The organism is Shewanella sp. T24-MNA-CIBAN-0130, assembly GCF_040310185.1.
GTDB classification, from domain to species: domain Bacteria; phylum Pseudomonadota; class Gammaproteobacteria; order Enterobacterales; family Shewanellaceae; genus Shewanella; species Shewanella psychromarinicola.
Genome location: NZ_JBEOPP010000009.1, coordinates 1 through 115,343, shown reverse-complemented (window position 1 = coordinate 115,343; position 115,343 = coordinate 1). Strand labels below are relative to the sequence as shown.

Sequence of the window (115,343 nt, the reverse complement as noted above, 5' to 3'; positions counted from 1 at the left end):
ATTTCTTCCAGTACGTTACAACTAATTACCGTATTGTTAGCAATAATCGTGCCTATGAAAATTTTTCTATAGTTATTAGTTGGTTGTTGTTTTATTGTAGGGCTAACAAAATGTTCAACCCCCTTTCGACAGTTTTTTGACGAGGAGCCAAAGCCAGAATGGAACACAGCATTTTTATCCATATTTTGTCGATGCTTGTGATTGCGATTGTGGCGATTGCATTGTTACGTCGACTGGGTTTACCCGCCATTTTAGCTTATTTGCTAACGGGAGTGGTCAGTGGTCCCAGTGGTTTTCATTGGTTTACTCAGTTACAAATGCAGTCCGTAGCAGAGTTAGGCGTGGTGCTACTCATGTTCACTCTTGGACTGGAGTTTTCTGTCCCTAGGTTGTGGGCGATGCGCCGAACGGTTTTTGGTTTGGGTAGTACCCAAATGCTGGTAACGGCTTTTGTTGCGGGCGGTATTGCCATGTTAGTTGGGCAAAACTTAGTGGCAGCGGTAGTCATTGGCTCTGCCATTGCCTTGTCGTCAACGGCCATTGTGTTGAAGTTGCTTAATGAACAAAACTGGTTAAGGCGCAGGCACGGCGAGCTGTCGGTCAGCGTGTTGTTATTTCAAGACTTAGCTGTGGTGCCTCTATTGATTTTAATGCCGTTATTAGCCAATGGCGGTACCGAAATGAGCTTCAATAGTATCGCATGGGGATTGCTCACCGGTATTTTGGCCTTTTTAGGCTTGATGTCATTCGGTAAATGGATATTGCCACGAATTTTTGACGAAGTGGCACGCTCACGTTCAAATGAGTTATTTGTGTTATCAACCTTAGTTGTGGCCTTGGTGACAGGTGCTTTTACGCAATGGCTTGGATTATCGATGGCATTAGGGGCGTTTATTGCAGGTATGTTACTTGGCGAAAGCCAATATCGACGCCAGTTAGAAGCCGACATTAGGCCATTTCGTGATTTATTAATGGGTTTATTTTTTATCTCTATCGGCATGCTGCTGGATTTCAATCTGGTGATGCAATATTGGTGGCAAGTAATATTGATTTTGGTCGGTGTGGTGTTGAGCAAAATATTGATTATCTATGGACTACTAAGGCTAGTGGGTGAAAATGTTAAAATTGCCCTTAGTACCGCCATTAGTTTAGGTCAAGTGGGTGAGTTTAGTTTTGTGTTACTGGCATTGGCGGTAAATTATCAATTGCTCGACACTGAAGTGAGCACTGTGTTAGTGGCCGTGGCGGTGATTTCTATGTCGATGGCACCTTGGCTGATCCGCCATAGCGTTGATATTGCCAAAAAGGTCAGCGGTAATAAGCAGCCATCTAAACAAGATCCGATAGAGATTGTATTGCCTCATTCTGATGAAAGTGATGTGGTACTGATTTTAGGTTATGGCCGCGTAGGACAAACGATTGCCCGCTTTTTGAAAACTGAAGCTGTGCCTTACATGGTGCTTGATTTAGATCCCACCCGGGTCTCTGAAGCCAGAGCGGCAGGTGAAAATATTCATTTTGGTGATGCCTGCAAAATGGCACTATTGAAAAAAATAGGCATACGCCAAGCCAGTTTAGTGGTGGTGACATTTTGTGAGCCAAGGCAGTCTGAAGAGTGTTTAGCGGTGGCGCGTAAGCTTGCTCCCGATGTAAAAATATTGGTGCGCACTCGTGATGATGCAAACTTACATGAGCTTAAAGAAGCTGGTGCAACCCAAGTTATCCCAGAGTCACTTGAAGGAAGTTTGATGCTGGTTTCACAGGTGCTGTACAAATGTGGCGTACCATTACCGCGAATAATTAAACGCTTAGAATCTGAGCGTCGTAACCATTATCAATATTTACACTGTTTCTTTTCTGGCACAGAAACCGATTTCACCTTGGATTTACTCCATGCAGTGTCGCTGGCATCTGGAGCCAGTGCGGTCGGTAAAACCGTTGCCGATATTCCATGGCAAGCCTTGGATGTTGAACTTCGTGCCGTGCGGCGTAAAGGGGAGGAGATCGATCCTCCACCACCGGATTGGATAATAAGGCGTAACGATATTTTAATGCTGGTGGGTAAACCACGCAGTATCGAAAAAGCCGAAGAGTATTTGCTACAGGGATAACTAACCTCATCTTGGGATAATAAGTGGTTATCAAACAATCCTTTGTCCTGCTAGCGGTCCTGCTAACTGTGTTGCATTGACTTGCTTGACTGACAGTAGACCCGCTATTGACGCAGCGACTCACTACCTGAATACGCCTTGTTAGCAAAACAAATAGCAAGTTTGATATTGCAGATTTGGATCAATTTATTGTTGTCGATTTACCCCATCACTTATAGCGAGTTAGCTATTTATTGGTTTTACCTGCAGTACGATAGAGATAAACACCATACTTCAATGTAATGGTGTTTTTTTATCATATTCATCGAGAACACCCGCTGTTCGACACTCAGTGGCGTATGAGTCGTTCACTTTGTTTAAGTGGCTCCAATGTGCTAGTTGCTGCGCCTAGTGATAGCACAAAACACCTGGCATTTGAGCAGACAACATAGTATCTAAAGGTTGATGTACAGCCCAAAAAATTACTTTACTTGGCCAAAATAAACTGGCAGGTAGCACGTCAAGTCAATAAGAGAATACGTTTAGAGCAGGCTAAGGCATTGTTGAGTCGCACTAAAAATGCTAAAAAGTGGGTTCCAGTCAGTCGCAATCTCTCTGTCAACAATGTAGCAAGTTAAGGATAAAGTAGTGAAGGTATTCACCCGATTTTTTTCTATGTTTAAAGGCTGTTTATTATTGTTATTGTTGCTGCTCAGTCATGGCTGTTTAGCCCATCAAATGAGCACCAGTTATTTGTCTGTCGACTTGGATAAGCAAGGGCAAATTAAGGGTGCTTGGCAAGTACGTTTGTTTGACATTAACCAAGTTGTCCCTATTGATGATAATCAAGATGGTGAACTTACTTTGGCAGAGTTACAAGCTCATCAGGTGGCGATAATTGATTATTTACAATCATCTTTAGCGATCAGTCGACAACAAGATTGCCCGCTTAGCTTTCACCCAATGGAACAAATTGTTCAGCACGCTAGCGAAGACTATCTGCTGGGATCATTTCAGGCTGAGTGCGATAGCCTTGGTGTGTTAACCATTAATTATCAAGCTTTTTTTAACATAGATACCGATCATAACGTTATCACCACCATTGGGGCGCCCGATCATCAATACGCTCGAGTGATCAGCAAGGATAACCCGATAATATTGATTAACTTAGGCGAAAGTCAGGCCAGTGATACCTTTGCTGAATATGTTTATCAAGGCGTTATTCATATCTGGAAAGGCACGGATCATGTTTTATTTTTACTGGCGTTATTGTTAACTTGCGTATTGGTCCGTGAACAGCGAGAATGGCATTCTATTGATAATCCAAAGCAAATATTTAAAGACACCGCATGGATTATCACTGCCTTTACCTTAGCCCATTCGGTCACATTGACGGCAACTGCACTGGGTATATTGAATTTTAGTAGCCATTGGGTTGAACTTGGCATTGCATTATCAGTGCTATTTGCGGCACTAAATAATGTTTGGCCAATAGTATTGCGCTTAGGGTGGATAACGTTTGTTTTTGGCTTATTGCACGGCATGGGGTTTGCTGGAGTATTAGGTGAACTTGGGCTGCCTGAAAATCAAAAACTATTGGCTATTTTAGCCTTTAATGTCGGCGTAGAAATAGGTCAGTTGGCCATTTTGGCTTTGGTGCTGCCCTTGTTAATATTTGTTCGCCATTCACTCTGGTATAGAAACTGGGGCATGCAGCTTGGATCGGTTGCGATCGGCATTATGGCCATACAATGGTCCGTTGAACGCTTTTAGGAGGCATGAATTTTTTATAGCCACCTTCAAACGGGAGCTACTATTTTAGCGTGATTGATCCAATGAGATTGTTGAACGTATTACGATGTACAAACAGAGGCGTCATAATGATTGTGATTACTTGGGTTATTTTATCATTGATAATAATGAGTTTTTTTGTATATAAATTGAATGTTATTACCCAAAATATTTGCCAATATATTCAACATCACTATCCTGAAGAGTATGCACATTGTGATCAAATGAGCAGCAAAATGGACCCAGTGCACAAGGACACTCAAATTCAGCTGATGGAGTCTTTTCATTCCGGTAACGTGTTGTTGCTGCAAGATCCCGCTTTGGAGCAGTTAAGACAACAATTATCTCGCTCAAAAATTTTGTTTGTACTCTCGCCTTTTCTATTAATGATAGTGATGACCATAGTCACCTATGGATGACACTCATCTGATAAGGGTAAACTTTTTTCTGTTTAATCTCGTATCAAAAGCACTTTTCAACCTTTGTTGTGCTTTGGCGAAGCCTTAGCTGCGCAATTGCAATAATATAATCAATTTGAGCAAGATTTATGTTCAATAGTTCAGCAAACCCTAGATATTGCGCGCTTTCTCCCATAGAATGACAAGTTAACTTTTTTATCAGCAGCCACGGTTTATTTTGCTGCGGTTTTATTAGGTATATTGATGTCGGCGAAACTGTTTAATCTCCCCATTAAGCTTTCATTAGAGATGATTGCGAAACTGTTTTCGGCCACGCAAATTCAAAAAGCTCAAAACTATTTGATCCAAGGCCGAGTGCTCGAAGTGACTGCTAGCAGTGATAACCATGACATTGAAGCTTATGTTGAAGGATCTGCTGCAGAACCGTATCGGCAAGAAATTACCCTTGTGAATGTTAATCACAAGATTGTGATGCGATCTCATTGTACTTGTCCTGTCAGAACCAACTGTAAACATGTTGCCGCGGCGATGCTGGCACTGGTTGATAAAAAACCGGTTGAAGAGCAACGTATTAACCAATGGCTGCGCCAACTTGACGAGCAAAAAACAGTTGCTGAGTTTGATGATGACGATCAAGAAGACAAAGACCGCATTATCTATGTGCTGTCCAGTGATCCTCACGGTATTTTTGTTGAATTTAAACGCAGTAAATTAAATAAAAAAGGTCAATATAATAAAGGCGGTAAGCTGGCTCTGACCGATATCCGTTATAGTATTCCGTGGTGGATTGATCCTGAAGATAAACAAATTATTAGCTTGTTGTTGTCGTCAAATAACCATGGTTCTAAAATTTACATCGAAGGCGAAATTTCATTTTTAGCGGTCACGAAAATGCTCGCTGCCGAAGTGTGTTTTTGGGAAGAAAATCGTACTCCATTGACGTGGGCTAAATCCATTACGCCAGAGTTTATTTGGTGCGAACTTGATAAAAAACACACCCAAATGCAAATGCGCATGCCTGGGTTGGATAACTGGGAATTTATTGCTACCGAGCCACCATTGTATGTTGAATTAGACTATCTGCGCTTAGGCAAAATAGACACTGATTTACCGATTAAAAAGTTGAGTTTGCTGCAACATATGCCGCCAGTTCCTCTTGCTCAAGTGGATGCCATTAGCCATAAAATGCTACAGCACTTTTCACCTAAAACGGTACCAGTGCCAAGTGAAATTGATTTTTGTGAGATTACTGAACCTCTGAATACTCGCTTAACCTTTACTCGTGAGTTTTTTAGCAGTAGTCAGATTATGCAACCGGTTATTCGGGTTGATCATTGTTACGGTGACATAATCTTTAATGCCTCAACTAAACCTGAACGTATTAGTCTAGTTAAAAAAAATCAGGTGCAATATCAAGTGCATCGGCATGTAGATCAAGAGTTAACCGCGCTGCAGTCATTAACTGATATCGGCTTGATTACCCTTGAACCTGATCCTGTGCTGGCCAGTTCACAGCAACCCTATTATGTCAGTGTTGGCTTACTACCTGAGTCAATCTTCGAATGGTCTGAGTTAACCAGTGATGGTTTTGATGCATTAAGTGCATTAGGCATGGAGATTCAGTTTGATGATGACTTTGACTTACAAATCACCGATGCGCAGTTAGATGTCGACTTAGTCGACGATGATGAGTCAGGGTGGTTTTCATTATCACTCAGCGCCGATATCGATGGTCAAAGTGTGCCGTTATTGGCCTTAGTGGCTCGTTGGTTGCAACAAAATGGTGAGCCAGCCGATGATGATGAATTAATTTTACCCGGCCCGAATGGCGGATTTATTAAAATTAAAGCCAAAACCATTAAGCCACTGATCAGCATTATCCAAGAACTATTTCATCGTAATTCTGGCGATGTTATCGCGATACCACGTAACCGTGCCCATATTTTGAATGATTTATCGGCCAGCGATGTACGGTTACTTAATGGCGAGCGAGTGCGCAATTTAGCCACTAAACTGGCAGAGTTTAAAGGGGTGATCCCGATTGCGTTACCCGATGGCTTAAATGCGACGTTACGTGATTATCAAAAGCAGGGTTATGATTGGTTGTGTTTTCTTAAAGAATATCAATTAGGTGGTATTTTGGCCGATGACATGGGCTTAGGCAAAACGGTTCAAGCTTTGGCTTTTTTACTTAAAGCTAAGCAAGAGGCCACCGAGCATCGCACCAGTTTAATTGTTTGTCCCACTAGCTTAGTCGGCAACTGGTTAAAAGAAGCCAATAAATTTGCTCCGTCGTTGAATGTGGTGGTGATCCACGGTAACAAACGCCAGCCATTATTAGATCACATTAGCGAGTTTGATGTGGTGGTAACTACGTATCCATTAATGCTGCGTGATGAATCCATTTACAGTGAATATGTGTTCGACCATATTATTTTGGACGAAGCACAACAGATTAAAAATGCTCAAGCCAAAGTCAGCCAAGTCATTAAAACCCTTAGAGGCCGCTTCCGTTTATGTTTGTCAGGCACGCCGCTTGAAAACCATTTAGGCGAATTGAAGTCATTGATGGATTTTTGTCTGCCAGGCTTATTAGGGCAGCACACCTACTTTAATAAACAGTTCCGTGGCCCGATTGAAAAGCAAGCCGATGTTGAGAAATCAGTGCTTCTGAGTAAACGTATTGCGCCGTTTATGCTGCGCCGTACAAAAAAAGAAGTGGTATCAGAATTACCCGAAAAAACCGTGATAATTCAAACCTTGGAACTGGAAAAAGACCAACGTAATTTGTACGAGTCTATCCGCTTAGTGATGGAGAAAAAGCTGCGTGAGTTGTTTGCCAAAAAAGGCGTATCAAGCAGTCATATTGAGTTTTTAGATGCTTTGCTGAAGTTACGTCAGGCCTGCTGCGATCCCCGTTTAGTTAAACTTGAACAAGCGCAACAAGTCAAAGATAACGCTAAAATGACGTGGTTAATACAAACCCTACCAGAAATGATTGAAGAGGGTCGTAAAATTCTTATCTTCAGTCAATTTACCGGCATGTTAGCGCTCATTGAAGATGAGTTAAAACGATTGTCCATTAGTTATAGCAAATTGACCGGCCAAACTCGTGATCGCCAAACCCAAATTGATGCGTTTCAAGAGGGTGATAACACGGTGTTTTTAATCAGTTTAAAAGCCGGCGGAACCGGGTTGAATTTAACCGCTGCCGATACCGTGATCCACTTCGATCCTTGGTGGAACCCCGCTGCTGAAAGACAAGCCACCGATCGCGCTCATCGTATTGGTCAGGTAAATCCGGTGTTTGTTTATAAACTGATTGCCCAAGGCACAGTGGAAGAAAAAATCCAGGAAATGCAGCAGCACAAACAAGGTTTAGCTGACAGTATTTTATCCGATGGCACTCAAGGTCCATGGCAAGGTAATGCCGACGATTTAATGGCTCTATTAAGCTAGTTTGCTGCTATTGAGTCTATGCTAATTGTATAAGTTTAAGGCTTGATGAGGTAACGCTATTGCCGCCAGTATACTTTAAGCGAGGCTCATCAGCGCCAAGACAACGGCGCTCAAATCACACAACACCTGCTCAGCATATGACGTATTTTGAGCAAGTGTTTGCCGAGCTTCGGCGTCACCCTGAAAAGATAGCCATTGTTAGGTACAATATTGCTCAGTTTCAAGCACAGCCATATCTGAAAAAAGGTCTGCACACGGCAATTGATCGTTTATTGTTGGTGTTTGAAGACGATAACGACATCGAACTCTTGTATCGCCAAGTGATGAGTGATGATAATATTGCGCTGCGAGTAAGACGCTACCCGCTGATTTTTAAGGGGATTATTAAAATTAATGCCGACAGTGTCGCCGGCAGTAATGTCGATGCTGATCTCATTAAAGATTAATCGTCTTTCGCGTTAACTCAAGGCTAATTCGGTCACCATCACCCGCGCGGCAAATTCACCGGGTCCGGCCAAAATAGCGCGACCAACGGCAACAAGATCAACTTGTTTTGTGGCGAGTATGGTCTCAATATAATCAACCGTTTCAATACCGCCTACGCCAATGACGGCAGCTGAGGTTTTGCCTTTAAGCGGCGCGGCATCGTCAACTAAAAAACCTTCGCCACGTTTATCTTTAGGCCGATTCCAACCACCAATTCCCGATGATACATTCAAAATTTCAACCCCAGCACCCACTAACCACTGAGCGACTTGACCCATATCCGTATGGGATAATCCACCTGGATAGCCATCTTGACCAGGGATCCGCGTCATCACAGCCAATCTTGGCGTGGCTTGTTTTATTGCGCGGACAATTTCTAGCAAAATTCGAGTTCGGTTTTCAAGGCTACCACCATATTGATCATCACGTTGATTGGTCAATGGCGATAACCACTGATTAATGCCGTAGCCATGGGCACAATGAATTTCGACTAAATCAAAACCCGCTTTATCGGCACGAATAGCGGCACTCACAAAGTCTTGCTGCCATTGTGCTATGTCATCGAGTGTCATTGCTCTTGGTGTCGGCAATACGCGGTCATAGGCTGGCACTGTAATGCCTGAAGGGCCCATCACATCTGAGCTAATTCCTGCACTGTCTTTACCGCCACAATGGGTAATTTGTAGACCTGTTGTCGCGCCTGCATGGTGTAACGCGCTAGCGATGATGCTAAGTCCCGCAATGCAGGCATCATCATGAGCGCCTAATTGATTCGATTCACTGCGACCAGCAAGATTGACGTGGCTGTATTCAACCATCACCAGCCCAGCACCCGATTGGGCTAGGTTTTGATAATGAGTTAGGGTTTGCTCGGTGGCCAAGCCATTATTGTCTGCGGTTTGCGATGCCATTGGTGGCACCACAACACGGTTTTTTAAGGTTAATCCATTGATTAACGTCAATGGGGCAAAGCGTAGCGCGGTCATTGCAACATCCTATATATTTATGGCTATCAATATGCCAGCAATCAACATAATACTGCCTGCAGTACGATTCATTATCGTTGCCGCCTTAGGGGAGGTAAATACCTGTTTTGCACTTGATGCCAAATAAGCATAAGTGAGATTAACTGAACCAAAAGAGAGGGCTGCAATGGTTAGTATGATAATGACATCGGTAAAGTCTACTTGGTTCATCGGCACAAAAGCAGGGAAAAAACTGACATAAAATATCAATGCTTTAGGGTTGCCTAAGGCGATTATAATACCGGTTAATAAATTTTTGGCCAGATTGACTTTCGGCGCGGCGGCTAATTGCACGCCGTTTGCTGTAGTGCGCAACATGCTGACCCCAAGCCAGCATAAATACAGCGCACTGGCGTATTTTATCAGCTCGAACGCTGGCCCCATAGCGTGAGCAATCGCCGATAAACCAAACAGTGCTAACAGGATATACAGAAAATCTCCGAGCAGCACCCCAAAGGTCATCGCAGCCCCATGTGTAAACCCATTTGAGAATGAGCGCGACACCACCGCAAAAACCGCCGGACCGGGGACCATCGCTAAAATGAGCATGGTGAAAAATAGCCCGATAACTTGCTGGAATATCATTAACTCACTTCAACTTGGGTTAAGGGATGGGATTATATCCTAAATTGTTGCTTTTAAGGTACTAAAGCTAAGGTCACAATGGAACCTTGTGCTGACGGTATACATCTAACGTTAAGATATAGGCTAAAAGCGAAGCAAAAGGCCTAGATGCTAGGACGCTGCGCGGCTAGAGGCTATAAAATCTTAGCAGCGAAGCTGTCACTAGAACCTAGCAAACCGAAGGTCGCTCTAGCCGCTATAGGCGCTCTATTCCTAGGGATCTATCCTGTCGACATGCTCAATACTGCCTTTCGAGGTCGTTTGGGTATCGTTATCGTTATCGTTTTTGCATGAGTGTGTTACATTTCTGGCTTAGATCATTGTGTGGACTAAGTATTGTTGTGAATATCATTTTGTTGACCCATCCTCGAGAAGTGTTGCGAGCCAATAATACTGGGCAGTTGGTAACAAAAGTGCTGGGCGAACGTGTTCGTGTGGTTGAGTGGCATCGTAAACAGCCAGATGCTGCATTATTGAGTGCGATAGAAGCCGGTAAAGTGGGCTTAGTGTTTCCAAGTGCTGACACATTGGCTAATGTTGAGGTACCTTCGCGGGTAGATCAGCCGTTACATCAACCGTCATATGAGTATTTAGTCATCATTGATGCAACATGGCAAGAAGCGCGCAAGATGTTTAATCAAAGCCCTTATTTAAAAGCACTCGCTAAAGTGTCCTTGGTGGGCACGTCCAAGTCGATATATCCGTTAAGACGCAATCAAATTGAAGGCGGATTATGTACTGCTGAATGTGTCATACATATACTGACTGAGTCGAAAAACCTAACTGAAGCACATCAGCTTAGTCAGTTATTGATGACATTTATTGGCGCTAATCCCTAATGGCACGAGCAACCCCTAAATCAATGGCAAATAAAATTCAGTGGTAAATCTTCGCAATATTGAGTGCCGTTTAACTTCGACATAATAAAAACGCTCACTAACAATAAAAATGGCGCTGGGTATATTTAGTCCTGTTGGCGCTAACGGTTAACTCGCATTAATCGCCTTTGCCCAGAGTTAGCCATTATCGCCTTCGCAAATGCAACTCAGAGTCAAAAATCAACTTGAGTCGATCCCGCCGCTCAGCCAACAATGTAACCGCGCCGTTTGCCACTTTATGTTCCAGCGTCCAAAATCCGGCTTTCAATATTTAGCTTTCAACATCCAGCTTTCAACGTCCAAAATGGTGATGGCGATTTATATCACGCTCATTTAAATGAAATTATTTTGCGAGATGATGCGTTAACCGCTCCACAAAACACCATAAAATGAGTCACAGCAAGTCAATACTACGCCGCCAGCGGGATAAATAACTGTTTGATAACAGGACATTATTCCAAATATTATTCTGCGCTGAGGTTATGCAAACTGAATAAAAATATTGGCGGTGAGTCGCCCTGAACTGGGGTTAGCATCTATGTCGGTGAGTGGATTAACCAAGGTTGAATGAAGCAAATTGCCGGGGTAAATAACTAAGCGATTAGGGCGATATTCTATTTGATGATACAAGCGGTAATGCTCATCGCTGGCAACAAAGTAACTGGGTGTTGTTTGTGTTTTAGCATCTAGAAAAGGTTGCGCTTTGGTAAAATAATGGTCGATGTTTTCCGCGGTGATCCGCTCATAATCGGTCAAATTATGCTTAAAAAACCCCGTGTCGCCATGTGGGCCATCATTAAGATAATGTAAAATGGCGAAGTAATGCGGGCTTGGGGTGTCAAAATGGGGCAAGCATTGCAGCGGTGCTAGGGTTTGTGGCTGTGTATCGATGAGTGAATAGACGCACTGTTGCGGCTTTAAACGTAACTGAGTTGGAATGTGATAAACATCATAAATCAACTGAAACACCGCATTGATAACGTCGATGACATATTGCCTTGGCAACGATGTGCGTTGCCCTGGATAATACGAGCCTTGATCTTGATTAAATTGGCTATCGTTGATAGCAATATCAACCAGCTTGGAGATGTCTCCTGCAAAGTTATCAATCACTATCACCGGCGTTTGTTGTTGGCCAATAAAATGCACTTGTGGTGCAATATTATTGACCTCAACGATCGGCTTTGAGGCTTCAGATGCTGACATCCGCTCTAGCCTTGCATCGCCGTCGATTTACAGTAATGCTGCACAAAGTCATGATGGGCAGGTAAGGTATCGACTTTACGTTTCACCGTGGCTTTGATGCTGTTTAAAAAGCTAGCCAATTCCGCGTCTTCCATCATGTCGACAATCGGATGATATTCTTTAGGCTGTAAACCTTGGCCCATCATCACTTGGATCCACGAGCTCTCACCAAAGAGTTCGTTACCGTATTTGTAGACTTTACCAGACTGGCTAAACATGTCGATACGATGTTGTAATGAGGCTGGGATCGGCATGTTTTTGCAATAACGCCAAAAACGGCTGTCTTCACGGTCGGTCACTTTATAGTGCAGAATAATAAAGTCGCGAATGTTGTCGATTTCAATCTTGGTTTGTTGGTTAAATTCATCTACGTCAGCTTGAATAACCCCATGAGACGGAAACAGCTGCAATAAGCGCACTATGCTGCGTTGGATCATATGAATGCTGGTGGATTCTAACGGCTCTAAAAATCCGGCTGATAAGCCAACTGCAATACAGTTTTTATTCCAATGCTGACGACGAGTGCCGGTTTTGAATTTAATCACCCGAGGTTGATTGATAGGCTTACCTTCAATATTGTTGAGTAACAATTCGGTGGCATCGGCGTCAGAGATATATTTGCTGCAAAATACTAAGCCATTACCGGTACGAGTTTGCAACGGAATGCGCCACTGCCAGCCAGACTCTCGGGCAATGGAACGTGTGTAAGGGATCGGTTTTTGCACCGCCTCTGTTTGGACTGCAATCGCACTGTCGCACGGGAGCCAATGGCTCCAATCTTCAAAGCCAGTATTTAAGGTTTGCTCGATTAATAAGGCTTTAAAACCGGTGCAATCGATAAATAAATCACCTTCGATGAGCTCGCCATTTTCAAGTTGTAATGCGCGAATATTACCGCTGTCTTCATGCTGCAACACATCGGCAATTTTGCCTTCAATACGGGTCATGCCATGATGCTCTGCAAATTTTCGCAGAAACTTAGCGTAAAGGCTCGCATCCATATGGTAGGCATGGTTGTAATCTTGGTTTGGTAGCACCGCAAAACGGCCCTCACGAGCGGCTAAATGTTCAGTGCAATAGTCACCAATCTCGCTGACGATGTTTTTTTGTTGACCTTTAAGCCAAAAGTGTTGAAAACCACAGGCCCAGCAGTCTTTGCCTAAAAAACCAAATGAGTGCAAATAGTCTTTATTGACGTCATGCCAGTTTTCAAATTGAATCCCGAGTTTAAAGGTGGCGTTGGTGGCGGCCATCACATCTTGCTCTTTTAATCCCAGTAAGCGATGAAACACGTGCAGAGTGGGAATGGTGGCTTCGCCCACACCGACAGTGCCAATTTCATCGGATTCGACTAAGACAATATCAAGGTTTTTGCCCAATAGTTTGCTAAAGGCGGCCGCGGCCATCCAACCTGCTGTACCACCACCGGCTATGACCACTTTTTTAACTGATTTATTCATCTTGGGCATCCTGTTTAATGTCTTAGTCTCTTGCATTTAGCATTATCGTTTTAATTTGTTAATTAAGTCTGCGCGTAATTTACGGGCGTTTAGTTCATCTAATGGCTTGGTTAACATGCCTTTAGCATTGTCTGGAATGTGGCTGTCATCAACATCGTCATGATCGAAAATGTAATGCTCAAACAGTGCTTTCCATGCTTGGCGTTGTGCTTTCGGTAATGAGCGCAGGCTTAACATGCTGTGGAGCAGGGCATTGTTCGGTCGCCCTAAATGGCCCGGTGTGTCGCGCCACCAATGGGTAATGAGTACGTTAAAGTCTTCAACGCCACGGACATGGTGCCACCACATACTGGGGATAAACAGCACATCACCAGGACTCAGTTCAGCGGTAAAGGATGCCGCAAGTGCCTGCTTAAATTTTGGGAAACGCGCAAAGTCAGGGGCGGCAAAATCGACCATGCTGATGTCTTGTCCGCCAGGGGCGAACTCCATTGGCCCAACATATAAATTACTGATTTGCTCGGGCGGAAATAAGGTAAAGGTGCGTTTTCCGACAGCGTTACAAGCCAGGTTGAGGGGGAAGTCAAAATGCGCGGCAACTTTGGTTTGGTTGCCAAGCCAAATACTGGTTAATGCTTGTGTGGGCGATAAATCTAAACTGTTTTGTTCACCAAGCCCAGGCAAACATTGGTGAATGTCAGTTGAGCCCATGTAAATTCCAGCAGGTGCTTTACTCGCATTCTCTTGTTGTATGCGACTTAATAATTGGTTGAAATCAAGGCGGCCCGCTTGGTAATTAAAGCCATTAACTTGCTGATTATAAAACACTCGCCCATGTTGATCTTGGGGTAAATAATACGCGGTAACGGCTGATCCCTGATAAAATTGACGCAGATAATCCATCGCTTTATCAGCAGACTCAAGACCTGCTTGCACTAAAGGCCAGTGACGGCATAAGCCTTTAAACACCATAGGTGTATCTGCATGTTCAATATGAGCCAGTACGTTATCTAAGGTCCAATCGCTAACGCTGTCGACAGTTTGTATCGAGTCAGTTTGTTTAAGATCCGGTAGCGCTGGCTCAGATCGAGTTGGATCAGCGTTGGGCATCACCATAATCAATTAACCTTGGGCGTTTTTAAGGTTAAGAAGCTCGCGAACTTTACTGTGTGAAGCTAATGTCATGTAAATGGCTTGCAAGTAACCTTGCTGGTGTAATGTGCCCAGTGTTTCAGCTGATAATCCGGCTAGGGTATTTTCATTAATGGTATAAAAGCCAATCATTTGATGTTTTTGGCCATTATCTAATTCGATGTCTAAGGTGAAAGATTCGAGCAACTCATGTTGAATTAAGATATCGATAAAGCGATTACTGTCGATGATCCCGTGGTGAATAGCTTCAAGCATTTCACCCATTTCATCTAATAGTGGTGTGTTACCGCCATAGGGTAAAAACAACGCTTCACCTTCGGTTCGGCCAACTCTTGGGTGCTCTACATCGAGGTGAATAACGCGTTGCTGACGTTCAATGCCATCTTCTTGTACGGTTTGTTGGCCAATCAAAAACGGCTGGCGGCGAACGCTAAGGGGGATATACGATGCATTCCAACCAGCGTCAGATAAAAACAGATTCTCATCCTGCTGAAAACCAAACAATGCCACAGAGTAAAACTGGCCAGTTGCCGCGTCCTTATGGAAAAAAATAGGATAATGAGCTTGAACGCTGCGAAATTCTTGTGGAAAGGTCACGCTGTACCAAAGGTTGTCGCCTAATGCGGCAGAGCGGTTGGTGATAACCTTTAGATCTTTATGATCGATACTGTTAAGTAATACATGTTGGCTCATATTGATGTCCTATCTTATTCGTTCAAATACATTGTGTTGTTATGATTATTGTAGGTGATCTATAGTTCTAGTGGTTTTCAATGCTAACCGCTTTAATACTAGCAGCCCAGCTTGCTCAGCTAAAGTGTATTACAGTTTAGGAAACCCGTATTGGGCCACTTTTTCCAGTAAAGCGCGATTGCTGGGTAAGCTTTTACTTAATGCTTGAGTGCGTTGCTGGTTGTCGTTAAAAAGTTGCTGTGCCAGTTGTTGCATTGACGGTTTAACATGAGTGGGTAACTGAGTTTGAAAACCCATGCCATACAAGACATATTGAAAACTGGCGGCCGGAAATAAAGCTTCTTTATAACTAATATCATACTGGCTTGGTACTTGGTAGCGCCATAATTCAAGTTTGGCTTGTAAACTGTCGGGTATCGATTGGTTATCGCGATGGTCGCGCCAATAGCCATCAACTTCACGTTGGCTTATTACATAATGCAGTTTCAAAAAGTCGATGATTTGTTGCCAGTGTAATTGGTAGCGATCGTTCACCCTTGCTGCGATGGTATCCATCACTTGACGGTTGGGGGGTAATTGCTGCGCTAAGGTTGAGGCTGTCCATTCAATTAACGCCAATGCTGAGGCTTCTAATGGTTCAATAAACCCTGCTGCCATGCCAATGGCAATACAATTGTTTTGCCAACACTTGGCTCGATAACCGGGATTGAAGGATAATTTACGCGGTTGAAGTTTATCGATAGTGGCTGCGTCCCCCAAATAGGTAAACAGTGTTCTCTCGGCGTCAGCGTCATTGGTATGGCTTGATGAATACACATACCCCACGCCTTTGCGTGTAGGTAGGCCTATGTCCCAAATCCAACCGTTTTGTTGCGCGGTTGAATGAGTACAAGACGCTATAGGACTGCCATCTCCTGAATAAGGTACTTGTACCGCAAGGGCGGTGTCATTAAATAATACCGCTTTTTGGCATAAAAACGGCACGTGTAAATGCTCACCCAACAACAGTGACTTAGTGCCACTGCAGTCGATAAATAATTGACCACTAATCTCGCCATTTTCTAGGGTGACCAGTTTGGCGATATCACCATTATCATGGTTAACAATATGACTGACATGATCGCGAATATGGCTTATCCCAAGTTTTTGGGTGCAATGTTCGGTCAACAGTTGGCTGAATTTTCCGGCATTAAGATGGTAGCCATAATTATTTTGAAAATGATACTGCGCCGATGAAATGGATTTTGGCGCTAACCCCAGTTGAGTTAGAACCTCTTGACTACTGACGGCTTCGGCAAAGCTGACTTGGTCTGCATGGGACAACCAAAATGGACATAAGTCGAGCTCTTGATGGCCGTGGGGTAAGCTAAAGGGATGCAAGTAACTGTCTGATTGAGCTGGATTACCTACTTGGGCGTTATGGCTAGCAGGATCACGGCGCCAATGAATAAATCGTGAACCTTGTTTAAAGCTGGCGTCGCAACGACGAATAAACTCGTTTTCATCGATGCCAATTTTACTCAAGGTTGAACGCATCGAAGGCCAAGTGCCTTCACCAACACCGATTGTGGCGACGTCGGGAGATTCTATTAAGGTAATGTTGAGCTTGGGCGAGTGGGCTAGGACACCATTATCAACATTATGCTCAGCAGCCAGTAATCCAGCGGTTATCCAACCGGCTGTACCGCCTCCAACAATGACTATTTCGGTGATTGCGTTTTGCATAATCTCTACCTACGCCTTTGGCACTATCGTTATTAATATTGTTGTTATTATTATCGTTATTTGTGTTGCAGATTTTATGATGTTCAAGTCATATCATAAGTAGAATTCAATAAAATGTAACCACTTTCAAGTATTGGTTTTTCAATCTCTGCTCAAAAGCTTGTTGAGAGCTTAGGCTGAAATAAAAATAGTAACGTCCTTGTTACTTAAGGTGTTGCAATAAAAAGAGGTGACAAAGTCTGTGCACCTCAATGACCTAAAAATAAAACGTTTTAACATTTTCCGCCTAACGCCAAGGGTATTAGGCGGAATGTCTTTTAGCGCGATGCTCTTTAGCTAAATGTCCCTTAGCTAAATACGACTTAGCGCAATATCACTAAGCTCAATGTTACTAACGTTATGGGCTTAGAAAGTATAACGAGCGCCTAAGCTATAACGTGCGCCGGTTTCGGTTAGGTTTAACACTTGCTCGCCAGCACGTCCGTGAACACGGGTGTACTCTTCAGTAATGTTAAGTCCCTCGAAGAACACGGTTAAGCCTTCTACAGATTCGATGTCGTAGCTAACAGACAAATCGATTTGTGAGTAGGCTTCAGTGTACTTAGGGTTAGCCCCCGTATCTTGACTACGCGAGTTTAAGAACTCGTCACGCCAGTTGTACGCCACACGTGCTTGGAAACCATAGTTTTCGTACACTAGTACGGCGTTAGCGGTATCACTGATGCCGATGATTGCAGATTGATCTGCTAATGAGTAATTGTTGTATGCCTCGTCACTATCAACCAAGGTATAGTTAGCAATTACACCAAAACCAGTTTCACCAAAGAAGTGCTGTACTGCTAATTCCCAACCATCAATCACTGACTTACGTGAGCTGTTGGATGGGGTGTCGACGTTAAAGCTTAATAATTCATCATTATTAGCCGCACTGCCACTGATGGTTTGATTGGCAACATCTACGGCGGCATTATCAGCAAAGTTATTGAAAATATAGTCACGAACTTCGCCTGCTTCGGTTGTACCCGTTGCTGCTACTGCTGCTTTATATAAATCACCTGATGCAGGGTTATAAATGCCGTTAGTGCTTTTAACGATGCCATTGCTGATGAAGTTTTCAGTATCTTTGCGGAAATAACCCACAGACACATAGCTTGATGGGGCGTAATACCACTCTGCTGAGAAGTCGATATTTTGCGACTCTAACGGCAGTAATGTTGGATTACCCGCTGAAGCACCACCATTAGTACGGTTAGCGAGCGTGGCTAATACAGTACCACCTTGAATGTCAGTGTAATTAGGGCGACCAATCGTTTCGCTGTAAGCCGCACGTAGCATCACATCTTCTACCACTTCAATATTGAAGTTGAAACTTGGCAGAATGTAGTCGTAATCACCTGATTTAGTTTCAAATACTTGCTCACCAGTAGGTGTTAATGCAATTTCAGTTTCGGCAATCCAATCTGCGCCATCATAGCCCGCTACTGCAGCTGTTGAGGTAACGTCAGTTTGCTCATAACGTAAGCCAAAATGCACGTCATACGGCATGCCGGCAATTTCGTTATCGTAGTTGTACTGTAGGTAAACGGCTTGTGATTCTTCTTCCGTAAAACGGTCAGTTTCAGCCGCATAATTAGTTGATGGACAGAAGCCATTTCCACAGTCACCACTTACCGAAGAGGCATAATTTGCTGCCGCGAAGTCACGAACAGAATGAAAGTCCCACATGAAAATGGTATTTAAAATATCGAAGTTACCATCAGTAAGCGAGAAATCACCGCCTGTGGCATCAAATTTGTCTTGAATCGTATCTGCTGGGAACCAAGCGTCTTCAAAGTCACCCGCCGATCCCACGCCCCCCCAATCGTTACGTTGCACGTTAACGGATTTAGAGTGATTATTGACATTGGTCAACTCAATACCAAAGTCAATGCTACCCACGTCGTCAAAGATATATTCACCGTCAAACTGATATTGATCAATTTCAGACTTATTACGCTCGTTAGTGAACACAGAACCGGTAAGAAGCATATCTGCAGGGGTGACGGCATTACCACCACCAACTGCCAGGATAGGTAAATCACCACTAAAGTCAGTAGCTGCACTCGTACGCACAAAAGCTGCGGTACTTAAGCTGTTACTTGAACCGTAAAGATTATTAGGTTTATTTTCAGCCGTTGAGTTGTGCGCATCGAATGTCAGTTTTAAGCTATCTGTCGCTTGCCACTCAATGTTAAAACCTAATGATCCACTTTCGTTACGTACGCCATAATCGCCTGCTGCCATTGATAAGTCAGCAGGTGCGTCATAAGTTTCAGAATAAATGAGTGGTGATGCAATCGGGCCATCACTCCACACGTTTTCAGATGGTACAAAGTTAAACCAAGCTGATACGTCGTTAGATTGGGTGTCGATATCGTTACGCATGTAGGTGTAATCTAAACTCGCGACGATGGTATCAATGGGGCTGTACTGTAAGACTAACTGGCCATTAGTTCGAGTACGTTGCTGTTCTTCAAAACGATAAATGGTGGTTTGTGGTACTGAGTAAATGTCGTCATCACCAGGGCGATTAACTTGGGTGTCGTCTTTTGCAACGCCGCCCCATTCACTGTTGTCTGTCGTACCGGGAAAGCTGCGCCAGCCTGTACCGACTTGCGCTTGCTGGTTACCACTTTCACGTTCTTGATAACTGGCCGATAGCGAAATACCAAATTTATCATCAGCAAACGTGTTTGAGTATAAACCTGATAACTCAGGAGTAACTGAGCCATTATCTGTTGATTGATCATCAACCGCTTTTACACCAAATGAGGCTTTTAACCCCGGCGAACTAAATGGCTTGTGGGTTAAAATATTGATAGTTGAACCAATACCACCGGTTGAGTTTGACGCTAAGCTGGTTTTATAAACTTCAACACCGCTGATACTTTCTGATGCAATGTTAGCAAAGTCAAATGAACGCGAGCCAGTGGTAACAGGCATTTGACGACCATTGAGGGTGATCAAATTATAGTCAGGGCCAAAACCACGCACCGTGACTTTACTGCCTTCACCGTTTTCACGATCAATCGACACCCCAGTGATACGCTGTAACGATTCAGCTAAGTTGGTGTCAGGAAACTTACCAATATCTTCTGCAGAAATAGAGTCTACGACTCCATTTGAAGAACGTTTGACATCCATTGATTTAATTAAACTGCCACGAATACCTGTGACCTGTAACACTTCTATGTTTTCTTCACTGGCTTCATCAGCAGCATAGGCCGGTAGCATACTGCTAACACCAAGCACTAGCGATAAACTGGTAGCAAGCTTGGTTTTGGTAAATGTTGTTGTTTTCATCTAGGAAATCCCCATTGACTAGATTCTACTTCTCTCAATATTGCGGGTTAGGCGCAAGTCGTTTTTTTAATTCTCTATCCACGCGGTAATCATTATTTATAAATAGTTGTGTTATAAAACTGCTAATGTAAGCGCTTACATAAAACTAGTGCAAAACGTGACCGCCGTCAACAAAAACAAGTTTTAATTATTACATTTCGTTAACTTCTGTGTAAGGTTTTTTATTAATATTATTTTTAATTGTTGTTTGTAAACAGCTTAATTTTTATTAAAATACGCACGCAAAAATGTAAGCGCTTTCTTTTGTTAAGCGATTTGTGAATGAAATTAGTAATAAGTTATCTGATAAATCACAAGATCAGCAGCACATTTTGTAAACTACATTCTATCGAAGGGATGCTGGCACAGGGGTGGTGGTTAATCATGCTTGAAACAGATTGAGCTTATGATATCAATCTGTTTCATTATCAGAATAGCTTAGAGTGGCTCAAGTTTTTCAATTTATGGCGCATTAATGCAACGCAAAAGAAGAACGCTTGAGTCGCTACATGAGCAGATAGTAAATACGATTGGTAAGATGGCGGATCAACTTGAAAAGGTATCAGCAACATTGACATTAAGGGCATTACAACCCTTGATAGCAGCGCATATTGTCGACAGCTCTTGAAAATGAAAGTTAATTATCGTGGTTTGTTGAAATCGCTTTAGCCGAATCACGGATAAATAACTCAGGTTGAAACGAGCTCTCAACCGTGACGTCTTTATCGTTATACACTTGCTGTAATACCCAACGAGCAGCCATTTTACCCATTTCATGGATTGGGTTATTAACGGTCGATAGCTTAGGTGAGATGTATTGTGGAAATGGAATATTATCGTAGCCGATAAATGAAATATCGTCCGGTACGCGCAAACCTCGCTCTAAACACACCGATATTGCCCCAGAGGCCATTTGATCGCTAGCACATACCACCGCAGTGATGGGTTTATTGCGTGACAGTAAATATTCCATTGCATCACTACCGCCAAATTCGCGGAAGTTACCTTCAAAGCACAATTCTGGGTCGAATGGTACTTGGTATTCTTGCAGGGCTCGTTTATGCCCTTTAAGACGATCTCTGGCATCGAGTTTGTATAATGGCCCAGAAATATAGGCGACATCTTTATGCCCAAGCGACAGGATATATTGAGTCGCCATATAACCACCAAGTTCATTTTCTAAATAAACACAACGCTCTTTAATTGATTCAATATAGCGGTTAATAAAGACCACTGGCGTTGATGCTTTGCTTAGCTTAATCAGGTACTCATCAGATACGGCTTCAATGTCTAAAATCAACGCATCACAGCCGCGACTTAATAAAAACTCAACCGCTTCTTTTTCTTGTTTTTCATCACTGTGACCGGCGGCAATAATGACATGTTTATTGGCAGTGCGAAGGGCTGTTTCGATTTCTGTCATCATTGGGCCATAATAAGGGCCATCAAGTTGTGACACTAACACTCCGACACTATTGGAACAGTTTGAGGCTAATGATTGGGCAATAGTGTTTGGGCGATAGCCCAGCGCCGCCATTGCATCGAGTACTTTTTGCTTCGTTTTATCACTGACTTTGGTGTTGTCGTTCATCACTCTGGACACTGTCGCCAGAGACACACCTGCCATCACGGATACATCGTAAATTGTTGCCATATTATTGTATTTATACCAATCAAATTAAATATTTAGTCAGATCAGAGCCGCTCAAGCATTTAAATTCAAGGCACATTGATATAAAAATGGTTATGCCGTTTTACATCAATGCAACACAGAAATGGAATACTTAAGTGCCTCCCGTAGGGCGGGTTTTAGCGTGCTTTATGCTGCGCTGAACGCTTTCGCCAGAGCGCGAGTATGACGTCAATCGTTCTCCTTGCTGACAGCGCTTTGAGTTTCCGCTAATGAGCAAATATTTAATACGATTGGTATCCAGCCAGCTTGGATCACATGGTTCCAAGACTAACATGCTTTTATTTCGCTTCTCTATTTAATTCTAAGTGAATTTGGTCCACTTTTTGATTATCTAAGGTGTACCAACGCATGACAAAAGCCACCAGTAATGAACCAATAGCAGGGTAAATGGTGAATGATAATAATATCCCTTGTTGGGTATGCTCTGTTTGGATAACATCAGCCTGATAACCATAACCAGCCAGTAACCAACCCGCGGCAGCGCCACCAATAGCGACCCCAAGTTTGATAAAGAAAATCACCGATGAATAAATCATCCCAGTAATACGCACGCCGTTTTTATATTGACCGTAATCGACTACATCAGCCATTTTGGCCCAGAGTAACGGGGTAGCCATGTTGAAGGTAAACCCCCACACAATAAACATCGCAAAAGCTAACACCACTTGGTCACTTGCAACAAAGTAGCTGATGACACACATTGCTGCCGCGATCAGCTGCAAGGTGATGTAGGCTTTTACTTTACAAAAACGCTTCGCTAACGGCTCAGCCAAAATGCAGCCAAAAATGTTACCGACCATTCCAAGGGTAATAAACAGTGTGATGGAATCTGGCATATTTAAGAAATATTTAACGTAGTAAATCGCTAAACTGGTGCGCAATACCATTCCTGATAATAAGCATACTGCCGCTATGGCTAACACACGCCATTGGTCATTCTGGAGCATGTCAGTAAAGTCTTTTTTAAAGCTTGATTGCTGATCAACGGGCGGATGTAGGCGTTCTTTGGTGCCCCAAAAGCAGACCAAAAACATCGCTACCCCCAAAATACTCATGGCAGCTATGGTCAGTTGGTAGCCTTTTGCTTGATCGCCTTTACCTAAAAACTCCACCAATGGCAAGGTTAGGCCAGACACCAATAATCCGCCCAGCATCGCAAACACAAAACGATATGATTGCACTGATACCCGTTCTTTAGGGTCGGCAGTCAATACCCCGCCTAAGGCACAGTAAGGAATGTTAATGGCGGTATAAACCATCATTAATGCCGTGTAGGTCACGAAGGCATAAATCATTTTGCCATCTTCAGACAAATCTGGGGTGGTAAAGGCAAGTACGCTGATTATTCCAAAGGGCAGGGCAAACCATAATAGGTAGGGTCTAAATTTTCCCCAACGAGTATGGGTTCGGTCAGTTAATGCACCCATTAATGGATCGGTAATGGCATCAATTAAGCGAACGGCTAAAAACATGGTGCCAACAAATGCAGGTGAAATACCGAAAATATCGGTGTAGAAAAAGGTTAAAAATAGCATTACCGTTTGGAATACAATGTTACTGGCGGTGTCCCCAAGTCCGTAGGCTACTTTTTCTCTTATACTGATCATACATGCCTCAATTATTATTTTATATTTTAAAATGATGCAACTGTTTGAATAAGATTAAGTCATTTAGATAACGACTTAATCTCCATTTTATGTTTAGTTATTTTCTTGCGCTAATAAAGTCTCGATATGCGTGTGCACTGGTTTTTAAGGTGCGCTGTTGGTTAGCATAATCGACATAGACAATACCGAAGCGTTTTAAATAACCTTCTGCCCACTCAAAATTATCCATCAAACTCCAAGCAAAGTAGCCCACAACATTAACACCTTGTTCAATGGCCTTGTTTACTGCATTTAAGTGGGCGTCATAATATTTGACTCTGTCAACATCATCTACCTTGCCATCTAGCAGTTTATCGTTCATTGCCGCACCATTTTCAGTAATGTATATCGGTGGTAATGGATAAAGCGCATGTAATGAGGTTAGCAAATCAGTAAAGGCTTGCGGATAAATTTCCCAGCCCATATCGGTTTTAGGTTTGCCAACCATGTCTACTTGGCTAAAGCCATTTTCCGCATCGGCTTTATAAACCGCGCGGGTATAGAAGTTAATCCCTAAAAAATCGATGGGTTGGGCGATAATATCAAAATCACCGTCTTCAATAATGGGTACATCTTCTGCGGCAAAATCATTGATGATGTCTGGGTAGCACCGGTCAAATAACGGTTTTATGTACCATTGATTAAAGTATTGGTCGGCTTTGTCGGCGGCTTGTACGTCTGCAACGCTGTCGGTTGCGCTATAACAAGGGGTAAAGTTAAGCACAATACCATTTTGGCTAGTTGGGCTGTTTTTTTGCAGTACCTTCATGGCTAGGCCATGTGCCAGTAATAAATGATGCGCCGATTGGCGACCATAAGCCTTTTTCGCTAATCCAGGTGCATGAACGCCAATTTCATAGCCTAAGTAAGAGCTGCAAAAAGGTTCGTTAAAGGTGGCATAGGAATACACTCTGTCACCGAACGCTTGAGTGATTTTGTCGGCGTAGTCCGCAAACTGATAGGCCGTTTGACGATTTAACCAACCACCATTATCTTCAATATGTTGCGGTAAATCCCAGTGATATAAGGTGACAAAAGGTTTAATACCGCGACGGATTAATTCATCAAGTAAGTCGGTATAAAACTGAACACCTTGTGGGTTAAGGCTGCCATCTTGGTGCATAACCCGAGGCCAGGAAATTGATAAACGGTAGGCATCAACCCCTAATGATTCAATTAAATCAATGTCTTCACGCCATAATTTAACGTGCTCGCAAGCTTGCTCACCGTTAGAGTTATCACGAATTTTACCTTTAGTGGCACAAAATGTATCCCATATACAAGGGAGGCGTGATGCCACTGCGCCTTCAATTTGAAAAGAAGCAGTCGCCACACCAAAGGTGAACGCTTTTGAATGCATTTTGGAATCGGCTGGTAACATAATTTTCATATATTTATTCACTTAGTATTGATTAATTTTGTCTATTTTTATTAATAACGTATTAGATTGAAACACCCCGAGAAAAGCCATTGTGACGTGTTAACTACACAGTAAAAATTATGCTCTAGCGTTTAAAAATCGTTGACATCAGTTATCGATATGTTAAAAATGAAAGCGCTTACATTGAGATTAGTGATTAATTATCCAAAGGTCAATAATTGATTCGGCTAATTATTATCAATGAACCAAATGCAACATTGTCGGTGTTGACCTGACGATATGGAGATTATTTTTGGTGATATTGTCACTGACGTAAGGTACTGCAACCCAACATAACGATTAACAACAATAAGGGAATGTCATGGCGACTTCGCAGCTTCAATCAGAATTAACTCAGATTAATTCAACCCATCAGCAGGGGAACTTTCGCTTTGCGTTAGTGGCGTTAACATCGTTATTTTTTATGTGGGGCTTTCTAACCTGCCTCAATGACATTTTAATCCCTTACTTAAAAAATATGTTTGACCTTAATTACACCCAAGCGATGCTGGTGCAGTTTTGCTTTTTTGGGGCCTACTTTATTGTGTCGATCCCGGCGGGTGCGCTAGTGGGTAAGATTGGTTATCAGAAAGGTATTATTACCGGATTAATTATTGCCTGTATTGGCTGTTTACTGTTTTACCCATCGGCTAGTTATGGCTCTTACAATATGTTCTTGTTTGCTTTTTTTGTATTAGCATCAGGTATTACTATTTTGCAAGTGTCAGCCAATCCTTATGTCAGTGCGTTAGGCCCTGCTGAAACGGCATCATCTCGGTTAACGTTAACCCAAGCATTTAATTCATTAGGCACTACCGTTGCGCCATTTTTCGGTAGTTGGTTAATTTTGTCGACGGTGGAGCACGACGATAAAATCACAGAAGTTGGCGAAGTGATTGGCCAGCTATCTGTTCAGCAACAAGCCAGTGCAGTACAAACGCCTTATCTTATTTTAGCGGGTGCGTTGTTTGTATTGGCATTCATTTTTATTTTGCTAAAACTGCCTTTACTGGGTAAACGAGACACTCAGTCTAGTGCAGCAGTCAAAGGCAGCGCATGGCAATATCCACATCTGGTATTGGGTGCGGTAGGTATTTTTGTTTATGTTGGTGCTGAGGTCGGTATTGGCAGTTTTTTGATCAGTTTTTTAACTCAAGATCATATTGGCGGGGTGTCTGAATCGCAGGCAGCACATTATATTGCTTACTACTTTGGTGGTGCGATGGTAGGGCGCTTTATTGGCGCTGCTGTGATGCAAAAAATTAAAGCGGGTAAGGTGCTAGCGTTTAACGCGGTATGTGCTTGTATTTTGGTTGCTGCAGCCATGTTAAGTGCTGGCACCGTTGCCATGTGGGCGTTATTGCTAGTCGGATTATGCAACTCAATTATGTTCCCCACTATTTTCAGCTTAGCGTTACATGATTTAAAACAACACACTAGCCAAGGTTCGGGCATTTTATGCTTAGCCATTGTGGGTGGCGCGGTATTGCCGTTATTTCAAGGTATGTTAGCGGACAGTATTGGCATTCAATTAGCGTTTATTGTGCCTCTTTTATGTTACGGCTTTATTGGTTATTACGGGTTGATAGGGTGTGATGCAAAACGCCCCGTGTCAACAGAAATGGCGTAAGGGAAATACAATGAAACAGACTCAATTACAGCGTGTCTCGATAGCCATAACGTCGACAAAAACCAGCTTGATTGCCTTAGGTATTTTGTTTAGCCTCAGCGGGTGCAACGACAGTCAACCCACAAATAAGCTTGCTACAGAAGCCGCTGTTATTAATGTTACCGCTGAGAACACCGCATCAAAGTCATTAGCTATTTGGCCTCAATTAACCCCAGCCATAGCAAAAGATCCAGCATTAGAAGCCAATATTGATGCATTAGTGGCCAAGATGACGCTTGAACAAAAAGTGGCCCAGATGATCCAGCCAGAGATCCGTGATATTACCGTTGAAGATATGCGTAAATATGGTTTTGGATCATATCTTAATGGTGGCGGTGCTTATCCTAATAATGACAAGCACGCGACTCCAGCAGATTGGATTGCGTTAGCTGAATCATTTTATCAAGCATCAATTGATGACAGCGTCGACGGCATTAATATTCCAACCATGTGGGGCACCGATGCCGTACACGGTCATAACAATGTTATTGGCGCGACCTTATTTCCGCATAATATTGGTTTGGGCGCCGCCAATAACCCTAAATTAATTGAAAAAATTGCTGCGATTACAGCCAAAGAAGTCATGGTAACGGGGATTGATTGGGTATTTGCTCCCACCGTTGCGGTGGTGCGTGACGATCGCTGGGGCCGGACTTACGAAGGTTATTCTGAGGACCCACAGATTGTAAAAACCTATGCTTATGCCATTGTCGAAGGCCTACAAGGCTCAGTGAAAGGCGATTTTTTATCTGATCAACATGTTATTTCAACGGTAAAACACTTTTTAGGTGATGGCGGAACTGAAAAAGGCATAGACCAGGGCGAAAACCTGGCCAGTGAACAAGACTTATATGACATACATGCACAAGGCTATGTGGGTGGACTCAATGCTGGATCACAAAGTGTTATGGCATCATTTAATAGCTGGCATGGGGTTAAAAATCATGGCAATAAATATCTATTAACAGATGTACTTAAAGATAAATTAAATTTCGATGGTTTTGTGGTAGGTGATTGGAACGGTCACGGACAAGTTGCAGGCTGTACTAATGAGTCTTGTGCGCAAGCCGTCAATGCTGGGTTAGACATCTTTATGGTGCCAACTGCAGCTTGGAAACCATTATATGAAAATACTATCGCCCAAGTTAACCGCGGCGAGATTAGTCAAGCGCGGATAGACGATGCGGTAAGCCGTATTTTGCGAGTCAAGTTTCGTGCGGGTTTGTTTGAAAAACCTAGCCCTGTCAATCGTCCGTTATCGGGTAAAACAGAATTAATTGGTCAAGCAAGTCACCGTGAAGTAGCTCGCCAAGCGGTACGAGAATCATTAGTGCTGCTTAAAAATAATCAATCATTATTGCCGCTAAAGCCGAACGTTAAGGTGTTGGTTGCAGGTGATGCTGCGGATAATATCGGTAAACAATCCGGTGGCTGGACCATTACGTGGCAGGGCACTGATAACCAAAATAGTGACTTTCCTGGTGCTACGTCAATTTACGCTGGTATTGATAAATTGGTGACTCAAGCTGGTGGTAAAGCCACATTGAGTGTTGCCGGTGAATTTGACCCGCAGCAAAAACCTGATGTTGCAATAGTGGTGTTTGGAGAAGAGCCCTATGCAGAAGGTAACGGCGATATTGATAACGTAGAATATCAGCGTGGCGATAAGCGCGATTTGGCTTTATTGAAAAAGCTCAAAGCACAGGGGATCCCGGTGGTATCAGTATTTATCAGCGGTCGCCCAATGTGGGTTAACCCTGAATTTAACCAGTCAGATGCGTTTGTTGCCGCGTGGCTTCCAGGATCTGAAGGCCAAGGCATAGCAGACGTGTTGTTCACTAAGCCAGATGGAAGTGTTGCTTATGATTTTGTCGGTAAATTGTCATTCTCATGGCCATCTTCGCCACAGCAAACTCAAGTTAACGTGCCATTAGCGCAAGATAACAGCGCCCAAGCCCAAGCTGACTATCAACCGCTTATTCCTTACGGCTATGGGTTAACCTATCAGTCAGCGTCAACCGATGCGGTAACCTTAGATCAGTTATCAGAAGATAATTTTTCAGCCACTCAAACACTTGAAGACTTAGCTTTATTTGAACGCGCAGTGAAATCTCCTTGGTCAATGTACATAGCAACCAATAATGAGCGACAGGGCTTATCAAGCAGCGTGGCAAACAATAGTGCACTGAATATCCGTACTATGGATCGCGTAGTGCAAGAAGATGCACGCTTAGTCTCTTTTAATGGTAGTGAACAAGGGACTGTTGGTTTAATCAGTAATTTCCCGCGCGACTTTAGAGCCTACAGCAAAGGTCATTCAGCGTTATCACTGAGCATTAAAGTGCTGCAACCAGTACAAAAGCCGTTGTGGTTAGGGTTGGCGTGTGAAGGTGATTGCCGTCAACAAGTGGATATTGCCAAGCTGGTCAATACTAAATTAGGCGAATGGCAAGCCATCAGTGTATCGCTCAATTGTTTCGCTGGTGAGCCAATGGATTTTGCTAAACTTGTGTCGCCTTTTTATCTGGCCACGGAAGCGAAAGTTGAATTAAGCTTTAGCGATGTTGTCATCCAAGCCAAGCAAGGCGGCAATACCATTCAATGCCAGTAAAATATTTAATATTAAGGGGTTAGGGGTATTTTATTACTGATAAGCCTAGCTAATCATAATTAGAATGAAGGTGATAATAGCGCTTTAATATTGACTGGCGAATGCGAGACGATGACATAACGATATCTAGCGGTTGAATACAAATACAAAAATGGACTGTATTGCTTGAGTGTGACGTTGCTTGGCTTAGTATCTAACGGAGTTAATATACAGTTACTCAACAATCATACTTAGTTGTTGAAAACCGGTGCTTAGTTATTTTTGATTGAAGTGCAATCAAATGGTTATCAATCTATGATGTTAATAATGGCATAATGTCGTATCGATAGTGTGTTGATCTCTAACGTGATATGAATTTGATAAGGAATTGATTTGTCTAACATTGTATTTTCAAAAACAGACTTACAGCAAATAGTAACTCTCGCCAAACAAGCCGGCGAAGCCATTATGCAGGTTTATGCTCAAACTGATTTACAGATTGAAGTTAAACAAGATGATAGCCCGGTTACCGCGGCTGACATCGCTAGCCACAATGTGATTGTTGCCGGCCTTAAACAGCATTTTGCAGATATTGCTGTGATGAGTGAAGAAGATGCTGATATTAGTTGGGCAGAACGACAAACCTGGCAAACCTATTGGTTGATTGATCCACTGGATGGCACTAAAGAGTTTATTAAACGCAATGGTGAATTTACTGTCAATATTGCGCTGATCCACCAGGGACAAGCGATAGTCGGCGTAGTTTATGCGCCAGTATTAGGTAAATGTTATAGCGGCATTGTTGGCCAAGGTGCTTGGCTTGAGCATAACGGGCAGTTATCGATATTAGATATTCATGACCGAGCAGTGCAATCGCCACCTATTGTAGTTGGAAGTCGCTCTCACGTTAGCCCAGATGTTGCCGCTTATTTACAGACTATTGGCGAACACCAAATGTTAAGCGTCGGCAGTTCATTGAAATTTTGTATGGTGGCCGAAGGCCAAGCCGATGTTTATCCGAGACTAGGCCTAACCAGTGAATGGGATACTGCAGCAGCGCAAGCGGTATTGGAAAGTGCGGGTGGACGGGTTGTTGAATATCCGGCACTAACACCACTGCAATATAACCAGAAAGAAAATATTTTAAATCCGTATTTTATTGCCGCATCATCGGCATGGTTTGCCCGCAAGTAGTTGGAATCGTTTTCAGCCTTTGTTGGTCAAATATGGAATCCCAATTAATAATCAGCAAATGGAGTGACAAGTTATGATGCGCATGGGCGTCGATCTCGGTGGTACCAAAATTGAAATAGTGGCGTTAGCCGAAGATGGTGCTGAAATTTTCAGGAAGCGCATTTCTACTCCCAAAAACTACCCTGGAACCATTGAAGCCATTGTGAGTTTAGTTGCCGATGCTGAATCGGCCACAGGACAAATCGGTTCTGTAGGTGTTGGGATCCCAGGGGTCGTGTCACCGTTTACCGGCTTGGTAAAAAACTCAAATTCAACCTGGATTAACGGTCATCCTTTAGACAAAGACTTAAGTGAATTGCTGAACCGCGAAGTGCGTGTTGCCAATGATGCAAACTGTTTTGCGGTATCAGAAGCGGTTGACGGCGCTGCCGCCGGTAAAGGTGTTGTTTTTGGTGGCATTATCGGTACAGGTTGTGGTGCAGGTATTGCCATTAACGGCCGTGTACATGGCGGTGGTAATGGCATTGGCGGCGAATGGGGGCATAATCCACTACCTTGGATGACGGCCGATGAGTTTAATACCACCACTTGTTTTTGTGGTAATCGTGACTGTATTGAAACCTTTATTTCGGGTACTGGCTTTGTGCGTGATTTTCGCGCCGTAGGCGGTGAAGCAACCAGTGGCATTCAAATTGCTGAAATGATGCAACAGGGTGATCCATTGGCAACAGCTGCATTTGAGCGTTATATCGATCGTCTAGCGCGTTCACTTGCGCACGTGATTAATATGATGGACCCAGACATGATTGTACTCGGTGGCGGCGTCTCTAATATCGATGCCATTTATACCGAACTACCTAAAGTGTTACCCAAATATGTTGTTGGCCGTGAATGCGGAACCCAAGTCGTTAAGAATAAGTTTGGTGCTTCTTCAGGCGTTCGCGGCGCAGCATGGCTGTGGGGCAAAGACCAGACGTAGCTTCAGTTTCATTTCTGTGAGAACGAGTCTTAATTCATATCATTGAGCGTTAATCTGCTCCTTATACCAAACGGCACTTAACAAGTGCCGTTTTTGTTTACTCTATATGGTTTGTATTCGAAGCTGATAACGATAAACTAGCCACAGTGTTAATTGATCAAGTGATATACCGATGTTTTGGCTTAAAAAAATCTTATCGCAATTAGTGATGCCGATCCCCTTTAGCATAATGTTACTTGTTATTGCTGCCATCTTGTGGCGAACCCAACGGGCCATGCTACTGCGATTTGGCCGAGTCGCCTTGATCACCGCTATATTGGTGCTAGCATTAACAAGCCAATCGCAAGTGAGTTATTTTTTAGCGGATTCATTAGAATCACAGTATCAAGTTAATCATCAACCGATTACTGGCACTTGTGTTGTGATGGTATTGGGATCGGGTAATCGTGAGCAATATGGCCATACCGCAGTACAGCAACTATCGTCGACGGCACTGGCTCGATTAACCGAAGGCATTCGTCAGTTTGGTCTCGGTCAACATTGTACCTTAGTTGTCAGTGGTTGGAGTGGTGGAAACCAGTCGACAGCTCATGCGACGATTATGGCACAAGCCGCAGAAGAATTAGGGATCCCAACAGCCAATATAGTCGTATTTAATCAACCTAAAGATACCATTGAAGAAGCTTATGCACTTAAGAATATTGTTGGCTATAGACCGTTTAGGTTAGTGACGTCGGCTACGCACATGCCTAGATCTATGCAAATATTTACCTCACTGGATATGCAACCACAGCCGGCGGCCAGTGACTTTATTGCTAGGCAAAGTTATTGGTGGGGCTTAGGTGCAGATCAGTTATTAGCATCTCAGAAAGCTATCCATGAATATGTCGGCATGTTGTGGTTGCAGATCAAAGAGATAAGCTAATTCAAATAATTAAAAACTATTAGCCATAAAACCTATTAGTCATAAAACCTATTAGTCATAAAATAGACTTCTATCACAATTAGTTTAAAGGAGAAATCGTGGTCACTGACGAGTTATTAATCAGCCCTTTTATTAAACGTAATGGCATTACACTCACCGTTGTTGGGGCGGTGAGTTTAGTAACTAGCTTAATTATTTTTATCGGGTTTAAAGGCTTTTTTGTGCCCGGTATGCTGTGTTTTGCCTTAGGTTCAGTTGCGCTGGTTTTAGGTGTCTCCAAAGTGTACCAGCCAGCCGTCAGTTTTAAGCTAACCACAGCAGGCGTAGCATTTTTTAATCGCCGCGGACAAGTGTTTATTGAATGGCACAATATTCAACGGCTTGATAATGTGCGAGTAAATCAAAACATGGAGTTAATTGAACTGCCTTATATTGGCGTCAAGCTTAAACACATTAATCCCGTTTTAGATTGTATTTCACTGCGCTTGGCCACCGGATTACTGACCGAGCAGCGGCCACTATTAATGACAGCGGCCACCCAGGATGAAGACTTACAAAGTTTAGAAGGCTATTTAGGCGCTGAGTTCACTCCGTTAGTGGTTAACGGTGAACGTTATCGTGGGGTACTGGCTATGTTTGGCCATCGTTGTCAAACGTTGAATGAACAGTTGGGTTACCATGTGTATTTATCGATTGATAGTTTAGACCGAGACCCTAAAGAATTTGTGGCGTTGTTGCGTCAATGGCAACAACAAGCTCAAACCAGTGATGATGAATAGGCATTAGTTTGGGCGTTAAATGATGAACTGACGGATTTTTATCGAAAATATGTTATTGGTTTACAAGGGCAACTGACTAAGCTCACTTCATCAAACGAAGTCTATCGTGATGGTTAATATTGTGCCAGCTCATTAACGGGCAGGCAGCTTAACTATCGGTAATTCACCACATTATCGATGGCCTCTTTGGATAAACCATCGCAAGTTAGCTGACATAATATTGATAACCGTTGGCCCTATTATTGTGCAAGTTAAAGCGGCAGGTAAAATGCCTGCCGAAGCCACTCATTAGGCGGTTGTGAGAGGATCGCGGTGACGATAACCTAAAAACTGACCAACATCTAAAATTTCAATGTTTTCACAATATGCATCACCTTCAAAAATACCTTGATCATGAAGCGTTATTTTTTTACAGCGTGCCTTGCCAGTTAATTGCCCAGCAATCATCAACTCGCGACATAAGACATCACCATCGACGGTGCCGCTCGGTTCAATGGTCACATTGCCTTGTGCTTTGATATCGCCACTGACATGGCCCGCAATGAGCACATCACCGCTGAAAATGAGTTTACCGGTTAAATGGCATTCTTGGGCGATAAAGCTTAGTGAGTTAGCAGGTTTTTTTTGACCAAACATCTTAGTGCTCTTATGTCTACGTTGAGAGGGTAATATAGCGCTAAAGGCTAATGAACAAAACCAAAATCGCTGACCGAATACTTAATATCTTTCTACGCTTTGGGAGAAAAATTAGCTTGGGTGGCCGATAATTATCGCATCCGCAGGGCAAGGGGACACGCAAGCACCGCAACCGTTACAGGCGTCAGTATCTATAACGGGTTTAGGCACTTGTCCTACCGCCATGATAAAGCTAATTGCGCGCGGATCGCAGGCATCTTTACAGCTCTGGCACCAGACGCCTTCACAGGTTAAGCAATTCTCTTTTATGCTGGCGGTAATTGACCAAGGTAAGGATTGAGCGCGTTCAAACACTGGTTCTGGACATGCATCAACACATTTCTGGCAAAACGTGCATTCACCAAGGCTAAAATCTATTTCAGGAAAGCCACCATCGCCTTGTTTGATAATACTTGTTTCGCATGCGGTAATGCATTTATCGCAGCGGGTACAATTGTCGGTAAACAGTTGGTCTGTTTTTATCCAAGGCGGACGGATAACATTAGTTTTTCTGCGACTAAATAGATTCCGACGACTTTGATCGATGCTTTGACTCATTATTATCCCAATTAGACCGAAACGGACTTGCTGCAGCCAATATTAGCATTAGCTGCAGCAAAAAATTGTTAAGTGCTTGGCAATTTATAACCATCAGGATTAGTTGATTGCCACTTCCAACTGCTATTGGCCATGTCCTCTACTGAGTGGCTTGCACGCCAGTTAAGCTCTGTCGCGGCAAAACTAGGGTCTGCATAGCAGGCTGCAATATCACCTGGACGGCGAGGACTGATTTGATAAGCAATGGTTTTACCACAGGCTTTCTCAAACGCCTTGACCATGTCTAATACACTGTAGCCTATGCCTGTACCGAGATTATAAGTCACTAATCCAGGTTTGGTTTGCAGCTTTTTCAATGCTTGTAAGTGACCCATGGCTAAATCAACAACATGAATATAATCACGCACGCCTGTGCCATCTGGAGTATTGTAGTCATCGCCAAAGACGCTTAATTTTTCACGTTTACCAACAGCAACCTGGGCAATAAAGGGCATTAAGTTGTTAGGAATATCGTTAGGATCTTCACCAATCAGGCCACTTTCGTGAGCGCCAACAGGATTGAAGTAACGTAAACGGGCGATATTCCAACTGTTATCCGAGTTGTGTAAGTCAGCTAAAATATACTCAACCATTAATTTAGATTGGCCGTAAGGGTTGGTTGCGCCTGTTGGGAAGTCTTCTTTTATGGGCAGGCTAGCAGGGTCGCCGTAAACCGTGGCCGATGAGCTAAAGACTAAGTTCTTAACGTTATTTTCTGCCATCACTTGGCATAAGATGATGGTGCCAGTAACGTTATTTTCGTAATACTTCAACGGTTTTTCTACTGACTCACCGACGGCTTTTAATCCCGCAAAATGAATGACAGACTCAATACTGTGGTCAGTAAAAACTTTTTGCAGTAAGGCTTTGTTTAAAATATCACCTTGATAAAAAGTGACATCTTTACCCGTAATAGTATGAACACGGGCTAAGGCTTCAACACTTGAATTTGATAAATTATCAACAATAATTACTTCCTGTCCGGCATTTAATAGCTCTACTACTGTGTGAGTACCAATATAGCCAGCGCCACCGGTTACTAAAATTGCCATAGATAAATCGTCCTGTGAATAAATGAGTCAAGTTCAATGGTTATTGTAAATTATCACAGTTCAATAGCCATTTAAATTATAGCCGTCATGTTGAAATCATTACGGGTCGGCTTATAAACCGCATGACAGCTTGTTCCTATCAGTGTTGGATAATTAAGCAATCGTCATATAAAACACCCTTTAATCGTGCCTGTACCCATTTGTTTACATTTCAAGCAACATATCCCAGCGACAAAAAATGGTGAGGGAGTTAACAAAACGTTAACCATGGCACACTATGTAATAACTGAAGTTGACGTAAAGTGGAGCTTATGAGTACAGCAACAAAGTATATTGCACATCAACCTGATGCCCAGGGTTACATAGATTATTCAGAACATGAGAATCAATTATGGCAACAATTGTATCAACGCCAAGTGGCCAATATGCCGGGCAAAGCCTGTCATGCTTACCTACAAGGGTTAGATGCATTAGGCATGTCTATTGATCGTATTCCACAGTTACCTGAAATTGATAAAGTGTTAATAGACGCCACAGGCTGGAAAACGGCAGCCGTGCCCGCATTAATTCCATTTGGACGTTTCTTTGAATTATTGGCCAATAAAGAATTTCCGGTAGCAACGTTTATTCGTAGCAAAGAAGAGTTTGATTATTTACAAGAACCCGATATTTTTCATGAGATATTTGGTCATTGCCCATTATTAACCAACCCATCATTTGCTCATTTCTCGCATATGTATGGTCAATTAGGGCTTGCTGCGTCAAAAGAAGAAAGGGTCTTTTTAGCACGATTATATTGGTTCACTATTGAGTTTGGTTTGGTTCAAGCGAAAAATGAGCCTTTAGCCATCTATGGTGGCGGTATTTTAAGTTCACCAGGAGAAACCCTGTATGCGCTAAGTGATGCACCAGAACGTAAACCTTTTGATCTACTGGATGTATTACGCACACCCTATCGTATCGATATTATGCAGCCTATTTATTACGTGATTGAAAATATTGACTACCTTGATGAAGTTGCGCGTATGGATATTATGGCAATGGTAACCAAAGCGCGACAATTAGGCATGTTTGAGCCTAAGTTTGCCCCTAAAGTGAAAGCAAGCTAATGATTAACTGCAGCTGAGGTAAGCATCATTTGACTCGTCAGCCTGCAAGCAAGATAACCATTTAATTAAGTCAAGGAGTGTAAATGAACGCATTAACTGAGATGAAATGTGAAGCATGCCAAGCGGATGCACCTAAAGTGACCGATGCTGAATTAGCTGAGCTTATCGGTATGATCCCCGATTGGGGCGTGGAAGTTCGTGACGGTATTATGCAGCTGGAGCGGGTATATAAATTCAAAAACTTTAAATTGGCCATGGCTTTTACCAATAAATTGGCCGATTTAGCTGAGGCTGAATTTCACCACCCTGGGATCTTAACTGAATGGGGTAAAGTGACGGTGACCTGGTGGTCACATTCCATTAAAGGGCTCCATAAGAATGATTTTATTATGGCAGCCAAGAGCGACCAGTTGCTGTAGATTAATGACGATCACCATCGATTTCAGTATATTACGTTAACGTAATATGCTGAAATAATTGCTCTGTTACAATTCTGCTGTAAACTTCACTTGCCACCGAAGCCATATCCCTCTAACGTTATGCCAAATTTCCGAAACAAACCTTAAATAAATAGGGAATCGTTACATTATGCGTTTGGAAGTCAGCTGTATTGATCGCGTGGGTTTAGCGAAAGACATCCTCGTCGTGCTTGAAAATCACGGCATTAACTTAATGGCTATTGATGCCAGTAATCGGGGTTTCTTATTTCTGCAATTTGCTGAGATTAGTTTTGAAACACTGCGCGAGTTAATGCCGCAAATCCGCAAGGTTGAAAGTGTAAATGATGTTCGTACTGTGTCATTTATGCCATCAGAGCAAGAGCATTACGCTCTAAAAACCTTACTTAAAACCTTACCTGATTCAGTCTTTTCAACCGATGCTAAAGGTCGGATCCGCATTGCTAATGAGTCAGCGTTATTGACGCTCGGTATGGGTGAACATGAGGTAGTGGGTGAGTCACTTAATCATTGGGTACAAGGGTTTAACGTTGCCCGTTGGATGAGCGAAACGCCGGTATTGGCTCAGGCGACTCGGGTGCAAATTAATGGCAGTGAATATCTAGCCGAAATGCTGCCAATTTTCTTGCCTGATGATAATGACAAAACGATTTTAGCCGGTGCGGTTATCTCGCTGAAATCGCCAGCCCGAGTGGGTAAACAGTTTAATGCACTGCAAAATCAGACTACTGGGTTTGATAACGTATTAGCCGTTAGTGACAAAATGAAAGAGATACTCAAGCAAGCAAAACGGATGGCGCAACTAGATGCCCCCTTGCTGATCACCGGTGAAACCGGCACAGGTAAAGAGCTAATGGCTCGTGCTAGTCATGATGCTAGCATGCGCCGTGAACATCCTTTCATTGCCATTAATTGTGCCGCGCTGCCTGATAGCGTTGCAGAAGAAGAATTATTTGGCTTTGTCAGTAATGGCACTGTCGTTAAACGCGGTCTATTTGAAGAAGCCAAAGGCGGGACTGTGTTTCTTGATGAAATTGCTGAGATGTCCAAAGCGGCGCAAGTCAAATTACTGCGTTTATTGCAAGACGGAACCTTTAGGCGGATTGGCGGTGATGAAGAAGTGCGCGCTGATGTGCGGATTATCTGTTCAACCCAAAAACATTTAGCTGAACTTTGCCAAACCGGCGAATTTCGAGAAGATTTATATTATCGTATTCATGTACTCAGTTATCACATGCCATCACTGCGTGAGCGCCGTGTGGATGTGATCCCGTTAACTGAAATGTTTCTAGAACATTATAGTCAGCAGTTATCGAGTCCCTTAAGGCGTATTTCGGCAAGCTGTCGTGATTACCTGTTTACCTATGCGTGGCCGGGTAATGTACGTCAATTGAAAAATGCGATTTTTAGAGCGGTGTCGATGTGGGACGGTTCAACTGAATTGACGGTCGAGCAGCTTAAATTACCATCCTATGCTGAAGGCTTTGGTTACTTCGATGAGGAATTTGAAGGCACCCTAGACCAAGCCATGAAAGAATACGAAGCAGGTTTATTGCGTCGGTTATACCCTGCGTACCCAAGTACACGCCAATTAGCAAAAAAACTTGGGGTATCGCATACCGCCATTGCCAATAAATTACGCGATTACAGTATTAGTAAAAAAAAGTAATGTAACGATTTAATGCCAACTATTTTGATGGCATTTTAGTCACCTTAACGCTGTAAATCAGTGTTTTCGATTATTTTATATTAAAGTAACCAATAATTTACAAATATCCATTAATGCCAGCAAAATGTGATTTAGCATACGCTATAGGCTTTTTTGCTGTGATGGGTTATTTGTATGATCAAATTGAGCGTGTAGTGTGGATTATCCGCCACGTTCATCCAGTATTTAGGAGCCATAATGAAACTTGCAAGTTATCACAACGGACGTCGCGACGGCCAATTGATGTTAGTCAGTAGAGATTTAACCAAAGCGGTCGCTGTACCTGCTATTGCCCATACAATGCAGCAATTACTTGATGCTTGGGATTTATTGTATCCACAATTAAATGAACTTTATGAAGCGCTTAACGATGGCCAAATGGACAATGCAGCCGATTTTGATGAAGCACGTTGTTTATCTCCGTTACCTCGTGCATACCAGTGGGCCGATGGTAGTGCCTATGTGAATCACGTTGAACTGGTGCGTAAAGCACGTGGCGCTGAAATGCCAGCATCATTTTGGACGGATCCTTTAGTCTATCAGGGCGGTTCAGACTGTTTCATTGCCCCTAAAGCCAATATCGAAGTGACAAGTGAAGAGTATGGAATTGATTTTGAATCAGAAATCGCCATCATTACCGATGATGTTGCCATGGGTGTTAGCAGCGAAAATGCCACTAAACACATCAAATTATTGATGTTAGTCAACGACGTATCACTGCGCAACTTGATCCCCGGCGAGTTAGGTAAAGGGTTTGGTTTTTTCCAATCTAAGCCATCAAGTGCATTTTCGCCTATTGCTATTACCCCAGATGAATTAGCTGATAAATGGCAAGACAGTAAAGTACATTTACCATTGGTCACCCACTTAAATGGTGAATTGTTTGGCCGCCCCAATGCGGGTGTTGATATGACCTTTAACTTTAGTCAGTTAGTGGAACACGTGGCTAAAACGCGTCCATTAGGTAGCGGGGCTATTATTGGTTCTGGCACCATTTCAAATTATGATCGCAGTGCGGGTTCAAGCTGTTTGGCGGAAAAGCGTATGCTTGAAATTATTGCCGATGGTAAAGCATCAACATCCTTTATGCACTTTGGCGACAGCGTTCGTATTGAAATGTTTGATGACAACGGTGTGAGTATTTTTGGCTCTATTGATCAAAAAGTGGTTGAGTACAAAGCCTAAGATTATTGCAGTGATATAAATCGACATAAAAAGGCAATAGCGATAAATCGTTATTGCCTTTTTTAATCATAAAACAACAGGGATATTGACATGAAACTCTACGGCTATTGGCGTTCAAGTGCGGCTTATCGGGTGCGGATTGCGTTAAATTTAAAACAGTTAACGGCAGAGCATATTTCGGTGCATTTAGTGAATAATGGCGGTGAACAAAACTCTGCAATATATCATCAACTCAATCCGCAGCATTTAGTGCCGGTATTGGTTGATAACGGTGAGCAAGGTGAACTGACATTGTCACAATCACTGGCCATTATCGAGTTTCTTGAAGACAAGTATCCGCAACATCACTTGCTTCCAACCAATATTGAAGATCGTGCCATTGTGCGCAGTATGGCCCAAGCGATTGCATGTGAAATTCACCCTTTAGATAACTTGCGAGTATTACAATATTTAGTCAATGAAATGGGTGTGTCAGAAGCCGATAAAATGCGCTGGTATCATCATTGGATCCACCTTGGTTTTACTGCGTTAGAAGTACAACTAAGTCACCACTGCGGACGTTTCTGTTTTGGTGATAAGCCTTCACTGGCCGATATTTGTCTGATCCCACAAGTATATAATGCCAAGCGCTTTAATCTTGACCTTGCAGCATATCCAAATATTGTCAGCATTTGGGATGAGTGCCAACAATTAGCGGCCTTTGCTGATGCAGCACCAGAGCAACAGCATGATGCCAGCTAGTCAGCGAACGTTACATCCATTGAAGCCTGATGACTTAGCTGGGCAGTTATCGACATGGTTGCAAGATGATGCTCAGCGTCTGCATGCCTTGCACATTTGCCGTGCGGTGTTACAACCACTTTATATTACAGATTGGTATATCGCTGCAGGCTTTGTGCGTAATTTGGTATGGGATAAATTACACAAGTTTAAGCCGCAGCCGTTAAATGATATTGATGTTATATATTGGTGTGATATCAATGTGTCAGTGGAGCGAGACCGCGCCATTGAAGCCGAACTTAGGCAGCGAGCAGATTTACCCTGGTCAGTTAAAAATCAAGCCAGAATGCATGTTAAACATGGCGATCCTGCTTATTCCTCGTGCCTTGACGCCATGTCTTATTGGCCTGAAAAACAAACTGCTGTGGGTGTTAAGTTAGTCAATGTTAATGTCGATAACTCCACAGCGTTAACCCTAAGCTCGCCTTCTATTTCAATCAATGAGCATGAGATAAGCGTGGATGCTGTTTTTGGATTAGAAGGTCTTTTTGCTCTCACGTTATGTGCCAACCCCAAGCGTGATATTAGTGTTTTTGAATCCAGACTAGTTCAAAAAAACTGGCTAACCCAATACCCTAAGTTAACGAAGCTCAACGAGGGGAAATAGCTGTTAGAGACCATTTAATATCACGATCTGAGCTTAACGATTAAGTTATCTTCAGTCACGGCTATTTATCACTCAACACCCCCGTTCTTGCCTCGCACTTTTCCTTAATATGAGATTCAGATGCAGATCCACTTTGTGAAACTTGTGATCCAAATCAAGTATATTTGAACAAAGCACTACCACTTTAGAGGTATTCTGTTTTAACTGATCTAGATCAATGTTATTCATCAATGACTTAGGTAGGTTGACTGCGAATGTTGAGGATGCAATTGATTTGCATCCGGTTGTCATTACCAAGGAGTGTTAAAAAATGAATAAGAAAATTACCCTAAGTTTAGTTGCCGTTTCTTTATTAACTGCTGGTTTATCATTTGGCGCCGCAGCCCATCAAGCCGGTGACATTATTGTTCGGGCTGGTGTGGCGATGGTAGCCCCTAATGAGTCGAGCCCTGTAGTGGCCAATATTGCTGAATTTGGCGTTGATAGTGATGTGCAGTTAGGGCTAAATTTTGGTTATATGTTAACTGATAATGTTGGTATTGAATTATTGGCCGCATCGCCTTTTAGCCACGATGTGTCACTGGGCGAATTAGGTAAAATAGCTGACTCTAAGCAATTGCCTCCGACACTGGTAGCACAATATTACTTTGGTGATCCACAATCGGCTTTGCGTCCTTATATTGGTTTAGGGGTTAACTTTACTAATTTCTATGACAATGAATTTACTCAAGAAGCGAAAGATCTTGGTTTAAATAATTTAAGTTTATCTAACTCTTGGGGCTTGGCAGGTCAAGTTGGACTTGATTATCAAATTGACAAAAGATGGTTAGTTAATGCGTCCGTGTGGTATGCACAAATCTCAACCGACGTGAGCTTTGATTTAGGCGCGGATCATGTGGTAGTGGAGACCGATATTGATCCATGGGTTTATATGATAAGTGTGGGTTATACTTATTAAGCGACAGTAATAAATAAGCAAGAATAAGCAAAAATAAAGCAAAATAAGTGTAGCTAAAGTAAGTTAAGTGAAGCTAAAGTAAGAGTATAAAAAAACAGGAACTAATATGTTCCTGTTTTTATTGGTATGAATTACTTGGTTTTTTTACGCGGTTTCCAATGACGGGTATTATAAATATATTCAGGTAATAATCGATTCATCCACGCAACAACACGCCAACGTTTAGTGACATATACTCGCCGTTTACCTTTTTTAAGGGCGGTTAATATTTGTTTGGCAACCTTGTCTATCGGCGACAATAAAAATGCAGTGTTGAGTAACATAGCCTTGTCAAATAACCCTAATTGAATATCGCTGATGGTAATGGGCAATTTCAATCGTTGCGCATGCATGCACAAACCTTGTAGATAATTAACCGCAAACGCTTTAGATGCATGGTAAGCCACATTTGGTCCACCGCGCTGGCCGGCAATAGAGTTAATAGCGGCGAGTTGACCATAACCTTGTTGGCACATTAATTTAAAAATACAGTTACTGATGGCGGCAAATCCTCTGACATTCACATCAATAATATGTTGTTCAATCGGCCAAGGTAGCGTGGCATCGTAGTGATTCACACCCGTATTCACTATCACTAGATGAGCGCCATTGTGTTGCTCCCATGCCGTGGTGAGCTGCTCAATTAACCGTTCAGGTTGGCCAATACTTAAAGGGTATACAGTCACTTCCCCAGGTAAGGTTTGGCAAAATTCAGTTAGCTGATCAGCTTCTGGTACAAAAAGTACTAGGGATACGTTTTGTTCAGATAGCTGCCGTGCAAGCGCTTGGCTTAATTGCGAACTGGCACCAATAATCATTGCTGTCGCGGTAGACGTCGTTGTCAACATAGTAAACATCATCGTAATATGGTGCCTTATAATAGGAATATCAGTTATTGATAACAAGCAGGAAAATTTTTCGACTAAGACGTGTAGACTTCTAGACATCCTTGTGTATGATAAAAGCTGTTAACCGTGAGCGCTTGGTACTCACGGCCATGATAGGGTAGTCGAGCATGCTACAAGCCTTATAGACAGGTAGATCATTATTTTTTTAACATAATGTGACGATGATAATGCAGATGTTTGGGCGGTTTTTTAGGCAAAAATTTATATCGGTTTTGTGATCTCAATCGGTAATAAATGCAGGGTTAAATACGTTAATTATGTCTGCACATTCTATGTAAGTCGGTTAAGCGACGATATGATCGTTACGACAAGCTCATTGTTAAGTAAGATGCTTATGGTTACAAACGCAAGATAATTTGTTTAATCCACACAAAAGGTAACAAGTATGCCGGTTCGAATTCCAGATAACCTGCCAGCGGCAAGTATTTTAGAGTCAGAAAATATCTTTGTGATGTCAGAAACCCGTGCAGCCAATCAGGACATTCGTCCAATGCGGGTATTAATCTTGAATTTAATGCCTAATAAAATCGAAACAGAAACCCAACTATTACGTTTACTGGGTAACACACCATTGCAGGTTGGGGTTGATTTATTACGCATTCATGATAAAGAATCGAAGCACACTTCAGTGGACCACATGAATACTTTTTATCGTGATTTTGAAGACATCAGACATAACAATTACGATGGCTTGATTATTACGGGCGCGCCGCTAGGGCAAATTGATTTTAAAGATGTTGAATATTGGGACCATATTCGCGAGATTATTGATTGGTCTCAACAACATGTGACATCAGTATTATTTCTGTGTTGGGCTGCTCATGCTGGTTTTTATCATCTATATGATTTGCACCGTCGGTTATTAGCGAACAAACGTACAGGGGTATTTAATCATCGCCGAACCAGCGACCCGCATCCATTATTACGTGGTTTTGATGATGAATTTTTTGCGCCGCATTCACGATTTGCTGAAATGGACATCGAACAAGTTCGCCAACATCCTGATTTAGAAGTGTTGGCAGAATCTGATGAAGCTGGGGCCTATATTGTGCTCAGTCGCGATAACCATAATGTGTTTGTTATGGGCCATCCTGAGTATCAAAAAGACACGTTAAACGAAGAATATGTCCGCGATGTGGGCCAGGGACTTAACCCTGATATTCCCAAAAATTATTACCGTCAAGATGATCCCAATCAAGATCCTATTGTCCGTTGGCATAGCCATGGCAGTTTATTAGTCAGTAATTGGCTTAACTATTACGTTTATCAGTTAACGCCTTATGATTTATCAGACATGAATGCCAAAACGCCATGGGAAAATAAAAAATAACCTAGTGATATATTGATCAACTAACTAACCAATTTACTTAACCTTAACTCGGGTTTGAAGATGGGGTTACTTACATTGGGGCTATTACGCGATAACGTGTAGTAGCCTTTTGTTTCTCTGACATTCAGATAATTGTGACTCGAGTGAATGTCGATTTTGGCTGAAGTTCGATGACTAAAAGCCTACCGAGCTCCATTTCTTCCGGTAGACTTACCTTATAGATATACCTCATAGACTAAAGTTTAATTCAGTTATCCTCAGTAACACCTATAGCTAATAACGCTATTACAAACAGTTAATTAGTTATCAATTCCGATCTGTTTTTATCAAGTGTAAATCTTCAATGACAACTCAGTGAGATTAACATCACAGTTTAGACCATTTTTTACTTGCTTTACGTTCGCGTCAACGTCAGAGTGATATTCATATTATTGATGTTAATTTTTACGCGCAGTAAATTGGAGTGGTTATGAGTACAGAGCAAACAGGTCAAGATATCGTTATTGTTGCTGCGAAGCGTACACCAATGGGTGGGTTTCAAGGGGCGTTATCTGAAGTGGCATCTCCGGTATTAGCTGCTACCGCGATTAAAGGCTTATTAGCCCAAACGGGTGTGAGTGACAATAGCGTCGACGAAGTATTAATGGGTTGTGTATTACCAGCAGGTCTTGGACAGGCGCCCGCTCGCCAAGCCACTCTGGGGGCTGGTTTACCTTTTAGCGTAGGCGCAACTACGGTCAATAAAGTCTGTGGTTCAGGCATGAAAGCGGTCATGTTAGCCCACGATTTAATTAAAGCGGGTAGCAATAATGTGGTTATTGCGGGAGGCATGGAAAACATGAGCCAGGCACCATACTTACTCGACAAAGCGCGCAGTGGGATGCGTATGGGCCACGGTAAAGTCATCGACCACATGTTTTTAGACGGTCTTGAAGATGCTTACACTGGCGGCGCTATGGGCACGTTTGCGCAAAAAACGGCCGACGACTTTGGCTTAACTCGCCAACAAATGGACGCGTTTGCCTTGGCTTCACTAGAAAAAGCCAATCGTGCGATTCAGTCAGGCGCATTTAAAGACGAAGTGGTACCCGTTCATATCAGCACTCGCCGCGGCGATGTCACCGTTGATACTGACGAGCAGCCCGGTAACGCGCGGCCAGAAAAAATCCCAACACTGCGTGCCGCTTTTACCAAAGACGGCACCATCACCGCAGCCAATTCAAGTTCAATATCAGATGGCGCAGCAGCATTAATGTTGATGACCCGAGACAAAGCACAACAACTTGGCTTAAACGTATTAGCCACCATCAAAGGCCACACCACTCATTCACAAGAACCATCAATGTTTACCACCGCACCTGTAGGCGCGATGCAAAAATTGTTCGAAAAAGTGCAGTGGAATAAAGGCGATGTCGATTTATATGAAATCAACGAAGCTTTTGCCATGGTGAGCATGTTAGCGATTTCAGAACTAGGCTTAGATGCCAACAAAGTCAACGTTAATGGCGGTGCCTGTGCGTTAGGCCATCCTATTGGTTGTTCTGGTGCGCGTTTATTAGTCACACTGATTTATGCCTTAAAAGCTCGTGGCTTAAAACGTGGTGTGGCATCGTTATGCATTGGTGGCGGTGAAGCCACCGCCATGGCTATAGAAGTGTAAAAATCAACATTAGCTAAGCTCAACAAGGCATTAGTTCAACAACACTACCGCACAGGTAGAAGCAAACGCAGCCACATTAAATGTGATACTGACAACCATAATAATCCGCATTACCTGTGCAGTAACTCAATACGAGTGATGTTATTCACTCACAAGATATTCAAGGATCGAGGAAAGCAACATGATCACACAAGTTAAGCATTATATTGATGGCGAATTCACTCATGGTTGCGGCGATCGCAATATTGACGTCACCAACCCAGCCAACAATACGGTTATCGCAAAAATTAACTGCGCTACTACTGCCGAAGTAGAGCAGGCCATTCACAGTGCCAAAGAAGCGTTTAAAACCTGGAAAGAAGTCCCCGTGTCTGAACGTGCGCGGGTCATGTTGCGTTACCAACATTTACTTAAAGAACATCACGACGAATTGGCGACGATTTTGGCTCAAGAGACAGGTAAAACCTTTGAAGATGCTAAAGGTGATGTATGGCGCGGTATTGAAGTGGCCGAACATGCTTGTGGTGTTGCAACATTAATGATGGGCGAAACCGTTGAAAACGTCGCCCGTAATATCGATACCTATAGCTACACTCAACCCTTGGGTGTATGCGCCGGTATTACCCCGTTTAACTTTCCCGCAATGATCCCGTTATGGATGTTCCCGTTATCGATTGCTTGTGGTAATACCTTTATTTTAAAACCATCTGAACAAGATCCTATGACGCCACAACGTTTAGTGGAATTGTTTGTTGAAGCTGGTGCGCCAAAAGGCGTATTACAACTTATCCATGGCGACAAGACAGCAGTCGACATTTTGCTAAGAGACCCAGTCATTAAAGCGATTTCGTTTGTGGGCTCAGTGGGGGTTGGCCAATATATTTATAAAACCGGTACTGACAACCTAAAACGCGTGCAAGCCTTCGCGGGGGCTAAAAACCACTGCGTGATCATGCCTGATGCGAACAAGCAGCAAGTGATCAATAACATGGTTGGCGCCTCTGTTGGCGCAGCTGGTCAGCGTTGTATGGCGATTTCAGTAGCGATTTTTGTCGGTAAAGCCAAAGAGTGGATCCCAGAATTAAAACAAGCGTTAGCCAAGGTCCGTCCGGGTTTCTGGGATGACAAAGACGCAGCCTATGGCCCTGTCATTAGCCCAGCAGCTAAAGTACGGGTGCTGAAATTAATTGCCCAAGGTAAAGCCGAAGGCGCTGAATGTTTACTCGATGGTAGTGACTTTACGGTTGCAGGGTATGAGTCTGGTAACTGGGTTGGCCCAACCATGTTTACCAATGTCACCACCGACATGAGCATTTACAAAGAAGAAATATTTGGCCCCGTCCTGTGTTGTATGGAAGCCGAAAATTTAGACGATGCTATCGAGCTGGTGAACAATAGCCCTTATGGCAATGGTACCTCAATCTTTACCGCCTCGGGCGGCGCGGCCCGTAAATATCAACACGAAATTGAAGTTGGCCAAGTGGGCATTAACGTGCCAATTCCAGTGCCATTACCCTTCTTTTCATTTACCGGTTGGAAAGGCAGTTTCTATGGTGATCAACACGCTTATGGCAAACAAGCTGTGCGTTTTTGCACCGAAACTAAAACCATTACCTCGCGCTGGTTTGATGCAGAAGCCGTTAGCGGCCCTAACATGAGCATTGATCTCAAATAAGCTCCACTGGGGTTAGTATCCATTTGTCGCGATAGTTTATTGATTTATCGCGGCAACATTTATCTGCCAACACAACAAGACAATGTTGACTCGCGCCATTTTATGATGGTGTAGCAAGACCAGACACTATAATGGTTAAGCAGCTTAAGCTGCAGGCGGGCAAAAGATCAAATGACCCAAGAGTCATCCAAGACAATAACAGGAGTCCAGCATGGATTTTAATTTAAATGAAGATCAGCGTCAGTTTGCTGATTTAGCCCGTCAATTTGCCGCAGAACAACTCGCGCCATTCGCCGCCAAGTGGGACGAAGAGCATCATTTTCCTAAAGACGTGATTCAAAAAGCCGGCGAGCTAGGGTTTTGTTCATTGTATTCGCCTGAATCTGAAGGTGGCATGGGCTTATCTCGCTTAGACGCCTCGATTATTTTTGAAGAATTAGCCCATGGCTGTACCACCACTACGGCGATGTTAACCATTCATAATATGGCCACTTGGATGGTCACTACTTGGGGCACTGAAACCCTACGTCAACAGTGGTCTGAAGGCTTAACTACCGGACAATTATTGGCTTCATACTGTTTAACTGAGTCTGGCGCTGGCAGTGATGCTGCATCACTGCAAACTAAAGCCGTGCGTGACGGTGATGATTACCTGATCACAGGATCGAAAATGTTTATTTCAGGCGCCGGAGAAACCGAGCTTTTGGTGGTGATGTGCCGCACTGGTGAGCCAGGCCCTAAAGGCATTTCAGCCATTGCGGTACCAGCTGATGCCGCTGGAGTAACCTATGGTAAAGCAGAAGATAAAATGGGCTGGAACGCTCAGCCAACAAAAATGATAAGTTTTGAAAACGTACGTGTGCCAGCGGCCAATTTACTCGGTGAAGAAGGCCAAGGCTTTACGTTTGCGATGAAAGGCTTAGACGGCGGACGGATTAACATTGCCACCTGTTCAATTGGTACCGCTCAAGCGGCATTAACCCACGCCACCCAATACATGAATGAGCGTAAACAGTTTGGTAAGCCATTAGCGGCTTTTCAAGCATTGCAGTTTAAACTTGCAGATATGGCGACTGAACTGGTTGCTGCGCGTCAAATGGTGCGTTTAGCGGCATTTAAATTAGATACCCAAGACCCTGAAGCCAGCGCCTATTGTGCCATGGCAAAACGCTTTGCCACCGATGTCGGTTTTCAAGTATGTGACAGTGCGTTGCAAATTCATGGTGGTTACGGTTACATCCGCGAATATCCATTAGAACGTCATTTCCGCGATGTACGCGTGCACCAAATTTTAGAGGGCACCAATGAGATAATGCGCTTAATTATTGCCCGTCGTTTGTTAGCCAGCGATGCTCATCCTATCCTGTAACAAACAGGTTCACTACTGACTATTCTACAACTGAATGATCCACAACTGATTTTCTAGCATAAGGACATAAGGTTATGACTACTCAACCCGATATTCTTGAACATATTATAGGCCACACGGCTATTTTGACCCTGAATAATCCGCCAGCCAATACTTGGACCGCTGACAGTTTACAAGCGCTGAAACACACAGTGCTTAAGCTAAACCAAAACAAAACTATTTATGCTTTGGTGATCACAGGTCAAGGGGATAAATTTTTTTCAGCAGGTGCAGATTTAAATTTGTTTGCCGACGGCGATAAAGTCAATGCAGCTTCCATGGCGGAACATTTTGGTGAAGCGTTTGAAGCCTTAAGTGCGTTTCGCGGTGTGTCGATTGCTGCCATTAATGGTTTTGCCATTAGCGGTGGATTAGAAGTGGCGTTAGCTTGCGACTTACGTATCGCTGAAGCGCAAGCGAAAATGGCATTGCCTGAAGCATCAGTAGGATTATCGCCTTGCGCCGGTGGAACCCAAAACTTAACCGCATTAGTTGGCGAAGGTTGGGCTAAGCGGATGATTTTGTGTGGTGAACTTATTGATGCCACTAAAGCAGAGAAAATCGGTTTAGTTGAAGAAATGGTCGAAAAAGGTCAAGCATTGAATGCCGCTGTTGCTCTGGCAGCTAAAGTAGCTAGACAGTCACCTTGCAGTGTTAACGTATGTAAACCTCTTATTCAAGCTGGGCGCACAATGGCGCTTACACAAGCGCTGCCGCTTGAGCGTGAGCGGTTTATTGGTTTATTTGATACTGAAGATCAAACTGAAGGTGTGAATGCCTTTTTTCAAAAACGCACCCCAAAATGGAAGAACGGCTAATGACTCAAGATGTAATATTTCAAACATTAGGGACGCTATCAGGCCAATCAATTGGTGTGGTCACGCTCAATATCGAAAAAGCGCTTAATGCATTGAATCTCGACATGTTGCAAGCCATGCAAGCGCAGCTAACTCAGTGGCAGCAGGACGATAGTATTGCTTGTGTGGTAATGGATGGTGCAGGCGACAAAGCCTTCTGCGCGGGGGGGGATGTGCGAGCGATTTATCATGCTGCAGTGGCAAACCCGAATAACTTGACCGCAGAAGCCGGTGATTTTTTTACCCAAGAATATCAGCTTGATTATTTACTGCATCAATTCGGTAAACCCGTATTGGTGTGGGGCGACGGTATTGTGATGGGCGGCGGGTTAGGATTAATGGCGGGTGGAAGTCATCGAGTTGTCACTGAACGCAGCCGTATTGCGATGCCAGAAGTCACCATTGGGCTATACCCTGATGTAGGCGCTAGCTACTTTTTAAATCGTATGCCGGGTAAAACTGGGCTGTTTTTGGGCTTAACGGCTTACAACATGGGGGCAGCAGATGCGCTGTATGTTGGCTTGGGTAATCATTATCTTAATAGCGATGAAAAAGAGCCATTTTTCGATGCCATGGCTGAACTGGCTTGGAGTCAAGATAGTGAGCAGAATCATCACTTATTGAGTGACTTGCTCACTGGCATGACTCAGCCGCATTTAGCATCGCTGCCAACCAGTGCTTTGCAACAATTTCAAAGCCAAATCGATTTATTAATGGCCGGTGACATTCTTGATGTACATCACCAATTATCAACCCTAAATACTGAACTTGATTGGCTTAAACGAGCACAAAAAACCGCATTAGCTGGCAGCCCGATTAGTTGGCATTTAATTTTTGCTCAGGCAGCATTGGGTACCGATCTTAGCTTGGCAGAATGCTTTAAATGGGAGTTAGGCGTGAGCGTTAATTGTTGCTCCATGGGTGATTTTTGCGAAGGCATTCGAGCATTATTGATAGATAAAGACCGAAGCCCACAATGGTTGTTTACTGATGTAGAGGCTGTGGACGCAAACAAGATTGCCCAGTTAGTTGCATCGCCTTGGGCTGCAGATAAACACCCATTAGCAAGCTTTAATTAAAAAGGATGAGCAATATGGCAACAGTAGCATTTATTGGTTTAGGTAACATGGGCGGCCCAATGGCGGCCAACTTAGTTAAAGCCGGCTTAACCGTTAAGGTGTTTGACTTAAATCCGGCGGCACTAGAAGCCTTAACTGCACAAGGTGCATTAAGCGCCAAAACGGCGTGTGGTGCAGCGGCATCGGCCGATTTTGTGATTACCATGCTACCTGCAGGTAAGCATGTGCGCAGTTTGTATTTAGGTGATGACAACAATAAAGGCCTACTAGAGGTGGTGTCAAAACAGGCATTATTAATTGATTGCTCTACCATCGATGCCGATAGTGCCCGTTTAGTGGGTGCTAAAGCCGCCGAGAAAGGGATTGAGTTTATGGATGCACCAGTCTCTGGCGGCACGGCAGGCGCTGCAGCAGGCACCTTAACCTTTATCTGTGGCGGGACTGACCAAGCTTATCAACAAGCGCAAACGGTGTTGACGGTTATGGGCGGCAATATTTTCCATGCTGGCGCGGTAGGGGCAGGTCAAATTGCCAAAATTTGTAATAACATGCTGTTGTCTGTGTTAATGGTCGGTACCAGTGAGTCATTACAATTAGGTTTGGATAATGGCTTAGATCCTAAAGTGCTATCTGATATCATGAAAGTCAGCAGTGGCGGTAACTGGACCTTAGAAAAGTATAATCCATGCCCTGATGTGATGGAAAACGTACCGTCGTCTAACGATTATCAAGGTGGCTTTATGGTTGACTTGATGGTCAAAGATTTAGGCTTGTCGCAAGAAGCGGCAGTCGCCTCTAATTCAAGCACACCAATGAGTTCTCTGGCTCGTAGCTTATATGTTAATCATGCTCGTCAAGGCCATGGTCGTCGCGATTTTTCGAGTATTTTTGAACAATTTTCAAAGAAAAAATAAAGGATTCAGTTGATGGAATTAAAAGATAAGGTTGTCGTCATTACTGGCGGAGCAGGTGGACTAGGTCTGGCAATGGCGCACGATTTAGCTGCTCGAGGGGCTAAATTGGCGCTTATCGATGTTGATCAAACCAAGCTTGAAGAAGCCTGTGCTGATTTAGGTTCAACAACTGAAGTACAAGGCTACGCCTTAGACATTACTGATGAAGAAGATGTCGTCGCTGGCTTTAAATATATTGTTGAAGATTTTGGTCAAGTGAATGTGTTAATTAACAACGCCGGTATTTTACGTGACGGGTTAATGGTCAAAGCCAAAGAAGGCAAAGTGATCGACCGCATGTCGTATCAGCAATTTCAATCGGTGATCAACGTAAACTTAACCGGCACTTTTTTGTGTGGTCGCGAAGCGGCTGCAGCCATGATTGAAACGGGCCAAGCTGGGGTGATCATTAATATTTCTAGCTTAGCTAAATCCGGTAATATGGGGCAGTCTAATTATTCGGCGTCTAAAGCGGGCGTAGCAGCCATGTCCGTAGGCTGGGCCAAAGAACTCGCGCGCTATAACATTCGCAGTGCCGCCGTTGCCCCAGGTGTTATTGCTACTGAAATGACCGCCGCCATGAAACCAGAAGCGTTAGAACGCCTTGAAAAAATGGTTCCAGTTGGCCGTTTAGGTCAGCCAGAAGAAATTGCTTCAACGGTGCGTTTTATCATTGAAAATGATTATGTGAATGGCCGAGTGTTCGAAATTGATGGTGGTATTCGTTTATAAGCGATGATATCTGCTTTAAGTTTGTTATGATGCTGTCACGCCAAGCTAATACTATTCGTATTAGCTTGGCGTTATTTTTTCACTCTTTAGGGATGCTATTACGTGGCCAAATTAGAATTTCTGATCAAAAAAATCATGTTAATTGTTGGAGTGCTAGGGGTGATAATCATCTATGGCGGTTTTTTGTATTTATTCTTTTCCGATCGTTCAACGGCTGCTTTACCGTGGTTTTTACTTATCTCACCTTGGATTTGCGTCTACTTTGGTTTAACACATGTGCAGCAAGTGGCTGTAATACAATGGTTTTTCAATAAATTCACCTTTAAAAACAACGCTAAGTAGCCCCGTTTATGTCTGCTCTATCAGCGTTTTTATCGCGGTTTTCTATTCCCCTGTATACCATGATAGCCTTGGTTGCATTTGCGGCTAACTCAGTATTGTGCCGCATGGCGTTATCATCGACCCAGCAAACAACGCCATTAATTGACCCAAGCAGTTTTACGGCCATTCGTTTGACCACAGGTGCCTTGGTGTTGTGGTTATTAATGTTATTGCGACCAAGTAAAACCGACACTAATAACTCCACTCGCCGAGGTAGCTTGTTTGCTGCGGGATTACTGTTTATCTATGCTGTGGCGTTTTCATACGCTTATGTACTGCTCGACACCGCTACTGGTGCGTTGATTTTGTTTGCCGCAGTGCAAATTAGCATGATGGTCATCAGCCATATTCAAGGTCAACGACTGACGTTACTCGAGTTCATTGGGGCATTATTGGCTTTTGCTGGCTTTGGCTATTTAGTGTTACCTGGGGTTAGTGCTCCCTCACTCACCGGCTTAGTGTTAATGGCCATCAGTGGCTGTGCATGGGGGGGCTACACTTTATTGGGTAAACAGTCTCGCCAACCGCTATTCGACACTGGATATAATTTTATTCGGACCTTGCCGTTGGTTATGGTGATGATAGGCGCAGTATGGTTGCTGTCCGTGTTTGCCGTTACCGAACCAATGAGCCACTTCATATTATCACCATTAGGGATCCTACTGGCCATCTTGTCAGGCGGGGCGGCATCCGGTGTCGGGTATGCATTATGGTATCAAGCATTACGTGGGTTAACATCAACCCATGCCGCGGTATTACAGCTGACCGTTCCCGTCATTGCAGCCTTAGGTGGCGTGTTGTTTTTAGGTGAAACGATCAGTATTCATCTTAGTATCTCAGCCTGCATCATTTTTTTAGGCATAGCATTAGTCATTTTAGCTAAGCCAAAACAAATCAAAATTTAATAGATTAACTCAATAAAACAAACGATTAACGAGGTTATATGAGCAATTCAACAGCGTATCCTATTGGTACTCCAGGGCAAAAGTGGACCGATGCTGACAAAAGCCAATGGTTAGCACAAGTGACGATAAAACGTTCATATCAAGATGAAGTGGTGAGTAAATTAACCCCGCTGGCCGCTCAGTTTGAACAAGTACAATACGGCGCGTTATCTTATGATGCCGACAAATACCCACTGTTTGCGTTTAAATCTCAGCAGTGGGATAGCAATAAAAAAACCATTCTCGTGACGGGTGGTGTGCATGGATATGAAACCAGCGGTGTACAAGGTGCGATTCAATTCTTAGCCACGAAAGCACAACACTATGCTCAATATTTCAATGTAGTCGTAGCGCCTTGCATCAGTCCTTGGGGTTATGAAACTATTAATCGTTGGAATCCTAAAGCCATCGACCCTAATCGTTCTTTTTATCCTAATAGCCCAGCAGAAGAGTCTGCTGCACTGATGGCATTTGTCGCAACACTGGGCGATATTTATGCGCATATTGACCTACATGAAACTACCGATACTGACGAGCTGGAGTTCAGACCGGTATTATCTGCTCGCGATGGTGTTGAATACGACAAAGGTATTATTCCTGACGGTTTCTACCTTGTCGGTGACAGTGACAACCCAACACCCGCATTTCAAAAAGCGGTTATCGACTCGGTCTTAAAAGTGACTCATATTGCTCCAGCAGATGATAAAAACCAACTTATCGAAGTGCCGATTGAACAATTTGGGGTGGTTAACTATCCGGTTAAAAAACTCAGTTTATGCGCCGGCATTACAGTCAATCACTTTAACACCACCACCGAAGTCTATCCCGATAGCCCACTTGTCACCGTTCAAGAATGTAACGACGCTCAAGTCGCTGCCATCATTGGTGGATTGGATTATATTGTTGGTTATTTGAAGCTTTAAAAACGATGGCAAGCGATGACAAGCGATGACAAGCGGTCAAAGCCTAGAGACTAGGGCGGACTGCGTCCTGCTAGATCGCTGCGCTGCTATAAAAGCGGAGAAGAGCGGGATGACAAGCGATAGCCGGCGATGACAATCGATGACAAGCTGGCAGTGCCTAGAGATTAGGGCGGACTTCTTCCTGCTAGAGTCGTTTCGCTGTGCTGTTTGCTTTTATAGCATCTAGCCGCGCAGCGTCCTAGCAGCGCAGCGCTCTAGGCTGTTTGTTTTATTGCGTCCTGCTAGGGTCGCTTCGCTGCTAAGATTTTATAGCATCTAGCCGCGCAGCGTCCTAGCAGTGCAGCGCTCTAGGCTCTTGCTATAGATTTTATAGCCTCTAGGCTGTTGAAGCTTTTACCGTCAACGCCGGGTTAGTGTTTGCTTTTGTGTTGTTATCGATATCGGTCCATTTTAGGTTGATAAATAGCCCGAAAATCCTTACAATATTGCGCTTCGTATTTACCTCGGCTTTGCCGTATGCCAGTTTCAATATCATTTTTTGCTTGCTTGGGTCGTCTAGACGTCAACTCAAACGATTACACGATAATTTGATATGGGCTTTAACACACAACACGATTTGGAATTTCATTTTGATTACAACAGCTAACATCACGATGCAGTTTGGCGCAAAGCCACTGTTTGAAAACCTATCAGTTAAATTTGGTGGCGGTAATCGCTACGGTTTAATTGGCGCGAATGGTTGTGGTAAATCCACCTTTATGAAAATCCTTGCCGGTGATTTAGAGCCTTCAAGCGGTAACGTCTCGATAGATGTTAACGAGCGCATGGGTAAATTAAACCAAGACCAGTTTGCTTACGAAAGTTTTTCAGTCATTGATACTGTGATCATGGGCCACAGAGAGTTGTGGAAAGTGAAGCAAGAGCGTGACCGTATTTATTCTTTACCTGAAATGAGTGAAGAAGACGGTATCAAAGTGTCTGAGCTTGAGATGGAATTTGCTGAGATGGATGGGTATACCTCGGACGCTCGTGCAGGCGATTTATTGCTTGGTGTGGGTATTGCCACTGAGCAACATTTTGGGTTAATGAGCGAAATCGCTCCTGGTTTCAAATTGCGGGTGTTATTGGCGCAAGCATTATTCTCAAATCCAGATTTATTGTTACTTGACGAACCGACCAACAACTTGGACATCGATACTATTCGCTGGTTACAAGACATGTTGAACCAACGTAACAGCACCATGATTATTATTTCCCATGACCGTTACTTTTTAAACTCAGTGTGTACCCACATGGCTGACTTAGATTACGGTGAACTGCGAGTGTTCCCTGGTAACTACGACGAATACATGATGGCTGCACAGCAATCACGTGAACGTTTAATGAATGACAACGCGAAGAAAAAAGCGCAAATTGCTGAATTACAAACCTTCGTAGCACGCTTCTCGGCTAACGCATCGAAAGCGAAACAAGCCACATCACGCGCTAAGCAAATTGATAAAATTAAACTTGATGACATTAAAGCATCAAGTCGCGTCAACCCCTTTATTCGTTTCGAGCAAGACAAGAAATTGTTTCGAAATGCACTGGTCGTCGAAAATTTAACTAAAGGTTACGACAAACCCTTATTTAGCAAACTGAACTTAATGGTTGAAGTGGGTGAACGTATTGCTATTTTGGGTCAGAACGGTATTGGTAAAACCACCTTACTACGTACTTTAGTGCACGATATTCCACAAGACGAAGGGACTATTAATTGGTCTGAAAATGCCAATCTTGGTTACTACGCCCAGGATCATGAAGCTGATTTTACTAATGACATGACTTTATTTGAATGGATGAGTCAATGGCGTAAAGAAAACGATGACGATCAATCTGTTCGCGGTATTTTAGGCCGTATGTTGTTTGGCGCAGATGACATTAAAAAATCCGTTAAAGTGTTGTCCGGTGGTGAAAAAGGCCGTATGTATTTCGGTAAACTTATCATGCAAAAAGCCAATATTTTGTTACTCGATGAACCAACCAACCACATGGATATGGAATCAATCGAGTCATTAAATAATGCGCTTGAAAAGTACGAAGGCACATTGATTTTCGTCTCCCATGACCGTGCATTTGTATCATCATTGGCCACACGTATTATTGAAATCACCGACAAGGGTATTAATGATTTCAAAGGCACTTACGACGAGTTATTGGCGAGTAAAGGTATCGACGCTTAATTGTGGTTTTATAGCCAGTATCGTTTATAGCCAATACTAACGAATTAACATCATTAGCCCTGAACAAATGTTCGGGGCTTTTTGTTTTTATTTACCTGCCTAAGTCATATACTCTAGTGTTATAAATCAATGGTATTACCCAGCACAGGCATCTATTTTATGAGCATCACCCTCGAACAAGCCGCATCAACCTTGAATGAACTCAAATGTCGTACTAATTTTAATATTAAGAATGTTACCGAATACATGCTCCCTGAGTTAAAAGAACCGGTTTATTTGCATGTGGAAGGACAAACGCCATTACTGATTATCCGTCCGGCATTTGAAATTTTTTCGACAGAATTGGCGACCATAGATGGCGTACACGCAAAATATGATTATTACCATAATGCGCAAATGACCCGATTTCCAACCCGTCGAAACAAAGGCTTAAATGAAATTCACTATGGTCTAGCATTTCGGTTTGATACCACAGATGCAGTTATTCTATTTATCAATAGACTGATTGAAATTGTAAAAGGATAAGTTGACTCATTAGGAGCGCGATAGGCCATGACAGAGCAATTTAATATTAATCAGTTTAATTGTTCCATTAGCGGTATGGGACAGACCCTTATTTGGGCCCATGGCTCAACCGGCAGCATTCAAAGTGAAGATGCGATTGGTTTATATGCCTGGCATCGATTTCCCAAAAAGTTACAGCTTATTCGTTATGACGCCGTTGGTCATGGCTTGTCTTCAGCCGGTAAGTGCGTTGAAGACTATTTATGGCCAGAACTGGCGAATGACATGATAAGCATCGCCACGCATTTAAGCGCGCCATCAGAGCTTATTTTAGGCGGTCAATCAATGGGCAGTGTCACGAGCTTATATGCTGCATTGAAGTATCCAGAAAAAGTAAAAGGATTGATCCTGATGAACCCGCCCACAGCATGGGATGCACGGGCGGCACAAGTGGATATTTACCCTAAAATGGCCAAAGCAGCGCGTATTTTTGGCGGTAAAGGGTTAGCCAGGATAAACGCCAAACATTGGGGAAAAATGCTACCAAGTTGGCTGATTAATGGCCACGAACACAGTGTGCTGGGCACGTTAGACGGATTAAAATTGATGACACGTCAAACGCTTGACCGACTGTTTCGCGCAGCCGCCCTCAATGATCTGCCAAATAAACAACACATTGCCACATTGACTATGCCAACCCTGATTTTAGCCTGGGAGGGTGATAAGGCTCACCCCATTGAGACCGCCATTGAGTTGCATAAAATATTACCACATTCGACGTTACACATTGCTCACTCGATAGATGATGTCAATGAATGGCCAAAATTGATCAGTGAATTTTGTCTCAATAACGACAACAATGGGAAAGAACGATAAGAACCTAGATGTTAAATAGCTTCGCTACTAGAGGCTAGAACGCTTCGCTGCTAGAGGCTAGAAAAGCGGAAAGATTGAATGGACCTAGATGCTAGATCGTTTCATCTAGCTGTTACTTGCTTGTATAGTAGCGCAGCGATCTAGCAGGACGAAGTCCGCTCTAGCCTCTAGGCTTTAATTGCTTGTCACCCCAGCATCGCTCTTACCCGAGTACCAAGGCTACTTGGTGCAGTTTTGCAATAAGGCCACAAAAAAATCGCTGCCTTTACGCTCTGCAAAAGCAATATTCCGCTCAGGAATGGATTCGGGGTCGGTATAACTTGCTAACGCTATTTCCATACTGGCTTCACGGATAATATGCAGGCAAGGGTAGGGAGAACGATTGGTAAAATTAGCCGGACTGTCTTGGGGTTCACCTTCAAAGCAATAGTCTGGGTGAAAACTGGCGAGTTGGTAAATGCCTTCATAACCTTGCTCAATCAATTCATCATTTGCATAATCGACTATGTCTAAATAAGGGTAGAAACCTTCAAACCCACGAGGCAGAATAAACAGTGTGGTTTCAGTTTGAGGATGATTGTCCAAGTATTGGCATTCTTGTATTAACGCATTAAGCACTTTTGCTACTTTAGTTTCTTCAATGGCAACATAACGAATGCTGGCACGTTCCACCTCTCGACGGGCAAACGGGCAAATGTTGTATTTCATAATGACATCTTTCACCCATTTTTCAGTGTGAGTGAGGCATTCATGTGGTTCCATTACGTAACCTTTTAACCCTATTTAATGGTTCAGTGAGTTGTGGGTGGCAACATCATTGGGATAATCGATGCTACTAATAATAAAGCCATTGTGACATTAAAAATACGTTGTTGGCGCTCATTTTTAAGTAGCCGTTTTAGCGCCACCCCAAATCCAAGCCAGACAATTGCACAGGGAAATGCCACACACAAAAATACGCTGGCAATGGTAATCACTTGGCCATTGAGCTCTTGCTGCACTGAGGTAAATGTTGCAATGGCGCCGACAGCCATGATCCAACCTTTTGGATTCACCCATTGAAACGCAGCCGCTTGCAAAAAACTAAACGGTTTACTCACCGGTTTGCCTTCCATTTTACTGCTGCTATTGGCAATGAGCCATGATAGGTAAAGTAGGTAGCTGATACCAATCACTTTAATCACAATATGGATGAAGGGATAAGCTTTAAATATTGCGCTTAATCCAAGCCCGACGGCCAATATCATGGTCGGAAAACCTAAGCTTATACCCATTAAGTGAGGAATACTTCGCTTAATACCAAAGTTCACTCCAGAGGTCATTAACATAATGTTGTTCGGGCCAGGAGTAATGCCGGCAGAAAAAGCAAATAACGCAATGGCGAATACTAACTCCATGAAAGGGTCTCTGTAGTGGATTAATAAGCTATTTTGATAAGTCGAATTCTAGGGGAAATGAATGATTCACCATAATGATTTTTTTAACGCTTGCTTAAATATATCGTTTTAATATTAACACAACGGCTATTTATTCATTAAGCTGTTGTTATAAGTTAAGTAAATTATTAGTGACTCAGTGTAATCGTAGATCGTTACTATCAAGCAACAAGGCCAGAGTTTCTCTCTGAGCTCGTTACTTGAGCATTTCGATAATAACCAGGTAGGTTAATAACTGACATCTACTTCGTAAGATGAAAATTTACGGATATTAATCACCCCTGTATCAAAAATAAGATATTGGCCTTTAATGCCTTGTAAAATACCGCTAACTTCAGCAATTTTATCGAAATTATGCGACTTTACTTTAACTGGGAATTGCGTGATCGGATAACTTATGGCCTGAATATTAGCGTCTAGGCGTTCAATGACAATATCTTGATGTTCGGCCGCGAGGGCTTGCAGTTTATCTTCAATTAACGGGATAAGCTGCGCAGCTTGCTCTACCAAATCGACATCATCATTATGACCTTTTAGCATCGCTTGCCAATGGGTTTTATCATTAATGAATTTTGCCAGTTCAACTTCAATTAAGCCCGACATTTTACGGGTAGACACTTTAAAAATAGGTAAGCCTTGAGTCGCGCCTTGATCTATCCAACGGGTTGGGATTTGAGTATGGCGGGTAATACCTACTTTAATGCCTGAAGTATTAGACAAATAGACATAATGTGGCACAAAGCAATTTGACATGCCCCATTCTGGTTCGCGGCAAGTGCCTTGATCAAAGTGGCATGTTTCTGGTTTCATTATACACAGGTCGCAACTGGCCAGTTTTGTCATGCATACATAACAATGGCCCTGAGAATAACTTTTCTTGGTTTTTTTACCGCAGTTGCTGCAAAAAATATTACCCGTATGAGTCATGGTTAATGACTTACCAATAAGCGGGTTAAGCGCTAAACGCGCTTCTCCGACAGGTAAATGATACTCCACCTCATGATCATCATTGAGGTGGGTTTTTAGTTTTGATAGCGTTCCAAACATGGTTAATCCATTTATCGTCATTATTATGTGGCAGTTTAGCAGATGATGAAAACGGATTTTAGCCTTAATTTGCCTCGTTTGTTTTTGCCTTAAACGTTAAATTCAACTTATGCTAATTTACTGAGCTTATCTAATACAACATCATCACCCATTTCATAAAGTGATGCCGTGATTTGCTCCTCTTGAGCGGGGTCGGTTAAGCCAAATGCCATTGTCGCTCTAAATAACGCAATGCCTGTGTGGCTGGCCGTTTCGTATTGGCTACTAAACTGTTCAATGTTTACGCCTAACGCATTCATTTTATTAGAGATGTGCAACACAATCCCGGGGCGATCGTATGCGATTAAGTTGTAATACAGATGCTTAATCGGTTTCGTGCTTAAGGTGGTTTTAGCAAAGGTTAAGGCTAAGCCGTCAATGCATTCTAAGGCGTCAACTAATGCATCCCATTTTAGTGCTGGGACTTCTAATTGTAATATCGCGGCAAAAACGCCGTCTATATGGCGCATTTCCGAGTCTAGCCAGTTGCCATTATGTCGGCTTACTACATTGGCTATTTGTTCTACTAAGCCTTTTCTATCAGGTGCTTGAAGAGTAATAATATAACGCATCATTCGATATTTCTCCTATAAATAATGTCTGTAACACAACTGTCATCTTTACGTCATATAATCTCAGCCACTTAAGGTTGTGTTATGTTTTTATTGCTGTCTTACAACAGGTTTACTGTTGTGTTACTACAATTTATTTAGAGACTAATGGATAACTAATAGACAGTTATTTAGTCATAAATATTTATTGTTAGCATAGTAGACTGCACAATCAAAGCGCTAATTATGGCATCGATTAATTATTAGAGGTTCTTAATGGAAAGTCAGGTCAATCAACCTGGTTCTGCTGAAAAAAGTCTACTCGTTGATAGACATGCAACCCGCAGAGCATTTAAGGATAAAGCAGCTGAGATTGGGGTAACCATCGGTGGCACCTTAGTGTTTGTCACTTTGTTATTAATATTTTTCTATTTGCTGTATGTCATCAAGCCCATTTTTGATGGTGCAGATATAGAACCTGTTACGAGTGTCAGCTATCAACATGCTGATGCTAAAACCTTAATGGTCGGCAGTGATGAACAAAACGAAGTGCTATATCGGGTGACCAAATTGGGTACTGTTGATTTTTATTCAGCCGCGAGCGGTGAATTAATTTCGTCTTTTACTCCTAAACTTCCTCAAGGTGCAACGGTAACTAGCAGTACCAAATCAAGTCCAAGCGAGCAACGCTTCGCATTAGGGCTAAGCAACGGTCAAGTGATTGTTGTCGGGATTGAGTTTGGTTTGACCTACCCAGACAATCAACGTCTGATTACCCCTTCTTTACGTTATCCAATGGGGGAAGCGCCATTAACCATTAATCGCGATGGTGCTGTGTATAATCTGGTGTTTGATTATAGCGATAGTCGCATGAGCTTTGCTTATCAAGACAAAAATGGTGCTTGGAAGCTAAATCGCCAAGAAGGCGAAGAAAACATGATGACTGAAGAAGTTGAATGGTCATCGGTTGAAGTCTTTATTGAAGATGCGCCAAACGATGTCGTATCAGTATTAATGACTCCAGATCATCGTCAGCTTATTTTGAGCGCGAATAACAAACTATTTATTTACAACACTCGTAATGCACACTCTGTAGAGTTGCTTCAAGTCGTTGATGTAAAAAAAGTTAATGCTGATGTTAAGCAAGTGAATTTGCTTGCGGGTGCCAGCTCGATTTTAGTCAGTTATGACAGTGGCATTGTGAGTCAGTACTTCCAAGTAAATAGCGAAAAAGGGCGTTTATATGAGCAAATTCGTGAGTTTGATGATATTGCTCCAGTGAGTGTTATGGCGACAGAGTTTTATCGTAAAAGCTTTGCAGTCTTAAGCCCTGAAGGTGAGTTAACCCTGCTTTATACTACCAGTGAACGAGAGTTATTCGACGAGAAGTTTCAGTTAACTAACCCTGGGGAAATGAGCTTTAGCCCGCGTTCAAATGCCTTGGTGATTGAAGCCGATAACAAACTTAACCTTTTCTCTGTTGAAAACAGCCACCCAGAAATATCATGGAGCGCGCTGTGGGAGAAAGTGTGGTACGAAAGTTACCCTGAACCACAATATGTATGGCAATCGACGTCTGGTTCTGACGACTTTGAAGCTAAGTTGAGTTTAATGCCGTTAGCATTTGGTACCATGAAAGCCGCTTTTTACGCCATGTTGTTTGCGGCGCCATTAGCGATTGCCGGTGCCATTTATACCGCTTACTTTATGACGCCAAAAGTCCGCAACGTGGTAAAGCCTACCATTGAAATTATGGAGGCATTACCCACGGTTATTTTGGGTTTCTTGGCAGGATTATGGCTAGCGCCACTGATTGAAGATAACTTACCCGGCATAGTGGTGTTGTTGTTGTCAATGCCCATATCAATACTCATCACAGCATTTGCTTGGAGTAAATTGCCACAAACGTGGAAGCATCGCCTACCAGAAACATATCAAGAACTGATGTTATTGCCAGTGATTATATTTGTCGGTTGGTTCTCATTTACGATTAGCCCTGTCATTGAAGTGGCATTATTTGACGGTAATACTCGCCAGTTTATTACCAACGATTTAGGCATTACCTTTGACCAACGTAATGCGCTTGTTGTGGGGATTGCCATGGGTTTTGCGGTTATTCCAACAATATTTTCGATTGCTGAAGATGCTATTTTCTCCGTACCACGTCATTTGTCAAACGGCAGTTTGGCATTGGGTGCAACAAACTGGCAAACCCTGACCAAGGTGGTATTGCTTACCGCCAGTCCGGGTATTTTCTCGGCCATCATGATGGGCTTAGGCCGTGCAGTGGGTGAAACCATGATTGTGTTAATGGCAACCGGTAATACCGCAATCCTTGAGTGGAGTGTGTTTGAGGGTATGCGTACCTTAGCGGCAAACATTGCCGTAGAAATGCCGGAGTCGGCCATTGGCAGTACGCATTACCGTGTATTGTTCTTAGCCGCCTTTGTATTGTTCGTGTTCACCTTCTTCTTTAATACCATTGCAGAAGTTGTTCGCCAACGTTTACGCGAACGTTATAGCTCACTGTAAGGAAAGATGATGACTCAATTAATGATTATTTCGCCAATCGCCTTGAGAGGTTTGTGTAATGGGTAAGTGGTTTAAATCAGGTTCACCGTGGATTTGGATGACCGGTGGTGCCGTTAGTATCAGTTTAATTGCCGTTCTAGGCTTATTACTGTTAATTGCGTGGCGTGGCTTGAGTTACTTCTGGCCTGCTGATGTTTACCAATGGCAACTTGAAAACAATAATGGCGTTAAAAGCACCCTTATTGGTGAAATTTATAACCGCGAAGAAGTGCCTACGGAACGGTTAATTTCAGCAGGTCATAAATTTACCAAGCACCCTGGTGAGTTTGTGACGCGTTACTTGGTTAAAACAGGTAACCGTGAGTTTGTGGGATTAGATTTTCGTTGGATTTTAGCAACAGATATCGTTAGCCGTTCAATGCCTGCAGATGTTGCTAAGCTTGAGCGCACACAAAATGGTAATTTTTACGGTTACCCCGTTGCGGTTATTGAAGACGGTAAGCGTTTAGCGCTCAATGATGAAGCTGCGATTGAAACGTCATTGATGGGTCATATAGATCGTGCGGTTGCAATTGCTGATGAAGCATTAGCGTTGCAAAAAAGTGACATTGGCTCAATTAATTATCAAATGGAGCGTCTACGTTTAAAAGAGCGTGGTTATGAGCTAGAGGGTGAATTAACTGATGAGCTTAAAGCTGAGTTGGAAGCGCAAGTTGAACAGCTTCACCAAAACTACTTAGTCCTTGAAAAAGACTTGTTTGCCTTACGCGCTAAAGCCGCCCGCGATTCTGTTGTCGTCAAAGATATGCGTGGCGTTGAAGTCACCTTGCAACTGGACTCTATTTTAGACGTCAGCTATGTCAATCACATGAGCTTGCTCAGTAAAGTTGGCCACTGGTTTGTTGGTATTGGCCGCTTTGTCAGTGACGATCCCCGCGAAGCCAATACTGAGGGTGGGGTGTTCCCCGCTATTTTTGGTACCGTTTTTATGGTGATGCTAATGGCGGTTATTGTAACGCCATTTGGAGTCATTGCCGCGATTTACCTTCATGAATATGCTAAGAAAGGCCCTATTACCAAGCTGATCCGCATTGCGGTTATCAATTTGGCCGGTGTACCGTCAATTGTTTACGGTGTCTTTGGTTTAGGCTTCTTTGTCTACATGATGGGTGGCTCAATTGACCAATTATTTTTTCCAGAAGCATTGCCTTCACCAACATTTGGCTCTCCAGGGGTACTTTGGTCTGCATTGACCTTAGCTATTTTAACCTTGCCAGTGGTGATTGTATCAACTGAAGAAGGCTTAAGCCGGATTCCAAGTGCGGTTCGTCAAGGCAGTTTGGCTTTAGGTGCCACCAAAGCCGAAACCTTATGGCGTATTGTCATCCCAATGGCGAGCCCAGCGATTATGACTGGTTTGATTTTAGCTGTAGCACGTGCTGCCGGTGAAGTGGCGCCGTTAATGTTGGTTGGTGTGGTAAAATTAGCGCCAACATTACCGATTGATATGAATTTCCCGTTTGTGCATTTAGAACGTAAGTTTATGCACTTAGGTTTCCATATTTACGATGTAGGCTTCCAAAGCCCTAACGTTGAGGCTGCACGTCCCTTAGTGTATGCAACTTCGTTCTTATTAGTATCTGTAATTGTTGCCCTTAATTTAACCGCTATTAGCGTGCGCAACCATTTACGTGAAAAATTCCGTTCGCTAGAACATTAATTAGCGATATCCTGAGGAAAGATAAAAATGATTTCAATTGATAGTTCAGCAATGCAAACAGAAGCCGTTGATTTAGTTAACTTACCGGCACAGGATACCGCCCTTGAGATCCGTAATCTTGATTTACGTTACGGTGATAAACAAGCATTATTTGATGTCTCGATGAAGATCCCTAAAAAACAAGTTACCGCATTTATTGGCCCAAGTGGCTGTGGTAAATCAACTCTTTTGCGTTGTATTAACCGTATGAATGATTTGGTTGATAGTTGCAAAATTGACGGTGAAATCTTGCTTTATGGTCAAAATATTTATGATAAGAAAGTCGATGTAGCAGCATTACGTCGTAACGTAGGTATGGTCTTTCAGCGTCCTAATCCGTTTCCTAAGTCAATCTATGAAAACGTGGTCTATGGCTTACGTTTACAAGGATTGAGTAACCGTCGTGAATTAGATGAAGCGGCTGAACGTTCATTGCGTGGCGCAGCTATTTGGGACGAAGTGAAAGACCGTCTACACGACAATGCATTCGGATTATCGGGTGGTCAGCAACAACGTCTAGTGATTGCACGTGCCATAGCCATTGAGCCAGAAGTCTTATTACTCGATGAGCCAACGTCGGCGCTGGATCCAATGTCAACCTTAATTATTGAAGAGTTGATTACAGAATTAAAGGAAAAATATACCGTTGTTATTGTGACACATAACATGCAACAAGCAGCACGGGTGTCAGATCAAACGGCCTTTATGTACATGGGCGAATTGGTTGAATATGCTAATACTAATACCATTTTCACGACCCCCAAAAAGCGTAAAACTGAAGATTATATTACCGGCCGTTACGGTTGATCTTTGTTAAAAAAGCTTTTAATTAACAGATATAAATTAGGTGGGTATCATGGAAAAAATGAATTTAAGTAAACATATATCAGGCCAGTTTAATGCCGAACTTGATGACATTCGGAATCGGGTATTGGCTATGGGCGGTTTAGTTGAACGCCAGCTTGAACAAGCATTGGATGCGTTAGCAACGCTTGACTCAGAATTAGCTCAACAGGTGATCGAAGGCGATCACAAAGTCAATGGTATGGAAGTCGCTATTGATGAAGAGTGCACTCGTATTATTGCAAAACGCCAACCAGCCGCCAGTGATTTGCGTTTAATCATTGCCATTTCGAAAACCATTACTGATCTGGAGCGTATAGGTGATGCTTGTGTACGTATCGCCAAAGCGGCGGTAGAAAAGCGCGCTAACAGTCAACAACCCCTATTGGTCAGTATTGAAAACATGGGCCGTCACGCCACCCGCATGTTGCACTCAACCTTAGATGCATTAGCACGTATGGATGCCGATGAAGCGTTTGAGTTGCATAAACAAGATGCGAAAATAGACAAAGAGTATGAAGGTATCATCCGTCAATTAATGACTTATATGATGGAAGACCCTCGCTCAATCCCTGATGTGTTAGACGTATTATGGGCTGCGCGTGCGGTTGAGCGTGTAGGTGACCGTTGTAAGAATATTTGTGAATACGTGATTTACTATGTTAAAGGCAAAGACGTTCGTCATATTTCTTATGAAGAAATGGAAAAAGAACTATAAAAGATAACGGCTTTTAAAACGCCCTAATTTGTACTGTTTATTTAATAAACAGCCCAAATTAGGGCGTTTTTGTTTAGGGGTTTTGATGGATATTTGTTATCTTTGCTGGCTAGCTAATTTGCTCTATTGTTGAAGAATCTTTTTATGAAAAACACCCTTGCTCGTGGTTTAACTAATTTATTGCCTATGGTGCTGTCCATTTGGCTATTTTGGTCATTGTTCATCTCACTCGATGGCTTAGGTAAATTATTGCTCAATATTGTGGGGGTAGAATCTGTTTTTGTTGGTGCCGGTTTTTGTTTGGTCGCAAGTTTAGTGTTTATTGCCGGACTGCTATTTTCAGTTAGCCCCATTGCGTGGGTGTATGGTTGGATTGAAAGCCAACTGATGAAGTTTCCACTGTTTAAATCTGTCTACGGTAGTATTCGCGACATCGCGAGTTTGATGAATCGTGACGGTCAGCCGAAAACTCAAAAAACTGTATTAGTCAAACAAGCTAACGGCGGCTTTGTCGTCGGGTTTATCATGAGCGAATCGGTACCACAGCCACTTGCTGATGCGTTACCTGAAGGTGATTGGGTGCCAGTATTATTTCAATTAAGTTACCAAGTGGCAGGCGTGACCAGTTTAGTTAAACGCCAAGACTTAATTATCGTTGATTGGTCCTTCGAAGATGCCATGCGCTTTAATTTAACCGCCGGCATAACCAACAGTAATGTTGCCAAGAACTAGGTAAAGCGGGTAACCGCCGGTAGTTGCGATAAAAGCTGACAACAGTCGATAACAGCGAATGCTGCGCCTACGGAAAAAAAGCGATGAAAGACTCGGTGCGAGAGCGAACTGGCAGCTAGGTTTAAGCGTTGCTATTGTTAATCTGTACCATTAGCAGAATAATCGTAAAATAAGATCGACCAAACAATTGCCCAAAGCGATAACAGTGATTATCCTTGAGGTAATTCTTTATATGAGTGATAAATCAATGTCGGCCAACGAAAGTAAATTAGATAAAGTATTAGCTGAAGCTAGGGATTATAAAGCCTCTCGTGAGAAAGGGTATCGAGAACAAGCGCTTAAGTTATACCCTTGGGTATGCGGTCGCTGCACTCGCGAATTCACCCATAAAAATTTATCTGAGTTAACGGTTCATCATCGCGATCACAACCACGATAATAATCCATCAGATGGGACGAACTGGGAGTTATTGTGCCTGTATTGTCACGACAATGAACATTCGCGTTTTGAAGAGCTGATCCGTTACGGCAGTACTAAAGAATCCAAACAAGACGCTGCTACGTTCAATCCATTTGCAGATTTAAAAGCAATGATGAAGAAGTAGAGCTGAGACGGTAGAAGCGGTAAGAACGATGACAAGCGGTAACAAGCGGTAACAAGCGATGACAAGCGAGAAACCGCCTAGGAGCTAGGACGCTGCGCTGCGAGAGGCTATACAAGCAAAGTCAAAAGCTGGCTAGATTGATGAAAATCGATAACGGGCGATAAACAGCCTAGGAGCGAGTTCGCTACGCGGCGAGATGCTATACAGGCAAAGTCAAAAGCTGGATAGATTGATGAAAATCGATAACGGGCGAGAAACAGCCTAGAAGCTAGTCCGCTTTGCGGCGAGATGCTATACAGGCAAAGTCAAAAGCTAGGACGCTTTGCTGCGAGATACTATAAATTCGAAAGACAGAAGGCTAGAGGCTGATTCCGCCGTGGTAATACTTCTGAGCAGGGATCAGCTGGTCGCTTTAACGCTGTTATAGAAGCGAAGCGCACTAGCTGGACGCAGTCCATCCTAGACTCTAGGCTTGTTATCGCTCGTAATCGCCTGTTACCGCTCGCTATTACTTGCAACCGCCTAGATGCTAGGACGCTTCGCTGCGAGATGCTATACAATCAAATTCAAAAGATAGAAGCTTAGGGGTTTTGTTCTATCATGGTAATACTTTTGAGCAGAAATCTGCTTGAGGCTTTACCGCTGTTATAGAAGCGAAGCGCACTAGCTGGACGCAGTCCATCCTAGCATCTAGGCTTGTATCGCTCGTAATCGCCTGTCACCGCTCGCCATCACTTGCAACCGCCTAGACGCTAGGACACTTCGCGGCGAGATGCTATACAATCAAATTCAAAAGACAGAAGGCTAGAGGCTGGTTCCGTTGTGGTAATACTTCTGAGCAGGGATCAGCTGGTCGCTTTAACGCTGTTATAGAAGCGAAGCGCACTAGCTGGACGCAGTCCATCCTAGCATCTAGGCTTGTATCGCTCGTAATCGCCTGTCACCGCTAGTCACCGTGCTTTATCTCAACGTTTTCATTTAAGCGCTTTTCAGCTTCCAACCATTTAGTCCGTGATAAAGTTTGCTTGTTGCTGTCACCCAAAAACTGTTGTTTTCTGGCGGCTAGGCTATCCCCAATCTGCTTTTTCTGCGCATCACTTGCTTGTGACCAAATCACAATCTCATCGACGTGGCGAAAACAGCCCATACAATAATTGTCATCATTTAAGCCGCAGCGGGCGACACAAGGTGAGTGCATAGTTTACAATTCCAATACGAGTATCTAAAGACCCGCATTCTATCATTTCAATGAGTGAAGGTTAACAATAAGCAACGATATGTCAGCAATCGATTATCAACACACCTTTAACGCAGTCGACTCACTTTTGAATGCCCTAAAACCCTTGTGGCAGCTCGTTGCATTTGAGTGTAACCACTTACCTTGGCAGCAGGAATATCCACATTTAGCTCAAAAGGTGTGGCAGCTTGATGATACTGAAATAGATATCCTTGATATGGATCAGCAACAGCTTGTCGAAATGTTATTGCCAAGCTTGATTAGCGACATTAAACAGAGCAAACTTCCACAGGTTGATGAATTAATTAGTCAATTAAGCTTGTTAGTCATCACTTCGCCTACAAGTGCTATTGACCCAATAAACTCTCAATCTTTGCCTAGCGGTGAACAGCCACATAGCAAAGGCCAGAATAATGATTTAGCCCATTTCAGTGCCCATATTAAAGGCCGAAAGTGGCAACAAATCATCATGTTTGCGAATCAAGTTGATCCACAGCATCACTCCAAGTTACCTAGGTTACCTATCTTAGAGTGGTGCGCAGGTAAAGGACATTTGGGCCGCTTGGTGGCTAAGCAGCAACACATTGAGGTGACAAGTCTTGAGTGGCAAGCGAGTTTATGCAGACAAGGCCAATTTATTGCCAAACAATGGCAATTACCACAAACCTTTATTTGTGCCGATGCTTTTGCGCCAATCGACCCGAGTAAACCGCTATTGTTAATTGATCAACATGCCATTGCATTGCACGCTTGTGGTGATTTACACATTCGTTTACTCAAACTAGCAGCATCGGCAGGTACGCGGGTGATTTCTATTTCACCCTGTTGTTATCATTTAATTGAGCATTCACATTATCAACCGCTATCGGCCTTAGCAAAGGTCAGTGAGTTACGCTTGTCGCGTCATAATTTACAACTACCGTCACAGCAAAGTGTGATTGCCAGCACCAAGCAACAAGTATCGCGCCATCAAGAAGTGGCATGGCGTTTGGGTTTTGACAGCCTGCAGCGTGATATTCGGGGCATAGATGCTTATTTGCCGGTGCCGACCATTAAACAAAGTCAGCTTAGCGGCAGTTTTAGCGACTTTTGCCAATGGGCTGCAAATCAAAAGAAATTATTACTACCTAATGCTATTAATTTGAGCCATTATTTTCACCTTGGGATTGAGCGACAACGTCTCACCAAGCGGATCGCTTTAGTGGCACATTTATTTCGCCGCACGATAGAGCATTGGCTATTGCTCGATCGTGTCTGTTTTTTACAAGAGCAGGGATATCAAGTTGCGCTGACTGAATTTTGTGCAAACAGTGTTACGCCACGAAATGCCTTGATCCAAGCAATTAAAATAATCGAATAGTAGTCTTGGTCACAGATTTACAAATTAAGCCATTGTTTACACTGGTTTATTTTTATTAAAACTGTAAGAATTAACAAACTGGTTAATTAAACAATAGAGTTTAACCATAAAAAATCATCCAAATTACCGCATTGGCTTGCTGTTTTTGATTGAATAATTAAGCCATTCTTGTTCAAATGGCGGGTTAATAACGAATATCAACTATTCTAGTGCCTTTTTGGCTTGCTAGAGCGAAGCGAATTATACGGTTTAATGAAATATTCACGCGTCTTTATCAATAGTCTGGCTTATGAGCTAGCACCGCAAGTAGTGTCGAGTAGCGATTTAGAATCTCGTTTGGCACCGCTATATCAAAAGTTTCGTATTCCTATGGGGCAACTTGCCGCATTAACCGGGATTACCGAGCGTCGCTGGTGGCCAAAAGGTCATCGTTTATCTGACGGTGCCATTGCCGCTGCGCAAAAAGCCTTAAATGAAACCGGTATTGATGTCAGCGACTTAGGTGCCGTGGTTTACACGGGGGTGTGCCGCGATCAACACGAACCTGCGACCGCTTGCCGTATTGCTGCTGAACTTGGCGTGTCAAAAGACACGGCAATTTATGACATCAGTAATGCCTGTTTAGGGGTGTTGTCGGGTATTTTAGATATAGCCAACCGAATCGAGCTTGGTCAAATCAAAGCGGGTATGGTTGTGTCGTGCGAATCGGCTCGAGACATTGTGGATGCAACCATTGACCACATGCTAGCCGAGCCGACCATGCAAAATTTTGCTCAGTCATTGGCCACATTAACCGGTGGTTCAGGCGCTGTAGCGGTGATTTTAACCGATGGGACTTTGCCGCTTAAAACCACTCGTCAACATCAGCTGTTGGGTGCAAGTCATTTGTCTGCACCAGAACATCACCAATTGTGTCAATGGGGCTTACAAGAAGCTGGGCACTTATTGTATCGCGAGTTTATGCGTACCGATGCCGTGACTTTACTCAAAGAAGGAGTAGAGCTTGCCAAGCACACTTGGGAGCATTTTTTAGAACAACGAGATTGGGTCGTCGAACGGGTCGATAAAGTCATTTGTCACCAAGTGGGTGCCTCTAACCGTCGGCAAGTGCTAAATGCATTAAATATCCCCCACATAAAAGAATATCCCACCTATCAAACATTGGGCAACATGGGCTCGGTATCATTGCCTGTTACGGCTGCCATTGCACATGATGAAGGTTTTTTACGTGTTGGCGACCAAGTCAGCTTTTTAGGGATTGGCAGTGGTTTAAACTGCATGATGCTAGGAATTAAGTGGTAAGCCATTGGCTGCACTCAGTTTTTTCATTTCATTATAAGAATAATTAACAGGATGCATCATGCTAGACAACTTGCTGCCATTTAAAAGTCACTTTTTAGATCGTAACGGCAATAAATTGCACTACATAAACGAAGGCCAAGGCGAGCCTGTGGTGATGGTGCACGGTAATCCTAGTTGGAGTTACTACTACCGTAATTTAGTCAGCGCACTGAGCGGCCAACACCAATGTATTGTGCCAGACCATATTGGTTGTGGCTTATCAGATAAACCGGATGATCCACTATACGATTACACCTTAGTTAACCGTATTGATGATTTAGAAGCCTTGCTCGACAGCCTTGATGTAAAACAAAATATTACGCTGGTGGTTCACGACTGGGGCGGCATGATTGGTATGGGCTTTGCGGCGCGCCACCCTGATCGTATCAAGCGCATTGTGTGTTTAAACACTGCAGCGTTTCATTTACCTAAAACCAAACCGTTTCCTTGGGCATTATGGGTTTGCCGTGACACTTTACTTGGCACCTTGTTAGTGCGCGGTTTGAATGCATTTTCATCTGCGGCGTCGTATGTTGGTGTTAAACGTAAGCCGATGGCTAAAGATGTCCGCGAAGCCTATGTTGCGCCATTTAATTCTTGGAAAAACCGTATTTCGACATTGCGCTTCGTGCAAGATATTCCACTTAAGCCTGGCGATCGTAATTACGACTTAATCACTAGCATTGGCGATAGCTTAAGCCAGTTTGCTAACGTGCCAACGCTTATTTGCTTTGGCTTACAAGATTTTGTATTTGATAAGTATTTTTTAGAGGAATGGCGACTGCGAATGCCTCATGCCACAGTGCACGAGTTTGCCGATTGTGGTCATTACATTCTTGAAGATGCCAGCGACGAAGTGATTGGCTTAATTAAAGATTTCATCGCGACAAATTAAGCCAATGTGCTAGGTTTAATAAAAGTAAATAAAAGGCTCTTTTTGAGCCTTTTTGTTCATTTCAACCTGAGCCAATAATGGTTAATCATGACGAACTTCAAAGACAAGCACGCTAACGCCAATATTTGCCAGCACTTGCAATATGCTGCTCAGCATACTCCAGATTCTCTTGCCGTGGCCGTTCAGCAGGCAAAGCAAGGCCAATTTGATTACCAAGAAATCGATTTTGCTAGCTTGCATCAGCAATCAGATATGATTGCTAAAGGGCTAATTCAGTACGGCATTACGCGTGGCATGAAAGCCGTGTTAATGGTGACGCCAAGTATCGAATTTTTCTCATTAACCTTTGGTTTATTTAAAGCCGGTATTATTCCGATTTTAGTCGACCCAGGTATGGGCGTAAAAAACCTTAAGCAATGTTTCGAAGAATCACAACCTGACGCCTTTATCGGTATACCTAAGGCTCACATTGCAAGGCGCATTCTTGGTTGGGGTAAAGGCAGTGTCAAACACGTTATTAATGTGGGCGGCTCGGGTTTACAGCGTTGGTTAGCCAATGCCACGAGCCTTGAAACGATTATTGAAATTGGCCGTAATGTGGCTCAACCTCTTGATATGGCATTGCTTCACCATGATGATATGGCAGCCATTTTATTTACCAGTGGCAGCACAGGTACCCCAAAAGGCGTGGTATACAGCCATGGGATGTTTGAAGCGCAAATTAGTGCACTAAAACACGATTACGGTATTACTCCAGGCGAACGTGACTTAGCCACATTTCCGCTGTTTTCCTTGTTTGGCCCGGCACTTGGCATGGCATCAATTGTACCAGACATGGATGCCAGTAAACCCATCAGCGCCAATCCGGCTAATTTGTTTGCTGCTGTCGAGCAATATCAATGCACTAATATGTTTGTTAATCCCGCCTTGTTAGAGCGTTTAGGCCAAGCAGGCGAACAAACCCAGCATAAACTCACTAGCGTTAAGCGAGTTATTTCAGCTGGCGCGCCGGCGACCATCAGCTCAATTAAATGTTTTAGTCAGATGCTCAACCCACAAGTTGAAGTGCTCAATTCTTACGGTGCGACTGAATCATTGCCTATTAGTATGATTGGCAGCCATGCGTTGTTTGCTACCAGCGAACTGACCGATCAAGGTAAAGGTATTTGTGTTGGTAAGCCGATATCGTCGGTGAGTGTGGATATTATTGCCGTTACTGACGTGGCCAAACCACAATGGGCTGATGTGAATAAGCTTGGCGCTAATGAGATTGGCGAAATTGTGGTGAGCGGTCCTATGGTCAGCCAGGCTTATTATCAGCGTGAGCAAGCCACCCAACTCGTTAAAATTCACCACGGTGATCACGTTAAACATCGCATGGGTGATGTGGGGTATCTTGATGATAATGGCTTACTGTGGATGTGCGGTCGTAAAGGTCATATTGTTGATGCCACTCGCGGTAAGCAACGGCTAAAACGCTTTTATACACTGCCGTGCGAGCGAGTATTTAATACCCATCTGCAAGTTAAACGTTCTGCCATTGTTGGCGTGGATGTGGGCGGTGATATAGTGCCGGTTATGTGTATCGAATTACATAAAGGTATTGTTTGCTCAACCTCTAAAGCGCTATTTCAAGAGTTAACCCAATTAGCTGAACAGCACCCACATACTCAAGGTATCGGGCGCTTTTTAATTCATCCCGATTTCCCGGTCGATGTGCGCCATAATGCTAAAATTTTCAGAGAAAAACTCGCTGTATGGGCCCAAAAGCAATGGCAAGAATAAAGTCGTTCTTAAGTGAGACTAAGGTAATTATAAGGCAATAATAATGACGCTGACAGATTTACACCCCCTAGAGCAAACCGCACTGAAGCAATTAGCGCTATCGGTTAGTAAAGTATTTGTTACCGGCGCAGGTGGCTTTTTAGGTTGTGCTATTTGTCAGCGTTTATTGGCAGCCGGTATTGAGGTCGTTGGCTTTGCCAGAAGTCATTATCCCAAGCTTGTCGAACTGGGCGTCGATATGCGTCAAGGCGACATTAGTGACTATGATAGCGTCAAGCAGGCTATGACTGGATGTGATCTGGTGTTCCATGTCGCATCAAAAGCCGGCGTGTGGGGCAGCAAACAAAGTTTTTATTCTCCCAATGTTGATGGCGCGACTAATATTGTTAACGCTTGTAAAGCGCTTGATATTCATAACCTTATTTATACCAGCACCCCAAGTGTGACGTTTGCCGGTGCAGATGAAAATGGCATTAACGAATCAGCCCCTTACGCCAGTCAATACCTTAATTATTATGGTGAGTCTAAAGCCATTGCCGAAAAAAATATCCTTGCAGCTAATACTGCTTCGCTTCGAACCACAGCCTTAAGGCCGCATTTAATTTGGGGGCCAAACGACCCACACCTTGTCCCTAGAGTGGTAGAGCGTGCCAAAGCAGGGCGCCTAAAGCTGGTGGGATATCAAGATAAACTGGTCGATACCATATATATCGACAATGCTGCCTACGCCCATATTTTGGCTGCAGTGGATTTAGTGGCCGCGGCTAAGTGCGCAGGTAAAGCCTATTTTTTAAGTAATGATAAGCCTATAACGATGGCCGCTATGCTCAATAAAATCTTAGCCTGTGCAGACTTACCGCCAGTGACTAAGCGAGTACCCGCAGGTGTTGCTTATGCCGCAGGCGTGGTACTTGAAACACTTTACGGCTGGCTCAATATACAGCAAGAACCCATCATGACTCGCTTTGTAGCAAGGCAATTATCGACCAGTCATTACTTTGATATTAGCGCAGCTCAACAAGACTTAGGCTATCAACCGCTTATGAGTATCGAACAAGGTATGCAAAAGCTGAAGTTATCGCTTTCACGCTAATTGTGCTGATTAGCTGTTTAAGCTAGCGGTTTGCATTAGTTATTCAAGTTAGCCGTTAACGATTAGGGTTTAAGATAGCGACTTAAGGTAGCGACTTAAGTTAGCAATAGACTTTAACCGCTTTTATTAACTGTCTTTGCTAATGGCTAATATTAACGACCTAAGTTAATGACTTAACTTAGTCACACGAGTAGATAACACAAAATTTGTCTTCACTACTGTCTCTAAAAAAATGATGTAAACAATTGTTTGTAACATTGTTTTTACATCAATTACTTTAGTTATTTTTTAACAATCACTTGGTTAAATTTTATTCCGCTGTATCTTAAATCCCGACCACCATAAAATCACCCCACAGAGGGTAACAACTCATAACAAAGTGGTGCAGGGAGAAGCAATGCAAGATAACAAGCAAATCACATGGAATTTAGCGACCTTAGCCATTCATGGCGGCCATCAGCGTGAAGCCTTTGGCTCACTCACCACACCACTATATCAAACCGCCACCTTTGTATTTGATAACGTAGAACAGGGCGGAGCGCGTTTTGCCGGAGAAGAGCCTGGCTATATTTATACTCGTTTAGGAAACCCGACCACTGCAGAGTTAGAGCGTAAAATGGCGCTACTCGAAGGCGCTGAAGATGCTGCCGCCACGGCATCTGGCATGGCAGCCGTATCCAGTGCATTGTTAACCCATTTACATGCAGGCGATCACTTAGTGGCATCAAAAGCGGTATATGGTTGCACTTTTGCGTTAATGACCACCCAATTAACCCGTTTAGGCGTTACCACCACATTGGTCGATTTTACCGATATTGCTGCAATCGAAGCTGCTATTAAGCCCAATACCAAAGTGATATTTTGCGAAACCCCAGTCAATCCACATCTACAAGTATTCGACATAGCAGCCATAGCAAAAGTCGCTAAGGCTCATAAGCTAGTTTCAATCGTCGATAACACCTTTATGACGCCCTTATTGCAGCAACCGCTGGCAATGGGTATCGATATGGTGATCCACAGTGCCACCAAGTATCTTAATGGCCACGGCGACGTGATTGCAGGTATTGTGTGCGGCAATGCAGAGCACATGCACAGATTAAAATATGAAATATTGAAAGATTTTGGTGGGGTTATATCCCCACATGATGCTTGGCTTATTTTACGCGGCTTAAAAACCTTAGATGTCCGCTTAGCACGCCACTGCGACAATGCCGAAGTGTTAGCTGAATATTTAGATAAACATCCAAAATTTAGCCAAGTGTTTTACCCAGGTTTAGAACACCACCAAGGCCATCGTTTCATCGGCAATCAAATGAAGCGTGCTGGTGGGGTCATTGCATTTGAGCTAAAAGGGGATAAGCAAGATGCGATGAACTTCGTTAATCGTCTCAAGCTGTTCACTATCGCTGTAAGTCTTGGTGATGCCGAATCACTTATTCAACATCCCGCTTCAATGACCCACTCACCTTACAGCCCAGAAGCCAGACTCGCCGCAGGCATCACCGACAACTTACTGCGCATCTCAGTTGGCCTAGAGAATGTTCAAGACCTGATTGCAGATATTGAACAAGCGTTAGAGTGAAGACGGGCAGTCATAGCTGAAGATCTTTGAAGAACGATCGCAAGCGATTAAAGCCTAGAGACTAGGGCGGACTTCGTCCTGCTAGATCGCTGCGCTGCTATAACAGCGGGATCCGTCCTGGTAACGTTTTTGAGCTGGGACTTCAGCTCTTGTGGATGACGAATTATAGACATAAAAAAACAGTGCGTTTAGCACTGTTTTTTTGAGCTTACAGTCACGAGTTTTTATTGTTCATTTAACGGTAAGAAGACTAAATATTAGTTACTAGAGATTGTTCCAGCACCGCCGCCTGAACCACCACCAAAGCCTGGACCCGCTGGCGCAGGTGCAGCACCAAATCCACCACCACCTGCAGTTTGAGTATCTTCAACTGCTTCAGACACAATGGCAGGGTCAACACCGTTGGCAAGTGCAATGGCTAAAATCTCATCTGGATTCATGCCCGCTGCTACAGCCGCTTTTAATGCTTTTTTGATGAGTTCTACATCGCCGTTAGCGGCTTGAATTGCAGTCGCTAATTGCTGTGCTTGCGCTGATATGGGTGTATTTTGATTGCTAGCAGTTAAAGTCTCTTCAGCCTTTTCACCTGCCATCAACGTCTCATCAGCTATTGCACTTGCAGACAAGGTGTCTTTAGCGATTGCACCTGCAGATATACCTGTCGTCAATAATGCTGACATTAATAAAATGGGTAATTTATTCTTATTCATTATTCTGCCTCGTTGTCTAGTGAATTGCTAAAGTCGTTTAGATGCAAAGTGCACGTCCAACTCTGGGGTGTATTAGCAGGAATGATTGTACTCAAATTTTGTACAGCATACAATCCATTGCCTTGTAGGCCATCGATGTTCATCAGGGTAAAATAAGCACCTATAGTGGCTGATTCAACCTGTGGTGCAATGATTTTTATGCCAATACCATGACAAATTTGGGTCAAGGTTTGTACAAAAAAACGTGTGTCAGCTTCGGCAATATCGTGAACGTAGCTAGCATCAATCTTAACAAAATCAATGTCTAAGTTACGGATGTAACAAAATGAACTTAAATTTGAGCCAAACCGTTCGATAACAATATCAATATTTGATTGTTTTGCTCGGCGAATAAACAATTCTGTTGAGGCTAAAGAAAGCATTGCTGCAGATTCATTAAATTCATACAAAAGTGGTGGAAGGGTTTTATGCAATTTCTGGTATAAATCAAATAACCAGTCGGTAAATACTGGGTTATGCATTGCACGCTTACTAATATTGATCGCCACTTGGGTATGCTCTATATGTTGTAATTTGTAAAAAATGAAACAAATGACAGCTTGCTCAAGCTCTTGTATCACCCCCAGCCGTTCTGCCATCGCAAAGACATCTAACGTCGATAGGGTTTCACCTTTTATTTTGAAGCGAACAAACGATTCAACATACAATATCGTCTGTTTATTATCCACCACAGGTTGTAGCATTAAGTCAAAAATCTTATCAAACGGAATACATTTAATGGAAAAGTCTTTTGGATCACAGTGACTAATTTCGTTTTTAAAGTATTCAGTGAACCGCGTTAAAATAGACACCCATTCTTCTCGGGAGTGATTTTTATATATCGACTCAGGGTCTACTAACCCGTTTACTGCTTCTGAATACTGATTATGCACCAATTGATTATCTAATCGCTTAACTGCATCCGTAAACGACTCATGGTGATTAACTCGGGTGAGAGCGTGCTTAGCAAAGCCATTTTTAAAATATTCTCCATTCTCAATAGTTAATGAGTTAGCAAATTGGGTGTCGATTACCTTCACCGATTCTTCAGTTAACAATGATATAAAGGCAAATTCAGATCCAGAGATACGATACAACTGCGATTCATGCATTTGTTCAATTTGCTTACTTAGTACAGTAGCACCTTGTAAAATGTATGCATCGCCACAGCCGTAGCCTTCTTTGTCATTAATGACTTGTAATGATGTCATCGACACCAAACCTAAATAAAAACGATCCCCATGCCGTTCATACTCAGCCTGAATAGACTCAAACTTTTTCAATAATGCTCGGCGATTAGGTAAGCCTGTGTGTGGGTCGATATACACTTCTTTAGACAAGGTTTCAGCCAATTGAGTTTGCTCGTTAAATGATCGTTGAATGTTTTCAACCATGCGGTTAATTGCATTAACAACAGTACGTAATTCAGAGGTAAAAGGGCGTACAGTATTTAAGCTAAAACGTTTTTGAATAACCGACTCGGCTTGTTGAACAATACTGCTCAAGGGGGTTAACACTGCTTTTAAAATAAAATATACCAACAAAAATGCAACTAACAGTTGCACTAGTGTCACGTTAAATGTGCTAACCGCATGATCCCAAAGTGCATAATACGATGTTCCCGCATGTGACTGTACTTCTAGTATGCCAGCAATGCGCCAACCATCACTGACTTCACTGGTCATCACTGGAGGATGCAGGGTAAACCCGCTAATAAACCAATCAGGTAATGCGAAGTTACTTTCAGGGTTGACCCGCTCAAACTGTTTTACCCCATCAATATCAGTAAAAGAAATATGTTGATAATAACCTGAATCAAAAATGGCGTTGGTCATGGTTTGAGCCATCACCAAGCCTTCTTCATCCATATAAGGTGACATAGATAACCCTAAGCTGTGTGCAGCCCCTTGCGCATGGGAACTCAGTTGCTCGTTTAAATAACTGCGCATATTCGACACATTGTGATATATCGCTGTGCTAAAACTAAATATAGACAAACAGCCTATGAGTAAATATAGCTGTAACCTTAAAGACATCCCTTGTTTAAACATGGCTCACTCCGGTTCCTTTTGTTCAGTTTATTCGCCGTTTTCAATTCGATTGACTAAATCAGTCCAATTTTTTGTCCCGCCGCTGGTGGGCTTGGCTGTACTAAGACCTTGCGCCTTTGCTAACCATAATCCTTGGCCATTAAATGAATATACAGGTTTTAAATCTCGGCGTTGGTCGGCAGGTAAAATGGTAGTTTTTAAATTATCTAGCACCAAAGGCATCGCCTTAGGGTTTTCAAAATAAATCAGCACCATATGGGGTTCGTTAATCAACAGTGCTCTTACATACCTCAAGCGCATTTTATTTTCATCCACACCCATGGCCTTTAAGGTAAAATATTTAAAAATAGCAAAGTCTTCACAATCACCACCTTTAGTCCCTAATGATTCAAGCGGGGTAGCCCAATAATCACTTTTATGCCAATGGTCACTGTCACTCACAAAACGGATCCGCCGATTAGCAAACTGGTTGGCTAAATGCAAGCGCTCATAATCACCTAACGTAGTGCCTTTATTAATAGTGTCACGCCAGTCACTAAAGTCCTCAACGCTGTCCGAACTATAGCGCAGCTCGATAAGTTTAAAAAAATCCTCAGTAAATAAATCATCCGTTATTGTGGCAATGCAGACAGCCGAAGATACCACTGAGATTAGAAGCCAATGGCGGTATCTATCGATGCAACACAACACGAATTTAATACGCAAATCCCACTGCAGTTATGGTTAGTGATTACAGGGTAATGATGTTAGCAAAATGTTGTAAATCAGAAATATCATAAGTCAGTTTTTGCTTAAACGACAATGCAATGATGATGAAATTTCAAAACGAGAGCATAAAGACACAACATTAACAGCAGGCATACTTCGAAAGTACGACAAAAAACGCCGTTCAAAATAACGACCTAATCTACTCATTAAAAGGATTGAATTTTGATAGTGTCAATATAATGGCACGCTTATTGTTATAAAAATGTAAATGATGAGCTTTTTAGGTTAGCACATGAGTGTGGCTAGTATTCTCAGCTAAACTATTAATTGAAAGGGATAGCAGATCAGACGGAAATGTTAAATTATCAACGCTCTAGAATAATTTTTTATCAATTAAAACAAGGGTTTATTTTTATTCGGTATTGTTACTACTTTGCTATCAATTAACTAACCATTAAGCTAAATGGCTAGAATAAGATTTTTTATGATGCACAAAAACAAAGCATCTTATTTAGTTAAACTACATACGGGTGCAAAACCACACTGGAAATGTGAATGCAAACTGTAATCTGATTGTGCAATGTAAAAGCCAATAAACTGAGTCTTTTTAGCAAATGTCTTCCAGAATTACTAGAACAAAAGTAGTAAGTTGATGGCGTTTAATTTTAAATGTAACAAAAAAGTGTCAAAATAACAGCTAAATGTTAAAAACCGTCAAAAAAAAGTCATTAAGTTAACGTATAAACTATAGTTAATACTGAACGAAACAATATTTACGTAAAACAGAAAGTAGAAAGGGAAATTTTAAACAAGGCATGACGCAAATGATAACTGTGTTGAAGCCAATCATCAGATGATTTGTTTCATTAGTTTACCGATGTGATCTCATATCATTATTGTTTCGCTGCATCCCACTACATCACTTTAGGTGTCATACGTGTTGTTAATTCACTTGAAAATGATTGTTGGTGGCTGATTTTATTTAGGTATCGATAATGCCTAAAACTCACCATCAACTATATTGTGTATACAGGACATAAAAAGGATTCATTTTACTTTTTCATTATTAAAGATAAAAGTCACATAATCAACAACTTGAAAGGTGTCACAGCAATCTGGAAGCTGCAATCTAGTGGCGGTAGCGTGTCTTTTTTTACTATCCGTTAAAATCTTACGCCGTCATCTTCACATGTTTTTCGTTGAAGACTTTGTTGTCATTTTATTCAAAGGGCGATTCAGGATTAACAATATTACCGGAACAACAAATTAGAAGCTCCAATGGATTGATGAAATAGCAGGAGCCGGTTTTACTCTTCGCTGTCATCTTTAAATATTTATGTTGGCGACCTCAGCTCTAAATGTTTGCCTTTGACTATTAACGAGATTCATAAGTGCATGTACTTAACAATATGCTCTGGATGTTTCGAATAAAAAAGATATTTAAGATCAACAGGATGTTTGTCTATATGAAAATTGCAATCGCAGGTACTGGTTACGTAGGCTTATCAAATGCCATGCTTCTGGCGCAACATAATGAGGTAGTAGCTGTCGATATCGTTAAAGAAAAAATTAACCAACTTAATGATAAAATATCACCGATTGTCGACACAGAAATAGAAGACTTTTTAGCTAACAAAAAGCTTAACTTTACGGCAACGCAAGACAAAGTCACTGCTTATCAACAAGCAGATTTTGTCATCATTGCCACACCTACTGATTACGACCCTGTGGCGAACTATTTTAATACATCGTCAGTTGAATCTGTGATTAAAGATATCATTAGCATTAACCCGAATGCCATAATGGTGATCAAATCTACTGTTCCTGTAGGTTATACCGAACGGATTAAGCAAGAGTTTGCATCCAATAACATTATGTTCTCGCCTGAGTTCCTAAGAGAGGGTAAGGCACTACACGACAATTTGTATCCATCACGTATCATTGTGGGTGAGCAAAGCGAGCGCGCGCGAATTTTTGCTAACTTACTGTTGCAAGGTGCAATTAAAAAAGATATTCAAGTTTTATTTACCCACTCAAGTGAAGCCGAAGCGGTGAAACTTTTTTCTAATACTTATCTCGCATTGCGTGTTGCATACTTTAATGAGTTAGACACTTATGCGGAGTCACGTTGCCTGGACAGTAAACAAATTATCGATGGTGTGTGCTTAGACCCACGGATTGGTAATCACTATAACAACCCTTCTTTTGGTTATGGTGGCTATTGCTTACCTAAAGACACCAAGCAACTTAGAGCAAATTATTCAGATGTCCCCAACAATCTTATTGGCGCAATCGTCGACGCCAATACTACCCGTAAAGATTTTATTGCCGAGTCAATTTTAAAGCGTAATCCTAAAAAAGTGGGTATTTATCGTTTAATAATGAAGTCAGGATCAGACAACTTCAGGGCTTCAAGTATTCAAGGGGTAATGAAGCGCATTAAAGCCAAAGGTGTTGAAGTTATAATTTACGAACCCGTATTAGTGCAAGATGAATTCTATCATTCGACAGTCTATCGTGATCTCGAACAGTTTAAAGCAGATGCGGATGTGATTGTATCTAATAGAGCTGCAGATGAGTTAAGTGATGTAGCCGATAAAGTGTATACCAGAGACCTGTTTGGGAATGATTGAAATTATATCGGATAAATATATGATTAATTGGCACGTGCAGTGTTAATATCAGCTTTGTAAATCAATAGGTTCTACTCGGATTTTAAATTATCTTGTAAAGTCAAAATAATATATTGATCGATAAGTATTTAGCTTAATTAAATAAAATTTGACTTTGTTTTGATTGTTGAGGGATTAATGAAATATAAATCATATAGTGATTTAAGTAGAGATATTAGTGATAATATTTACAAGATCAACACTCAGAATTTTGATTTGATTGTTGGTATCCCAAGGAGTGGAATGGTTCCATCTTATATGGTTTCATTGCTACTTAATGTTAATTGTATAGATCTACCTGCATTTATTAGAAATGAAAAGCTTTGCAAGGGTATAACTCGTGATGTAGGAACGGACATCGTAAATTCACATGATGCAAAAAATATTTTACTTATTGATGATAGTATTTTGTCTGGAAATTCAATGTTGAATTCTTTAAAACAAATTCCAACGAAATTTCAAGGGTTGATAACTACTGCCGCGGTATATTCTAGCCATAAAAACCATGAAAATGTAGATATTGTTCTTACTGAGGTTGAGCCACCTCGTGTTTTTGAATGGAATATTTATCACCATCCAGTAGTTTCTAATTCGTGTTTTGATATTGATGGTGTACTTTGTTATGACCCATCAAATGAAGAAAATGATGATGGTGATAAATATGTGCAATTTTTATGTAATGCAAAGCCACGATTTATTCCTACTGAGAAAATTGATTATCTAGTAACTAATAGATTAGAAAAGTATCGTACACAAACAGAGGTTTGGTTATCTAAAAATGGTGTTAAATTTAATAAATTGATTATGTTAGATTTGCCTGGAAAAGCAGACCGACTAGCTCAATCGGATTATTATTCGCATAAAGCTAATTTCTATAAAAACAGTGATTCTTCTCTTTTTGTAGAGAGCGATATCAATCAAGCAATTGAAATTGCAAATCGTTCTAATAAGTTTGTTTTTTGTGTGGACGAGAATATTATGATACCCCCTGGAGGTTTGAGTCGGTTTAAAAATAAAAGTTACTTATTTTCTAAAGTTAGATACAAACTTTCAAAAATACAGGTGCTACGTACATTGTATAATTCATTTAAGTTCTAAGTTCTAAGTTCTAAGTGCTATTAAAATAAATAAAATCAATATTTTAGCAAATGTTCACTCAATAATGAGTAACATAACTGCGATACTCATTATAGATGTTTGGCGTCATCCAATTGCCGAGAAAGAGGTTTTTTACTAAAGTCAAATAGTCTTACTGTTATATTTATAATGTGAATACGGTAAGTTATTCTGGCAGTACAGCCCTATAATACAGATCGTATTGCAAAGGCTAAAATAAACAAGCTGCCAGGACAACATATCGTCCAAATCTTTCGCGATTAAACATGATTGGAGGCTAGAGCTGTTATCTAACAGCTGATGGTGATCAGTGGATTTATAGGCTATATCAATAGGTAATTTCCAAATAGGCAAAATTTACCGCTGTTTATCACAATGAAATAGTCACCAGATGCCGTCATTAGCCATCGATACGAGAGAATATTTTGGCTACTTTTGAAATAGCGCTTTTTATAGTCTAAGGTTATTTTTTCACTTACAGGAAAGTCAATATTAGTCTTCACAATATGTTATGAAAGCAATGAGTAGAATGTCGAGCCGTTTAAATACCTCAATCATATTAACAGAATTGACAATAATTCAAGTTAAGCAAGTATGACAGCATGGTTAATGCGGTATACAAAAGTGAACTCAACATGCCCTTATAGCTAACGAACGTAATTTACAAATAAAAATATTAATGGGTTATTGCTGTAAGCTATAAAAAACACATGTTTTCACTTGGTCAATTAGCAAGTAATTATACAACACAGAATTGAACTGAATATCGAACTAATAAATTTTTAATTTTAATCTGCAAGTATATTATGTTGTCAACTCGCTATTTAATTGAGATTGTTAGCTACTTATTATTTGAATTTTGTTCTTAAAAATAATAAAAGAGTAATAAATGCCTGAGGTTACGATAGATAAAAAGTTAATAAAATCAATATTACATAGTATGACGGGGAGATATTTAGTTTATGCTGTACAGTTATTATCGATGATGATATTAGCTAGAATGTTCAGCCCTGAAACGTTTGGTATATTTGCTATTATTCAAGTGTTTTCAGTATTTTTTGCTTTAGTCAGTGAGATGGGTTTTGGGCCTGCATTGGTTAATGAAGCTAAAATCCCAAAAGAAATGCGTGATGGTATATACAGCTTTACTTGGATTTTAGGTGTTTTTGTGTCGATATTGTTTTTTGCGGCATCACCATTGATTTCATGGTTTTATAATAATGAAATATATCAATATTTAGTTATTCCTGTCGCAATAAGTATTATCTTTAATACAGCTATTATTGTTCCTTTAGCATCATTCAATCGTGATAAAAAATTTATATCTATAGCTAGATGTGAAGCTATAGCTGAAGTGATTTCAATTGTTGTCGTATTGGTATCACTGTATTATTTAGAGCCTATATGGGCATTATCATTAAAACCTTTAACAGTAGCATTTATAAAGTACATCTTAGTTGTTCTAGGTTCAAAAAATACAGAAATAGGTATGCCGTGGTTTGGTAAAGAGTTATCGCATACATACAAAATACTAGCTTTTTCAAAACATCAGGCGGGATTTAATTTCTTAAATTATTTTTCAAGAAATTTAGATAATATTCTTGTTGGTAAGTATTTAGGAACAGTTAGCTTAGGTATTTATGATAAAGCTTATCAATTAATGCGTTATCCTTTGTTGTTGCTCACATTTGCTATGTCACCTGCAATACAGCCTGTTATGATGGAGTTGAAAAATGATCTTTATAAATTTGAAACGCTTCACAATAAATTCATAATTGTTATTTCAATAATAGGTTTGTTCGTCGGTGTTGTTATTTGTTTTTTATCTGAAGAAATAGTTTATATTTTGCTTGGTGAGCAGTGGTATGGAGTAACTCCGTTATTAGAAATATTATCCGTATCAATTCCAATTCAAATAGTTATGAGTACTAGTGGCGGTTTCTATCAAGCAGCAGGTAGAACTGATTTGATGCTTAAATGTGGGTTATTTGCTTTTTGTACAAATGTAACTGGGATAGTCATTGGTATTTTGATGAACGATTTAGAATTGCTAAGCTGGGCAATCGTATTTAGTTCATTCGTAAATTATATACAATGTTATTATATTATGGGTAAATATTTGCTGCCATCAGGAGCTTGGCACACTTTAAAAAGAATATTAACCACACTCATAGGTGTTGCTTTAATGTTTTTTATGGTTGTTAAGTAGAATTTTTATTTATTATCCTTAAATTGTTATTAATAACTTTCATCCATACTCATAGTATTTTAAATATTAAAATAAGTAATTAATTAGAATAACTGCAAGTGCTAACCTGTATTTTGTGAATGGTTGTCATTGAAGTTATAAGTTTTTAATTGTTAATTATTTGCTAGGTGATGTCTTTATTCTATCAGAAAGTGGCGACTAACTTGAGCTTTTTTAATGAGCGTAAATAATATCATTAATGTTTAAAGCTTAATTTAGTTTATAGGGTGGTTTATATTTTTAATTAAATTAAGGTTAGTTTGTGATAGATAATAGAAAAATGCAAATAGATACACTAAGAGGTATCGCATGTATATTATTAGTCAGCTATCATGTTATTGGTTCAACACCGATGCAAGGAATGAAAATAAGTACAGGTTTACTCAGAGAAATTAATGATTTATTTGTTTATATTCGAATGCCTTTGTTTGCTTTTATATCTGGGGTTTTATATGGCTTTCGGCCAATAAGGTCTGATTATTTTGTTTTTATAAAAAAGAAAACCAGCAGACTGCTTTATCCTCTTTTGACAGTTGGAACGCTATTTGCGCTTTTACAGTATTACATTCCAGGGACAAACGGTGGTGATATTGATTTAAAATTTATTCATATCATTCCAGTAGGCCATTATTGGTTCTTAGAAGCAATATTCTTAGTTTTTTGTTTTGTAGTTTTATTGGAGTATTATAAGGCTTTTGATAACTTCTTTATATCATGTTTTTTAATCTTAATTTGCATATCAATTTACTTGTATGGCGTTGAGGTTAATTACTTCTCACTTTCAGGTTTTGTTTATTTATTGCCATTTTTTTTGTATGGAATGATGACTACACGATATCAATCTTTTAGTCATAAATTGTATTTGTTATTATTGGTTGTTTCATTTGTATTTATATTTAAAATCTTTATTGATTTCGATGGTAGAGCTGAGACAATTATTGTAGGTTTTATGTCATGTATTTTTCTTTTTTTACTAAAGTTAAGAGTTAGAATACTTGCATATATTGGTTTGTATTCTTTTTCTATTTATCTTTTTCATGTTTTCTTTACAGCTTCATCACGTATTATTTTAAATAAAATAGGTTTTTTTGATATGGAAGTAATATTCCTTATTGGACTTGTGTTAGGTGTTTTAGGTCCGATTGTGACTGATAAAATATTTAGTAGTAATACTCACGTTAAATATTTTGTATTGGGAAAGTAAATTTTATTTCAAGGTGGTTTTTTGAACAAATTAACAGTTGTAATACCCACATATGGAAGAGCTGATAAGATTTTACAATCAATATACTCTTGTATGCATCCAAGAATATTTATTGTCGTTATTGATGATAATGGTCTAAATACTACTAACCAAATTGTAACCAAGAAATTAATTGATAGTATTTCTTCTGAATTTTCAAATAACTTACTTTATTACGCATTAGAGATAAACTCAGGTGCTTGTATAGCTCGTAATAAAGGGATTGAAATTGCTAATACATCAGTTGTTACTTTTCTTGATGACGATGATATGCTTTTAATTGAAGAAACTTTAGATAAGCTTGATTTTTTTACTCAGCAGACTGAATGTGACGTCTGTTGTAGCGATATGTTCTCTAAATTTAATGGTAAAAATTATCAGTTAGACTTCTGTCAATTTAGAGGCGTGACATCATATGATTTACTTGAAGATGGAAATTGTTACACGCCGATGGTCATGGCAAGAAAAGAAGCTTTGTTGCTTATAGGCGGATTTGATAATTGTAAAAAATATCAAGATCATGTGCTAATACTAAAAATACACTTAAATGACTTAAATGTATTTTATTTTAACAAACCTACGTTCATACACGTAGATCACGATGAATACAGGATTTCTAATAAAACTTGTTCTTATCAGACCGTTAAACTTAGATTTGAATATGAATATCAATTACTCGAAAATCTTGAATTAGAAAGAGATGACTACGCTAGGTTGAAAAGTATTATTACAGATAGGAAGAGCTTATTATGTTTTTATTATATTGTGATGCCAAGGTTAAATACTTTTATAAAAAGGTTTATAGGCACTAAACGTTTGTTTTACTCGATTAACAAAGATGAGGGTAGTCTATTCGTTACTTTTAAATCATTTCTTTATGCCTTAAGAACTATTGATGGCTTACCTTTTATTATAAAAAGAGTGGCTTATAGGTTAAAGGGTAAAAGTTAAGTGAGCAATTTATCAAATAATAATGATTTTGAACTCGCTAATTTTAATGATGATATTAGTGATTTGAATTTGTATCTTTTTTATATATTTATATTTTTATTCTCTTTTGTCACACCCTTTTTATCTTTTATATGTTGTACTTTTTTAGTTGTTTATACAAATGACTATAAATTTTTAAAAACAATTCCCATTTCTCTCACTTTATTTTTTATTGTTATAAATTTCAACAGAGATTTTTTTCATATTGGTAACGATTTAGCCTGGTATTACTCTTACTTTAAAAACTTTGCTGATTATCAATTAGGATTTACTAGTGCTTTTGAGGATGATCTAGCAAATATTTCTCTAAAACCTACCGAACCCTTCTATCATTTATTGGTCTATATATCGAGTAAACTTACTAATGGTTATTATCCATTTTATATTTTTTGGGTCCATTGCTTTATTTACCTAATACCCACTTTTGTCATTATACAAATTTGCAAAATTGAACGAGTTTCGGTTTTGATTTGTTTTTCATTAGTTTTATTTCAAATGTTAGTTTTTTATGACTTTGGTAATGCATATAATTTAATTCGGCAGCAAGTAGCTAGTTCGTTAGTGGTTTTATCATTTTATTTTATGTATATAAAAAAACCAAAGCTTTGTTTCTTATTTGCAGTCGTTTCAGTGTTAACTCATAATTCAACGGTATTGATTGTCGCCATAATATTTTTGTTTTGTCTATATAATCTAAATTATATTTCATACAAATTAGTTTTTTTGTTTACCAGTATTTTATCATTTATTTATGTATTAGCATATTTTAGCCTAAGTGGTAATTATGAGGAATTAGAAGACCAGTCTCGAGGGGCTATAGTTAAGTTAATTGACTTTTCCCTTTTTACTTTGAGTGCAATAGTTGTTTTTCTTTATGATTCTAGACATAGGAATATATACAGGTTCTTATTGTTATTCTTTGTCGCCTTACTTTTTTCGCACGCGAGTTTATTTCTACCATTAAGGTTCTTGACGTTTTACGACTCTTTTAAATGGTTGGTTTATTTTATTTTGCTTAATTTTATTAGTTCAAAGCTGTCAGCTTATCGATATTCAGATTTTTTTATTTTTATTGTTTCTTTCGCCCTATCATTTTTGTATTTTAATCTAAAACTTACTTATACGTCTTATTCTTACTATGGTAAGTTTATGGATTTTGTTTTTGACTCTCCAGCTTTTTATTTAGGAATTAATTTATGAGAATTTTGCTATTAACTACATGTATATACAATGAAGATAATTATTCAGATTTTCTGAGATTAACTAATAGTTTGTTTTCGCAAAATAATGAAGTGACCTTCGTCCACGCAGTTCTATTTCAGAATTTCCACCTAGAGAATAAGTTGATTCTTAATAGTTCAAGCAATTATTTATCTAAGTACTATTATAGCAAAAAAATAATTTCATTATCAAAGGCCAGGAATTTTTTGATAAACCAATTTTATAATGAGTTAGATGCTTATGATTATATTTCTTTTCCTGATGACGACTGTTGGTACCCAACCGAGTTTTGGGGCTGGTTCGATAAGTTAATAAAGAATGATGATGTACAGTTGTTTTATACAAAGTTTTGCTCAGATCCTGTAGATATTCCAAATTCAACAGAGAGCCATAGTACCTATAAGTTAGTTAAAAATGCTTCTTCAAACACGACTATATATAAAAGTGATATTGTGATGAAACTGAAGTTATTTAATGAGAGTTTCGGTGTTGGCAGTATTAATAATGGTGGGGAAGATACTGATTTCGCTATAAGAGCTATGCTTTTATCTAAAAATATTTTATTTAGTAACTCTGATGCAATTGGGCATAGAGATCCTGTCGCTGAGTTTAAGTATAGATATTACAAAGGTTCCTTCGGTGTTCTGAAAAATCATTGTTTACGTTCGGTTTCGTTATTTTTAATTACATTAAGAAAAGTTTTAGTTGGTTTTGTTTTCTTATTATTTGGGAAAATAAAAATGTCTGATTTTTTCGTTGGGAAAAGTTAAATGGAATCTTTAACTAAGGTAAGTTTTTTAGGTGTTAATTTTAATAGGTTTTCTATTGAAAGTTTGACTGCTCTTATTTTAAACGTCAATGAAAAATACGTTACAGTAGTCACTCCTAATGTTGACCATGTAGTCAGGTTAAATTCAAATTCTGATTTTAAAAAAGTATATGAACAGGCTGATATAACGGTAAATGATAGCAGAGTTCTAAATTTGTTATCTAAAGTTGCACGTGTTGATATTGGTAATGTGATACCAGGGAGTGATCTAACTAAAAGAATAGTAGAAAGTATATCAAGTAAAGAATATCCCATAACGGTTATTGGTTGTTCCGATGCAACAATCAGATTTGTTACTGACAAGTATAGATTGGCTTCAGTGAATCATTATAATCCACCTATGGGTTTTATTGATAATGACGACGAAGTTGATATATGTGTTAATTTTGTTTTAGATAATCCGGCAAAATTAATTTTTATTTGTGTAGGGTCCCCTAGACAAGAAATATTATCTACTAAATTAAAAGAATCAGGTGCTACTGGTGTGGCTTTATGTGTTGGTGCATCTTTTTTGTTTTTAAGTGGTGAAGAAAAACGAGCACCTGTTTTTCTGCAAAACTTATCTTTAGAGTGGCTTTATAGGTTATCCCAGTCTCCGAAAAGATTGTTTAAACGTTATATTATTGACGGCGTAAAAATATTTCCAATTTTTGTAAGCTATATAAAAAATAAAAATTAGCTTCTGAGTTGTACTTGATACATAGATGATTTGATAATCTAATGTAATTTTGTTGGATTTTGTGTAGCTATCTTAACTTTGCATTATTGTTAGGTTTTTTTTACATAAGTGATATTCACTTCGTCACATGATTTTATTAGAATTATTAGGGTTTTAAATCGTATCTTGTTGGTGTTATTTTTTACTGTTTTATTGGTGTTGTTTCTGTTTTATAGTAGTCCTTACTTATTTATGAACGCAATCTTATTAGTGATAATTATCTGTCTAATGCGTTCTTTAGGGTATGTTTTCTCTATCTTAATGTTAAAACGATATCTCTACTCTTAGTGTCTATTAGATGATCACAGTTTGATTTAATCTTATCTTTATTTGACAGACTAGTTTGTTAAATAAAATAAGTTATCGTAATTTGTAGATTATTATAAATTATTATGTCTTAAATTTAATTAAAGGTTTTTAATATGATTTTACCAATAATTATGGCTGGTGGTTCGGGATCTCGTTTGTGGCCTTTATCTCGACAACAATTTCCCAAACAGTTCCTAACGTTATTGGGTAATCATTCAATGTTGCAAACGACGGCAAATCGTTTACAAGGTATTGCTCACTCCCCCGCATTAGTGATCTGTAATGAAGAACACCGCTTTTCTGTAGCTGAACAGTTTCGTTTAAAAAATATAAACAATAGCGGTATAATTTTAGAACCTGTAGGACGTAACACTGCGCCTGCCATTGCGCTTGCTGCGATGTTAGCGGTTCAAGACGGTGATGACCCTATATTGTTAGTGCTTGCTGCGGATCATGTCATTAAAAATGAGTCGGCTTTTTGTGAAACAGTTAAGCAAGCTGTTTCTTTAGCTGAGCAGAACAAGTTAGTTACCTTTGGAATAGTGCCAACGGCTCCCGAAACCGGATATGGTTATATTCAGCGTGGTGACATATTAGCCAACGAATTCGGTTTTAATGTAGCTCATTTCGTTGAAAAACCAAATTTGTCAACCGCACAAGACTATATTGCCACAGGGCAATATTATTGGAATAGCGGCATGTTCTTATTCAAAGCAAGTGCTTATTTACAAGAGCTTGCTTTGCATAGTCCTGATATTTTTTCCGCTTGTGAAGCTGCGATGACTAATACTACTCATGATGCTGATTTTATTCGAATCGATAATTCAGCTTTTGAAGCATGTCCAGATGATTCTATCGACTATGCTGTAATGGAGAAAACTAGGCATGCGGTTGTTGTACCCATGGATTGTGGTTGGAGTGATGTAGGTAGTTGGACTGCGCTCTGGGAAATTGAAGATAAAGATGAGTATGGCAATGTCTTTAAAGGAGATGTGATTGGTATCAATACTCAAAATACTTATGTTAACGCAACTGAAAAACTAGTGACCGTTATCGGCTTAGACGATGTGGTGGTGGTTGAAACAAAAGATGCCATTTTGATTGCTAAGCAGTCAGAAGTTCAACAAGTTAAGCAAGTGGTCGAGCAGTTAAAATCTGAGAACCGAAACGAATGGCAACATCACCGCGAAGTTTATAGACCATGGGGGAAATACGATTCTATTGACCACGGAGGTCGTTTTCAAGTTAAGCGAATTACTGTTAAGCCTGGCGCTAAATTATCGGTTCAAATGCATCATCATCGTGCAGAACATTGGATCGTTGTTACAGGTACTGCCAAAGTGACTAATGGCGAAAATGAATTACTGTTAACAGAAAACCAATCTACTTATATTCCAGTAGGTGCAATCCATGCTTTAGAGAATCCCGGGAAATTGCCATTAGAACTGATTGAAGTGCAGTCGGGTTCTTATTTAGGTGAAGACGATATTGTTCGTTTTGATGATCGTTATGGACGCGTTGATACCAATGGCATAACCAATGCTTGATTCGAGAAACATTATCGCCATAAGCAATATTGGTTTTGGCACCAGTGGTGCAAGGGGATTAGTCAGCGATTTTACCTCCAATGTGTGCGGCGCTTTTACGGTGTCTTTTATTCATGTAATGAAAGCTTCTTTTAGTTTCTCTATGATAGCGATTGCTATTGATAATCGACCTAGTAGTTTGGCTATGGCTCAGGCATGTGCAACTGCAGCAGCGCAATGTGATGTAGATGTTGTTTTCTATGGCGTGGTTCCTACTCCTGCGTTAGCGAGTTGTGCGATGGCACAAGGTATTCCTTGTATTATGGTAACGGGCAGTCATATTCCTTTTGATCGAAACGGACTTAAGTTTTATCGCCCCGACGGAGAAATCAATAAATCAGACGAAATCGCTATTATTAATGGCGAATTTACCTATGAACCGATCCAGCAGCTTCAAAAGCTTAGTGTCGATGATACTGCTAGTAATGACTATATTACTCGTTATAGCAGCTTATTTAGCAGACCTTGGTTATCAGGTAAACGTATTGGTATTTATCAACATTCCAGTGCAGGGAGAGATTTATATCCGCGGTTATTCCAACAGTTAGGTGCTGAAATCATTTTAATTGGTCGCAGTGATACTTTTGTTGCAATCGATACTGAAGCTGTATCCGAAGCTGATTGCCAAAAAGCGATTGAATGGACACAGCGATACCAGCTAGATGCATTGTTTTCGACTGACGGTGACGGTGACCGACCAATGTTAGCTGATGAAAATGGTCATTGGTTGCGTGGTGACATATTAGGATTACTGTGTGCTAAAGCATTAAATATTGAAGCGTTGGCAGTGCCTGTGAGCTGCAATACAGCAATTGAACAAAGTGGTTTTTTCCAGTTCGTGATTCGGACTCAAATTGGTTCACCTTATGTTATTGCGGCTTTTGAGGAACTTAACCCTTTTTATAAGTGTGTCGCGGGTTTTGAAGCCAATGGCGGCTTTTTATTGGGGTCCACGATTGAAGTTGATGGCAACACATTGTCAGCTCTACCCACGAGAGATGCGATTTTACCTGTGTTGATGGTGTTATATCATGCAATATCAAGCTCTCGTTCGGTTGCCGCTTTAGTGACAGATTTACCTCAACGTTATACTCATAGTGATCGTTTGACGGAGTTTGCTACAGAGCGCAGTAAGAAAATCATTGCAATAGGTCAAGAAAATTCGCAAGTGCTGTTAGGGCAACTGGGCCTTTTGGGGGATGAATTGTCGAGCGTCAATGTTATTGATGGACTCCGCTTTATCTTTGTTAATGGCAATATTATACATTTACGTCCGTCCGGAAATGCTCCTGAGTTTAGATGTTATGCCGAGAGTGTTTCAATAATTGAGGCCAAAAAATTAGTTAATAAAGTATTAACCAAGTTATCAATAATTAATTTTTACAGCTAATTAGGTGAATGAAATGGATCGGTCTTCAAAATTTCAGTTCGTCGGTGCCCGTTATAATTTTTTGTTACGGATCATCGATATTTGCATTATTTATTGTGCATTATTAATTATTATGCACGGTTATAACATTACCTTTAATAAAGATTATTTGTTGGTGTTAAGTGGTGTACTGTTTTTTTATAGTTATATAGGGGAGTCACTTGGGCTATATAGATCTTGGCGCTTGGGTCGTTTTTCAACCATGTGTTGGTTGATTTTTTTTAATGTTACCATCGCATTCTTATTAATGACCTTAGTGTTATTTTTATTTAAATACAGTGAAGTTTATTCTCGCTTCACCATGGCCGCTTGGTATCTGTTGTCGGTATTTGCATTAGTCAGTTGGCGTTATTGTGTTCGTGAGGTTAAGCGTGTCCGTCGTTTAAAAGGTTATAGTGTCCAGAAAATCGCCATTGTGGGATTAACTGAAACCGGTAAAAATTTATATGACGAAATCATCAAACATGATGAATTAGGTTTTGAATGTGTTGGTTTCTTCGATGATCGAGAACCAAGCAGAATTGAAAATTTAGATGCATCTTTACTTACCGGTTCTATAAACGATGCTGTCGAACTTGCTCGCACTGGGGAAATACAAAAGTTATATGTTTGCTTGCCTATGTTAGCCGAAAAGCGCATTGCGGGGATTATTCTTACCTTAGGAGACAGCACTGTAGATGTACTGATTACGCCCGATTTCTTATTGAAAAATCTAATGCATGCTCATATTGGCAGTGTAGGTGAGGTCGATACTATTAGTGTATTTGAGTCACCTGTTCATGGTATGAAACGTTTTTATAAACGTAGTTTTGATCTTGTATTCAGTATATGCGCCATCATTGTTATATCACCGGTGTTAATTGCCGTCGCAATTGCAGTATATATGTCCTCTCCTGGAACGATTCTATTTAAGCAAGATCGATATGGTTTAGATGGTCGAAAAATTAAAGTGTGGAAGTTTCGATCGATGACAGTGACTGAAAATGATGAAACAGTGACTCAAGCACGTAAAGGCGATGTACGCATTACCCGTGTTGGTGCATTTATTCGTAAAACGTCTTTAGATGAATTACCTCAGTTCTTTAATGTATTAAGAGGCGAAATGTCGGTAGTGGGTCCTAGGCCACATGCTGTTTCACACAATGAAGAATATCGTAAGTTAGTGAGTTACTACATGTTACGTCATAAGGTATTGCCTGGGATTACCGGTTGGGCGCAAGTTAATGGCTGGCGAGGTGAAACCGATACTTTAGAAAAGATGGAGAAACGAGTTGAATTTGATCTTGCCTATATCCGTAATTGGTCATTGTGGTGGGATGTAAGAATTGTCTTTTTGACCTTCTTTACGGGCTTTGTTGGTAAAAATGTTTATTAATGACTCTATAAGTCTACTATTTTCGTCATTCCGCTAACTCTTTAAAGCTGTAATTTGTTGCTTGTATAAGACGTTAAATTAAACGCTGGATCTCCGATACAAGCATACGGAGATGACTACATCATATGCTATTGCATAATGCATCTGAGCCAGCATCTAAGTTCTTAGATTGTATCTTTCGATTATCCATTAGAAGAGCGCCGAAAGATTAACAATTTAGTTAGAAGTTTAAAACTGAAATCGACAGGCTAGATGAGAGCCTTTTCATTTTCCCCTGTTAATCATCTATTTATTTTATAAGGATATAAGTTATGAAAATACCATTTAAATTAAGTTGCATTGCCACGGTTGTTACTTCAATAGTACTTGTTAACCCAGCTGTTGCCGTAGATGAAAACGCTGGCATGATTCAAACTGAATCGGGAATTGATTTTATCCCAGGATTAAATAGCGGCCTGAAATATGATGATAATATCAGTAGTGCTACAACTGATACTCAAGACAGCTGGATTTTAACGGTTACGCCAGCAGTGCAAGCCCAGCTATTGGATGGTAACAATATCCATACCTTAGAGGCTGGGATTGAATATGCTGATTATTTCGATAGTAGTGATGACAATTATTTAGATGTGTTACTTCGGGCGCGTTCTGAGGTTGAGCTAAACCAATCAAATCGTTTTAATCTTGAAGCAATGTACATTGCTGGTCATGAAGACCGTGGTACAGGTATTTTTGAGGGTAATAGCGGTAACAGCCAAGATGAACCTAATACTTATGATGTGCTCAGTGCGGGTGGCTATTATGAATATGGAGCAAAGACGACTCCAGCAAGGGTAAGAGTTAATGCTAAATACTTTAGCAAGGAATACAGTAATTTTGAAACAGTTACCCAATATCGTAATTATGAAAACACTACTTTAGGGACTACACTTTATTATGATACCCATTCAGCAACCAGTATTTTTATTGATTTGCAAAGTGTTGACACTACCTACGATTTGATTGATCCAACAGGCGACCGTGACAGTAAAACGAATACAGTAAGACTGGGAGTCGAGTGGGAGGCTACCGCTGCGACAGAGGGCAGTATAAAAGTAGGTTATCAGCAAAAAAGTTTTGATAATGAAAACCGGGAAGATTTTAGCGGCTTATCTTGGGATGCTAAAGTTACCTGGAAACCTCTTACTTATTCGGCATTTGACTTCACTACGGGACGCGAAAGTCGCGATCCAAATGGTTTAGGAGATTATGTAAGGGTAACCAGCTATGGCGTGAAGTGGAATCATGAATGGAGTGAGTTATTCAGATCGAAAATTGGCTTTAGCCATGTCAACGATAATTACACTGGTATTGAACGCGAAGACAAAAGTAAAGTTTACCAATTTGCCGTTAATTATAGTGTTAGTCGTTGGTTAACTTTAGAAACTGGTGTCAATATTGCTCAAGTTGATTCTACTGATCGACAATATACGTTTGATCGCAACGTCTATTTCATTAATGCAGAAATGACCCTATAGGATTCCCATGAAGTATGTAGCTCATCTATGTCTCTGTGTTATGACATTGTTTCTGCTGATAAAACCTATGTTGGCCAGTGCTGAAACCCAAAATTACCGTTTAGGAGCAGGGGATACCATTGTGATTAAAGTTTATGGTGAAGACGCCTTAACCCTAGAAACCAAAATAACCAATAGTGGCACCATTAATTACCCTTTTTTGGGCGCTTTGAAATTAAATGGCTTCACGATTAAACAGGTTGAGCAGTTGGTGTACAAGGGGTTAAAAGGCGATTATTTTGTTGAGCCAAGTGTGTTTGTCGGCATGGTCGAATACCGACCATTTTATATCCATGGTGAAGTTAAACAGCCTGGTGGTTACCCTTATCAACCTGGGATGACGGTTAACCAAGCAATTGCCTTAGCAGGTGGTTTAACCGAAAGAGCCTCGGAAGATAAAATTGCCATATCCCGTGAGGGAAGCAAAGTCGAGTCTGAACGCGGCAATATTAATAGTCCGATTCTAGCCGGCGACACCATTACTATTGAACAGAGATTTTTTTAATGATCTTCCAAGAAAGACGCCAAAGTGCTTCCCCTGGCAATGTAATTAGCCCTGCGGCAATGCAAATTGATCAACTTATCGATGTTAAAAAACTGCTTCTACCTATATTGCTTTTTAAGTGGCGCATTTTTACATTTGCGTTACTAGTGACTGCATTAACCGTGTTTGTGGTGTATAGCATGACGCCGATTTACAAGGCTTCATCGATGTTACTGATTGAATCTGAGCAAGCTAAAGCGATTAAAATCGATGAAGTGTATGGTATTAATTCTGGTCAGCAAGAATATTATTTAACTCAGTTTGAGATTATTAAATCGCGCAGTATTGCCGAGCGGGTATTTAACCATCTGGATTTAATAAACCACCCGGTTTTTAACCAGCCGCCAAGTTGGTTTGCTGAGCTTAAGTCACAGCTTATATCAAAGTTAAATTTTATCCCTCAAGAATTCGCTATAGTTGATAGGCAAATTAACCAAGATATTGCCAAACATTTATTAATTAATACCTTCGCCCAAAATATTAGTATTTCCCCGGTGCGTAAAACGCAAATAGTAAAAATTAGTTATGAAAACTCAGATCCGCAGCTTGCCGCACAGGTAGCAAATGCTGTGGGTGATACTTACATTATAAGCCAGTTAGAAGCCAAAATGGGCATGACCCAAAAGGCCAATGTGTGGTTAGGTGGCCGTTTAGAAGATTTACGCCTAAATCTGGATAAGTCTGAATATAAATTAGAGCTATTTAAGGTTGAAAATGGCCTAATTGACGTAGAAGGGGTTACGGCATTAGATGCTAAAGAGCTAGAGCGTTTAAGTGATGAAATTACTGTAGCGAGATCGCGTAAAGCCGAAGCTGACAGCTTTATGGCAGTAGTGAGACGTTATGGTGCCACTGACATTAGCCGTCTAGAAAGCTTACCTGAGGTGACGTCGCATCAGTCGGTACAAAACGTAAAGCGCGAGGTGGTGTTAGTTGAGCGAAAAGTGTCTGAACTACAGCAAGTTTATGGCCCTAAACACCCCAAAATGATTGCCGCACAGGCTGAATTAACTGCGGTGCAACAAAACCTACTTAAGCAAGTAAGCCGTTTAGTACAAGGGATTGAAGACGAAGCCCAAACCGCGGTGCAAAACTTGAGAGCATTAGAAGCACAATTTAGCCAAGCCAAAGGCGCTTATCAAAACTTAAGTACCAAAGACACTGATTACCAGCGCTTACTACGTGAAGTCGATACCAATAGACAGTTATTTGACAGCTTTTTAGCTCGCCAAAAAGAAACCGAAGTGACCAGCGACTTTGACTCACCGGTAGCACGTTTTACTGATCGCGCGGTTGTGCCGTTAATACCTGAAAAACCAAAAAAGAAAGTGATCATTATTTTGGCATTTATTGCCAGCTTGGGTTTCTCCATGGTGTTGGTGTTGTTGCTGGATACATTAAACGACACCATAAAAACCAGTGATGATGTTGAAAAGTTATTATCGCAACGGGCATTAGGTTATGTGCCTAAAGCCAAAAGAGGCACCAGTTATGACGATATTAACTTTGCTTTTTACAATCCTAAGTTACGCTTGCATGCAGAAGCCGTGAGGACCATCAGAACTTCGATGTCGCTTATGGCTATGGGCAGTGAATTGTCGACCATAGAAGTGACATCCTCGACTCCTAATGAGGGGAAAACTTCTACGTCAATGAATATAGCATTTGCCTACGCAACCATGGAAAAAGTGTTAATTATTGATGCCGACTTGCGTAAAGCTAGCTTAGGAATGCGCTTTGGTTTAGCCACTTATCAGCCAGGGCTTGCCAATGTGTTATCGGGTACCGATAGTATACATAACTGTATCGTCAAAGAGGTCAAACCCAACGTAGATGTAATGCCCGCAGGCGCGGTGCCGTTAAATCCTCAAGAGTTATTAACCTCTAGTCAGTTTGCTGAATTGTTGACTGTGTTAAAGACACAATACGGTAAAATTATTATTGATACACCGCCGGTTCATGCGGTGAGCGATGCGCTGATTATTACCTCATTATGCGATGCGACGGTCTTAGTGGTTAAAACCGGTCATACTCGCAGTGAAATCATTAAGTTAACCTTAGCAAAGTTAAATCAAGCCCGGAGCAAAGTGTTTGGCGTGGTATTAAATTATTTTGATACCAAAAATGCCCAACGGTATCAGGGTGATTATGGTTACTACCAAGCCTATGGTGCAGACTCTTCAATTAAACAGCCTGCTGCCAACCATAAGGAAAACACTAAGGCATGATTGATATGCATTGCCATATATTACCCAATATTGATGATGGGGCTAAATCAATTGATGAAGCCATTGGTTTAGTTACGCTAGCAGTGGAGCAAGGGATCTCGCGTATGGTGGCGACCCCTCATATTCATTTAGGTATTTATGATAATAATCTACAATCAATTAACGCAGCCTATGGTGTATTGTGTGATGCGTTGGCGTTAACAAATTTAGAAATACAAGTTCGCGCCGCCGCAGAAGTAAGAATTTCGCCAGAAATCATGCTGTTTATTGAGCAACAGCAATTGCCTTTTTTAGGCCGTTATCAGCAAAAAGATGTGTTGCTGCTAGAACTGCCTAGCAGCCATATTCCACCGGGTACAGACAAGCTGATTAGTTGGCTATTAGCAAAAAATGTATTACCCATGATTGCTCACCCAGAGCGTAACCGCGAGTTACAAACCCATCCTGAGCGGATCACTCCTTTTGTGCAAGCTGGTTGCTTATTTCAATTAACCGCAGCATCGTTATTGGGGGATATGGGACCAGCCCCACAGCAATTGAGCGAATATTTTATGCAGAAACGAATATATTCTATCGTTGCGTCCGATTGTCATTCATTAAAACGTCGGCCTCCTAAGCTGGCGTTAGCCCATGATGTAATAAGTGCGTTAGTTGATGAAGATTATGCTTATTCAATGACGACATTGATACCACACAGTATTTCCTGCTCGTTATTTAATGCGCCGAGATAATTGATGAATAAAATAACCTTGTCTACAAGACGCATAATATACTCACTTATTATTGTTGCGTTACTAGGGTTATTACCTATATTGCTACAAAAAGGATTCGCTAACGCATATCACTTTAAGTCTCGGTATTATATTGACCAATGGCAACAAAGCAGCAAACCAACATTAATACAATATACTAATGCCTTATTGGCAGCAAATTACGCATTTAGTCTTGACAGCAAAAACCCACATTATCTACTAACCTTAGCCAAGGTCATGGAGTGGGGTATATTTTCGAAGCTAGCGCAATCGAATAATTCGGTATTTAATCAATTGTATTTAGATGCGATTGTGCAGCGACCCAATTGGCCAAATGCATATAGCGACTATGCTTACAATTTGGCTTTTATACAGGATGATATTGTTCAAGCTTGGCCGTATTTAGAACAAGCCTTACATTATGGGCCTTATACTCCAGAAGTCATGCATCAAGTGTTGGCAATCGGCTTTGCATATTGGCCTAACTTAACAGTGATCCAAAAAAAGTTAGTGTTTACTACCGCTAAAAATGCCGCAAGTGCAAATTGGTTAATGCGTAATGATTTAAAAAAATTGACTAGGCAATATCAATTAACCCCATTAATCTGTACCTATTTTAAATATTCAATTCCTGCTTTTAGCGCCAATGATGAACAATGGATTAAACAGGATATGTGTCTTAATGAATATTCAGAAAAATAAAGTAACAGCGTCTTTTGGGCCATTTCAGCGTGTGATGTTGTTAGGGTTATGCGGATTAATTATATGGATGCCGATCCCGCTAGGCAGCAATCGAATTTGGTCATTAGCAATATTAGAGTTTGGTATTGTGTTATTCGCAATCGCTCATATAGTTTATTGCTTTATACATAATGACTTATTGCTACGCTATCGTTGGCAAAAACATCTTTTAATTCCAACAGGATTAATGTTGGCGTATTTGTGTTTGCAACTGCTTAATTGGATACCTGCTATTGATACGGTAGATGCCTATCAAACCACCCAGCAACTACTAAAAACCTTTTGCTTTACCCTATTCATTTTATTACTAAGTCAGTATTGTCAGCAGGCACAGGCGTTGCGTTGGTTACTCATTGCGATTATTGTTTCTGGTTGTATACAGGCTTTTTATGGCACCTTACTGAATTTATTGCAGTTAGATGTATCACCAATTTTTGGCTATCATGACGGTGACAGGGCCAAGGGATCGTTTGTATACCAAAACCATTTTGCTAATTATTTAGCGTTATGCCTTTCTATTGCGTTTGGTTGGCTGTTATCAGAGCTAAAAACCAGCAAGACAGAGTTCGATTTGCGCGGAATGTTAATAGATTTACTATCAACACTATTTAGTCGGAAACTTATTTTACGCTTGGCGATCGTGATCATGGTGATTGGCTTAATCTTAAGCCGTTCGCGTATGGGCAACGCCGGATTTTTTACCGCTTTGGCTGTGGTGTCGTTGTTGTCTTTGTTTATTTACCGTCGTCCGCCAACGTTATTTAAACCTTTAGTTGTTAGTCTTTTTATTTTAGATTTATTGATTGTAGGCTCAATTTTTGGTGTCGATAAGGTAAAACAACGTTTAAACGAAACCTCGTTTAGTGCCGAAACCCGAGATGAAGTGGTAATTGATAGTCTACCGATTATTAAACAGCACTTATTTACCGGTACGGGTGGCGGCAGTTTCTATACCGTATTCCCCCAACAGCAACCGCAGTTTTATTCTGGTTTTTATGACCACGCTCATAATGAATATGTTCAGTTTGTGATTGAGTACGGGGTTGTAATGACAGCCATTTTAGGTTTTTGGATCTTGTATTCGTTTTGGTTAGCATGCCGGACCATGTACCTTCGTAACAACAAACTGTATAAGGGGGTAGCCTTTGGATGTGCTATGGCCATTGTGCATATGCTACTGCATATTTCTGTCGATTTTAGCCTGCAATCTCCCTCGAATACCTTATTGTTTTTAACCATCCTAACCTTATGCTGGTTGGTGCGTTATTTGCCTTCTTACAAGATACGTTCTCATCCGACGCCGGATCCATTTTAGTTTTACTATTTAAATGTTAACCATTTTAGTCTTAGTGTTAGCTAAATAAGGATATTTATGAAAGTTGTTATTCCTGTTGCCGGTTTAGGTACGCGTATGCTGCCAGCCACCAAAGCCATCCCAAAAGAAATGCTACCTTTAGTGGATAAACCATTGATTCAATATATCGTTGATGAATGTGTTAGCGCCGGTATTAAAGAAATCGTACTGGTGACTCATGCCAGTAAAAATGCTATCGAAAACCACTTTGATAAATCTTATGAACTTGAATCAACGTTAGAAAAACGCGTTAAGCGTCAGTTGTTGCATGAAGTACAAGCTATTTGTCCTAAAAATGTCACTATTATGCATGTACGCCAAGGCGAAGCTAAAGGTCTTGGGCATGCCATTTTATGTGCTAAGCCGTGTATTGGTGATAATCCATTCGCCGTTGTGTTACCTGACGTAATTTTAGATTCGTACTCAGCAGATCAACGCACTGAAAATTTAGCGTCGATGCTAATTCGTTATCGCGAATCTCTTGCTAGTCAAATTATGGTCGCACCTGTTCCTGATGATCAAGTCCATAAGTATGGAATTGCCGATTGCGGAGGCGAAACTATTAACCCTGGTGACTCGACTAAAATATTCAACATGGTAGAAAAGCCTGAGTTAGGCACCGCGCCGTCTAATTTGGCCGTTGTTGGCCGTTATGTGTTGTCGGAAAAGATTTGGGCCTTACTCGCGAAAACACTTCCTGGTGCGGGTGATGAAATCCAGCTAACCGATGCCATTGATATGCTGATTGAGTCTGATACCGTTGAAGCTTTTAATATGACAGGTAAGTCACATGACTGTGGCGACAAACTGGGTTATATGAAAGCTTTTGTTGAATATGGTTTGCGTGATCCTAAATTGGGCAGCGATTTTAAGAAAGAACTTGCTGATTTATTAGAAGAGTATCGATAAAACTAGGCTCGGTCCGGATAGTGTCAGCTCAGTCTTCATGTTTTGTCATCATCCTCATAGGTTTCTACCTGGGGCTTTCGCTTGTTTTCACTCTTTTTATTTTCTATAAGTAAAATTATTTTATTAAATCGTTTTCAGTGAGTGTAATATGAATGGAAATCTTCATCGGCTACATGGGCTTGACTTTTGTAGAGCGGTATTGATGGTACTGGGGCTTTTTTATCATGTAGGACTTATTTATGGCATTGATCAGGATTGGAGGGTTCTCTCTAATGAAACATCTTGGTTTATTAAATATATCTCAGATTTTATTCAAATTTTTAGAATGGAGGCTTTTTATCTAATATCTGGGTTCTTTTATATGTTAATTTTTAGTAAAGGCAGGGATGGTTTCGCCAAAGATAGAGTTTTAAGAGCGCTGTTGCCGCTGTTGTTTTGTGGGTTGTTATTAAACCCTATCATGAATTATTACAGCTATAATAAGTCATACGATTGGGATAGCATTGATTACTTGTTAAAGGGCCAATGGTTAGGCCATCTTTGGTTCTTAGGTAATTTAATCGTTTACTTTATTATTTCGCTTCCTTTATGTAAATTCATTCTTTCTAGTAAAGAAATGTCCCCAGTTTTTTTACTGTTTATGATTTACTTGGGTATTCCTTCTGTTGCTATTACTGGTTTGGCTGTGGCTAAGTTAACATTTGATGGAACGGTTTTGTTTATTACATTTCATAATCTTTTCTATTATTACAGTTATTTTGTTATTGGGTGTTTTTGTTTTATCAACAAGGCGTTGTTTTCATCTTTTTTATGTGTTAAATATTTTTTATTATCTTTTTTGATATTTACTGCTTTCTTTTTGATATCGTATTTCAATATATTCGCTGGGGAGGTTATTAATAAAGTCTTAGATCGCCTGTCTTCTGGAAGTCTAATGTTGTCTATTCTGTCAATATTATATGTTGTTGGTTCTAGGCGTTCCAAAGTTATAAGGAACTTTTCTGATTCAAGTTATACCGTCTACATACTTCATCAACCTCTAATTATTTTGTTATATGTTTTTGTTTTTGAACGGTTAGCTTTTGAACCCATTCAGGAGTACATACTAATGATAATCGGTGTTTTCTTTATCTCTTATCTGTTTCATAACATTTTTGTGAAAAACAGTCAGATCCTGAAACTTTTATTTAATGGTGTTTTGTACTCAAAACGTAAATCAAATTAATAAGTATAGCCTGCCGCAAGACTCATCTGCTTCATTGTTACTTAACTGTCAAATATGTTTACTTTCGGCTGAAAAGCATTATCGCAATGGCGAATTTGGTTGCTTTTACCCTAACATAAGCGTTAGCTTATTCTATTTTGTTTACCGTTCAATCTTCCGCTTATTGCCATCATCCTCAAATGCTTGTATTAGGGAGCCATTCTTAGTTTTGACTTTCTCCTTTACATCAACGCTTTGCCTTTAAGCAGCTTACGCAGCCACATTCTATTTGGACTAAGTCGTGCCTGCAAATCTGAACTTAAGGGAGACAGTTCTCCACATAAGTTTGCAGCGAGGCACTCGGCAACAAGTGGGCCTGAGCTTAGGCCGCGAGAGCCTAGTCCGCCGAGTACATATAAGCCATCATAAATCGGTGCAGGTGTAGTTTGCCAGTATCGTTGCCATTGACTGGGTTTATCTTTGGATAGCTTCTGGACGGCATACCGCGCAAACAATTCTTCAACATCAGGTGCACATCCCATCACGGGAAAGTGGTCGCGACTGACCATCCTTACGCCGATCCTGGCATCATTGTTTGAAACATTAATATCGTGAGGCCAGTTCGAATTAGGAAAGCTCTGTTGCATTTTAAGGCTGTTTTCATGCTGCTCTAATGGGCAAAAATCAAGATGCTGTGGGTTTTTTACATAACTCGCGCCGACGCAATGCAGTTGATTATGTTGTGGCGTCAAATAGCCATTAGCGCAGATTACAGTATTAAGCTGCGCCAGTTCACCTTGAGATGGGACATGACTCACTTGACCTCTAAAACCGGTAATCTGAAGGTTTTTTGTCTGTTTGTAGCGAGTCAGTTGCTCTCCTGAGGCGATGATTACCTGATCGTGTGTTGCGATGTGTTTGTTTTCGGCACTAAACAGTTGCCAGCCAGATGAGTGTGATTCAAGTGAGTGAATGTCGCTATTATAGAGAATGCGAACCTTGGTTAATGTTTGTGCTTTGGCAATGCTGGCTTGTGCTAATTCAAACGGGCAAGCCCAGCCACCTAATGGATAATAAAAACCAGATTTATTGATATCTACTTTAGCAAGCTGTGTAGCTTGGATTGGATTTACGGCAAAAGCAATCTCACTTGGCCACGCTTGACCATGAATAATTTTATCTAATCTTGTTTGGCTGCGTAGATCAAAACCCGTGTGTAATACGCCACACCAGTCATGTCCAATATAATATCCATCATCAATTAATGCTTGGATACGACGTCGACTGTATAGAAATGCTTGTTGAAAAAATTGACTTAGCGAGTCATTTTCGGGAGTCAGTAAAGGATAAATGGCACCTTGTTTGTTGCCTGACGCACCTTGCCCTAATGTGTCATCTTTACAATAAATTACTACATCTTTTCCGCGTTCAGCCAACGACAAGGCAAGACTTGCAGAAGCAATACCTCCACCTATAATAGCTATAGGGGTTTGGTCGTTAGAATCTAGAGATGGCATTGGGTTATAAGCAAACTGTTGGCGTATTTGTTGTCTTAGTGCGTTACGTTCCGCGATAGCGATGTCATCAGTTGATTGAGATGAAGTAGTATGTAAAAATCCACAAAGTGCTAATTGCTTTTTGATGGTAGGGGTGACATCGTCATCATTTGAGCTAGCGGCTAAAAATGTTGCATTATCAGCACTGATCCGGCCATATTGCCACAGCAAATGCTGACTGAAATAATGATCCGAATAGCTGACCTGGCTCGTATGGGGAAGGGCAAACCAATGTGCTATCCTTTGTTGATTCGGCGTAGCAATGGTTTTGGCTTGTGCTATAGGCGAACCTTGATATAGGTCAATAATGAATGTGTTTTGGAGTAGACTCAGTCGTTGGCAACCTTCGATGGCCGCTATTTCACAATTAAGTAACGCTTGAGCAAAATCGAATAAATGATGATCCGAATGAAGTAGTCCTTGCTGTTGCCACTGGAGTTCAAGTTGCTTTCGGTTTATTGGACAATGTTCAAACACACTGATATGAACTCGAGTTTGATGCTTTTTCAAAGGATTTTGCAGGTTAGTCGCTTGTAATGCTGCTAATAAGAGTATTATTTCATGGCCATCTCCAAAACCGAGTTGGCCTAGCGTTAATAAACGTGGTTGAGTATTCGTGGCGGCTCTATTACCGTCACCGCTTTGCAATACTGTGTCTATATACTGTTTAGCGAGTTGGGGATATCGGCTATTTTGATTGACTTTATCGCCCAATAAATCACAAATGTAAAAGTTGTGTAAATTTGGGGATACAGATAATAAAGATGTTTTATACAAAATATTTTACTCAGGGCCGATAACTTGGCATTATTTTACCTGTATTTATGGAAAGCTGACCACTTAATTACTTTAAAGCAGCTATGATTGCCGCAATTAAGTACCGACATGTACCAAATGGATAGCAAAAAAATGAAAAGAGTCGTGATCACCGGAATGGGTGTCGTTTCAAGTATCGGTAATAACAAGCAAGAAGTGACTGAGTCATTGAAAGCGGGTCGCAGCGGTATTACCCACTCGGCGCAGTTTGAAGAAATGCAATTACGCAGTAAAGTTTGGGGCGACATCAAAATGAACCCCGCTGATTATATTGATCGTAAAGCTCTTCGCTTTATGGGCGATGCTGCAGCATATGCTTACATTGCTATGCAGGAAGCAATTGCTGATGCTAATTTGACAGAAGAACAATATTCTAATTTTCGTGTCGGTTTGATTGCTGGTACGGGTGGTGCGTCATCAAAAAACCAAGTTCAGGCTGCTGATACATTGCGTGAAAAAGGCGTTAAGCGCGTGGGTCCTTATATTGTGCCACGCATTATGTCTAGCACCGCAAGCGCTTGTTTAGCAACACCATTTAAAATTAAAGGCATGAGTTATTCTATCAGTTCCGCGTGTGCCACTTCGGCCCATTGTATTGGCCATGCCGTTGAACTTATCCAGATGGGTAAGCAAGATATGGTGTTTGCTGGTGGTGCTGAAGAAGTTGATTGGACATTAACCATGGGCTTTGATGCTATGGGTGCATTATCGACTAAGTACAATGACACGCCTGAAAAAGCGTCACGTACCTATGATGCAGACCGTGATGGTTTTGTTATTTCTGGCGGCGGCGGGATTGTTGTTGTTGAAGAATTAGAGCATGCGCTAGCGCGTGGTGCTAAAATTTACGCAGAAATTGTGGGTTATGGCGCATCTTCAGATGGCTATGACATGGTTGCCCCATCTGGTGAAGGTGCAGTGCGTTGTATGCAGATGGCGTTAGCTGATGTGGATACACCAATTGATTACATCAACACTCATGGCACTTCTACACCAGTAGGTGACATGCGCGAACTTGAAGCATTACGTGAAGTGTTTGGCGATAATATGCCTCCAATCGCGTCAACTAAATCACTGACAGGTCATGCTTTAGGTGCGGCTGGTGTTCATGAAGCGATTTACAGCTTAATTATGATGGAAGACGGCTTTATTGCGCCAAGCATTAACATCGACAACCTTGATGAGAATGCTGCTGGCATGCCAGTGGTGCGTGAAATGCGCCAAGCGGAATTGAACACCATGATGAGTAACAGCTTTGGTTTTGGTGGCACTAACGCAACATTAGTGATGCGTAAATATAAAGCGTAAAACGTTATTTGTGGGCTAACTTGTGAATGATATGAAAGCCAGCATTGGAAACAGTGCTGGTTTTTTTGTTTTTGCCTTTTAAACTAAATGCCTAGATGCTAGTTCGCTTCGCGGCTAGAGGCTATACAAGCAAAGCTGAAGAGCGATGACAAGCGACGAAAAATAACAGGCTAACGCTGCGCTTAAAGGGCTAAATGCCTAGATGCTAGTTCGCTTCGCGGCGAGAGGCTATACAAGCAAAGCTGAAGAGCGATGATAAGCGATAATAAGCGGACGCTGTGCTTACGGAAAGGGCAGCGTAAAGACGCATCAGGTATTGGCTTCGCTTTTATAGCCGCGAAGCGAACTAGCAGGACGCAGTCCGCTCTAGTACCTAGGCTTACAAGCAAAATCAAAAGCTGGATCCCCAATAAAAAATCTTAGGAATGACGAGGTGGGGGCATTTGGTATAAGATACTTCCATAAAAAATCGTAATGTGATGTCGTTAAATTCGCAGTAAATAAGATAACAAAATGAAAATAATTGCCGATGAAAACATGCCTTATGTCGATGCCTTGTTTGGTGACTTAGGGGAAATTGAATACGTAAATGGCCGAACGTTAAGCGCTGTTCAAGTGCAGGATGCCGATGTGTTGCTGGTGCGTTCGGTGACCAAAGTGAATGCAGCGTTAATTGAACAAGCGCATAAGCTTAAATTTGTGGGTAGTGCGACGATTGGCACTGATCATGTAGATGTTGATTATCTTGTAGAGCGCAATATCTTTTTTACTAATGCGCCAGGATGTAATGCGAAGGCAGTAGGTGAGTATGCCTTTATTGCGATGCTGGAGTTGGCTCAGCGTCTCGGTGGGTCATTAGCAGGTAAAGTTGTGGGCATTGTGGGTGCAGGAAATACCGGCACTGCAGCCGCGAACTGTTTGCAAGCTTATGGTTTAAAAGTGTTGTTGTGCGACCCTATTAAGGCCGAACAAGGTGATACACGTGAATTTGTGTCACTAGACACTCTGATTGAACATGCAGATATTATTAGTTTGCATGTGCCTATTACCAAACAGGGTGAGCATAAAACCTGGTATTTATTTGATGACACTCGACTCAATCAGTTGAAACCCAATACATGGTTATTAAATTGCTGTCGAGGCGAGGTCATTGATAACCGAGCGTTGATCAAATTTAAACAACAACGTGACGATATCAAACTTGTGCTCGACGTATGGGAAGGCGAACCTAACCCTATGGCCGAATTAGTCGCCTTGGCAGAGTTTGCTACGCCGCATATTGCCGGTTATAGCCTTGAAGGCAAAGCTCGAGGCACCTTTATATTGTATCAAAAGTGGTGTGAATTACTCGGTTTACCGGTGGACAAATCCTTGGCGAGTTTGCTACCGACCTTTCAATTTAATCAAATTGTGAGTCAAGGTGATTTAACCGAAAGCCAATTGCTGAAATTATCACGTTTAGTCTATGACTTACGTGATGATGATGTAACCTTTAGAGGTTGTTTTGCAACGACGGCCGGATTTGATTTAATGCGTAAAAATCATACTTACCGTCGAGAATATAGCGCCATCTCGTTAACTCAATCTACGCAAACTTTATCTGATGATGGGATTAATCAATCGATGCTCAGCGCTTTAGGCTTTAATTAATGACCTAGGACCGATATGACCTATAGAGGAACATATTGAGGGCAAAAAACAGTATTTCTAGCCAGTTGAGAAATAATCACTTCAAAGTAGGCTTTTTAGCAGATTAACCCTAGTAAAGCATAAGCAAACTAAGGTAAATTGATCATTCAAACTGAATAATAGGAGTCGGGCGTTAATTATGTCTCAGGAATTTAATGTAGTCGTTTTAGGTGCATCGGGCGCAGTGGGTCAAACTATGATTGAGATCCTCGAGCAGCGTAATTTCCCGGTTGCTAAGTTGTTTCCATTAGCGAGCAGTCGCAGTGCTGGCGAAACGGTCAGTTTTCACGGTAAACAAGTTGAAATTCTTGATGTAGAAACGTTTGATTGGACGCAAGCACAAATAGGTTTCTTTTCTGCTGGTGGCGATGTGTCTGCAAAATGGGCGCCTATTGCGGGTGAAGCGGGTTGTGTCGTTATCGACAACACCTCACATTTTCGCAATGATGTTGATGTGCCGCTCGTGGTGCCTGAAGTTAACCCTGAAGCCATTGCGGATTTCCGCAATCGCAATATTATTGCCAATCCTAATTGTTCAACTATTCAGATGTTAGTTGCACTTAAGCCAATTTATGATGCTTTTGGTATTTCACGTATTAACGTGGCGACATATCAGTCTGTGTCAGGAACAGGTAAAAAAGCGATTGAAGAGTTAGCGGATCAATGTGCAAAATTACTCCAAGGTTTACCTTCAGAGCCGTCGGTTTATCCAAAGCAGATAGCATTTAATGTTTTACCACAAATTGATATGTTTATGGACAATGGCTACACCAAAGAAGAAATGAAAATGGTGTGGGAAACGCAAAAGATTTTTGGCGACGATGAAATTGTCGTTAACCCTACTGCGGTTCGTGTGCCTGTTTTTTATGGTCATTCAGAGGCTATACATATTGAAACGCGTCAACCTGTTGATGCTGAAGATGTTAAAGCCGTTTTACGTGATGCTCCAGGTATTGTGTTATTTGAAAATGATGATGAATATCCAACCGTTGTTACTGATGCAGCAGGTAATGATGCTGTTTATGTTGGTCGTGTTCGTAAAGATATTTCGCACTCTCACGGTATAAATTTATGGGTTACTGCCGATAACATTCGTAAAGGTGCAGCGTTAAACAGTGTGCAAATTGCCGAGATTTTGATTAGAGATTATTACTAATTACACTTTAATAATGAGTAATGTTTTTATCAACAACGCGATTTAGTTTAAAAAGCCTGCAATGAGCAGGCTTTTTTCGTTTAACTGACCCCAATAGTAGCAGGTCCGGTAAATCTAGTTTATAGTCGTAAACATATCATTTTTAACATCAATAGCATTGAAATCGCCTGCAAAATTGGCTCATCATGGATGTGATCAGATATAGTTAACGACCATAATACTAACGATAAAAATTGCCTCAAGCCTGTTGCCAAACCGGTAACTCAATAGCGCTAAAAGGGAAGGATTGGATGACTTTGCGTACTTCATATATTGTGGGTTTGATTGCCTGCACAGCCGTTGGCTTAACCAGTGTACAACTTATTGGATCTGCACAGGCAGAAACACTCAAAATTACTGGGCCCAATGGCGAGGTTAAACAACAAGCTAAACGGCAATATGGTCCGACGACATCAAGAGATACGTTTTGGAGTATTGCGCAAAAAGTCAGGCCTAGTAATAATGTCAGTGTTTATCAGGTGATGGCCGCGTTATTTGACGCTAATCCACACGCTTTTAGCGGTAATAATTACAATACATTAGAGCGAGGGATGATATTACTGGTCCCTTCTGCAGATGTGATAGCCGCCATTCCCAATGAGGTTGCTAAACGCCGTGCTGAGCAAGATGATCGCCGTGTTAGCAAACAAACTCAGCCTCGTACTGTTATTAATCAGCCCTCTGCAGCAAAATCGTTGCAAATAGCCAAACAAACACCAGCTGTAACGCTACAAACCAAAGCGATTAATGAGGCTAATGCCGTTGTGGTCAAGGATCTCAATAGCACGCTAGATAAAGCCAATGCAAAAACGTTAATGCTTACAGATGAGTTGGCGCGCTCACAAGATGAATTAATGATCAGCAACAATGACAATCAAGTGTTGAAAAACAAAATTGAACAAATGTCATTAAATATTGCTTCGCTTGAAGAAGATTTACAGCTATTACGCGATAAATATGAAGGTCTAACGCTAGAAAATAAAAAACTTGTAGACCAAACTGAAAATATTGAACCCGCAGTAGAAGAACCCGCTGACTTTTGGCGCAGCTTAATGGACAACACTATTTTGTTGATCCTTGCAGCATCGATACCTCTTATAGCGATATTTTGCATTATTTTTTGGCTTCTCAGTCGCCGTAATAAAAAAACTCAACAGGCTGAAATAAAAACTGAAACCCAGCCAGGAAAAGAGTCAACTACCGCAATAGCCAATGATGACTCTGACGATATGGTGATCCATTTAGATTCAAATGATGAAGAGTCAATTGATGATTTATTGGATTCAGACAGTGTTGATTTACAGCCAGAAATCCAAATGAGCGGTGATACCGAGATGGATATGGCATCTGATATGTTCATTAGCGAAAAAGAATTAGAAGATGAAGATGGGACTTCATTAGATGATTTATGGGCTGAGGCCATGGAGGATCAAGATTCTGATCTAGAACCTCTTGAAGATGACGATGATCTCAACAATCTATTGGTGGGTTTAGATACAGAAGGAGCGGCGAAAGATAAAACTGATGATCTAGATGCATCTGCAGAAGATGATATAGATTCATTATTAGCCGAGTTTGATATGCCGCCAGAGTCAGATGATGTTGCTGCTGCGGCTGTCAAAACCCCAGAGACATCAGCCGATTCAACTGAAAATTCTGCAGAAGATGATATAGATTCATTATTAGCCGAGTTTGATATGCCGCCAGAGTCAGATGATGTTGCCGCGGTTGTCAAAGCGCCAGAGACATC

General features: G+C 41.3%; 93 protein-coding genes. 69 read left to right on the top strand and 24 right to left on the bottom strand.

Features of this window, described 5'->3' with window-relative positions; all coding sequences use genetic code 11:
• Nucleotides 1-158: 158 nt before the first annotated feature.
• The 5 genes from AAEZ02_RS06010 (at nt 159) to AAEZ02_RS05990 (ending at nt 8,205) form a co-directional block, all read left to right on the top strand.
• On the top strand, nt 159-2,111 hold the full coding sequence (locus tag AAEZ02_RS06010; RefSeq protein ID WP_351122251.1) for a monovalent cation:proton antiporter family protein: 1,953 nt from the start codon (nt 159-161) through the stop codon (nt 2,109-2,111).
• Between the two features lie 627 nt (nt 2,112-2,738).
• Nucleotides 2,739-3,863, top strand: a complete 1,125-nt coding sequence (locus AAEZ02_RS06005; protein ID WP_351122248.1) for a HupE/UreJ family protein — start codon at nt 2,739-2,741, stop codon at nt 3,861-3,863.
• A gap of 146 nt (nt 3,864-4,009) precedes the next feature.
• Nucleotides 4,010-4,300, top strand: a complete 291-nt coding sequence (locus tag AAEZ02_RS06000) for a hypothetical protein (protein ID WP_124011872.1) — start codon at nt 4,010-4,012, stop codon at nt 4,298-4,300.
• Nucleotides 4,301-4,543: 243 nt separating this feature from the next.
• Complete coding sequence (locus tag AAEZ02_RS05995) at nt 4,544-7,759, top strand: DEAD/DEAH box helicase (RefSeq protein ID WP_124011871.1); 3,216 nt, start codon at nt 4,544-4,546, stop codon at nt 7,757-7,759.
• Nucleotides 7,760-7,818: 59 nt separating this feature from the next.
• A complete protein-coding gene (locus tag AAEZ02_RS05990; RefSeq protein ID WP_351077107.1) occupies nt 7,819-8,205 on the top strand; it encodes a hypothetical protein in 387 nt (128 codons plus the stop codon).
• A 12-nt stretch (nt 8,206-8,217) separates the two neighbouring features.
• Here AAEZ02_RS05990 and AAEZ02_RS05985 read toward each other — a convergent pair whose 3' ends face one another.
• Together AAEZ02_RS05985 and AAEZ02_RS05980 are read right to left on the bottom strand one after the other, a co-directional pair.
• A complete protein-coding gene (locus AAEZ02_RS05985; protein ID WP_124011869.1) occupies nt 8,218-9,231 on the bottom strand; it encodes an oxidoreductase in 1,014 nt (337 codons plus the stop codon).
• Nucleotides 9,232-9,240: 9 nt separating this feature from the next.
• Nucleotides 9,241-9,855, bottom strand: coding sequence for a LysE family translocator (locus AAEZ02_RS05980; RefSeq protein WP_351077104.1), 615 nt, complete (start codon nt 9,853-9,855; stop codon nt 9,241-9,243).
• A 380-nt stretch (nt 9,856-10,235) separates the two neighbouring features.
• Between AAEZ02_RS05980 and AAEZ02_RS05975 the strand changes: the two genes are divergently transcribed.
• Nucleotides 10,236-10,733: a tRNA-uridine aminocarboxypropyltransferase gene (locus tag AAEZ02_RS05975; RefSeq protein WP_164839504.1), complete on the top strand. Its 498-nt coding sequence runs from the start codon at nt 10,236-10,238 to the stop codon at nt 10,731-10,733.
• 519 nt (nt 10,734-11,252) lie between these two features.
• On the opposite strand, the gene AAEZ02_RS05970 is transcribed toward AAEZ02_RS05975, so the two are convergent.
• The 6 genes from AAEZ02_RS05970 to AAEZ02_RS05945 form a co-directional block, all read right to left on the bottom strand.
• Nucleotides 11,253-11,978 (bottom strand): DUF6445 family protein, encoded by a 726-nt coding sequence (locus tag AAEZ02_RS05970; RefSeq protein WP_124011866.1) that lies wholly within the window; start codon nt 11,976-11,978, stop codon nt 11,253-11,255.
• Nucleotides 11,979-11,983: 5 nt separating this feature from the next.
• Nucleotides 11,984-13,477, bottom strand: coding sequence for a tryptophan halogenase family protein (locus AAEZ02_RS05965; protein ID WP_124011865.1), 1,494 nt, complete (start codon nt 13,475-13,477; stop codon nt 11,984-11,986).
• A gap of 42 nt (nt 13,478-13,519) precedes the next feature.
• Nucleotides 13,520-14,593, bottom strand: coding sequence for a cupin-like domain-containing protein (locus AAEZ02_RS05960; RefSeq protein ID WP_233768551.1), 1,074 nt, complete (start codon nt 14,591-14,593; stop codon nt 13,520-13,522).
• Between the two features lie 6 nt (nt 14,594-14,599).
• Complete coding sequence (locus AAEZ02_RS05955; protein WP_124011864.1) at nt 14,600-15,322, bottom strand: SapC family protein; 723 nt, start codon at nt 15,320-15,322, stop codon at nt 14,600-14,602.
• A 129-nt stretch (nt 15,323-15,451) separates the two neighbouring features.
• Nucleotides 15,452-17,047: a tryptophan halogenase family protein gene (locus tag AAEZ02_RS05950; protein WP_124011863.1), complete on the bottom strand. Its 1,596-nt coding sequence runs from the start codon at nt 17,045-17,047 to the stop codon at nt 15,452-15,454.
• A gap of 405 nt (nt 17,048-17,452) precedes the next feature.
• Complete coding sequence (locus AAEZ02_RS05945) at nt 17,453-20,389, bottom strand: TonB-dependent receptor (RefSeq protein ID WP_124011862.1); 2,937 nt, start codon at nt 20,387-20,389, stop codon at nt 17,453-17,455.
• Between the two features lie 514 nt (nt 20,390-20,903).
• On the opposite strand from AAEZ02_RS05945, the gene AAEZ02_RS05940 reads away from it, so the two are divergent.
• On the top strand, nt 20,904-21,056 hold the full coding sequence (locus AAEZ02_RS05940) for a hypothetical protein (RefSeq protein ID WP_164839503.1): 153 nt from the start codon (nt 20,904-20,906) through the stop codon (nt 21,054-21,056).
• 9 nt (nt 21,057-21,065) lie between these two features.
• Here the strand turns inward: AAEZ02_RS05940 and AAEZ02_RS05935 are convergent, their stop codons facing one another.
• The 3 genes from AAEZ02_RS05935 to AAEZ02_RS05925 form a co-directional block, all read right to left on the bottom strand.
• Nucleotides 21,066-22,082 carry a LacI family DNA-binding transcriptional regulator gene (locus tag AAEZ02_RS05935; protein WP_124011861.1) on the bottom strand — a complete coding sequence of 339 codons (1,017 nt, stop codon included), beginning with the start codon at nt 22,080-22,082 and terminating at the stop codon, nt 21,066-21,068.
• 317 nt (nt 22,083-22,399) lie between these two features.
• Nucleotides 22,400-23,728, bottom strand: a complete 1,329-nt coding sequence (locus AAEZ02_RS05930; RefSeq protein WP_351077092.1) for a glycoside-pentoside-hexuronide (GPH):cation symporter — start codon at nt 23,726-23,728, stop codon at nt 22,400-22,402.
• A gap of 97 nt (nt 23,729-23,825) precedes the next feature.
• Nucleotides 23,826-25,157 carry a GH1 family beta-glucosidase gene (locus AAEZ02_RS05925; protein ID WP_124011859.1) on the bottom strand — a complete coding sequence of 444 codons (1,332 nt, stop codon included), beginning with the start codon at nt 25,155-25,157 and terminating at the stop codon, nt 23,826-23,828.
• Between the two features lie 352 nt (nt 25,158-25,509).
• Between AAEZ02_RS05925 and AAEZ02_RS05920 the strand changes: the two genes are divergently transcribed.
• From AAEZ02_RS05920 to AAEZ02_RS05895, 6 genes are all read left to right on the top strand, one after another.
• Entirely contained in the window at nt 25,510-26,817 is a 1,308-nt protein-coding gene (locus tag AAEZ02_RS05920) for a sugar MFS transporter (RefSeq protein WP_124011858.1), read from the top strand.
• Between the two features lie 10 nt (nt 26,818-26,827).
• Nucleotides 26,828-29,467 (top strand): glycoside hydrolase family 3 protein, encoded by a 2,640-nt coding sequence (locus tag AAEZ02_RS05915; protein ID WP_351077088.1) that lies wholly within the window; start codon nt 26,828-26,830, stop codon nt 29,465-29,467.
• A 372-nt stretch (nt 29,468-29,839) separates the two neighbouring features.
• Nucleotides 29,840-30,640 (top strand): 3'(2'),5'-bisphosphate nucleotidase CysQ, encoded by an 801-nt coding sequence (gene cysQ, locus AAEZ02_RS05910; RefSeq protein WP_351077085.1) that lies wholly within the window; start codon nt 29,840-29,842, stop codon nt 30,638-30,640.
• A gap of 73 nt (nt 30,641-30,713) precedes the next feature.
• Nucleotides 30,714-31,619: a fructokinase gene (gene mak / locus AAEZ02_RS05905; RefSeq protein WP_101032241.1), complete on the top strand. Its 906-nt coding sequence runs from the start codon at nt 30,714-30,716 to the stop codon at nt 31,617-31,619.
• 172 nt (nt 31,620-31,791) lie between these two features.
• On the top strand, nt 31,792-32,544 hold the full coding sequence (locus AAEZ02_RS05900) for an ElyC/SanA/YdcF family protein (protein ID WP_351122243.1): 753 nt from the start codon (nt 31,792-31,794) through the stop codon (nt 32,542-32,544).
• A gap of 98 nt (nt 32,545-32,642) precedes the next feature.
• Nucleotides 32,643-33,323 carry a DUF2982 domain-containing protein gene (locus tag AAEZ02_RS05895; protein ID WP_351122240.1) on the top strand — a complete coding sequence of 227 codons (681 nt, stop codon included), beginning with the start codon at nt 32,643-32,645 and terminating at the stop codon, nt 33,321-33,323.
• Nucleotides 33,324-33,611: 288 nt separating this feature from the next.
• Here the strand turns inward: AAEZ02_RS05895 and AAEZ02_RS05890 are convergent, their stop codons facing one another.
• From AAEZ02_RS05890 to galE, 3 genes are all read right to left on the bottom strand, one after another.
• Complete coding sequence (locus AAEZ02_RS05890) at nt 33,612-33,959, bottom strand: bactofilin family protein (RefSeq protein WP_101032238.1); 348 nt, start codon at nt 33,957-33,959, stop codon at nt 33,612-33,614.
• 111 nt (nt 33,960-34,070) lie between these two features.
• Nucleotides 34,071-34,556 (bottom strand): ferredoxin-type protein NapF, encoded by a 486-nt coding sequence (napF, locus tag AAEZ02_RS05885; protein WP_351122237.1) that lies wholly within the window; start codon nt 34,554-34,556, stop codon nt 34,071-34,073.
• Between the two features lie 68 nt (nt 34,557-34,624).
• Entirely contained in the window at nt 34,625-35,647 is a 1,023-nt protein-coding gene (gene galE, locus AAEZ02_RS05880) for a UDP-glucose 4-epimerase GalE (RefSeq protein ID WP_124011852.1), read from the bottom strand.
• Nucleotides 35,648-35,958: 311 nt separating this feature from the next.
• Between galE and phhA the strand changes: the two genes are divergently transcribed.
• The 7 genes from phhA (at nt 35,959) to ompW (ending at nt 42,452) form a co-directional block, all read left to right on the top strand.
• A complete protein-coding gene (phhA, locus tag AAEZ02_RS05875; protein ID WP_124011851.1) occupies nt 35,959-36,756 on the top strand; it encodes a phenylalanine 4-monooxygenase in 798 nt (265 codons plus the stop codon).
• A gap of 83 nt (nt 36,757-36,839) precedes the next feature.
• Nucleotides 36,840-37,175, top strand: a complete 336-nt coding sequence (locus AAEZ02_RS05870; RefSeq protein WP_124011850.1) for a 4a-hydroxytetrahydrobiopterin dehydratase — start codon at nt 36,840-36,842, stop codon at nt 37,173-37,175.
• Nucleotides 37,176-37,344: 169 nt separating this feature from the next.
• A complete protein-coding gene (gene tyrR / locus AAEZ02_RS05865) occupies nt 37,345-38,883 on the top strand; it encodes a transcriptional regulator TyrR (protein ID WP_101032233.1) in 1,539 nt (512 codons plus the stop codon).
• A 237-nt stretch (nt 38,884-39,120) separates the two neighbouring features.
• Nucleotides 39,121-40,107, top strand: coding sequence for a fumarylacetoacetate hydrolase family protein (locus AAEZ02_RS05860; protein ID WP_124011849.1), 987 nt, complete (start codon nt 39,121-39,123; stop codon nt 40,105-40,107).
• Between the two features lie 90 nt (nt 40,108-40,197).
• Nucleotides 40,198-40,848: a maleylacetoacetate isomerase gene (maiA, locus tag AAEZ02_RS05855; RefSeq protein WP_351088475.1), complete on the top strand. Its 651-nt coding sequence runs from the start codon at nt 40,198-40,200 to the stop codon at nt 40,846-40,848.
• Nucleotides 40,835-41,494, top strand: coding sequence for a nucleotidyltransferase family protein (locus tag AAEZ02_RS05850; RefSeq protein ID WP_124011847.1), 660 nt, complete (start codon nt 40,835-40,837; stop codon nt 41,492-41,494). The genes maiA and AAEZ02_RS05850 overlap by 14 nt, the downstream gene beginning before the upstream one ends.
• A gap of 310 nt (nt 41,495-41,804) precedes the next feature.
• The gene (gene ompW / locus AAEZ02_RS05845; protein ID WP_101032229.1) at nt 41,805-42,452 is read left to right on the top strand and encodes an outer membrane protein OmpW; all 648 of its coding nucleotides are present in this window, start codon (nt 41,805-41,807) and stop codon (nt 42,450-42,452) included.
• 131 nt (nt 42,453-42,583) lie between these two features.
• On the opposite strand, the gene AAEZ02_RS05840 is transcribed toward ompW, so the two are convergent.
• On the bottom strand, nt 42,584-43,339 hold the full coding sequence (locus AAEZ02_RS05840) for an SDR family NAD(P)-dependent oxidoreductase (RefSeq protein WP_101034702.1): 756 nt from the start codon (nt 43,337-43,339) through the stop codon (nt 42,584-42,586).
• A 445-nt stretch (nt 43,340-43,784) separates the two neighbouring features.
• Between AAEZ02_RS05840 and metA the strand changes: the two genes are divergently transcribed.
• From metA to AAEZ02_RS05770, 14 genes are all read left to right on the top strand, one after another.
• Nucleotides 43,785-44,729 carry a homoserine O-acetyltransferase MetA gene (gene metA / locus AAEZ02_RS05835; RefSeq protein WP_101032228.1) on the top strand — a complete coding sequence of 315 codons (945 nt, stop codon included), beginning with the start codon at nt 43,785-43,787 and terminating at the stop codon, nt 44,727-44,729.
• A gap of 469 nt (nt 44,730-45,198) precedes the next feature.
• Complete coding sequence (locus tag AAEZ02_RS05830) at nt 45,199-46,389, top strand: thiolase family protein (RefSeq protein ID WP_124011846.1); 1,191 nt, start codon at nt 45,199-45,201, stop codon at nt 46,387-46,389.
• A gap of 181 nt (nt 46,390-46,570) precedes the next feature.
• Complete coding sequence (locus AAEZ02_RS05825; RefSeq protein WP_351122232.1) at nt 46,571-48,064, top strand: CoA-acylating methylmalonate-semialdehyde dehydrogenase; 1,494 nt, start codon at nt 46,571-46,573, stop codon at nt 48,062-48,064.
• Between the two features lie 211 nt (nt 48,065-48,275).
• Nucleotides 48,276-49,433 (top strand): acyl-CoA dehydrogenase family protein, encoded by a 1,158-nt coding sequence (locus AAEZ02_RS05820; protein WP_124011844.1) that lies wholly within the window; start codon nt 48,276-48,278, stop codon nt 49,431-49,433.
• 74 nt (nt 49,434-49,507) lie between these two features.
• Nucleotides 49,508-50,290, top strand: a complete 783-nt coding sequence (locus AAEZ02_RS05815; RefSeq protein ID WP_351122230.1) for an enoyl-CoA hydratase — start codon at nt 49,508-49,510, stop codon at nt 50,288-50,290.
• Nucleotides 50,290-51,408 (top strand): enoyl-CoA hydratase/isomerase family protein, encoded by a 1,119-nt coding sequence (locus AAEZ02_RS05810; protein ID WP_351088791.1) that lies wholly within the window; start codon nt 50,290-50,292, stop codon nt 51,406-51,408. The genes AAEZ02_RS05815 and AAEZ02_RS05810 overlap by 1 nt, the downstream gene beginning before the upstream one ends.
• A 14-nt stretch (nt 51,409-51,422) precedes the next feature.
• Nucleotides 51,423-52,322, top strand: coding sequence for a 3-hydroxyisobutyrate dehydrogenase (gene mmsB / locus AAEZ02_RS05805; protein ID WP_351122227.1), 900 nt, complete (start codon nt 51,423-51,425; stop codon nt 52,320-52,322).
• Between the two features lie 12 nt (nt 52,323-52,334).
• Nucleotides 52,335-53,093: an SDR family oxidoreductase gene (locus tag AAEZ02_RS05800; RefSeq protein WP_101032221.1), complete on the top strand. Its 759-nt coding sequence runs from the start codon at nt 52,335-52,337 to the stop codon at nt 53,091-53,093.
• A gap of 135 nt (nt 53,094-53,228) precedes the next feature.
• The gene (locus AAEZ02_RS05795) at nt 53,229-53,435 is read left to right on the top strand and encodes a hypothetical protein (RefSeq protein WP_351122291.1); all 207 of its coding nucleotides are present in this window, start codon (nt 53,229-53,231) and stop codon (nt 53,433-53,435) included.
• Between the two features lie 8 nt (nt 53,436-53,443).
• Nucleotides 53,444-54,379 (top strand): DMT family transporter, encoded by a 936-nt coding sequence (locus AAEZ02_RS05790; RefSeq protein ID WP_206191816.1) that lies wholly within the window; start codon nt 53,444-53,446, stop codon nt 54,377-54,379.
• 38 nt (nt 54,380-54,417) lie between these two features.
• Nucleotides 54,418-55,341, top strand: a complete 924-nt coding sequence (locus AAEZ02_RS05785; RefSeq protein WP_124011842.1) for a M14 family metallopeptidase — start codon at nt 54,418-54,420, stop codon at nt 55,339-55,341.
• 629 nt (nt 55,342-55,970) lie between these two features.
• Nucleotides 55,971-57,563: an ABC-F family ATPase gene (locus AAEZ02_RS05780; RefSeq protein ID WP_101032219.1), complete on the top strand. Its 1,593-nt coding sequence runs from the start codon at nt 55,971-55,973 to the stop codon at nt 57,561-57,563.
• Nucleotides 57,564-57,722: 159 nt separating this feature from the next.
• A complete protein-coding gene (locus tag AAEZ02_RS05775) occupies nt 57,723-58,088 on the top strand; it encodes a hypothetical protein (protein ID WP_164839502.1) in 366 nt (121 codons plus the stop codon).
• A gap of 27 nt (nt 58,089-58,115) precedes the next feature.
• Complete coding sequence (locus AAEZ02_RS05770) at nt 58,116-58,943, top strand: alpha/beta fold hydrolase (protein WP_124011841.1); 828 nt, start codon at nt 58,116-58,118, stop codon at nt 58,941-58,943.
• A 219-nt stretch (nt 58,944-59,162) separates the two neighbouring features.
• On the opposite strand, the gene AAEZ02_RS05765 is transcribed toward AAEZ02_RS05770, so the two are convergent.
• The 4 genes from AAEZ02_RS05765 to AAEZ02_RS05750 all read right to left on the bottom strand — a co-directional run bounded on the left by AAEZ02_RS05765 (nt 59,163) and on the right by AAEZ02_RS05750 (nt 62,040).
• Nucleotides 59,163-59,705, bottom strand: coding sequence for a DUF1415 domain-containing protein (locus AAEZ02_RS05765; protein WP_124011840.1), 543 nt, complete (start codon nt 59,703-59,705; stop codon nt 59,163-59,165).
• A 29-nt stretch (nt 59,706-59,734) separates the two neighbouring features.
• Nucleotides 59,735-60,340: a LysE family translocator gene (locus tag AAEZ02_RS05760; protein ID WP_101032215.1), complete on the bottom strand. Its 606-nt coding sequence runs from the start codon at nt 60,338-60,340 to the stop codon at nt 59,735-59,737.
• A 267-nt stretch (nt 60,341-60,607) separates the two neighbouring features.
• Nucleotides 60,608-61,426 carry a DUF2797 domain-containing protein gene (locus tag AAEZ02_RS05755; protein WP_101032214.1) on the bottom strand — a complete coding sequence of 273 codons (819 nt, stop codon included), beginning with the start codon at nt 61,424-61,426 and terminating at the stop codon, nt 60,608-60,610.
• A 107-nt stretch (nt 61,427-61,533) separates the two neighbouring features.
• Nucleotides 61,534-62,040 (bottom strand): glycine cleavage system transcriptional repressor, encoded by a 507-nt coding sequence (locus AAEZ02_RS05750; protein WP_124011839.1) that lies wholly within the window; start codon nt 62,038-62,040, stop codon nt 61,534-61,536.
• A 252-nt stretch (nt 62,041-62,292) separates the two neighbouring features.
• Between AAEZ02_RS05750 and AAEZ02_RS05745 the strand changes: the two genes are divergently transcribed.
• The 6 genes from AAEZ02_RS05745 to AAEZ02_RS05720 all read left to right on the top strand — a co-directional run bounded on the left by AAEZ02_RS05745 (nt 62,293) and on the right by AAEZ02_RS05720 (nt 69,204).
• A complete protein-coding gene (locus AAEZ02_RS05745) occupies nt 62,293-64,548 on the top strand; it encodes an ABC transporter permease subunit (protein ID WP_124011838.1) in 2,256 nt (751 codons plus the stop codon).
• Nucleotides 64,549-64,606: 58 nt separating this feature from the next.
• Nucleotides 64,607-66,268 carry a phosphate ABC transporter permease PstA gene (pstA, locus tag AAEZ02_RS05740; protein WP_351122223.1) on the top strand — a complete coding sequence of 554 codons (1,662 nt, stop codon included), beginning with the start codon at nt 64,607-64,609 and terminating at the stop codon, nt 66,266-66,268.
• A gap of 27 nt (nt 66,269-66,295) precedes the next feature.
• Entirely contained in the window at nt 66,296-67,114 is an 819-nt protein-coding gene (pstB, locus tag AAEZ02_RS05735) for a phosphate ABC transporter ATP-binding protein PstB (protein WP_101032210.1), read from the top strand.
• 49 nt (nt 67,115-67,163) lie between these two features.
• On the top strand, nt 67,164-67,868 hold the full coding sequence (gene phoU / locus AAEZ02_RS05730; protein ID WP_101032209.1) for a phosphate signaling complex protein PhoU: 705 nt from the start codon (nt 67,164-67,166) through the stop codon (nt 67,866-67,868).
• Nucleotides 67,869-68,012: 144 nt separating this feature from the next.
• Nucleotides 68,013-68,600 carry a DUF502 domain-containing protein gene (locus tag AAEZ02_RS05725; protein ID WP_124011836.1) on the top strand — a complete coding sequence of 196 codons (588 nt, stop codon included), beginning with the start codon at nt 68,013-68,015 and terminating at the stop codon, nt 68,598-68,600.
• Nucleotides 68,601-68,847: 247 nt separating this feature from the next.
• Complete coding sequence (locus tag AAEZ02_RS05720) at nt 68,848-69,204, top strand: YajD family HNH nuclease (RefSeq protein ID WP_101034699.1); 357 nt, start codon at nt 68,848-68,850, stop codon at nt 69,202-69,204.
• Between the two features lie 946 nt (nt 69,205-70,150).
• Here the strand turns inward: AAEZ02_RS05720 and AAEZ02_RS05715 are convergent.
• On the bottom strand, nt 70,151-70,402 hold the full coding sequence (locus tag AAEZ02_RS05715) for a DUF1289 domain-containing protein (protein ID WP_351122221.1): 252 nt from the start codon (nt 70,400-70,402) through the stop codon (nt 70,151-70,153).
• 79 nt (nt 70,403-70,481) lie between these two features.
• On the opposite strand from AAEZ02_RS05715, the gene AAEZ02_RS05710 reads away from it, so the two are divergent.
• The 6 genes from AAEZ02_RS05710 to megL all read left to right on the top strand — a co-directional run bounded on the left by AAEZ02_RS05710 (nt 70,482) and on the right by megL (nt 78,497).
• Nucleotides 70,482-71,801: a methyltransferase gene (locus AAEZ02_RS05710; RefSeq protein ID WP_124011834.1), complete on the top strand. Its 1,320-nt coding sequence runs from the start codon at nt 70,482-70,484 to the stop codon at nt 71,799-71,801.
• 252 nt (nt 71,802-72,053) lie between these two features.
• On the top strand, nt 72,054-73,103 hold the full coding sequence (locus tag AAEZ02_RS05705; RefSeq protein ID WP_101032205.1) for a 3-oxoacyl-ACP synthase III: 1,050 nt from the start codon (nt 72,054-72,056) through the stop codon (nt 73,101-73,103).
• A 58-nt stretch (nt 73,104-73,161) separates the two neighbouring features.
• Entirely contained in the window at nt 73,162-74,037 is an 876-nt protein-coding gene (locus AAEZ02_RS05700; protein ID WP_351122218.1) for an alpha/beta fold hydrolase, read from the top strand.
• An 87-nt stretch (nt 74,038-74,124) separates the two neighbouring features.
• Nucleotides 74,125-75,822 (top strand): olefin beta-lactone synthetase, encoded by a 1,698-nt coding sequence (oleC, locus tag AAEZ02_RS05695; protein WP_351122215.1) that lies wholly within the window; start codon nt 74,125-74,127, stop codon nt 75,820-75,822.
• Between the two features lie 43 nt (nt 75,823-75,865).
• Nucleotides 75,866-76,915, top strand: a complete 1,050-nt coding sequence (gene oleD / locus AAEZ02_RS05690) for a 2-alkyl-3-oxoalkanoate reductase (protein WP_124011832.1) — start codon at nt 75,866-75,868, stop codon at nt 76,913-76,915.
• Between the two features lie 397 nt (nt 76,916-77,312).
• Nucleotides 77,313-78,497, top strand: coding sequence for a methionine gamma-lyase (gene megL / locus AAEZ02_RS05685; RefSeq protein WP_351122212.1), 1,185 nt, complete (start codon nt 77,313-77,315; stop codon nt 78,495-78,497).
• A 257-nt stretch (nt 78,498-78,754) separates the two neighbouring features.
• Here megL and AAEZ02_RS05680 read toward each other — a convergent pair whose 3' ends face one another.
• The 3 genes from AAEZ02_RS05680 to AAEZ02_RS05670 are packed head-to-tail and all read right to left on the bottom strand — an operon-like array spanning nt 78,755 to nt 81,942.
• The gene (locus tag AAEZ02_RS05680) at nt 78,755-79,207 is read right to left on the bottom strand and encodes a hypothetical protein (RefSeq protein WP_351122209.1); all 453 of its coding nucleotides are present in this window, start codon (nt 79,205-79,207) and stop codon (nt 78,755-78,757) included.
• Nucleotides 79,207-81,282, bottom strand: a complete 2,076-nt coding sequence (locus AAEZ02_RS05675) for a bifunctional diguanylate cyclase/phosphodiesterase (protein ID WP_351122289.1) — start codon at nt 81,280-81,282, stop codon at nt 79,207-79,209. The genes AAEZ02_RS05680 and AAEZ02_RS05675 overlap by 1 nt, the downstream gene beginning before the upstream one ends.
• Before the next feature lie 42 nt (nt 81,283-81,324).
• Complete coding sequence (locus AAEZ02_RS05670) at nt 81,325-81,942, bottom strand: transglutaminase-like cysteine peptidase (RefSeq protein ID WP_351078386.1); 618 nt, start codon at nt 81,940-81,942, stop codon at nt 81,325-81,327.
• A gap of 1,529 nt (nt 81,943-83,471) precedes the next feature.
• Between AAEZ02_RS05670 and AAEZ02_RS05665 the strand changes: the two genes are divergently transcribed.
• From AAEZ02_RS05665 to AAEZ02_RS05575, 19 genes are all read left to right on the top strand, one after another.
• Complete coding sequence (locus tag AAEZ02_RS05665; RefSeq protein WP_124011828.1) at nt 83,472-84,638, top strand: nucleotide sugar dehydrogenase; 1,167 nt, start codon at nt 83,472-83,474, stop codon at nt 84,636-84,638.
• A 177-nt stretch (nt 84,639-84,815) separates the two neighbouring features.
• A complete protein-coding gene (locus AAEZ02_RS05660) occupies nt 84,816-85,775 on the top strand; it encodes a phosphoribosyltransferase family protein (RefSeq protein ID WP_351122206.1) in 960 nt (319 codons plus the stop codon).
• Nucleotides 85,776-86,682: 907 nt separating this feature from the next.
• Entirely contained in the window at nt 86,683-88,002 is a 1,320-nt protein-coding gene (locus AAEZ02_RS05655) for a lipopolysaccharide biosynthesis protein (protein ID WP_351122203.1), read from the top strand.
• A 301-nt stretch (nt 88,003-88,303) separates the two neighbouring features.
• Entirely contained in the window at nt 88,304-89,245 is a 942-nt protein-coding gene (locus AAEZ02_RS05650) for an acyltransferase family protein (protein WP_351122200.1), read from the top strand.
• A gap of 21 nt (nt 89,246-89,266) precedes the next feature.
• Entirely contained in the window at nt 89,267-90,235 is a 969-nt protein-coding gene (locus AAEZ02_RS05645) for a glycosyltransferase family 2 protein (protein WP_351122197.1), read from the top strand.
• Complete coding sequence (locus tag AAEZ02_RS05640) at nt 90,236-91,474, top strand: EpsG family protein (protein ID WP_351078398.1); 1,239 nt, start codon at nt 90,236-90,238, stop codon at nt 91,472-91,474.
• Between the two features lie 227 nt (nt 91,475-91,701).
• Entirely contained in the window at nt 91,702-92,265 is a 564-nt protein-coding gene (locus AAEZ02_RS05635) for a glycosyltransferase family 2 protein (protein ID WP_351122194.1), read from the top strand.
• Nucleotides 92,266-93,003 (top strand): WecB/TagA/CpsF family glycosyltransferase, encoded by a 738-nt coding sequence (locus AAEZ02_RS05630; protein WP_351078401.1) that lies wholly within the window; start codon nt 92,266-92,268, stop codon nt 93,001-93,003. It abuts the gene before it with no gap.
• 461 nt (nt 93,004-93,464) lie between these two features.
• Nucleotides 93,465-94,898, top strand: coding sequence for a mannose-1-phosphate guanylyltransferase/mannose-6-phosphate isomerase (locus AAEZ02_RS05625; RefSeq protein WP_351078404.1), 1,434 nt, complete (start codon nt 93,465-93,467; stop codon nt 94,896-94,898).
• Nucleotides 94,891-96,327: a phosphomannomutase gene (locus AAEZ02_RS05620; protein ID WP_351078407.1), complete on the top strand. Its 1,437-nt coding sequence runs from the start codon at nt 94,891-94,893 to the stop codon at nt 96,325-96,327. The genes AAEZ02_RS05625 and AAEZ02_RS05620 overlap by 8 nt, the downstream gene beginning before the upstream one ends.
• A gap of 13 nt (nt 96,328-96,340) precedes the next feature.
• Nucleotides 96,341-97,741, top strand: a complete 1,401-nt coding sequence (locus tag AAEZ02_RS05615; RefSeq protein WP_351078410.1) for an undecaprenyl-phosphate glucose phosphotransferase — start codon at nt 96,341-96,343, stop codon at nt 97,739-97,741.
• Nucleotides 97,742-98,052: 311 nt separating this feature from the next.
• Nucleotides 98,053-99,258 carry an outer membrane beta-barrel protein gene (locus AAEZ02_RS05610; RefSeq protein WP_351078413.1) on the top strand — a complete coding sequence of 402 codons (1,206 nt, stop codon included), beginning with the start codon at nt 98,053-98,055 and terminating at the stop codon, nt 99,256-99,258.
• Between the two features lie 7 nt (nt 99,259-99,265).
• Nucleotides 99,266-99,802, top strand: a complete 537-nt coding sequence (locus AAEZ02_RS05605; RefSeq protein WP_351078416.1) for a polysaccharide biosynthesis/export family protein — start codon at nt 99,266-99,268, stop codon at nt 99,800-99,802.
• Nucleotides 99,802-102,069: a GumC family protein gene (locus AAEZ02_RS05600; RefSeq protein ID WP_351078419.1), complete on the top strand. Its 2,268-nt coding sequence runs from the start codon at nt 99,802-99,804 to the stop codon at nt 102,067-102,069. Before AAEZ02_RS05605 ends, AAEZ02_RS05600 begins: the two co-directional genes overlap by 1 nt.
• Nucleotides 102,066-102,800 (top strand): tyrosine-protein phosphatase, encoded by a 735-nt coding sequence (locus AAEZ02_RS05595; RefSeq protein WP_101032186.1) that lies wholly within the window; start codon nt 102,066-102,068, stop codon nt 102,798-102,800. The genes AAEZ02_RS05600 and AAEZ02_RS05595 overlap by 4 nt, the downstream gene beginning before the upstream one ends.
• 3 nt (nt 102,801-102,803) lie before the next feature.
• Entirely contained in the window at nt 102,804-103,523 is a 720-nt protein-coding gene (locus AAEZ02_RS05590; protein WP_351078422.1) for a hypothetical protein, read from the top strand.
• Nucleotides 103,504-104,877 carry an O-antigen ligase family protein gene (locus tag AAEZ02_RS05585; protein ID WP_351078425.1) on the top strand — a complete coding sequence of 458 codons (1,374 nt, stop codon included), beginning with the start codon at nt 103,504-103,506 and terminating at the stop codon, nt 104,875-104,877. Before AAEZ02_RS05590 ends, AAEZ02_RS05585 begins: the two co-directional genes overlap by 20 nt.
• A gap of 57 nt (nt 104,878-104,934) precedes the next feature.
• Nucleotides 104,935-105,825 carry a UTP--glucose-1-phosphate uridylyltransferase GalU gene (gene galU, locus AAEZ02_RS05580; RefSeq protein WP_101032183.1) on the top strand — a complete coding sequence of 297 codons (891 nt, stop codon included), beginning with the start codon at nt 104,935-104,937 and terminating at the stop codon, nt 105,823-105,825.
• A gap of 148 nt (nt 105,826-105,973) precedes the next feature.
• Nucleotides 105,974-107,050, top strand: coding sequence for an acyltransferase family protein (locus AAEZ02_RS05575; protein WP_124011813.1), 1,077 nt, complete (start codon nt 105,974-105,976; stop codon nt 107,048-107,050).
• Nucleotides 107,051-107,271: 221 nt separating this feature from the next.
• Here AAEZ02_RS05575 and mnmC1 read toward each other — a convergent pair whose 3' ends face one another.
• Nucleotides 107,272-109,362, bottom strand: coding sequence for an FAD-dependent 5-carboxymethylaminomethyl-2-thiouridine(34) oxidoreductase MnmC1 (gene mnmC1 / locus AAEZ02_RS05570; RefSeq protein WP_351078428.1), 2,091 nt, complete (start codon nt 109,360-109,362; stop codon nt 107,272-107,274).
• Nucleotides 109,363-109,494: 132 nt separating this feature from the next.
• Between mnmC1 and fabB the strand changes: the two genes are divergently transcribed.
• From fabB to AAEZ02_RS05550, 4 genes are all read left to right on the top strand, one after another.
• The gene (gene fabB, locus AAEZ02_RS05565) at nt 109,495-110,709 is read left to right on the top strand and encodes a beta-ketoacyl-ACP synthase I (RefSeq protein WP_164839498.1); all 1,215 of its coding nucleotides are present in this window, start codon (nt 109,495-109,497) and stop codon (nt 110,707-110,709) included.
• A 513-nt stretch (nt 110,710-111,222) separates the two neighbouring features.
• Nucleotides 111,223-112,359 carry a 4-phosphoerythronate dehydrogenase gene (locus tag AAEZ02_RS05560; protein WP_124011812.1) on the top strand — a complete coding sequence of 379 codons (1,137 nt, stop codon included), beginning with the start codon at nt 111,223-111,225 and terminating at the stop codon, nt 112,357-112,359.
• Between the two features lie 178 nt (nt 112,360-112,537).
• Nucleotides 112,538-113,554 (top strand): aspartate-semialdehyde dehydrogenase, encoded by a 1,017-nt coding sequence (locus tag AAEZ02_RS05555; protein ID WP_124011811.1) that lies wholly within the window; start codon nt 112,538-112,540, stop codon nt 113,552-113,554.
• A 290-nt stretch (nt 113,555-113,844) separates the two neighbouring features.
• The coding region (locus AAEZ02_RS05550; protein WP_351122191.1) for a FimV/HubP family polar landmark protein at nt 113,845-115,343 on the top strand (1,499 nt) is incomplete at its 3' end.

What these genes read in the sequence shown, in the direction of transcription:
- AAEZ02_RS06010 (WP_351122251.1), top strand. Translation starts at nt 159, where the DNA reads ATGGAACACAGCATTTTTATCCATATTTTGTCGATGCTTGTGATTGCG.
- AAEZ02_RS06000 (WP_124011872.1), top strand. Translation starts at nt 4,010, where the DNA reads ATGAGTTTTTTTGTATATAAATTGAATGTTATTACCCAAAATATTTGC.
- AAEZ02_RS05995 (WP_124011871.1), top strand. Translation starts at nt 4,544, where the DNA reads ATGTCGGCGAAACTGTTTAATCTCCCCATTAAGCTTTCATTAGAGATG.
- AAEZ02_RS05985 (WP_124011869.1), bottom strand. Translation starts at nt 9,231, where the DNA reads ATGACCGCGCTACGCTTTGCCCCATTGACGTTAATCAATGGATTAACC.
- AAEZ02_RS05980 (WP_351077104.1), bottom strand. Translation starts at nt 9,855, where the DNA reads ATGATATTCCAGCAAGTTATCGGGCTATTTTTCACCATGCTCATTTTA.
- AAEZ02_RS05970 (WP_124011866.1), bottom strand. Translation starts at nt 11,978, where the DNA reads ATGTCAGCATCTGAAGCCTCAAAGCCGATCGTTGAGGTCAATAATATT.
- AAEZ02_RS05965 (WP_124011865.1), bottom strand. Translation starts at nt 13,477, where the DNA reads ATGAATAAATCAGTTAAAAAAGTGGTCATAGCCGGTGGTGGTACAGCA.
- AAEZ02_RS05960 (WP_233768551.1), bottom strand. Translation starts at nt 14,593, where the DNA reads ATGGTGATGCCCAACGCTGATCCAACTCGATCTGAGCCAGCGCTACCG.
- AAEZ02_RS05955 (WP_124011864.1), bottom strand. Translation starts at nt 15,322, where the DNA reads ATGAGCCAACATGTATTACTTAACAGTATCGATCATAAAGATCTAAAG.
- AAEZ02_RS05950 (WP_124011863.1), bottom strand. Translation starts at nt 17,047, where the DNA reads ATGCAAAACGCAATCACCGAAATAGTCATTGTTGGAGGCGGTACAGCC.
- AAEZ02_RS05945 (WP_124011862.1), bottom strand. Translation starts at nt 20,389, where the DNA reads ATGAAAACAACAACATTTACCAAAACCAAGCTTGCTACCAGTTTATCG.
- AAEZ02_RS05940 (WP_164839503.1), top strand. Translation starts at nt 20,904, where the DNA reads ATGCAACGCAAAAGAAGAACGCTTGAGTCGCTACATGAGCAGATAGTA.
- AAEZ02_RS05935 (WP_124011861.1), bottom strand. Translation starts at nt 22,082, where the DNA reads ATGGCAACAATTTACGATGTATCCGTGATGGCAGGTGTGTCTCTGGCG.
- AAEZ02_RS05930 (WP_351077092.1), bottom strand. Translation starts at nt 23,728, where the DNA reads ATGATCAGTATAAGAGAAAAAGTAGCCTACGGACTTGGGGACACCGCC.
- AAEZ02_RS05925 (WP_124011859.1), bottom strand. Translation starts at nt 25,157, where the DNA reads ATGAAAATTATGTTACCAGCCGATTCCAAAATGCATTCAAAAGCGTTC.
- AAEZ02_RS05920 (WP_124011858.1), top strand. Translation starts at nt 25,510, where the DNA reads ATGGCGACTTCGCAGCTTCAATCAGAATTAACTCAGATTAATTCAACC.
- AAEZ02_RS05915 (WP_351077088.1), top strand. Translation starts at nt 26,828, where the DNA reads ATGAAACAGACTCAATTACAGCGTGTCTCGATAGCCATAACGTCGACA.
- mak (WP_101032241.1), top strand. Translation starts at nt 30,714, where the DNA reads ATGATGCGCATGGGCGTCGATCTCGGTGGTACCAAAATTGAAATAGTG.
- AAEZ02_RS05900 (WP_351122243.1), top strand. Translation starts at nt 31,792, where the DNA reads ATGTTTTGGCTTAAAAAAATCTTATCGCAATTAGTGATGCCGATCCCC.
- AAEZ02_RS05890 (WP_101032238.1), bottom strand. Translation starts at nt 33,959, where the DNA reads ATGTTTGGTCAAAAAAAACCTGCTAACTCACTAAGCTTTATCGCCCAA.
- napF (WP_351122237.1), bottom strand. Translation starts at nt 34,556, where the DNA reads ATGAGTCAAAGCATCGATCAAAGTCGTCGGAATCTATTTAGTCGCAGA.
- galE (WP_124011852.1), bottom strand. Translation starts at nt 35,647, where the DNA reads ATGGCAATTTTAGTAACCGGTGGCGCTGGCTATATTGGTACTCACACA.
- phhA (WP_124011851.1), top strand. Translation starts at nt 35,959, where the DNA reads ATGAGTACAGCAACAAAGTATATTGCACATCAACCTGATGCCCAGGGT.
- AAEZ02_RS05870 (WP_124011850.1), top strand. Translation starts at nt 36,840, where the DNA reads ATGAACGCATTAACTGAGATGAAATGTGAAGCATGCCAAGCGGATGCA.
- tyrR (WP_101032233.1), top strand. Translation starts at nt 37,345, where the DNA reads ATGCGTTTGGAAGTCAGCTGTATTGATCGCGTGGGTTTAGCGAAAGAC.
- AAEZ02_RS05860 (WP_124011849.1), top strand. Translation starts at nt 39,121, where the DNA reads ATGAAACTTGCAAGTTATCACAACGGACGTCGCGACGGCCAATTGATG.
- maiA (WP_351088475.1), top strand. Translation starts at nt 40,198, where the DNA reads ATGAAACTCTACGGCTATTGGCGTTCAAGTGCGGCTTATCGGGTGCGG.
- AAEZ02_RS05850 (WP_124011847.1), top strand. Translation starts at nt 40,835, where the DNA reads ATGATGCCAGCTAGTCAGCGAACGTTACATCCATTGAAGCCTGATGAC.
- ompW (WP_101032229.1), top strand. Translation starts at nt 41,805, where the DNA reads ATGAATAAGAAAATTACCCTAAGTTTAGTTGCCGTTTCTTTATTAACT.
- AAEZ02_RS05840 (WP_101034702.1), bottom strand. Translation starts at nt 43,339, where the DNA reads ATGTTGACAACGACGTCTACCGCGACAGCAATGATTATTGGTGCCAGT.
- metA (WP_101032228.1), top strand. Translation starts at nt 43,785, where the DNA reads ATGCCGGTTCGAATTCCAGATAACCTGCCAGCGGCAAGTATTTTAGAG.
- AAEZ02_RS05830 (WP_124011846.1), top strand. Translation starts at nt 45,199, where the DNA reads ATGAGTACAGAGCAAACAGGTCAAGATATCGTTATTGTTGCTGCGAAG.
- AAEZ02_RS05825 (WP_351122232.1), top strand. Translation starts at nt 46,571, where the DNA reads ATGATCACACAAGTTAAGCATTATATTGATGGCGAATTCACTCATGGT.
- AAEZ02_RS05820 (WP_124011844.1), top strand. Translation starts at nt 48,276, where the DNA reads ATGGATTTTAATTTAAATGAAGATCAGCGTCAGTTTGCTGATTTAGCC.
- AAEZ02_RS05815 (WP_351122230.1), top strand. Translation starts at nt 49,508, where the DNA reads ATGACTACTCAACCCGATATTCTTGAACATATTATAGGCCACACGGCT.
- AAEZ02_RS05810 (WP_351088791.1), top strand. Translation starts at nt 50,290, where the DNA reads ATGACTCAAGATGTAATATTTCAAACATTAGGGACGCTATCAGGCCAA.
- mmsB (WP_351122227.1), top strand. Translation starts at nt 51,423, where the DNA reads ATGGCAACAGTAGCATTTATTGGTTTAGGTAACATGGGCGGCCCAATG.
- AAEZ02_RS05800 (WP_101032221.1), top strand. Translation starts at nt 52,335, where the DNA reads ATGGAATTAAAAGATAAGGTTGTCGTCATTACTGGCGGAGCAGGTGGA.
- AAEZ02_RS05795 (WP_351122291.1), top strand. Translation starts at nt 53,229, where the DNA reads ATGTTAATTGTTGGAGTGCTAGGGGTGATAATCATCTATGGCGGTTTT.
- AAEZ02_RS05790 (WP_206191816.1), top strand. Translation starts at nt 53,444, where the DNA reads ATGTCTGCTCTATCAGCGTTTTTATCGCGGTTTTCTATTCCCCTGTAT.
- AAEZ02_RS05785 (WP_124011842.1), top strand. Translation starts at nt 54,418, where the DNA reads ATGAGCAATTCAACAGCGTATCCTATTGGTACTCCAGGGCAAAAGTGG.
- AAEZ02_RS05775 (WP_164839502.1), top strand. Translation starts at nt 57,723, where the DNA reads ATGAGCATCACCCTCGAACAAGCCGCATCAACCTTGAATGAACTCAAA.
- AAEZ02_RS05770 (WP_124011841.1), top strand. Translation starts at nt 58,116, where the DNA reads ATGACAGAGCAATTTAATATTAATCAGTTTAATTGTTCCATTAGCGGT.
- AAEZ02_RS05765 (WP_124011840.1), bottom strand. Translation starts at nt 59,705, where the DNA reads ATGGAACCACATGAATGCCTCACTCACACTGAAAAATGGGTGAAAGAT.
- AAEZ02_RS05760 (WP_101032215.1), bottom strand. Translation starts at nt 60,340, where the DNA reads ATGGAGTTAGTATTCGCCATTGCGTTATTTGCTTTTTCTGCCGGCATT.
- AAEZ02_RS05755 (WP_101032214.1), bottom strand. Translation starts at nt 61,426, where the DNA reads ATGTTTGGAACGCTATCAAAACTAAAAACCCACCTCAATGATGATCAT.
- AAEZ02_RS05750 (WP_124011839.1), bottom strand. Translation starts at nt 62,040, where the DNA reads ATGATGCGTTATATTATTACTCTTCAAGCACCTGATAGAAAAGGCTTA.
- AAEZ02_RS05745 (WP_124011838.1), top strand. Translation starts at nt 62,293, where the DNA reads ATGGAAAGTCAGGTCAATCAACCTGGTTCTGCTGAAAAAAGTCTACTC.
- pstA (WP_351122223.1), top strand. Translation starts at nt 64,607, where the DNA reads ATGGGTAAGTGGTTTAAATCAGGTTCACCGTGGATTTGGATGACCGGT.
- pstB (WP_101032210.1), top strand. Translation starts at nt 66,296, where the DNA reads ATGATTTCAATTGATAGTTCAGCAATGCAAACAGAAGCCGTTGATTTA.
- phoU (WP_101032209.1), top strand. Translation starts at nt 67,164, where the DNA reads ATGGAAAAAATGAATTTAAGTAAACATATATCAGGCCAGTTTAATGCC.
- AAEZ02_RS05725 (WP_124011836.1), top strand. Translation starts at nt 68,013, where the DNA reads ATGAAAAACACCCTTGCTCGTGGTTTAACTAATTTATTGCCTATGGTG.
- AAEZ02_RS05720 (WP_101034699.1), top strand. Translation starts at nt 68,848, where the DNA reads ATGTCGGCCAACGAAAGTAAATTAGATAAAGTATTAGCTGAAGCTAGG.
- AAEZ02_RS05715 (WP_351122221.1), bottom strand. Translation starts at nt 70,402, where the DNA reads ATGCACTCACCTTGTGTCGCCCGCTGCGGCTTAAATGATGACAATTAT.
- AAEZ02_RS05710 (WP_124011834.1), top strand. Translation starts at nt 70,482, where the DNA reads ATGTCAGCAATCGATTATCAACACACCTTTAACGCAGTCGACTCACTT.
- AAEZ02_RS05705 (WP_101032205.1), top strand. Translation starts at nt 72,054, where the DNA reads ATGAAATATTCACGCGTCTTTATCAATAGTCTGGCTTATGAGCTAGCA.
- AAEZ02_RS05700 (WP_351122218.1), top strand. Translation starts at nt 73,162, where the DNA reads ATGCTAGACAACTTGCTGCCATTTAAAAGTCACTTTTTAGATCGTAAC.
- oleC (WP_351122215.1), top strand. Translation starts at nt 74,125, where the DNA reads ATGACGAACTTCAAAGACAAGCACGCTAACGCCAATATTTGCCAGCAC.
- oleD (WP_124011832.1), top strand. Translation starts at nt 75,866, where the DNA reads ATGACGCTGACAGATTTACACCCCCTAGAGCAAACCGCACTGAAGCAA.
- megL (WP_351122212.1), top strand. Translation starts at nt 77,313, where the DNA reads ATGCAAGATAACAAGCAAATCACATGGAATTTAGCGACCTTAGCCATT.
- AAEZ02_RS05680 (WP_351122209.1), bottom strand. Translation starts at nt 79,207, where the DNA reads ATGAATAAGAATAAATTACCCATTTTATTAATGTCAGCATTATTGACG.
- AAEZ02_RS05675 (WP_351122289.1), bottom strand. Translation starts at nt 81,282, where the DNA reads ATGTCTTTAAGGTTACAGCTATATTTACTCATAGGCTGTTTGTCTATA.
- AAEZ02_RS05665 (WP_124011828.1), top strand. Translation starts at nt 83,472, where the DNA reads ATGAAAATTGCAATCGCAGGTACTGGTTACGTAGGCTTATCAAATGCC.
- AAEZ02_RS05660 (WP_351122206.1), top strand. Translation starts at nt 84,816, where the DNA reads ATGAAATATAAATCATATAGTGATTTAAGTAGAGATATTAGTGATAAT.
- AAEZ02_RS05655 (WP_351122203.1), top strand. Translation starts at nt 86,683, where the DNA reads ATGCCTGAGGTTACGATAGATAAAAAGTTAATAAAATCAATATTACAT.
- AAEZ02_RS05630 (WP_351078401.1), top strand. Translation starts at nt 92,266, where the DNA reads ATGGAATCTTTAACTAAGGTAAGTTTTTTAGGTGTTAATTTTAATAGG.
- AAEZ02_RS05625 (WP_351078404.1), top strand. Translation starts at nt 93,465, where the DNA reads ATGATTTTACCAATAATTATGGCTGGTGGTTCGGGATCTCGTTTGTGG.
- AAEZ02_RS05620 (WP_351078407.1), top strand. Translation starts at nt 94,891, where the DNA reads ATGCTTGATTCGAGAAACATTATCGCCATAAGCAATATTGGTTTTGGC.
- AAEZ02_RS05615 (WP_351078410.1), top strand. Translation starts at nt 96,341, where the DNA reads ATGGATCGGTCTTCAAAATTTCAGTTCGTCGGTGCCCGTTATAATTTT.
- AAEZ02_RS05610 (WP_351078413.1), top strand. Translation starts at nt 98,053, where the DNA reads ATGAAAATACCATTTAAATTAAGTTGCATTGCCACGGTTGTTACTTCA.
- AAEZ02_RS05605 (WP_351078416.1), top strand. Translation starts at nt 99,266, where the DNA reads ATGAAGTATGTAGCTCATCTATGTCTCTGTGTTATGACATTGTTTCTG.
- AAEZ02_RS05600 (WP_351078419.1), top strand. Translation starts at nt 99,802, where the DNA reads ATGATCTTCCAAGAAAGACGCCAAAGTGCTTCCCCTGGCAATGTAATT.
- AAEZ02_RS05595 (WP_101032186.1), top strand. Translation starts at nt 102,066, where the DNA reads ATGATTGATATGCATTGCCATATATTACCCAATATTGATGATGGGGCT.
- AAEZ02_RS05590 (WP_351078422.1), top strand. Translation starts at nt 102,804, where the DNA reads ATGAATAAAATAACCTTGTCTACAAGACGCATAATATACTCACTTATT.
- AAEZ02_RS05585 (WP_351078425.1), top strand. Translation starts at nt 103,504, where the DNA reads ATGAATATTCAGAAAAATAAAGTAACAGCGTCTTTTGGGCCATTTCAG.
- galU (WP_101032183.1), top strand. Translation starts at nt 104,935, where the DNA reads ATGAAAGTTGTTATTCCTGTTGCCGGTTTAGGTACGCGTATGCTGCCA.
- AAEZ02_RS05575 (WP_124011813.1), top strand. Translation starts at nt 105,974, where the DNA reads ATGAATGGAAATCTTCATCGGCTACATGGGCTTGACTTTTGTAGAGCG.
- fabB (WP_164839498.1), top strand. Translation starts at nt 109,495, where the DNA reads ATGAAAAGAGTCGTGATCACCGGAATGGGTGTCGTTTCAAGTATCGGT.
- AAEZ02_RS05560 (WP_124011812.1), top strand. Translation starts at nt 111,223, where the DNA reads ATGAAAATAATTGCCGATGAAAACATGCCTTATGTCGATGCCTTGTTT.
- AAEZ02_RS05555 (WP_124011811.1), top strand. Translation starts at nt 112,538, where the DNA reads ATGTCTCAGGAATTTAATGTAGTCGTTTTAGGTGCATCGGGCGCAGTG.